The 114,018-nt window shown below is 72.2% G+C and carries 103 protein-coding genes and 4 riboswitches (2 of these 107 only partly in view); of the genes, 44 read left to right on the top strand and 59 right to left on the bottom strand.

Translation table 11 applies throughout. The features are described from left to right. The 10 genes from MUB56_RS16360 to MUB56_RS16315 form a co-directional block, all read left to right on the top strand. A protein-coding gene (locus MUB56_RS16360) for a hypothetical protein (RefSeq protein WP_244928076.1) crosses the window boundary here: on the top strand, nt 1–909 show its 3' portion. Its footprint begins 69 nt before the window's first position; the window shows 909 of its 978 coding nt (coding positions 70–978); its start codon lies beyond the left edge, outside the window; it ends in the stop codon at nt 907–909. Nucleotides 910–925: 16 nt separating this feature from the next. Then, on the top strand, nt 926–2,350 hold the full coding sequence (locus tag MUB56_RS16355) for a 4-hydroxyphenylacetate 3-hydroxylase N-terminal domain-containing protein (protein ID WP_244928075.1): 1,425 nt from the start codon (nt 926–928) through the stop codon (nt 2,348–2,350). Then, nucleotides 2,347–3,507: an amidase family protein gene (locus tag MUB56_RS16350; RefSeq protein ID WP_244928074.1), complete on the top strand. Its 1,161-nt coding sequence runs from the start codon at nt 2,347–2,349 to the stop codon at nt 3,505–3,507. The genes MUB56_RS16355 and MUB56_RS16350 overlap by 4 nt, the downstream gene beginning before the upstream one ends. Continuing rightward, on the top strand, nt 3,504–4,379 hold the full coding sequence (locus tag MUB56_RS16345; protein WP_244928073.1) for a hypothetical protein: 876 nt from the start codon (nt 3,504–3,506) through the stop codon (nt 4,377–4,379). The genes MUB56_RS16350 and MUB56_RS16345 overlap by 4 nt, the downstream gene beginning before the upstream one ends. Beyond that, nucleotides 4,376–5,602 (top strand): amidase, encoded by a 1,227-nt coding sequence (locus tag MUB56_RS16340; protein ID WP_244928072.1) that lies wholly within the window; start codon nt 4,376–4,378, stop codon nt 5,600–5,602. The genes MUB56_RS16345 and MUB56_RS16340 overlap by 4 nt, the downstream gene beginning before the upstream one ends. Continuing rightward, nucleotides 5,599–7,005 (top strand): NAD(P)/FAD-dependent oxidoreductase, encoded by a 1,407-nt coding sequence (locus MUB56_RS16335; RefSeq protein ID WP_244928071.1) that lies wholly within the window; start codon nt 5,599–5,601, stop codon nt 7,003–7,005. Before MUB56_RS16340 ends, MUB56_RS16335 begins: the two co-directional genes overlap by 4 nt. A 4-nt stretch (nt 7,006–7,009) precedes the next feature. Next, nucleotides 7,010–7,873 (top strand): hypothetical protein, encoded by an 864-nt coding sequence (locus MUB56_RS16330; protein ID WP_244928070.1) that lies wholly within the window; start codon nt 7,010–7,012, stop codon nt 7,871–7,873. Then, nucleotides 7,870–9,282: an amidohydrolase family protein gene (locus tag MUB56_RS16325; protein WP_244928069.1), complete on the top strand. Its 1,413-nt coding sequence runs from the start codon at nt 7,870–7,872 to the stop codon at nt 9,280–9,282. Before MUB56_RS16330 ends, MUB56_RS16325 begins: the two co-directional genes overlap by 4 nt. Nucleotides 9,283–9,676: 394 nt before the next feature. Next, nucleotides 9,677–10,567, top strand: coding sequence for a hypothetical protein (locus tag MUB56_RS16320; RefSeq protein WP_244928068.1), 891 nt, complete (start codon nt 9,677–9,679; stop codon nt 10,565–10,567). Nucleotides 10,568–10,826: 259 nt separating this feature from the next. Continuing rightward, nucleotides 10,827–12,560: a helicase gene (locus tag MUB56_RS16315; protein WP_244928067.1), complete on the top strand. Its 1,734-nt coding sequence runs from the start codon at nt 10,827–10,829 to the stop codon at nt 12,558–12,560. A 24-nt stretch (nt 12,561–12,584) separates the two neighbouring features. Here MUB56_RS16315 and MUB56_RS16310 read toward each other — a convergent pair whose 3' ends face one another. Next, nucleotides 12,585–13,964, bottom strand: a complete 1,380-nt coding sequence (locus MUB56_RS16310) for a hypothetical protein (protein ID WP_244928066.1) — start codon at nt 13,962–13,964, stop codon at nt 12,585–12,587. 137 nt (nt 13,965–14,101) lie between these two features. Further along, a complete protein-coding gene (locus MUB56_RS16305; RefSeq protein WP_244928065.1) occupies nt 14,102–15,595 on the bottom strand; it encodes a hypothetical protein in 1,494 nt (497 codons plus the stop codon). Nucleotides 15,596–15,768: 173 nt separating this feature from the next. Between MUB56_RS16305 and MUB56_RS16300 the strand changes: the two genes are divergently transcribed. Continuing rightward, on the top strand, nt 15,769–16,725 hold the full coding sequence (locus tag MUB56_RS16300) for an NAD(P)-dependent alcohol dehydrogenase (protein WP_244928064.1): 957 nt from the start codon (nt 15,769–15,771) through the stop codon (nt 16,723–16,725). On the opposite strand, the gene MUB56_RS16295 is transcribed toward MUB56_RS16300, so the two are convergent. From MUB56_RS16295 to MUB56_RS16240, 12 genes are all read right to left on the bottom strand, one after another. Beyond that, a complete protein-coding gene (locus MUB56_RS16295; protein ID WP_244928063.1) occupies nt 16,716–17,315 on the bottom strand; it encodes a dihydrofolate reductase family protein in 600 nt (199 codons plus the stop codon). The two genes, MUB56_RS16300 and MUB56_RS16295, sit on opposite strands and share 10 nt — an antisense overlap. 91 nt (nt 17,316–17,406) lie before the next feature. Beyond that, complete coding sequence (locus MUB56_RS16290; RefSeq protein WP_244928062.1) at nt 17,407–18,627, bottom strand: globin domain-containing protein; 1,221 nt, start codon at nt 18,625–18,627, stop codon at nt 17,407–17,409. Between the two features lie 43 nt (nt 18,628–18,670). Continuing rightward, nucleotides 18,671–19,117, bottom strand: a complete 447-nt coding sequence (locus MUB56_RS16285) for an Rrf2 family transcriptional regulator (protein ID WP_244928061.1) — start codon at nt 19,115–19,117, stop codon at nt 18,671–18,673. A 67-nt stretch (nt 19,118–19,184) separates the two neighbouring features. Beyond that, complete coding sequence (locus tag MUB56_RS16280) at nt 19,185–20,141, bottom strand: methyltransferase (protein WP_244928060.1); 957 nt, start codon at nt 20,139–20,141, stop codon at nt 19,185–19,187. Then, nucleotides 20,141–21,694, bottom strand: a complete 1,554-nt coding sequence (locus tag MUB56_RS16275) for an NAD(P)/FAD-dependent oxidoreductase (RefSeq protein WP_244928059.1) — start codon at nt 21,692–21,694, stop codon at nt 20,141–20,143. The genes MUB56_RS16280 and MUB56_RS16275 overlap by 1 nt, the downstream gene beginning before the upstream one ends. Beyond that, on the bottom strand, nt 21,691–23,103 hold the full coding sequence (locus MUB56_RS16270) for an amidohydrolase family protein (protein WP_244928058.1): 1,413 nt from the start codon (nt 23,101–23,103) through the stop codon (nt 21,691–21,693). The genes MUB56_RS16275 and MUB56_RS16270 overlap by 4 nt, the downstream gene beginning before the upstream one ends. Then, nucleotides 23,100–24,317, bottom strand: a complete 1,218-nt coding sequence (locus MUB56_RS16265; protein ID WP_244928057.1) for an aspartate aminotransferase family protein — start codon at nt 24,315–24,317, stop codon at nt 23,100–23,102. Before MUB56_RS16265 ends, MUB56_RS16270 begins: the two co-directional genes overlap by 4 nt. After that, complete coding sequence (locus MUB56_RS16260; RefSeq protein ID WP_244928056.1) at nt 24,314–25,732, bottom strand: aldehyde dehydrogenase family protein; 1,419 nt, start codon at nt 25,730–25,732, stop codon at nt 24,314–24,316. Before MUB56_RS16260 ends, MUB56_RS16265 begins: the two co-directional genes overlap by 4 nt. After that, nucleotides 25,729–26,799 (bottom strand): hypothetical protein, encoded by a 1,071-nt coding sequence (locus MUB56_RS16255; protein WP_244928055.1) that lies wholly within the window; start codon nt 26,797–26,799, stop codon nt 25,729–25,731. Before MUB56_RS16255 ends, MUB56_RS16260 begins: the two co-directional genes overlap by 4 nt. Further along, the gene (locus tag MUB56_RS16250; RefSeq protein ID WP_244928054.1) at nt 26,796–27,950 is read right to left on the bottom strand and encodes a hypothetical protein; all 1,155 of its coding nucleotides are present in this window, start codon (nt 27,948–27,950) and stop codon (nt 26,796–26,798) included. Before MUB56_RS16250 ends, MUB56_RS16255 begins: the two co-directional genes overlap by 4 nt. 64 nt (nt 27,951–28,014) lie before the next feature. After that, nucleotides 28,015–28,815, bottom strand: coding sequence for an ABC transporter permease (locus tag MUB56_RS16245; protein ID WP_244928053.1), 801 nt, complete (start codon nt 28,813–28,815; stop codon nt 28,015–28,017). Next, the gene (locus MUB56_RS16240; RefSeq protein ID WP_244928052.1) at nt 28,812–29,552 is read right to left on the bottom strand and encodes an ABC transporter ATP-binding protein; all 741 of its coding nucleotides are present in this window, start codon (nt 29,550–29,552) and stop codon (nt 28,812–28,814) included. The genes MUB56_RS16245 and MUB56_RS16240 overlap by 4 nt, the downstream gene beginning before the upstream one ends. 252 nt (nt 29,553–29,804) lie before the next feature. On the opposite strand from MUB56_RS16240, the gene MUB56_RS16235 reads away from it, so the two are divergent. Further along, nucleotides 29,805–30,593, top strand: coding sequence for a hypothetical protein (locus MUB56_RS16235; RefSeq protein WP_244928051.1), 789 nt, complete (start codon nt 29,805–29,807; stop codon nt 30,591–30,593). Nucleotides 30,594–30,680: 87 nt separating this feature from the next. Here the strand turns inward: MUB56_RS16235 and MUB56_RS16230 are convergent, their stop codons facing one another. Genes MUB56_RS16230 through MUB56_RS16220 form a run of 3 tightly spaced genes read right to left on the bottom strand, consistent with a single transcriptional unit; the run spans nt 30,681 to nt 32,531 of the window. Next, nucleotides 30,681–31,301, bottom strand: coding sequence for a DedA family protein (locus tag MUB56_RS16230; protein ID WP_244928050.1), 621 nt, complete (start codon nt 31,299–31,301; stop codon nt 30,681–30,683). Continuing rightward, nucleotides 31,298–32,356, bottom strand: coding sequence for a hypothetical protein (locus MUB56_RS16225; protein WP_244928049.1), 1,059 nt, complete (start codon nt 32,354–32,356; stop codon nt 31,298–31,300). Before MUB56_RS16225 ends, MUB56_RS16230 begins: the two co-directional genes overlap by 4 nt. A gap of 10 nt (nt 32,357–32,366) precedes the next feature. Next, nucleotides 32,367–32,531, bottom strand: a complete 165-nt coding sequence (locus MUB56_RS16220) for a hypothetical protein (protein ID WP_244928048.1) — start codon at nt 32,529–32,531, stop codon at nt 32,367–32,369. A gap of 119 nt (nt 32,532–32,650) precedes the next feature. Here MUB56_RS16220 and MUB56_RS16215 point away from each other — a divergent pair, with 119 nt between their 5' ends. Beyond that, on the top strand, nt 32,651–33,709 hold the full coding sequence (locus tag MUB56_RS16215; protein WP_244928047.1) for a hypothetical protein: 1,059 nt from the start codon (nt 32,651–32,653) through the stop codon (nt 33,707–33,709). Here MUB56_RS16215 and MUB56_RS16210 read toward each other — a convergent pair. Then, nucleotides 33,699–34,988: a PP2C family protein-serine/threonine phosphatase gene (locus MUB56_RS16210; protein ID WP_244928046.1), complete on the bottom strand. Its 1,290-nt coding sequence runs from the start codon at nt 34,986–34,988 to the stop codon at nt 33,699–33,701. The genes MUB56_RS16215 and MUB56_RS16210 overlap by 11 nt on opposite strands. A gap of 168 nt (nt 34,989–35,156) precedes the next feature. Here MUB56_RS16210 and MUB56_RS16205 point away from each other — a divergent pair, with 168 nt between their 5' ends. Both MUB56_RS16205 and MUB56_RS16200 read left to right on the top strand, forming a co-directional pair. Continuing rightward, nucleotides 35,157–35,432 carry a GlsB/YeaQ/YmgE family stress response membrane protein gene (locus MUB56_RS16205; protein ID WP_244928045.1) on the top strand — a complete coding sequence of 92 codons (276 nt, stop codon included), beginning with the start codon at nt 35,157–35,159 and terminating at the stop codon, nt 35,430–35,432. A 170-nt stretch (nt 35,433–35,602) separates the two neighbouring features. Further along, nucleotides 35,603–37,330, top strand: coding sequence for an ATP-binding protein (locus MUB56_RS16200; protein ID WP_244928044.1), 1,728 nt, complete (start codon nt 35,603–35,605; stop codon nt 37,328–37,330). Here MUB56_RS16200 and MUB56_RS16195 read toward each other — a convergent pair. Both MUB56_RS16195 and MUB56_RS16190 read right to left on the bottom strand, forming a co-directional pair. Then, nucleotides 37,313–38,089, bottom strand: coding sequence for a class I SAM-dependent methyltransferase (locus tag MUB56_RS16195; RefSeq protein WP_244928043.1), 777 nt, complete (start codon nt 38,087–38,089; stop codon nt 37,313–37,315). The two genes, MUB56_RS16200 and MUB56_RS16195, sit on opposite strands and share 18 nt — an antisense overlap. Beyond that, nucleotides 38,086–39,069 (bottom strand): methylenetetrahydrofolate reductase, encoded by a 984-nt coding sequence (locus MUB56_RS16190; RefSeq protein ID WP_244928042.1) that lies wholly within the window; start codon nt 39,067–39,069, stop codon nt 38,086–38,088. The genes MUB56_RS16195 and MUB56_RS16190 overlap by 4 nt, the downstream gene beginning before the upstream one ends. Nucleotides 39,070–39,270: 201 nt before the next feature. Between MUB56_RS16190 and MUB56_RS16185 the strand changes: the two genes are divergently transcribed. Continuing rightward, complete coding sequence (locus MUB56_RS16185; protein ID WP_244928041.1) at nt 39,271–40,194, top strand: acyl-ACP desaturase; 924 nt, start codon at nt 39,271–39,273, stop codon at nt 40,192–40,194. Here the strand turns inward: MUB56_RS16185 and MUB56_RS16180 are convergent. The 4 genes from MUB56_RS16180 to MUB56_RS16165 form a co-directional block, all read right to left on the bottom strand. After that, on the bottom strand, nt 40,191–41,810 hold the full coding sequence (locus tag MUB56_RS16180) for an MFS transporter (RefSeq protein ID WP_244928040.1): 1,620 nt from the start codon (nt 41,808–41,810) through the stop codon (nt 40,191–40,193). The two genes, MUB56_RS16185 and MUB56_RS16180, sit on opposite strands and share 4 nt — an antisense overlap. A gap of 15 nt (nt 41,811–41,825) precedes the next feature. After that, the gene (locus tag MUB56_RS16175) at nt 41,826–42,476 is read right to left on the bottom strand and encodes a hypothetical protein (RefSeq protein ID WP_244928039.1); all 651 of its coding nucleotides are present in this window, start codon (nt 42,474–42,476) and stop codon (nt 41,826–41,828) included. Next, a complete protein-coding gene (locus tag MUB56_RS16170; protein WP_244928038.1) occupies nt 42,460–43,281 on the bottom strand; it encodes a hypothetical protein in 822 nt (273 codons plus the stop codon). Before MUB56_RS16170 ends, MUB56_RS16175 begins: the two co-directional genes overlap by 17 nt. An 87-nt stretch (nt 43,282–43,368) precedes the next feature. Further along, nucleotides 43,369–49,095, bottom strand: a complete 5,727-nt coding sequence (locus tag MUB56_RS16165; protein ID WP_244928037.1) for a family 78 glycoside hydrolase catalytic domain — start codon at nt 49,093–49,095, stop codon at nt 43,369–43,371. Between the two features lie 38 nt (nt 49,096–49,133). Here MUB56_RS16165 and MUB56_RS16160 point away from each other — a divergent pair, with 38 nt between their 5' ends. Further along, a complete protein-coding gene (locus MUB56_RS16160; protein ID WP_244928036.1) occupies nt 49,134–50,834 on the top strand; it encodes a hypothetical protein in 1,701 nt (566 codons plus the stop codon). Here MUB56_RS16160 and MUB56_RS16155 read toward each other — a convergent pair. Together MUB56_RS16155 and MUB56_RS16150 are read right to left on the bottom strand one after the other, a co-directional pair. After that, nucleotides 50,812–51,444, bottom strand: a complete 633-nt coding sequence (locus MUB56_RS16155) for a hypothetical protein (protein ID WP_244928035.1) — start codon at nt 51,442–51,444, stop codon at nt 50,812–50,814. The genes MUB56_RS16160 and MUB56_RS16155 overlap by 23 nt on opposite strands. Nucleotides 51,445–51,449: 5 nt before the next feature. Next, on the bottom strand, nt 51,450–52,121 hold the full coding sequence (locus MUB56_RS16150) for a hypothetical protein (RefSeq protein ID WP_244928034.1): 672 nt from the start codon (nt 52,119–52,121) through the stop codon (nt 51,450–51,452). Nucleotides 52,122–52,210: 89 nt separating this feature from the next. Here MUB56_RS16150 and MUB56_RS16145 point away from each other — a divergent pair, with 89 nt between their 5' ends. Then, nucleotides 52,211–53,014, top strand: coding sequence for a sigma-70 family RNA polymerase sigma factor (locus MUB56_RS16145; protein WP_244928033.1), 804 nt, complete (start codon nt 52,211–52,213; stop codon nt 53,012–53,014). Between the two features lie 206 nt (nt 53,015–53,220). Here the strand turns inward: MUB56_RS16145 and MUB56_RS16140 are convergent, their stop codons facing one another. The 9 genes from MUB56_RS16140 to MUB56_RS16100 all read right to left on the bottom strand — a co-directional run bounded on the left by MUB56_RS16140 (nt 53,221) and on the right by MUB56_RS16100 (nt 62,373). Beyond that, complete coding sequence (locus MUB56_RS16140) at nt 53,221–54,402, bottom strand: lipid-transfer protein (protein WP_244928032.1); 1,182 nt, start codon at nt 54,400–54,402, stop codon at nt 53,221–53,223. After that, on the bottom strand, nt 54,399–56,021 hold the full coding sequence (locus tag MUB56_RS16135) for an acyl-CoA synthetase (RefSeq protein ID WP_244928031.1): 1,623 nt from the start codon (nt 56,019–56,021) through the stop codon (nt 54,399–54,401). The genes MUB56_RS16140 and MUB56_RS16135 overlap by 4 nt, the downstream gene beginning before the upstream one ends. 76 nt (nt 56,022–56,097) lie before the next feature. After that, nucleotides 56,098–56,889 (bottom strand): enoyl-CoA hydratase-related protein, encoded by a 792-nt coding sequence (locus tag MUB56_RS16130; RefSeq protein ID WP_244928030.1) that lies wholly within the window; start codon nt 56,887–56,889, stop codon nt 56,098–56,100. Next, nucleotides 56,882–58,063, bottom strand: a complete 1,182-nt coding sequence (locus MUB56_RS16125; RefSeq protein ID WP_244928029.1) for an acyl-CoA dehydrogenase family protein — start codon at nt 58,061–58,063, stop codon at nt 56,882–56,884. Before MUB56_RS16125 ends, MUB56_RS16130 begins: the two co-directional genes overlap by 8 nt. 1 nt (nt 58,064) lies before the next feature. Then, nucleotides 58,065–59,204 carry an acyl-CoA dehydrogenase family protein gene (locus MUB56_RS16120; RefSeq protein ID WP_244928028.1) on the bottom strand — a complete coding sequence of 380 codons (1,140 nt, stop codon included), beginning with the start codon at nt 59,202–59,204 and terminating at the stop codon, nt 58,065–58,067. Further along, complete coding sequence (locus MUB56_RS16115) at nt 59,204–60,367, bottom strand: thiolase domain-containing protein (protein WP_244928027.1); 1,164 nt, start codon at nt 60,365–60,367, stop codon at nt 59,204–59,206. Before MUB56_RS16115 ends, MUB56_RS16120 begins: the two co-directional genes overlap by 1 nt. After that, complete coding sequence (locus MUB56_RS16110; protein WP_244928026.1) at nt 60,364–61,443, bottom strand: lipid-transfer protein; 1,080 nt, start codon at nt 61,441–61,443, stop codon at nt 60,364–60,366. The genes MUB56_RS16115 and MUB56_RS16110 overlap by 4 nt, the downstream gene beginning before the upstream one ends. After that, nucleotides 61,436–61,915 (bottom strand): Zn-ribbon domain-containing OB-fold protein, encoded by a 480-nt coding sequence (locus MUB56_RS16105; RefSeq protein ID WP_244928025.1) that lies wholly within the window; start codon nt 61,913–61,915, stop codon nt 61,436–61,438. The genes MUB56_RS16110 and MUB56_RS16105 overlap by 8 nt, the downstream gene beginning before the upstream one ends. Beyond that, nucleotides 61,912–62,373: an OB-fold domain-containing protein gene (locus MUB56_RS16100; protein ID WP_244928024.1), complete on the bottom strand. Its 462-nt coding sequence runs from the start codon at nt 62,371–62,373 to the stop codon at nt 61,912–61,914. Before MUB56_RS16100 ends, MUB56_RS16105 begins: the two co-directional genes overlap by 4 nt. Before the next feature lie 177 nt (nt 62,374–62,550). Between MUB56_RS16100 and MUB56_RS16095 the strand changes: the two genes are divergently transcribed. From MUB56_RS16095 to MUB56_RS16080, 4 genes are all read left to right on the top strand, one after another. Then, a complete protein-coding gene (locus tag MUB56_RS16095) occupies nt 62,551–63,249 on the top strand; it encodes a helix-turn-helix domain-containing protein (RefSeq protein WP_244928023.1) in 699 nt (232 codons plus the stop codon). A gap of 293 nt (nt 63,250–63,542) precedes the next feature. Then, a complete protein-coding gene (locus tag MUB56_RS16090; protein ID WP_244928022.1) occupies nt 63,543–64,856 on the top strand; it encodes an HNH endonuclease signature motif containing protein in 1,314 nt (437 codons plus the stop codon). A gap of 15 nt (nt 64,857–64,871) precedes the next feature. Continuing rightward, nucleotides 64,872–65,159 carry a hypothetical protein gene (locus tag MUB56_RS16085; RefSeq protein WP_244928021.1) on the top strand — a complete coding sequence of 96 codons (288 nt, stop codon included), beginning with the start codon at nt 64,872–64,874 and terminating at the stop codon, nt 65,157–65,159. Between the two features lie 153 nt (nt 65,160–65,312). Further along, on the top strand, nt 65,313–66,362 hold the full coding sequence (locus tag MUB56_RS16080; protein WP_244927952.1) for an IS110 family transposase: 1,050 nt from the start codon (nt 65,313–65,315) through the stop codon (nt 66,360–66,362). Nucleotides 66,363–66,719: 357 nt separating this feature from the next. On the opposite strand, the gene MUB56_RS25925 is transcribed toward MUB56_RS16080, so the two are convergent. Together MUB56_RS25925 and MUB56_RS16075 are read right to left on the bottom strand one after the other, a co-directional pair. Next, nucleotides 66,720–66,851 carry a hypothetical protein gene (locus tag MUB56_RS25925; RefSeq protein ID WP_280637293.1) on the bottom strand — a complete coding sequence of 44 codons (132 nt, stop codon included), beginning with the start codon at nt 66,849–66,851 and terminating at the stop codon, nt 66,720–66,722. A gap of 132 nt (nt 66,852–66,983) precedes the next feature. Beyond that, nucleotides 66,984–67,952, bottom strand: coding sequence for an MsnO8 family LLM class oxidoreductase (locus MUB56_RS16075; RefSeq protein ID WP_244928020.1), 969 nt, complete (start codon nt 67,950–67,952; stop codon nt 66,984–66,986). A gap of 243 nt (nt 67,953–68,195) precedes the next feature. Here MUB56_RS16075 and MUB56_RS16070 point away from each other — a divergent pair, with 243 nt between their 5' ends. Beyond that, nucleotides 68,196–68,549 carry an STAS domain-containing protein gene (locus tag MUB56_RS16070; protein WP_244928019.1) on the top strand — a complete coding sequence of 118 codons (354 nt, stop codon included), beginning with the start codon at nt 68,196–68,198 and terminating at the stop codon, nt 68,547–68,549. A 3-nt stretch (nt 68,550–68,552) separates the two neighbouring features. On the opposite strand, the gene idi is transcribed toward MUB56_RS16070, so the two are convergent. Next, on the bottom strand, nt 68,553–69,113 hold the full coding sequence (gene idi, locus MUB56_RS16065; protein ID WP_244928018.1) for an isopentenyl-diphosphate Delta-isomerase: 561 nt from the start codon (nt 69,111–69,113) through the stop codon (nt 68,553–68,555). 130 nt (nt 69,114–69,243) lie between these two features. On the opposite strand from idi, the gene MUB56_RS16060 reads away from it, so the two are divergent. The 8 genes from MUB56_RS16060 to MUB56_RS16025 all read left to right on the top strand — a co-directional run bounded on the left by MUB56_RS16060 (nt 69,244) and on the right by MUB56_RS16025 (nt 75,331). Next, complete coding sequence (locus tag MUB56_RS16060) at nt 69,244–70,077, top strand: UbiA family prenyltransferase (protein WP_244928017.1); 834 nt, start codon at nt 69,244–69,246, stop codon at nt 70,075–70,077. Beyond that, nucleotides 70,074–71,246 (top strand): geranylgeranyl reductase family protein, encoded by a 1,173-nt coding sequence (locus MUB56_RS16055; protein WP_244928016.1) that lies wholly within the window; start codon nt 70,074–70,076, stop codon nt 71,244–71,246. The genes MUB56_RS16060 and MUB56_RS16055 overlap by 4 nt, the downstream gene beginning before the upstream one ends. 12 nt (nt 71,247–71,258) lie before the next feature. Continuing rightward, a complete protein-coding gene (locus MUB56_RS16050; RefSeq protein ID WP_244928015.1) occupies nt 71,259–72,335 on the top strand; it encodes a 3-oxoacyl-[acyl-carrier-protein] synthase III C-terminal domain-containing protein in 1,077 nt (358 codons plus the stop codon). Next, nucleotides 72,332–72,853 carry an isoprenylcysteine carboxyl methyltransferase family protein gene (locus tag MUB56_RS16045; protein ID WP_244928014.1) on the top strand — a complete coding sequence of 174 codons (522 nt, stop codon included), beginning with the start codon at nt 72,332–72,334 and terminating at the stop codon, nt 72,851–72,853. Before MUB56_RS16050 ends, MUB56_RS16045 begins: the two co-directional genes overlap by 4 nt. Then, the gene (locus MUB56_RS16040) at nt 72,850–73,893 is read left to right on the top strand and encodes an NAD(P)/FAD-dependent oxidoreductase (RefSeq protein ID WP_244928013.1); all 1,044 of its coding nucleotides are present in this window, start codon (nt 72,850–72,852) and stop codon (nt 73,891–73,893) included. The genes MUB56_RS16045 and MUB56_RS16040 overlap by 4 nt, the downstream gene beginning before the upstream one ends. After that, entirely contained in the window at nt 73,835–74,248 is a 414-nt protein-coding gene (locus tag MUB56_RS16035; RefSeq protein ID WP_280637292.1) for a zinc-binding dehydrogenase, read from the top strand. The genes MUB56_RS16040 and MUB56_RS16035 overlap by 59 nt, the downstream gene beginning before the upstream one ends. A 58-nt stretch (nt 74,249–74,306) precedes the next feature. Beyond that, nucleotides 74,307–74,642, top strand: coding sequence for a helix-turn-helix transcriptional regulator (locus MUB56_RS16030; protein WP_244928011.1), 336 nt, complete (start codon nt 74,307–74,309; stop codon nt 74,640–74,642). 161 nt (nt 74,643–74,803) lie between these two features. Then, a complete protein-coding gene (locus MUB56_RS16025) occupies nt 74,804–75,331 on the top strand; it encodes a hypothetical protein (RefSeq protein WP_244928010.1) in 528 nt (175 codons plus the stop codon). A gap of 155 nt (nt 75,332–75,486) precedes the next feature. On the opposite strand, the gene MUB56_RS16020 is transcribed toward MUB56_RS16025, so the two are convergent. The 3 genes from MUB56_RS16020 to MUB56_RS16010 all read right to left on the bottom strand — a co-directional run bounded on the left by MUB56_RS16020 (nt 75,487) and on the right by MUB56_RS16010 (nt 79,023). Further along, a complete protein-coding gene (locus MUB56_RS16020; RefSeq protein ID WP_244928009.1) occupies nt 75,487–75,942 on the bottom strand; it encodes a hypothetical protein in 456 nt (151 codons plus the stop codon). A gap of 96 nt (nt 75,943–76,038) precedes the next feature. Next, nucleotides 76,039–77,598 carry a GMC family oxidoreductase N-terminal domain-containing protein gene (locus MUB56_RS16015; RefSeq protein WP_244928008.1) on the bottom strand — a complete coding sequence of 520 codons (1,560 nt, stop codon included), beginning with the start codon at nt 77,596–77,598 and terminating at the stop codon, nt 76,039–76,041. 15 nt (nt 77,599–77,613) lie between these two features. Next, nucleotides 77,614–79,023, bottom strand: coding sequence for an aldehyde dehydrogenase family protein (locus MUB56_RS16010; protein WP_244928007.1), 1,410 nt, complete (start codon nt 79,021–79,023; stop codon nt 77,614–77,616). A gap of 253 nt (nt 79,024–79,276) precedes the next feature. On the opposite strand from MUB56_RS16010, the gene MUB56_RS16005 reads away from it, so the two are divergent. After that, on the top strand, nt 79,277–80,266 hold the full coding sequence (locus tag MUB56_RS16005) for an ABC transporter substrate-binding protein (RefSeq protein ID WP_244928006.1): 990 nt from the start codon (nt 79,277–79,279) through the stop codon (nt 80,264–80,266). Nucleotides 80,267–80,355: 89 nt separating this feature from the next. Beyond that, the gene (locus MUB56_RS16000; protein WP_244928005.1) at nt 80,356–81,255 is read left to right on the top strand and encodes a formylglycine-generating enzyme family protein; all 900 of its coding nucleotides are present in this window, start codon (nt 80,356–80,358) and stop codon (nt 81,253–81,255) included. Between the two features lie 37 nt (nt 81,256–81,292). Here the strand turns inward: MUB56_RS16000 and MUB56_RS15995 are convergent, their stop codons facing one another. After that, nucleotides 81,293–81,805: a DUF4188 domain-containing protein gene (locus MUB56_RS15995; RefSeq protein ID WP_244928004.1), complete on the bottom strand. Its 513-nt coding sequence runs from the start codon at nt 81,803–81,805 to the stop codon at nt 81,293–81,295. Between the two features lie 21 nt (nt 81,806–81,826). Next, entirely contained in the window at nt 81,827–83,260 is a 1,434-nt protein-coding gene (locus MUB56_RS15990) for an aminotransferase class V-fold PLP-dependent enzyme (protein ID WP_244928003.1), read from the bottom strand. Nucleotides 83,261–83,339: 79 nt separating this feature from the next. Between MUB56_RS15990 and MUB56_RS15985 the strand changes: the two genes are divergently transcribed. Next, nucleotides 83,340–83,921: a CGNR zinc finger domain-containing protein gene (locus tag MUB56_RS15985; protein WP_244928002.1), complete on the top strand. Its 582-nt coding sequence runs from the start codon at nt 83,340–83,342 to the stop codon at nt 83,919–83,921. Between the two features lie 380 nt (nt 83,922–84,301). On the opposite strand, the gene MUB56_RS15980 is transcribed toward MUB56_RS15985, so the two are convergent. Beyond that, entirely contained in the window at nt 84,302–84,733 is a 432-nt protein-coding gene (locus MUB56_RS15980; protein WP_244928001.1) for a hypothetical protein, read from the bottom strand. A 104-nt stretch (nt 84,734–84,837) separates the two neighbouring features. Next, complete coding sequence (locus MUB56_RS15975) at nt 84,838–85,416, bottom strand: GrpB family protein (protein WP_244928000.1); 579 nt, start codon at nt 85,414–85,416, stop codon at nt 84,838–84,840. A gap of 255 nt (nt 85,417–85,671) precedes the next feature. Here MUB56_RS15975 and MUB56_RS15970 point away from each other — a divergent pair, with 255 nt between their 5' ends. Next, nucleotides 85,672–86,283, top strand: a complete 612-nt coding sequence (locus MUB56_RS15970) for a hypothetical protein (RefSeq protein ID WP_244927999.1) — start codon at nt 85,672–85,674, stop codon at nt 86,281–86,283. Nucleotides 86,284–86,350: 67 nt separating this feature from the next. Here MUB56_RS15970 and MUB56_RS15965 read toward each other — a convergent pair whose 3' ends face one another. Both MUB56_RS15965 and MUB56_RS15960 read right to left on the bottom strand, forming a co-directional pair. Then, nucleotides 86,351–87,232, bottom strand: a complete 882-nt coding sequence (locus tag MUB56_RS15965) for an RNA polymerase sigma-70 factor (protein WP_244927998.1) — start codon at nt 87,230–87,232, stop codon at nt 86,351–86,353. 2 nt (nt 87,233–87,234) lie between these two features. Beyond that, complete coding sequence (locus MUB56_RS15960) at nt 87,235–87,819, bottom strand: carboxymuconolactone decarboxylase family protein (protein WP_244927997.1); 585 nt, start codon at nt 87,817–87,819, stop codon at nt 87,235–87,237. Nucleotides 87,820–88,189: 370 nt separating this feature from the next. Further along, nucleotides 88,190–88,322: riboswitch (cobalamin riboswitch) on the top strand. A 35-nt stretch (nt 88,323–88,357) separates the two neighbouring features. Here MUB56_RS15960 and cobN point away from each other — a divergent pair. From cobN to MUB56_RS15940, 4 genes are read left to right on the top strand one after another with little or no spacing between them, the layout of a single operon-like run. After that, nucleotides 88,358–91,987 (top strand): cobaltochelatase subunit CobN, encoded by a 3,630-nt coding sequence (gene cobN, locus MUB56_RS15955; RefSeq protein ID WP_244927996.1) that lies wholly within the window; start codon nt 88,358–88,360, stop codon nt 91,985–91,987. Next, entirely contained in the window at nt 91,984–92,739 is a 756-nt protein-coding gene (gene cobF / locus MUB56_RS15950) for a precorrin-6A synthase (deacetylating) (protein ID WP_244927995.1), read from the top strand. The genes cobN and cobF overlap by 4 nt, the downstream gene beginning before the upstream one ends. Continuing rightward, nucleotides 92,736–94,217: a cobyric acid synthase gene (locus MUB56_RS15945; RefSeq protein ID WP_244927994.1), complete on the top strand. Its 1,482-nt coding sequence runs from the start codon at nt 92,736–92,738 to the stop codon at nt 94,215–94,217. The genes cobF and MUB56_RS15945 overlap by 4 nt, the downstream gene beginning before the upstream one ends. Beyond that, nucleotides 94,214–94,948 carry a cobalt-precorrin-6A reductase gene (locus tag MUB56_RS15940; protein ID WP_244927993.1) on the top strand — a complete coding sequence of 245 codons (735 nt, stop codon included), beginning with the start codon at nt 94,214–94,216 and terminating at the stop codon, nt 94,946–94,948. Before MUB56_RS15945 ends, MUB56_RS15940 begins: the two co-directional genes overlap by 4 nt. On the opposite strand, the gene MUB56_RS15935 is transcribed toward MUB56_RS15940, so the two are convergent. After that, nucleotides 94,926–95,699 (bottom strand): CbtA family protein, encoded by a 774-nt coding sequence (locus MUB56_RS15935; protein WP_244927992.1) that lies wholly within the window; start codon nt 95,697–95,699, stop codon nt 94,926–94,928. The genes MUB56_RS15940 and MUB56_RS15935 overlap by 23 nt on opposite strands. A gap of 98 nt (nt 95,700–95,797) precedes the next feature. Then, nucleotides 95,798–96,016, bottom strand: coding sequence for a CbtB-domain containing protein (locus tag MUB56_RS15930; RefSeq protein ID WP_244927991.1), 219 nt, complete (start codon nt 96,014–96,016; stop codon nt 95,798–95,800). Between the two features lie 55 nt (nt 96,017–96,071). Beyond that, nucleotides 96,072–96,135, bottom strand: a riboswitch (cobalamin riboswitch). 939 nt (nt 96,136–97,074) lie between these two features. On the opposite strand from MUB56_RS15930, the gene MUB56_RS15925 reads away from it, so the two are divergent. The 3 genes from MUB56_RS15925 (at nt 97,075) to MUB56_RS15915 (ending at nt 100,782) form a co-directional block, all read left to right on the top strand. Beyond that, on the top strand, nt 97,075–98,298 hold the full coding sequence (locus MUB56_RS15925) for an IS110 family transposase (RefSeq protein WP_244927990.1): 1,224 nt from the start codon (nt 97,075–97,077) through the stop codon (nt 98,296–98,298). A gap of 93 nt (nt 98,299–98,391) precedes the next feature. After that, on the top strand, nt 98,392–98,853 hold the full coding sequence (locus tag MUB56_RS15920) for a DUF4383 domain-containing protein (protein ID WP_244927989.1): 462 nt from the start codon (nt 98,392–98,394) through the stop codon (nt 98,851–98,853). A gap of 879 nt (nt 98,854–99,732) precedes the next feature. After that, on the top strand, nt 99,733–100,782 hold the full coding sequence (locus MUB56_RS15915; RefSeq protein ID WP_244927988.1) for an NAD(P)H-binding protein: 1,050 nt from the start codon (nt 99,733–99,735) through the stop codon (nt 100,780–100,782). A 119-nt stretch (nt 100,783–100,901) separates the two neighbouring features. Here the strand turns inward: MUB56_RS15915 and MUB56_RS15910 are convergent, their stop codons facing one another. From MUB56_RS15910 to MUB56_RS15890, 5 genes are read right to left on the bottom strand one after another with little or no spacing between them, the layout of a single operon-like run. Next, on the bottom strand, nt 100,902–101,873 hold the full coding sequence (locus MUB56_RS15910) for a cobalamin biosynthesis protein (RefSeq protein ID WP_244927987.1): 972 nt from the start codon (nt 101,871–101,873) through the stop codon (nt 100,902–100,904). Beyond that, on the bottom strand, nt 101,870–104,284 hold the full coding sequence (locus MUB56_RS15905) for a cobyrinate a,c-diamide synthase (protein ID WP_244927986.1): 2,415 nt from the start codon (nt 104,282–104,284) through the stop codon (nt 101,870–101,872). Before MUB56_RS15905 ends, MUB56_RS15910 begins: the two co-directional genes overlap by 4 nt. Further along, complete coding sequence (cobO, locus tag MUB56_RS15900; protein WP_244927985.1) at nt 104,281–104,895, bottom strand: cob(I)yrinic acid a,c-diamide adenosyltransferase; 615 nt, start codon at nt 104,893–104,895, stop codon at nt 104,281–104,283. Before cobO ends, MUB56_RS15905 begins: the two co-directional genes overlap by 4 nt. Next, nucleotides 104,895–105,671, bottom strand: coding sequence for a uroporphyrinogen-III C-methyltransferase (gene cobA / locus MUB56_RS15895; RefSeq protein WP_244927984.1), 777 nt, complete (start codon nt 105,669–105,671; stop codon nt 104,895–104,897). Before cobA ends, cobO begins: the two co-directional genes overlap by 1 nt. Beyond that, nucleotides 105,671–107,710 carry a VWA domain-containing protein gene (locus MUB56_RS15890; RefSeq protein WP_244927983.1) on the bottom strand — a complete coding sequence of 680 codons (2,040 nt, stop codon included), beginning with the start codon at nt 107,708–107,710 and terminating at the stop codon, nt 105,671–105,673. Before MUB56_RS15890 ends, cobA begins: the two co-directional genes overlap by 1 nt. A 113-nt stretch (nt 107,711–107,823) precedes the next feature. Continuing rightward, nucleotides 107,824–107,972, bottom strand: a riboswitch (cobalamin riboswitch). Nucleotides 107,973–108,016: 44 nt separating this feature from the next. Here MUB56_RS15890 and cbiE point away from each other — a divergent pair. Beyond that, nucleotides 108,017–109,252: a precorrin-6y C5,15-methyltransferase (decarboxylating) subunit CbiE gene (cbiE, locus tag MUB56_RS15885; RefSeq protein ID WP_244927982.1), complete on the top strand. Its 1,236-nt coding sequence runs from the start codon at nt 108,017–108,019 to the stop codon at nt 109,250–109,252. Here cbiE and MUB56_RS15880 read toward each other — a convergent pair whose 3' ends face one another. The 5 genes from MUB56_RS15880 to MUB56_RS15860 all read right to left on the bottom strand — a co-directional run bounded on the left by MUB56_RS15880 (nt 109,253) and on the right by MUB56_RS15860 (nt 113,803). Then, nucleotides 109,253–110,011: an SAM-dependent methyltransferase gene (locus tag MUB56_RS15880; RefSeq protein ID WP_244927981.1), complete on the bottom strand. Its 759-nt coding sequence runs from the start codon at nt 110,009–110,011 to the stop codon at nt 109,253–109,255. Beyond that, nucleotides 110,008–111,549: a precorrin-2 C(20)-methyltransferase gene (locus MUB56_RS15875; protein WP_244927980.1), complete on the bottom strand. Its 1,542-nt coding sequence runs from the start codon at nt 111,547–111,549 to the stop codon at nt 110,008–110,010. The genes MUB56_RS15880 and MUB56_RS15875 overlap by 4 nt, the downstream gene beginning before the upstream one ends. Further along, the gene (locus MUB56_RS15870; RefSeq protein WP_244927979.1) at nt 111,546–112,211 is read right to left on the bottom strand and encodes a precorrin-8X methylmutase; all 666 of its coding nucleotides are present in this window, start codon (nt 112,209–112,211) and stop codon (nt 111,546–111,548) included. Before MUB56_RS15870 ends, MUB56_RS15875 begins: the two co-directional genes overlap by 4 nt. Next, nucleotides 112,208–113,053: a nitrite reductase gene (locus MUB56_RS15865; RefSeq protein ID WP_244927978.1), complete on the bottom strand. Its 846-nt coding sequence runs from the start codon at nt 113,051–113,053 to the stop codon at nt 112,208–112,210. Before MUB56_RS15865 ends, MUB56_RS15870 begins: the two co-directional genes overlap by 4 nt. 57 nt (nt 113,054–113,110) lie before the next feature. Then, nucleotides 113,111–113,303, bottom strand: a riboswitch (cobalamin riboswitch). A 134-nt stretch (nt 113,304–113,437) separates the two neighbouring features. Further along, nucleotides 113,438–113,803: a nuclear transport factor 2 family protein gene (locus MUB56_RS15860; RefSeq protein ID WP_244927977.1), complete on the bottom strand. Its 366-nt coding sequence runs from the start codon at nt 113,801–113,803 to the stop codon at nt 113,438–113,440. 143 nt (nt 113,804–113,946) lie between these two features. Between MUB56_RS15860 and MUB56_RS15855 the strand changes: the two genes are divergently transcribed. Then, nucleotides 113,947–114,018, top strand: partial view of a helix-turn-helix transcriptional regulator gene (locus MUB56_RS15855; RefSeq protein ID WP_244927976.1) — the start only. It continues 711 nt past the right edge of the window; only the first 72 of its 783 coding nucleotides appear in the window; its start codon is at nt 113,947–113,949; its stop codon lies off the right edge, out of view.

Below are 114,018 nucleotides of genomic sequence, written 5' to 3'. Positions count from 1 at the left end.
GAGGGGGTGAGCGCCGAGGTCGCCCTGAGCGGGGTGCAGGCGCTGTTCAACCAGCAGACCGTCGAGCACACCTACGACGTGTGCGAGTTCCCGGTGGCGACGTACCTGCGCAGCCTCGAGGACCCGGCTCGGCCGTACCTGGCGGTGCCGGTGTTCCCATCGCGCCACTTCCGGCTCTCGTGCGTCTTCGTCGGCGAGCACAGCGGGGCCAAGGTCCCGGCCGACCTGGCGGGCCGCCGGATCGGCATCCCGGTCTTCGACATGGCCGCCGCCGTCTGGCTGCGCGGGATGCTGCACGACCACTTCGGGCTCGACCGGTTCGCACCGACGTACGTCACCGGCGGGCTGGAGGAGGCCCGGGCCGGCGACGAGCACCCGCAGCACTACCCGCCGGGCTTCACCGTCGAGCGGCGTACCGACGCGAGCCTGGCCGAGCTGCTCGCGGCCGGCGAGATCGACGCGCTGATGACCGCCCGGGCGCCGTCGACCTGGCCCGGCGACGGCGTACGACGGCTCTTCGAGGACCCGCGCCCCGTCGAGGTGGAGTACTTCGAGCAGACCGGGATCTTTCCGGCCATGCACGTGCTGGCGATCAAGCGACCGCTCGCCGAGGCTCACCCCGAGCTGCCGATGGCGCTCTACCGGGCCTTCACCGAGTCCCAGCGGCTGGCTCGCGCCGACCTGTTCGACTCCACCGCGCTCGACACGGTGCTGCCCTGGCAGCTCGAGGAGCTCCTGGAGACCGAGCGCCGCCTCGGCCCCGACTTGTGGGCCTCGGGAGTCGCCGCCAACCGGCGGATGCTCGACCAGCTCGTCGCCTACTCGCTCGCCGACGGGCTGATCAGCACCCCGTTCACCGTCGAGGACCTGTTCGCCGGCCCCGGCGACGCCGCGATCCTCACCACCTGAGCAGCAGGAGAAGAACATGCGTACCGGATCCGACTACCGCACCTCTCTCGACGACGGCCGCGCGGTCCACGTCGACGGGGAGCTGGTCGCCAACGTCGCCGAGCACCCCGCGTTCGCCGGCGTCGTCGACACCATGGCCGGGGTGTACGACGCCGCCTGCGTGCCGGGCTCGCCGCTCGTCGACCCCGAGACCGGACGGCTCGCGATCTTCACCATGCCGCGCACCCGGGAGCAGCACGAGCGGCGCAAGGTCGCCCTCGACGAGTGGTCCCGGCTGACCCACGGCTTCATCGGACGCGGCCCCGACCACGTCTCCGGGCTGCTCGCCGGCTTCGCGTCGCGGCCCGAGCTCTTCGACACCGCGACCCACCGCCTCGGCAAGCACGTCGTCGGCTACCACGACTCCGCGGCCGCGGCGGGGCTGTGGATCACGAACTCGATCGTGCCGCCGCAGCAGAACCCGCACGACCCGACCAGCCGGGTCACCCCGGTGCGGCTGGTCGAGGAGACCGAGGAGGGCATCGTCGTCGACGGCGCCCAGATGCTCGGCACCGGCGCCGCCGTGGCCGACGCGATCTTCGTGACCAGCGTCCGACCGCTCGCCCCGCACGAGTCCGAGCGCGCGCTGTCGTTCGTCGTACCGATCGCGACGTCGGGCCTGCGGCTGCTGTGCCGCCGTCCCTACGCCACTGCCGGCTCGTCGTTCGACTACCCGCTCTCGGCGCGCTACGACGAGACCGACGCGATGGTCGTCTTCGACCGGGTGCTGGTGCCGTGGTCGAGCGTCTTCGCCGCCGGCGACGTCGGCGTGATCAACAGTCAGTTCTTCGGCACCGCCGCCCACCAGATCGGCAACCTGCAGTCGATCGTGCGACTCACCGCGAAGCTGCGCTTCGTCACCGGCGTCGCCAGCCTGGTCGTCAAGGCCAACGGCCGCGAATCCGACCTCGCCATCAAGGGCCAGCTCGCCGAGATCGCCACCATCCAGACCGTGTCCGAGGCGCTGACCGAGGCCGCGCACGCCCGCGCCGAGGTCGACGAGTACGGCCTGTGGCGCCCGGCCGGCAAGTACCTCTACGCCGCGCTCGGCATGCAGACCGAGGTCTACCCGCGCGCGGTCAGGCTGCTCGGCGAGCTCGCCGGCGGCGGGGTCATCCAGGTGCCGGCTTCGCTGGCCGATCTCGACGATCCGGTCCAGGCCGCGGCGATGGAGGTCGTGATGGGCTCCGACCTCCTTCCGGTGCGCGAGCGGGTCAAGCTGTTCAAGCTGGCCTGGGACGTCGTCGGCTCGGAGTTCGCCGGCCGGCACGTGCAGTACGAGCGCTTCTACTCCGGCTCCGCCGCGGTCGTGCGCGGGCAGGCCCACCGGTTCTACCCGTTCGACGAGGTCGAGGAGCTCGTCGGCGGCTTCCTGGCGTCGTACGACGGGGCCGGCGCGTGAGCACCGCCCTTGCCCCCGACGGCGCGCTGACCCTCGCGCCCACGGGCTCGGGTGCCCTGGACGGACTGCGGGTGGTCGTCAAGGACCTGTTCGACGTGGCCGACCGGGTGACCGCGGCCGGCAACCCGACGCTCGCGGCCGGGCCGCCGGCGGACGCCCACGCCGCGGCGGTGGCGACCGTGCTCGCCGCCGGGGCCAGCGTGGTCGGCAAGACCGCGACCGACGAGCTGGCGATGGGGATGTTCGGCGTCAACAGCCACTTCGGTACGCCGGCCAACCCGGCCGCCCCGGACCGGGTGCCCGGCGGGTCGTCGAGCGGCTCCGCGAGCGCGGTCGCCGCGGGCGAGGCCGACCTCGGGATCGGCACCGACACCGGCGGCTCGATCCGGGTGCCGGCGGCCTTCTGCGGGCTGGTCGGGCTGCGGCCGACGCACGGCCGGATCGACGTGGCCGGGATCCGGCCGATGGCGCCCGGCTTCGACACGGTCGGGCTGCTGGGACGCACGGTCGACCCGGTCGCGGCCGCGTTCGCCGTGCTGGCCGACGTACCCGCCTCCCTGCGCATGGTCGGGCACCTGGTGCTGCTCACCGACCTGCTCGAGCGCGCCGACCCCGGCGCGGCCGCCGCGACCCGCGCCGCCGCCGAGCGGTGGGCGGGCCTGCTCGGGCTCGAGCTGGTCGAGGCGCCACTCGTGACCGACCCGCTCCCCACCGAGCTGACCAGCGTCTTCTGGCCGCTGATGAGCCGCCAGCTGTGGGAGAGCAACGGCGCCTGGGTGACCGGTGCGCGCCCGGTGCTCGGCGAGGGGATCGAGGACCGGATCCGCGCCGCCGCCGACATCACCGACGAGCAGGTCGCCGCCGCCGAGACGCTGCGCGCCGACCTGCGGGCCCGGCTCGGCGTACTCCTGCACGACGCGGTGGCGGTGCTGCCCACCGCGATCGCCCCTGCCCCGCGCCGCGACCTCCCGCACGCCGAGCTGTTGGCCTACCGCGATCGCAACCTGGCCTTCGTCGTCCCGGCCTCGCTGACCGGGTCGCCCCAGCTCAGCCTGCCGACCGGCACCGTCGACGGCGCCCCCGTCGGCACCTCGCTGCTCGGCCTGCCCGACGACGACGAGCTGCTGCTCTCCCTGGCCGCGGAGGTGGCGCCGTGAGCGAGCGCACCGCCCCCGCCCGGTTCGCGCTGTCCGCCGACGGCCCCCGGCTGGCCCCGCTCGACGGCGCGTCGGTGCTGGTCAACGTGGTGGTCAACCTCGAGCACTGGACCCTCGACCGGCCGATGCCCCGGGCCGCGCTGCCCGCGCCGGGCGGGCTGAGCGTGGTGCCCGACGTCGCCAACCACTCCTGGGTGCTCTACGGCCTGCGCGCCGGGCTGCCGCGGCTCGCCGACGCGCTCGCGCCGCTGGCCGACGCGGTGACGGTCGCCCTCAACGCCGACGTGATCGACCGCTACCCGCAGGTGGTCGACCTCGTCGACCGCTGCGGCTGGGAGGTGGTCGCCCACGGGGTGCGCCAGCAGTCGATCCAGTCGTACGACGACGAGGAGCTGGTCGTCGCCGCGGCGCTGGAGCGGATCGCCGACCGGTTCGGACCGGCCCGCGGCTGGCTCTCCCCCGGCATGAACCAGACCGACCACTCCCTCGGCGTCATGCGGCGGGCCGGGCTGGAGTTCAACCACGACTGGATGATCGACGACCGGCCGGTGTGGCTCTCCACGGAGGCGGGTCCGATCCTGGGGCTGCCGTACACGCTCACGCTGAACGACGTCACGACCTACCAGGTCGGCCTCCAGGCCGACGGCGCGCTGGCCGACCGCACGCTGCGGACCCTGGATCGGCACGTCGTCGAGGCGACGCGGAACCCGGTCGTGATGCCGATCGGGCTGCACCCGCACATCATGGGCGTCGCCCACCGGGTCGGCGAGATCGAGCGGATCGTCGAGGCGATCACGACCACCCGCGGCGTCCGCGCGGTGACCTCGTCGGCCATCCACGACTGGTACGTCGAGCAGGTGCCGGCGCCGTGAGCCTGCGCCCCTGGACCGCCGCCGAGCCGGCCGGCTACCTCGCCGAGACCGAGCGGCTGCTCGCGACCGTCGAGCCGCGGCTGCGCGCCTTCACGCACGTCACCGCCGACCGAAGCCACGGTGGCGGGCCGCTCGCCGGCATGCCGGTCGCGGTCAAGGAGATCATCGACGTCGCCGGGATGCCCGTCACCTGCGGCTCGACGACCCTGGCCGGCCGGGTGCCGTCCACCGATGCCACCGCGGTCGCCCGGCTAAGCGCGGCCGGGGCGGTGGTCGTCGGCATCACCACCAGCACGCCGTTCGCCTGCGGGACCACGACGGTGACCGACCACCCGACCCGGCCCGGCCACACCCCCGGCGGCAGCTCGGCCGGCTCCGCCGCCGCGGTCGGGGCGGGGATCGTCCCGGTGGCGCTGGCCAGCCAGTCGCAGGCCTCGACGATCCGGCCGGCGTCGTACTGCGGCGCCTGGGGCTTCAAGCCCAGCCACGGTGCCCTCCCCCGCGACGGCATGCACCTGCTCTCCGAGACCCTCGACGACCTCGGGGTCGTCGCTGCCTCCCTCGACGACCTCGAGGCGGTGTTCACCACCCTGATCGAGCCGGTCGGCCCGCAGCACGTCCCCCCCACTTCGCTGCGGGTCGGCCGGCTCCTCCTCGACGACGGCGGACTGCCGCGTCCGGAGACCAGAGCCGCGCTGGACGCGCTCGTCGCGCTGGTCGCGCCTCTGGCGGGCGTCGAGGTCGTCGACGGCACCCCCGACCTGCGGTCGGTCGACGCGGCGCTGCAGGGCTCGGGCCAGAGCTGCTTCGACATCTTCGCCGGCGAGAGCGCACCCACCCTGGCCGGGCACGTCGCCGCCGGCGAGCGCGACCCGCGGCTGCGCGAGCTGGTCGAGCACGCCGAGACGATCGGGCCCGAGGGCCTGGCCCGCGCGCTCGCGCACCGCGCCGAGCTGCGGACGGCCTGGGCCACGCTCGCGTCGTCGTACGACGTGCTGCTGACGCTGGCCACCACCAACCCGGCCCCCGAGGGCCACGCCTCGACCGGCTGCAGGCGTCTGCCGGCGACCGCCTCGCTGCTCGGCGTACCCGCCCTGACCGCGCCCTGGCTGGAGGTCGACGGCCTCCCCCAGGGGGTGCAGCTGATCGGTTTCGAGGGCCGCGACGACGCACTGCTGGCCGCCGCCCGGCGGCTGGACGACCTTCTGGAGGAAGCCCGATGACCCCGCTGGAGACGCTCGAGGAGCAGGTGCGCCGCGACCTGGAGCTGACCGCCTACCCACGCCCGGCCTGGGTGCCGCCGCGCACCCGCGGCGGCGAGCCGGTGCTCGACGTGCTGGTCGTCGGGGCCGGCCAGGGCGGGCTGACCCTCGCCTTCGCGCTGCGGCGCCGGGCGATCACCAACGTGCTGCTGCTCGACGAGTCCGAGCCCGGCCGCGAGGGCCCGTGGACGACGTACGCCGCCATGCACACGCTGCGCACCCCCAAGACGCTGACCGGCCCCGACCAGGGGCTGCCGTCGCTGACCCCGGAGACGTGGTACCGCGCCGCCCACGGCGACGCGGCCTGGGAGGAGCTGACCTTCCTGCCCAAGGAGCACTGGCAGGACTACCTCGCGTGGTTCCGCCGGGTCACGGAGGCGCGGGTGCGCAACGGGGTGCGCGTGGGGTCGATCCGCGACGCCGGCGACGGCGTGCTGGAGGTCGGCACCAGCGAGGGCACCCGGCTCGCGCGCCGGGTCGTGCTGGCCACCGGCCTGGCCGGCAACGGCGCCTGGTCGGCACCGGCGATCGTCCGCGATGCGCTGCCCGAGTCGCGCTACGTCACCACCGGCGCCCCCGTCGACTTCAGTCGGTACGCCGGCCAGCGGGTCGGCGTGCTCGGTGGCGGCGCCTCGGCCTTCGACTACGCCGCGACCGCGCTGGAGCACGGGGCGGCGAGCGTCGACCTGTTCTACCGGCGGCCCGAGGTGCCGCGGGTCAACCTGTTCCGCTGGATGGAGTTCTACGCGTTCGGCGCGCACTTCCCCGACCTGCCCGACGAGGACAAGTGGCGCTACAGCGTGCACTTCGGCCGGGTGAACCAGCCGCCGCCGCAGCAGAGCTGGTATCGCTGCAGCGGCTGGGAGAACTTCGCCCACCACACGGCCGCGGACTGGAAGTCGGTCGCTCTCGTCGGTGACGACGTCGTGGTCGCGTCCGGCGCCGGGGAGTTCCGCTTCGACCAGGTCGTGTGCGCGACCGGGCCGACCATCGACCTCGCCGCGCGGCCCGAGCTGCGCGACCTGGCCCCGCACGTCGCGACCTGGGGCGACCGGTTCGTCCCACCCGCCGGCTGGGAGGACGCGGGCACGGCGTCGTACCCCTATCTGGCGGGCGACTTCGCGTTCACCGAGAAGACTCCGGACACGGCCCCGTGGGTCGGCCGGGTGCACGACTTCACCTACGGCGCGCGGGTGTCGATGGGCCTGAACGGCAACATGAACTCCGGCCTCGGCGCGGGCGGGCACCGGCTCGCGGACGCGCTGTCGCGCTCGCTGTTCCTGGAGGACCGCGAGCACTTCCTGGCCTCCTACCAGGAGTACGACGTCCCGGAGCTGACCGACCTGGGCCGGCCTCGTGAATGACGCCGTGTCTGCTCGGGACCTGGTGGGTTACGGCCGCTCGCGGCCGGATCCGCAGTGGCCCGGCGGCGCCCGGACCGCGGTCTCGATCGTGGTCAACCTGGAGGAGGGCGCCGAGCAGGGCGAGTGGCCGCTGACCGACGCGGGGGCGGCGGGCGCCGACGTACCCGGGCACGACCTCGGGGCGGAGTCGATGATGGCCTACGGCAGCCGGGTGGGCTTCTGGCGCGTGCTCCGGCTGCTCTCGGAGCGCGGGCTGCCGGCGACGGCGTCGGCCTGTGCGCTGGCGCTGGCGGCCAACCCGCTGCTGGCCCCCGCGGCTCGCGAGGCCGGCTGGGACCTGATGGGCCACGGGCTGGGCTTCGACAAGCACTACCTGATGACCGAGGACGAGGAGCGGGCGTCGATCGCCGCTGCGGTGTCGTCGTTGACGGCATCGTGGGGCGCGCCGCCCTCGGGGTGGTACTGCCGCTACGCGCCGTCGGCCAACACGCGCCGGCTGCTGGTCGAGCACGGCGGGTTCGGCTACGACTCCGACGCCTACGACGACGAGCTGCCGTACTGGACCCGCGTCGGCGAACGGCCGCACCTGGTCGTACCGCACACGTTCAGCAACAACGACAACAAGTACGCCAAGGGCTGGTGGTCGACCTCGGAGGACGCCTTCACCTACCTGCGCGACGCCTTCGACGTGCTGCACGCCGAGGGCGGCGCGATGCTGGCCGTCTCGGTGCACCCGCGGCTGAGCGGCCATCCGGCCCGGGCGGCCGGGCTGGCCCGGTTCCTCGACCACCTGCTCGCGGCGCCCGACGTGTGGGTGACCACCCGGTCGGCGATCGCCCGGCACTGGGCGGAGGTGAACCCGGCGTGATCCTGTCGGGAGGTGTGGTGCTGACCGGACCCGGGTGGGTGCCGCGCCTGCTCGACGTCCGGGTGGTCGACGGGGTGATCGCCGAGGTCGGTCCGGCGCTGGTCGGCTCCGAGGTCGTCGACGTCTCGGGTCGGCTCGTCGTACCGGGCCTGGTGAACGCGCACACCCACTCCCACACGCTGCCCGCGCGCGGGCTCGCGCGGTCGTGGACGCTGGAGGACTCGCTGCTCAACGGCGCCTGGATGAGCGCGGCGCGGAGCGAGGAGCTGGCCGAGCTGTGCGCGCTGCTCGCGGCGACCGAGATGATCGCCTCCGGCGCGACCGGTGCCTTCGATCTGGTCGCGCAGGCCGGTGGCCCGGACCCGGCCGGGCTGGCCGCGGTGGTGCGGGGATATTCGCGTGCCGGTCTGCGGGCCGTCGTCGCGCCGATGGTGGCCGACCGGACGGTGCACTCCGCCGTCCCGGCGATCGGCGCGTGCTGCGGAGTGCCCGATGTCGGCCTGCCCGCCTCGTCGATCGTGGCGCGCTGCGCGGACTTCGTGTCGGCGCCGTACGACGGGCTCGTGACGCCGGCCGTCGCACCGACGATCCTGGCCCACTGCAGTCCGCCGCTCGTGGCCGGACTGCTCGATCTCGCGTCGTCGTACGGGCTGCGGGTGCACACGCACCTGGCCGAGTCGCGGCCGCAGGCACTCGCGGGCGCCGAGCGCTTCGGGCGCTCGATCACCTCGGAGCTCGCGGCCGTCGGGGCGCTCTCCCCCGCTCTGACCGCGGCTCACGCCATCTGGCTCTCATCGTCGGACCGCGCACTCCTGGGGACCGCCGGTTCGGTGGTCGTGACCGTGCCCGGCAGCAACCTGCGCCTCGGGTCGGGCACCGCCGACACCCGCGCCCTTCTCGACGCCGGGGTCACCCTGGCCATCGGCACCGACGGCGCGAACTCCGCCGACGCCCTCGACGTCCTCGACGCCGCCCGGCTCACCGCCCTGGTCGGCCGCTCCGGCACCTCGCCCTCCTCGTCCTGGCTGACCGTCGAGGAGGTCCTGGACGCCGCCACCGTCGGCGGGGCCACCGCCTGCGGGTGGTCGTCGGTCGGGCGGATCGCGCCGGGGTACGCCGCCGACCTGGCCCTGCTCGACCTGGACTCACGCGCCTTCCTGCCCGCCAACGACCTGGCCAACCAGCTGCTCACCGCCGCCCGCGCCGCCGACGTCACGGACGTCCTGGTCGCTGGCCGCTGGGTCTACCGCGACCGGAGCTTCCCCGGGTTCTCGCTGGCGCCTCTCTACGCGCGTTTCCGGGAGCTGTGCGCTGAACTGCATGCCGCGACGGCCGACGCGCGCGCTGCCGCCGCGCGGGAGTCGGCGCTCGCCGCCCCCGCGATCGCGGAGCTCCGGGCGCGCGCGTGAGCGCACTCCGGTCGCTGGGTGGGAGACGTCCGGCATCGACGCACTCTCCGGTTGAGGTCGGGCGTCGTAGTAGCACAGGCATCCCGCCCAGAAGGCAGCGGCTGGTCGTCGTACTCGGACCTACATATGTCGCCTTCGCGGCACCGTGCTGAGCGCGAGGGCCCGGTTTCCGACGGCACTTATGTACGTCCGAGTACGGACCGTCCGGAGGTGTGGGACGAGCCCATTCCCCCGCGAGTCGGCGCAGCTGGAAGGGCGCTCACATGACGATGAGCGGACGCGATCCTGACAGAGTGAATTGACTTCGTGGACGGGCCCATGCGCGCGCACGGCCCAGGCGCGGGATACAGGGAAGTCGCACGGCCGGCCGGGATCGTCGCTAGGGTTCGCGGCCATGAGCCTCCGCCCCGTCGTCGCTGCGACCACGTTCGCACTGATCCTGTCCGCTCTGGTCCCCACGGCGGCGGCCACCGCCGTCGATAACGCGACATCGGTGACGGCGGGCACGTCAGCCAAGCCCAAGGCCCCCAAGGTCACCATCAAGAACCTGGCGTCGTCGTCCGAGGTGGGACGCAAGGTCAAGGTCACCGGCACCGCGAAGCCCGGTCGGTCCGGCAAGGTCAAGGTCAAGGTCCAGCGGCGCTACGGCGCCGGCGCCTGGTCGACGGTCGCCACGAAGACCACGAACAAGAAGGGCCGGTACGCCGTCCGGGTCCCGCTGGCCCAGGGCGGCCCGACCTCGTTCCGAGTCAAGCGCGCGGGCGGCGGCAAGAGCAAGATCGAGACCCTCGCGGTCTACGAGTGGCTCTACCTGGCCGACCAGCCGTTCCTCCTGGGACTGGGAGGCGGGTCGACCAGGATCACCTCGGTGATGGGCGGCCGGTCGTTCCCCGAGAGCATCGAGCTCTGGACGAACAACCTCGTAGGACTGTGGTCGGTGGCCGGCTGCACCACCGTCGACTTCTGGGCCGGCTTCACCGACCGGGGGCGGGATCAGCTCGACCCGGCCGACCACGTGGAGCTGCGCTTCGGACCCCTCACCGCGACAGGCGGCGAGGGCACGATCACCGAGGAGAACATCCCGATCGGCCCGGGCGTGCATCACACCGTCCCCGTCACCTCCGAGACGAGGTACTTCGGCTTCGCCCTCTCCGCCGACACCGAAACCTCCGAGCCCTCCGCCGACGCAGTGATCGGCACGCCCCGCGCACGCTGCAACGCCTCCGCTCTCCCGTCCGTCCGCTTCGAGGAAACGCCACTCTTCGGCGCGCGGGCTGTCCGCTGAAGCCGGACGAAGCCACAACTCGTGCCGGTGGATGACTCCCAGACACGTCCCCCATCGACGACACCTTGTGGTGCACCGCCATCCTGAAGCGTCCGGCTCTGCCGCCGAGCGTTGCGCTTCGCAGGTGCGTCTTCAGCCCCGACTGTGGGCCAGTGGATGCCGCGCAACCCGGCGCCTTCACGGTGCGGCGCGTCTGACCGTGCGGCGGACGCGGGCGAGCCTGCTCTGGGTGAGGCGGAGGCCCCGGTAACGTCCGGGGGTGGCCAGTCCTCGCCGATCCGGTGCTCGTCGGCGCACCGCGTCACCGCGCCGTGGCGGGACGCGACAGCCGCAGCGGCCGTTGCCGGCCGCCGGGCCGGGCGAGCGGCTGTGGGTGCTCGACGTCCCGTACGGGACCCAGGTCGACGGCGCCACCTGGCACCCGGCGATCAAGGCCCATCTGTACGTCGGGCGCGCTGTGCCCGCGCACCTCGCGCCCTACGCACCAGGGCCGTACACGCTCGGTCGGTTCATCGAGAACACGATCAACCCCGGCGATCCGACACCCGGTCCCGAGCCGACCGACGCGCTCGAGCCCCGGAGGATCCAGTTCGAAGCGGCCGATGCGATCGCGGCGCGCGCCGCGGCGGGCGGACGGCAGTTCCTGCTGGCCGACGAGCCTGGCGTGGGCAAGACGATCGCCGCGGTCCTCGGCGCGACGGCGGTGGGAGACCTCCGCGGCGCACGGCGGGTGCTCGTGGTGGCCGACCGGCCCGCCGCGATCACCATCGGTCACTGGTGCCGCACGATCACGGCGCTGGGCGACGGGGATCTGGAATGGGTCGTGATCACGTGGGACCGGCTGGAGAAGGTCACGGACCACGAGTGGGACGTGATCATCGCCGACGAGGCCCACGCGCTGCGACGTACGACGACGAAGCGGTGGAAGCTCTGGGCGAGGATCTCAGGGCACGGGCGGCCGCACGACAAGGCGCCGTTCGTCATCGCGACCACCGCGACGCCCGGACACACGCCACTGGAGCTGCCGTACCTCGCTCCCGCCTATGCGCAGGTGCTCGGCGAGCCGATGCGGGAGTGGACCTCGGCGACGCAGCCCGGGGCCGCTTTCGCCGCCGCGCTCGAGCGCCACGGTGTCGGGGTGGAGCAGGGCCGCTACGGCGCGACCTGGACCGCCGATCCGGCACGACGCGCCGCGGACCTCAAGCTGGTGCGCGGCTGGCTCGCCGACGAGCGGCCCCCGGCGATGCTGCACCGCGCCGCACCGTGGGGGCCGGTGCCGATCTCCGGCATGCCGGTGGCGCTCACGCCGGCGGAGCGGACCGCGTACGAGGCCGAGTGGGGAGAGTTCTGTCGTGAGATGGACATCGCGCGACACGGCCGCAATGTCGCGAAGGGGCGGGCCGCGCTGCTGCGCTTCCGGCAGAAGGCCGGGCTGATCCGCGTCGACTCGACGGTCGCCTGGATCGCCCAGCAGGTCGAGTCCGAGCGACAGGTGGCGTGTTCGGTCGAGTTCGTCACGACTGCCGCCGACCCCATCGCCGACCGGCTGCGTGACTGCGGCATCGACGTGGCCACGATCTACGGCCGCGACCGGTTCGACCCCGAGGCCGAGCGGCTCCGGTTCCAGACCGGACAGGCGAAGGTCTGCGTCTTCACCACGGTCGCCTCGATCAGCCTGCACGCCGGCGAGACCCTCGCCGACGGCCGCCAGGCGAGCACCGAGCCGCGAGTCGGCGTCTTCCACCAGGCCCGCTTCTCGGGCATCGCCGCCCGGCAGGTGACCGGTCGCACCCACCGCGATCACCAGGTCTCGCCGTGGCACATCGCGTACGCCGAGGGCACGGTCGAGGAGCAGGTCGGCAAGGTGATGGTGGAGCGGATCGCCGCAGCCTCCGACACGGTGGGAAGCGACACCACCGGCCTCGCCGACCTCGCGCAGCTCCTCGGGGCCGACTGGCTGCCGCCCACGACCCTGACCGAGCACGGCACCTGACCGAGGCTGGGCACAGGCAGACGGTCAGGCGTCGATGCCAGCCAGGGCGCGGTCGAGCCAGTCGGGGCGCGTGAGCTGGTGGGCTTCGGTCTCGTCGATGCGGTGGGTGCCGGTGTGGTCGACGCGGCGCAGCAGTCCGTGTGGGGTGCGCCAGACGAAGGCGGTGCGGCTGACCTGGGTGACCTGGTAGCCGAGATGGGTCTTGGCGCGGTGATGTCGCCGGGTCAGGGGTGCGCAGTTGAGGTCGCCGGTCTGGCCGGGTGGACCGTCGGCGTCGTACGGCGCGGGGTGGTCGTGGTCGCGGGTCCGGCTCAGGGTGGTGGCGTGCGGGAACGCATCGGCCGGGATGAGGAGCTGGGTGCGGTCGCGGACGGCGGTGGGGTGCTCGTAGCGGTCGACCGCGACGGTGGCGGCGAGGTCGAGGACCGGTCGCAGGGTGATGTGCGCGTGGCCGAGAAGCCCGCGGACCTCGTCGAGGACCATCGGCCCGAGCTCTTCGACCCGGGCGACGCCGACGCCGCTGGCCAAGGCCACCCTCGACAGGTGCACGTGCACGACCGCGGACGGACGCCTTGGCACGTCCGCATCGCACGGTTGGTCGAGGACGCCGAGCAGGGCGGCGAGGTCATGGGGCCGGGCCAGCCAGCCGAGCGCGACCGCCCGGAGCTCGTCCTTCGACACCTCGTCGGGCAGGTCCGGGTGGTGGGCCCTGCGGAGGTCGGCGTCGGTGGCGAGGAGGTCGGCGACCCGGTCGACGGTCGCATCGATCCAGACCGCGTCGCCGGCCGCGAGGCGGGCGACGAGGATCCGCATCCCGGCGTCGTCGGAGGGGGTGAGCATGACTCCGCGGCGTCGGCGGGCCGCCTCGAGCCGCTCGGCGTGGGCGGCCTGGTCGGCCTCGACAGTCTTAGCCTCGGCGATCCGCAGCACCCGGCCCGGGGCGCAGCCGACCGCGTCGGTGACGGCCTGGTCGACCAGGGCGATCCGGTCCCGGCTGAGTCCGCGGGACATGGAGGCGACCCGGCAGGCCAGCCAGGGCTCGCAGGCCAGCTCCTGGACCGCGAGCCACAGCCGGGGCAGCCGGTGGCGCAGGTCGAGGGCGTCGGCCATGGTCGAGCGGGTCGCCAGGACGTGGGCCTGGCGCGCGGTGGCGAGCTCGGCGAGGCACAGGTCCTGGACTCGAGGGGTGCCGTCGCCGCCGAGGTCGATCAGCTGGTCGCCGCCGTACCGGGCCGGGACGGCTCCCGATCGGGCCTGGGGGTCGTCGCCGTGCAGGTCGGCCCAGCGCAGCACCAGCTGCAGGTCCTCGACCTGGGCCAGTCGCCGCGCCTCGAGGGTGGCCTCCGCACGCGCCAGCACCGCGACGGCGTCGAGCTCGTCGACAGTCGGGGCGAGCGCGGTCATGGCCTGATTCTACTCGAACGGGTGTTCGAGTTTGGCGCCCCTTCGACTTCTGTGGAGGAACCGCGTCGCGCGCACGGCAGGCACCTAGGGCTGACCCAGCAGCGCTCGGAGCCGAGCATCCACGTCGTCGAGGGACGTCACTTGGCGTTCGCCTCCGATTGCGGCTTGACCGGAACCGCGCGGACCCAGGTCCGGAAGAACGACCGCTTGCCGCCGACGCCACCCAGGACCGACTTGCCGAGCAGATCCGGCGAGCTGGCCCGCCGGCTCAGGGTCAGGTTCTGCTCGGCCTCGGGGCGCCGGAGCGGATAGCGCCCCGTGGGCTTCTTCTCGGCGCCCTGGGGAACGGTCCGGGCCTGGTGCGGGATGTTCACCGAGTTCAGACCCTCGGGCCCGTACCGCGACATCAGCTCGTCGATCTGCCCGGACTCCAGGCAGTCCTTCAGCACCGGGCGCGAGACCTCCTCGGTGGGTCGCGAGCACAGGTCCATCAGGGTCTCCCAGCGAGCCTTCCGGTCGGGCTCCCAGCTGCTGGGGAGCTGGTCCCGGAAGGACTTGGGCGACGTGAACCAGCTGAGGAACCCGTCGGTCGGGCGCGAGTTCCCCCAGACGTCCTCGGCGAGTCTGCAGTCGCCCCCCAGGGTCGGATCGCCGCGCAGGTAGGTCTGCAGCTTGGCGGCGGTCGTCGTCCGGTGACCGGTCAGGGGCGTGGCGTGATGGACCGCCTCGTCGACGAAGGAGACCACGCCGTTGACCGGCACCTCGGTCGTCCCGATCGTCGTGGGGTCACCCAGCTCGCGGACGCCACCGAGATCGGACAGAAACGGCTTCGGAAGGCTGTTGCCGATGTGCTCCTCGTGCTCGGCCACGGTCGGCGGATTGACGACGTACTCGGGCCCCATGATCGGCTCCGAGTTGATGTAGTTCAGGTTCACGAACAGCGTCTGGCCCTCGGTGTCCTTGTGCAGGCTGCCGGCGGTGCTGATGGTGCCTCGATCGCTGTAGTAGTGAACCTCGACCACGAGCTTCCAGGCCGGACCGACGATCCCGCTCTCTCGCAGGTACTCCAACTGCCCGGCGGCCTCCATCGTCCGCAGGGTGTTGTCGATGATGTCGCGCTCGGTCCCGGACGCCCGCGGCAGGTCGGGCGCCTGGGCCCTGGACCCCTGCGAGTTGTCGGTAGCCTCCATCGTCGCCGTGGAGATCAGCCGAACGAGGTCCTCCTCGGTCGCGGGCACCTCGGTGAGCACGATGGACCCGAGGTACAACAGCCCACGCAGATAGTCGGGGGGCCGAGCCGCCTCGAGCTCCGCCAGCTCGGGTGCCTTCTCCTGGGCCGACCGGCCCGGAGCCAGCCTGAGCTCCCGGATCTTGCCGTCGATCTCGTCCCGCCGCGGCTTGGCCTCGCTGTCGAGGAGCGGCAACGTCGTCTCCAACGCCTCGACGATCCGCTCCTGCACGGGCACCCGGGGACCCTCGAAGGCCTTCGGCTGGGCGAGGGCCTGCAGGAGCGTTCGTGAGCTCGGCCCCGAGCCACGCACCCCCAGCGGTACCGGAGTCTGAGGGACCCCCTCGGTCGAGGACGGGTCGTGAGCCGCCTTCCGCTCCTGGTCGGGCGACTCGAGATGCATCGATTCCATGCTCATGGGGGTCCTCCGGCGAACATCGCTCGTTGCGCGCGCCCATCGGCTCCCCCTGGAAGCGGCACCGACCACAACTATCACGTTCAACCGAGCCACGCCGCACGACTCGGTGCAGACTCACCGTGACGGTGCGAGACCGACGAGTGGTGAGGGTGGCGCAGGTGAAGGCAGTCGTCTACGACCGGTACGGCGGCCCGGAGGCGTTGCGACTCGAGGAGCTGCCGACCCCGAAGCCCGCGGCCGGCCAAGTCCTGGTCCGGGTCGCGGCCACCTCGGTGAACCTCAGCGACTGGGAGTGCCTGGTCGGGTCGCCGGCGTACGCCCGGATCGGCGGCCTGCGCACCCCGGCGCGTCGGACACTGGGGTCGGACATCGCCGGAGTGGTCGACACCGTCGGGTCCTGCGTGACCCGGTTCCGGGTCGGCGACGAGGTGTACGGCGACAATCTCGCCCTCAAGGGCGGCTTCGCGGAGTACGCCGTCGCTCCGGAGTCCGCGCTGGCCCTCAAGCCGGCCGGTCTGTCGTACGCGCAGGCCTCGACCATCCCGCAGACGGGCGCGATCGCGATGCAGGGCACGCGGTGGGCCACGGCCGGCGACCGCGTGCTGATCAACGGCGCCGGCGGTGGCACGGGGGCATTCGCCATCCAGCTCGCGAAGCACGCCGGCGCCCGGGTCACCGGGGTCGACAACGCCGGGAAGCTGGACTTCATGCGGTCGCTGGGAGCCGACGAGGTGCTCGACTACGCCAGGGACGACTTCACCCGGACCGCCTCCCCCTACGACCTGATCCTGGATCTGGTCGCCCATCGGTCGGCCTTCGCCTACCGGCGCGCACTCGCCCGCCACGGCCGCTATCGCTGCGTGGGTGGCTCGGTCGCCACGATGCTGCGGGTGCTCACCGCCGGGTCGCTGCTCGGACTGCTGAGCGGCCGCTCCATCGGGGTGCTCGCGGTGCGGGAGGGACCCGGCCACTTCGAGCCGCTGGGCGACCGGTGCGCCGGCGGCCAGGTGGCGATCCACGTGGATCGCACCTATGCGCTCGACCAGGTGCCGGCGGCGCTCGCGCACGTCGGCGAGGGACGCGCACTGGGCAAGGTCGTGGTCTCTCAGTCCTGAGAGTCGGTCACAGGCGGACCCTCGAGGCGCCGGTAGCGCAGCAGCATCGCGCCCTTCGGGTACGACGTCGGCGGCGCGGCCAGCTGGTACCTCGAGGCGACCGTGCCGTCGGGGAAGAGCCGCTTGCCCTGGCCGATCACCACCGGGCACATCCACAGGTTCAGCTGGTCGACCAGCTCCTCGCGGAACAGGGCCTGCAGCAGGTCCGCGCTGCCCCAGGTGTGGATCAGCTCGTGTCGCTCACGTAGGTCACGCACCTCGGTGGCCGCGTCGGCGAGCTGGGTGCTGGTGTCCCAGGTCAGCTCGGGCGTGCCGCGCGACGCGACGTACTTGGGGACCCGGTCGAAAGCGCGCCCGATCTCGTCGGTCTTGCCGGGCCAGTAGCGGCGGAAGATGTCGTACGTCGTACGACCCAGCAGCAGCGCGTCGGACGCCTGCACGTCCGCGACGATCTGGGCGCCGGACTCCGCATCGCCGTAGGGACGCTCCCAGCCGGCGTACTCGAAGTCGCCGTCCTCCTCGGTGGGGCCGCCGTTGGCCTGGATCACGCCGTCGAGCGTGATGTTCATGTTGACGTGCAGCTCACCCATCGCTCCGTCTCCTCGCCGTCCGCCCCCGTGGACCTGACGGGAGTGCGGACCCGCGGAGTCCCCGGAACTCATCGGCGCGGGTCGCTGTCGATCAGGCGGAGGCGAGCCACTTGTCGGGGCCGAAGACCTCGTAGCGGATGTTCGTCTCCGCCACGCCGCGGGCCACCAGCGCATCGCGCACCGACTCCATGAACGGGATCGGGCCGCACAGGTAGACCTGGGCATCGGTCGGAACCTCGACCGCGTCGAGGTCGACCAGGCCCGCAGCCAGGTCCTCACGGGGCGCCCGGGTGCCGAGGTCCTCGTACCAGCGGTGCAGCGTCGCGGTGGGCAGGGCGCCGACCAGCGACTTCAGCTGCGACCGCAGCGGGTGGTGCCACGGGGATCGGTCGGCGTGCAGCACCGTGACCTCGCGACCGGTGGAGGTGTGGCTGAGGTGGTGCAGCATCCCGATGATCGGCGTGGTGCCGATCCCGGCCGAGATCAGCAGGAGCGGGGCGTCGGAGTCGTCCAGCACCAGGTCGCCGAACGGGGGCGAGACACTCAGCACGTCGCCCTCGAAGACACTGCGGTGCAGGAAGTTCGAGACCTCGCCCTCGGGGATCTCGGCGCCGTCCTCGGCGATCCGCGCGGGCGCCGCCTTGACGCTGATCGCCCACTCCCCGGCACTGTGGCTCCCGGTGAGGCTGTACTGGCGGATCTGTCGAGCACCGTCGGGCAGCGTGACGGCGACCGAGACGTACTGGCCCGGCCGGCCGGCCGGAAGCGGGGTGCCGTCCGCTGCGCCGAACACGAACGAGACCGTGTCCGGGGAGTCCTGGCGGCGGGTCTTGAGCACCACCGACTGCCACACGTGCTCCGGCGTGATGCCGGCGGCGGCGTACAGCCCCCTCTCGATGGCAATCAGGTCGCGGGCCATCAGCCAGTAGACCTCGTCCCACGCCGACGCGACCTCCGGGGTGACCGCGTCGCCGAGCACCTGGACGATGGCCTCGAAGAGGTACTGGTGGACGATCTCGTACTGCGCCTCGGTGATGCCCAGCGAGGCGTGCTTGTGGGCGATCCGGGACAGCAGCTCCACGGGCGCCGGGGCGTTCTCGTCGACCAGCAGCGTCGCGTAGGTGGCGACGGCCCCGGCCAGCGCTCGCGGCTGGTCGCCGACGGCCTGGTTGCCTCGGTTGAACAGGTCGCGTTCGAGCTCGGGGTGCGCGTCGAACATGCGGCGGTAGAAGATCGGGGTGATGTCACCGATCGCGGCGCCGATCACGGGCAGAGTGGCCTTGACGACCTCGGTCGACGGGGCAGACAGCATGTGGTTCCTCCTGGGGTCGGGATGGATGGCTCGGACGGCGGGGTCAGTCGGGCGGGCGTGCCGACAGGGTCAGCAGCACGCCGGCGGTGGGCGCCTGGGTGAGGTCGTCGACCGTGAAGGGGTCGAGGACCTCGAAGAACGCCTCCTGGGCGTCTCGGAGTACGGCGCGCAGTCGGCAGGCGTTGCGCAGCGGACAGGGGTTGGCCCCGTCGCACTCGATGACCTCGTCGTGGCCCTCGAGCTGGCGGGCCAGCCAGCCGATGGACGCTGCACGACCCCGTTCGGTGAGGGCGAGGCCGCCGTGCCGGCCGCGGCGGGTCTCCACCACGCCCAGCTCCTGCAGCCGGGCGACGACCTTGGTGGCGTGGTGGTAGTTCACCGCGACCTGGTCGGCGACCGCGCGCGTGGTGAGCGTCTGGGCGTCCGAGGCGGGCACGGCCAGCCGCATCAGGATGCGGAGGCCGAGATCGGTGAACCGGGTCAGCTGCACGACCCGAACCTATTAATTGGTATTCGAGATACCTAATTGGCGTCGATACGGGTACGGCGGCCTCGGCTCAGGCCTTGCCTGTCAGGACGCCGTGCGGCCGCGGATGGCTCGGCGACACCTCGACCCCGCTGAGTCCGGCGAGCCGCATCAGGTCGACCAGCTCGTCCGTCCGCCGGGCCCGCCCCGCGGTCTCGACCCGCATCATCAGGTCGAACAGCGGGCCGAACGAGCCGGGCGGGTCCCCGGGGAGCTCGAAGACGACGACCCGGCCACCGGGACGCAGCACGGAGCGCGCGAGGGAGAGCACCGTCAGGCAGTCCTCGTCGGTGAGGTCGTGCAGGAGGTGCGAGAGCAGGGCGACGTCGTAGCCGTCGCCGATGGACGACGGGGCGGACGGTGCGAGCAGGTCGACGGGCAGGACCGACACCGAGGACGGCAGCACCTCGCGCGCCCACTCGGCGACGGGCGGCAGGTCGACCAGCGTCACCGACCGACCCGCAGTCGACAAAGGCGCGGCGTACGCGCCCAGTCCCCCGCCGAGGTCGACGACCGAGGCGCCCTCCGGAATCACCGAGGTCAGGTCCGGACCCGTCGTGTCGGCGAGGACGACCAGGGCCTCCAGGAAGGAGCGCGCCTGGGCCGGGTTCGAGGCGAGCCGGGAGGTCCAGGGGTCCAGGCGGGGCTCACCGGTGCGGACCGACTCCTCCAGCTCCAGCCAGACCCGGGCGAGGAACGCCTCCTTCTCCGCGACCAGCCGCAGGTCGCCGGCGACGCAGAGGCGGGCGGAGTCCTCGGTGCCGGCGTACAGCTCCCCGTCGCGGGCGAGCAGGCCGAGGCCGACCAGGCTGTCCAGCAGCGCGCGCGTCGCCAGCGGCTCCGTCCGGCAGAGGGCGGCGACGTCGGCGTCCGACAGCGACGAGGTCTCGAGCGCGTCGAAGACCCCCAGCCGCGCGGCGGCGGTGAGGGTGGCCGCCGGCTGGTAGCCGGTCATCAGGTCCAGGACGCCGTACGTGCCGAGGCCCATCAGTGGCCCCCCTTCTTGATCGCTCGATAGGCGCGGAAGCCGCGGACCAGACCGCGGGCCTCGTCGCGCACGCGGTCCCGCAGCCGCGGCGGCCCGGCCGACGGGGCGAGTACGGCGGCGGCCGCCGCCGAGCCGGAGGCGCCGGAGAGCCCGCCGCCCGGGTGCTGTCCGGCGCCCGCGAGGAACAGCCAGGGCAGCTCGGTGCGCAGGTCGGCATGGCCCGGGGTGCGCCAGCCGAGAAGCTGGTCGAGGGTGTTGTCGAGGTGGTTCGGGCTGCCGTCGCCGCCGATCCGGTCCGCCCAGGTCGCGGGCCCGGAGACGATCGTGTCGACCAGCCCGGCGCGCAGGTCCACCCCGAGCACCTTCGAGACGTGGTCGACCAGCCGCTTGGCGGCGGCCCGCTCGCGCGCCGGTGTCCAGGGACCGTCCGCCCGCTGAAGAGGTACGACGGAGCTCAGCCACACCGCTCCGCCGGTCACCCCCACCGGCTGGCGCACCCGGCCCACCATCGACCAGGGCGCGCTCGGCAGCGAGCCGGCGACCAGCTCGCCGAAGCCGCGACGCACGTCGGCCGGGTCGGCGATGGCGTACCAGACCGCGTCGCTGTCCTCCCACGGCAGCGCCACCGGCGCGGAGTGCACCAGGGTCACGGTCATCTCGGAGACGTTGAACTGGCCGCTGTGCAGGTCGGCCGCGGTCGAGCGCAGCCGCGGCGCCGGGTCGGTGAGCAGCTCGGCGGTGCGCGGCAGGCCGACGGTCGAGATCACCACGTCGGCGCTCAGCACCGTGCCGTCCTCGAGCGCGACCTCGCCGCCGACTGCGACGCTCGACATCCGGGTCACCCGGGCGTTGCAGCGGACCTCACCGCCCGCCGCCTCGAGAGCGGCGACGAGCGCGTCGACCAGCGCCCGCGAGCCGCCGACCGGCCGCACCGACGGGCCGCCGTGCGCGAGCGGCAGCAGGAACGCGAACAGCCCGGTGCCCGGCGCCCACGCCGGGACCTGCGCGTGCGAGGCCTGCAGGGCCAGCGTCGCCCGGGTCAGCGGGTCGTCCAGCGCCGCGTCGATGACCGTCTCGGCCGACTGGACGATGGTCCGGAACAGCTTGTCGCCGCCCGGGACCGCCGCCAGCGAGGCGGCGACCTGAGCCGGCGTCGGTGGCACCGCGAAGGTGTCCAGGACGCCGAAGAGGGTGTCGGCCAGCTCGACCAGCCGCCGGTACGACGACGCATCGCCGCCCAGTCCCGCGACGGTCCGCTCCAGGTCGCTGTGGAAGATCCGCTGGCTGCCGTCCCCGAAGTGGAAGCCGGAGGCGACCGGGTGCTCGACGTACTCGACGTCGAGGCCCAGCTCCTGCGCGACGGCCAGCACGCCGCCGTGCTCCCAGGCGCCCCGCTCGACCACGACCCCCGAGGAGTGGGTCTCGGTCCAGATGCAGCCGCCCGGCTCCGAGCCCTGCTCCAGCACGGTCACCCGGCAGCCCGCGCGGGCCAGTCGCACTGCGGCGACCAGGCCGTTGTGCCCGCCGCCCACGACCATCACGGAGCGACTCACGCGTGCACCGAGTGCCCGGCCGCGGCCAGGCCCGAGGCCCGGCCCAGCTCCTCGACCAGCGGCCGGCAGCGCAGGATCTGCGCGGTCTCGTCGATGGTGACGCAGCGGTGGTCGGTGACCACCGCCACCCCGTCGACCCACACGTCGCGCACCGAGCGGGGCGAGGCGCCGTACACGACCTGCGAGACCGGGTCGTGCAGCACGGCGATGTCCACGGTGTCCTGCAGCAGCACCAGGTCGGCGCGCTTGCCGGGCTCCAGCGAGCCGACCAGGTGGTCGAGCCCGAGCGCCCGGGCGCCCTCGATGGTGGCCATGGTCAGCACGTCGAGTGCGTCGATGACCAGGGCGTCGAGGTGGTGCACCTTCTGCAGCAACGCGGCCGCCTTCACTGCCTGGAGCATGTCCTGGCTGTCGTTGGAGGCCGCGCCGTCGGTGCCGATGCCGACCGGTACGCCGGCCGCGCGCAGCCGCGGCACCGGGCAGACGCCGGAGGCCAGGATCATGTTCGCGACCGGGCTGTGCGCGATCGCGACGCCGTGCCGGGCCAGCACCGCGACGTCGGCCTCGGTCAGCCAGACCCCGTGCCCGGCGATCAGCGGCCGCTCGAAGAGGCCGATCCGGCGGGCGTGCTCGACGGTGCGGCGGCCCCACCGGTGCCGGCTGGTGGTGAGCTCCTCGCGCACCTCCGCGAGGTGGGTGTGCACGGCCCAGCCGCGCTCGCGGCACAGCTCCACGCCGGCGCTCAGCAGCTCGTCGGACTGGCCGAGCAGGGTGCCGACGCCGTACCGGAAGTCGAGCAGCGACGCCGTGTCGACGTGGGCGGCCAGCGCGACCTGCTCGGCGAGCACGTCGTCGACGATGTCGGCACGCGGGCGGTCCTCGAGGAAGGCGTCCTCGGCGCCGAACGACACCACGCCGCGCAGCCCCGCCCGGTCCAGGCCGTCGACGACGCCGAGGCTGGCCTGCGAGCCGAGGTTGGCGTGGCAGAACATGTCGTTGACCGTGGTGATGCCCGACAGCAGCATCTCGACGGCCCGCAGCGCGGTGCCCTCGGCGGCGTGCTCGCGGGTCAGCACCATCCCGAGCGGGCCGACGATCTCCTCGCCCCACTCGAACAGCGACAGCTCCGAGCCCATCCCCGTGGCCAGCGCCTCGGACAGGTGGGTGTGCGTGGAGACCAGCCCCGGCATCACCACGCCCGTACCGTCGCCGTGCACGGGCAGGTCGGGGTGCGCCACGCGCAGGACGTCGTACGACGCCACCTCGACGACCGCCCCGTCGCGCACGTGGACGGCGCCGTCGCCCAGCACGCCCTCGAGCTGCGCACCGGGAGTGCGGTCGCGCTCGCTCGGCGGGGTCAGCCCCGCCATCGTGAGCACGAACCGGCCCCGGACCAGGAACTCGCTCATGCGGCTTCGGCCATGGCGGTGCGCAGTGCCGTGAGGAAGGTGTCGATCTGGGCCGTGGTGATGACCAGCGGCGGCATGATCCGGATCGTGCCGGACTGGTTCAGCACCGACCCGACGAGGACCCCGAGCTCCTGCATGCGGTTGACCAGCGGGTTCGCGTCGACCGTCACCTCCAGGGCGCACCACAGCCCCCGGCCGCGCACGTCCGCGACCATGCCGGGGAAGTTCGGTCCGAGCGCGGACAGGCCCGCACGCAGGTACTCCCCCATCGCGGTCGCGTGCTCGAGCAGCTCGTCCTCGACGATGACGTCGTACGCCGCGATGCCCGCCGCGCAGGCGACGGGGTTGCCGCCCATCGTGGTCAGGTGCGACAGCGGCGGGTCGGAGAAGGTCGCGAACCGCTCGGCCTGCGAGAGCACCGCCGCCAGCGGCAGCCCGCCGCCGGTGGCCTTGGCGGTGGTGATGATGTCGGGTACGACGTCCCAGTGCTGGTGGGAGAACCACGTGCCGGAGCGGCCCATGCCGCCCTGCACCTCGTCGGCGATCAGCAGCGCGCCGGCGGCGTCGCACAGCGCGCGCAGCCCGGGCAGGAAGTCGTCGGACGGCACCCGGATGCCGCCCTCGCCCTGAATCGGCTCGACGATCACCGCGGCGGTGCGGTCGTCGATCGCGGCCGCGGCGGCCGCGAGGTCGTCGTACGGCACGAACTCGACCTCGGGCAGCAGCGGCCCGAACGGCGTGCGCCACTCCTCGCGCCAGGACACGGACAGGGCGCCGAAGCTGCGCCCGTGGTAGGCCCGCTCGAAGGCGACGAACTTCGGCCGGCCGGTGACCTTGCGGGCCAGCTTCAGCGCGCACTCGTTGGCCTCGGCGCCGGTCGAGAGCAGGTACGCCATGTCGAAGCCCGGGCCCGCGGCGGCGACCAGCCGATCGACCATCTCGACCTGCTCGGGGACCACGAAGCGGCCGTAGACGTTGACGTGCGCGTAGCGCGTCATCTGCCGCTGCACCGCCTCGACGACCCGCGGGTGGGAGTGGCCGACGTTGGCGACCCCGATGCCGGAGGTCATGTCGAGGTACGTGCGGCCCTCCGCGTCGGTGAGCGTGCACCCCTCCGCGTGCTCGATGACGAACTCCTTGCGGCCCGGCATGTTCTGCGAGAGCCGCTGGACGAAGCGGTCGCGGTAGTCCTCGGCCGTTGCGGTGCTGGTCACTGCTCCCCCTTCGGGATCGGTACGACGCCCGCGGGCCGCAGCCCGCGCAGCGCGATGAAGCGAGTCCGGGTCAGCTCGCCGAGCGTCCACCCGAGGCCCTCCCGGCCGGCCCCGGCGAGGTCGACGCCGCCGAACGGGACGACCGGTGGGCGGTAGTTGTTGGTGCCGTTGACGACGGCGCCGCCGAAGTCCAGCTGCTGCGCCAGCTCCAGCGCGCGCGGCCAGTCGGCGGAGAAGACCGCGGCGGTCAGCCGCAGGCTGGTGTCGTTGGCCAGGGCCACCGCCTCCTCGTCGGAGTCGACGGTGGTGACCGGCACGACCGGCCCGAAGATCTCGTCCTCGTGCAGCACGGCGGCCGCCGCGGGCACGTCGGCCAGCACGGTCGGGGCGAACCAGGCACCGTCCGGTGCCTCCCCGAGCGCGCGATTCGCGCCCTCCCCGATCGCCCGCTGCACCTGCTCCTCGACCCGGGCCGCGGCCCGGGCGTCGATGAGCGGGCCGAGCCGGGCGCCGTCGGCGAGCGGATCCGTCGGTGTGACCTCGGCCAGGGCCGCGACCAGCCGCTCGGTCAGCTCCCCCGCTATCTCACGGTGCGCGATCACCCGCTTGGTCGCGGCGCAGGCCTGGCCGTTCATCAGCAGCCGGCCGCGCAGGGTCTCGCTGACCACCAGGTCCAGGTCGGCGTCCGGGCGCACGATGGCGGCGCCGTTCCCGCCCAGCTCCAGGTGCAGGGGGCGCAGCTGGTGGGCGGTCGCCCGGGCCACCGCCACGCCGGCCCCGACCGAGCCGGTCAGCGAGACCGCCCCGATCCCGGGGGCCGCGCAGAGTGCCTGAGAGGTCGCGGGGTCGGCGTACACCTGGGTCAGGACACCGGCGGGCAGGTGCCGTTCGAGGACGTCGAGGACCGCGCCGGTGGTGAGGGGGTTCTGCGGCGGCAGCTTGACGACGACCGCGTTACCGGCGGCGAGCGCGGCGGCGGCCTTCTCCATGGTCAGCTCGACCGGGAAGTTGAACGGGATCACCGCGACCACCACGCCGAGCGGCACCCGCTCGACCAGGGTCAGGTCGCGCTCGCCGCCGGGCAGCCCGCCGGTCGGGGCCAGCTCGCCGGCCATCAGCCGGCCGAGCTCGGCGTTGCGGCGCAGCAGCGCGATCGCGCCCAGCACCTCGTGGTGGGCCTGCGGCAGGATCTTGCCGGACTCGCGGGCGTGCCGCTCGGCGAGCTCCGCGACCCGCCCGGAGAGCTCGTCGGCGGCGGCGACCAGCGGCGCGGCGCGCTGGTACGGCGCGGCGGCCGCCCAGCCGCGCGCCGCCTCCCGGGCGGCCGCGACGATGCCGGGCACCTCCTCGGCGCTCGTTGCGGCGACCTCGCCCAGCCGCGCCCCCGAGCCGGGCGCGTGGATGGCGATGCTCACCGGGCGACCTCGTCCAGCCGCGCGACCAGCGCGGCGGTCAGCTCGGGCAGGCCGAGCGGCGTGTCGTGCCCGTCGCCCCGCGCGAAGACCGCCCGCACCGAGCCCGGCCCCGCAGGCCGACCCTCCGCAGCCAGCCGGACGGCCAGCTGCTCGCGCGCCGCGGCGCTCTGCTCGGGAGTGGGGAGCACCTCGACCGCGCCCGGGAGCGTGTCGAGCACGCCCCGCAGCGGCACCGGGCCGGACGCGCCGAGCCGGAAGGTGGGGATCCCCTCGGCCGCCCGCAGGCCGGCACCGGCCAGGAAGCTCCGGTGGGTCAGGCCCGGCGAGACCCAGCCCAGGATCGCGTCGTACGACGGCGCGAGCCGTTCGAGCGCCCGGGTGAGCGTGTCGGCCATCGCGTTGTGCATGGTGGCGAAGGCCTCCCGCTCAGCCGGCCCCCAGGCCCAGCTGCCGTCGGCGCGCTGGGTGGCGGTGCAGTCGTCCCGCTCCGGGGAGACCGAGGTGCCGCGCGACTCGAAGAGCCCCGGGTCGTCGTACGCACTGGCCGAGGCCGGGCCGCCGCCGAGTGCCGCAGGCAGGAAGAGCGTGTGCTCGTAGGGCACCAGCCCCATCGGCTCGGAGACCACGAACCGGTCCAGCACGACCCCGTCGCGCTCCAGCGGCGCCGTCGCGAGCAGCTCGTCGGGCTCGCCGTCGTCCAGGGTCGCGCGGAGCTCGGGCGGGCCGTCGTACCCCTCGACCGGGCGCCAGCCCGCACCGAGGAGCGCGGTGTTGATCGCGCGGTGCTCGCGACTGGTGAGGTACGGCTTGTACTTGGTGCAGGGCAGCAGCAGCGCCAGCCGGGTCCTGGAGCCGGGCACCTCGGTCGGCCACCACTCCTCCCGGACATAGCCCAGCCACTCCGCGACCCGCGGGTGTTCGAGCGCCTCGACGTTCTCCTGCGGGGAGTACAGGCACAGGGTCGGGTCGAGGACGAAGGGCTTGCGGATCTTGCGCGCGGACTCGGTGACCCGGGCGTCCCGCGCGGCCGAGGCCGCGCGGGACGCCTTGTCGGTGGAGGTGCTCACCCGACGCTGATCGTGTCGTCGATGAACTCGTCGGTGACCAGGTCCTCGGGGGTGAGGTCGCTGACCGCGTCGCCGTCCGGGCCGTACTCGCCGACGATGTCGATGATGGTCTGCACCCGGTCGAGGTCGAAGCTGCCCATCACGCCGTCGGCGCCGTCCCCCAGGATGCCCAGCTCGACGCCGGTGTCGTGGGCGAACTCCGCACCCTCGGGGGTGTAGACCCAGCCGGTGTCGTACTCCTCGACGATCTCGACGATGAGCTCGTTGGTCGCGGTGGCGTCGTTCACGTAGTCGACCTGCGCCTGCTGCATGACCGGCACGAGCTGCTCGAGGCAGTCGGCCTCCTTCTCGACGTCCTCGGTGCGCACGGTCAGCGCCTGGAAGTACTCCGGGAAGCCGGTGTCGTGGATCAGCTGGCCGATGACCGGCTTCTGCCACTCCGGGATCTCGTGCTCGTACATGAACGGCTCGGCGGTGATGAAGCCCGCCTCGGCGAGCTCGCCCTTGGCGGCGACGAAGTTGGCCGGCTTGTTCTGCTCGCTGCGGTCGACCTGGTCCTCGTCGATGACGCCGGTGCCGACCAGGTAGTCGACCCACACGTCCTCGTTCGAGCCGACCGAGATGGTCGCACCCGCGTCCTTGAGGTCCGCGATCGTCTTCGCGTCGGGGTACGTCTCGGGGTCCCAGTACACGGCGTACGGGCTGGTCGCCATGGACGCGAGGACGCCGACCACGGGGGTGTCGGCCTGGGTGATCATGTACTCGCCGACCCGGCCGTAGCCGAACATGATGTCGCGGTCCTGGTAGAGCAGCGACTGGGCGGACTGGTAGCCGACCGAGGTGCCGCCGATGCGGATCTCGATGTTCACACCGCTGTCCTCGCCGTCGACGACCAGCGGGCCGGTGACCGACTTGGCGTCGGCGTCGATGGTGTACTCCTCGCCGATCAGGCTGTAGATGCCGCCGTGCTCGGCCTCGGGCTCCCAGTCGGCCTGGATGACGACGGTCTCGGGGCAGACGTCGGCGAGGACGCCCTCGCCCGTCGTGGTGGCGGTGGCCTCCTCGTCGTCGCCGCAGGCGGTGAGGGCGGCGGCGCTGACGAGCAGCGCCGACCCGACGGCGAGGGAGCGGCGCAGGCGGACGGTTCTCATGGTGTTCCCTTCGAAGGGGGCGGTGGGTCGGTGCATGGGCGGGGTTGGAGCGGGACGGGGGTCGTCATCGGGCCCCCCAGGCGGGGGACCACTTCCCGACGACGCGGCGCCCGAGCGCCCCGAAGAACCAGAAGGCGGCGATGCCGAGCAGGCAGGCCACCAGCACGGTCGCGAGCATCTCGGCCGACTGCAGGCGCGAGCTGTAGCGCTGGAGCAGCAGGCCGAGACCGGTCTCGCCGCGACCGAAGAAGAAGTCACCGACGGTGGCGCCGACGACCGCGAGCCCGGCGGCCGTCTGCAGCCCGACGAACACGTCGGGCAGTGCCGAGGGCAGCTGCAGCCTCAGCAGCCGGGTGAAGGAGCTGGAGCCGGAGAGGGTGAACAGGTCGTGCAGCCCGCGGTCGGCGCCCAGCAGGCCCTGCAGCGGGTTGATGATCAGCGGGAAGAGGCTGATGATCACGCAGACCACGACCCGGGCGAACATCTCGAAGCCGAACCAGAAGCCGATCACGGGCACGATCGCCAGGATCGGCACGGTCTGCAGCAGGATCGCCCAGGGGTAGAGCGAGCGCTCGACCCACTTGGCCTGGGCCATCGCCAGCGCGAGCACGCTGCCGATCGCCGTGGCGATGCCGAGCCCGATCAGCGCGGCCTGGGCGGTCACCCACAGGGCGGAGAGCTGGTCGGCGCGCACCTCGCTGTCGAGGAAGCCGTCGACGAGCACCTCGTGCGGCGGCGGCAGCAGGAACTTCTCGGTCTCGTCCAGCACCTGGTAGCTGACGAGGTACCAGATGCCGAGGACGACGAGGAGTACGGCGAGCGGCGGGAGCACGGTGATGGCCGCCCGCTTGAGCCACCCGGTCACGAGACGGCCTCCAGGGTCTTGGCGACCCGCCCGGCGAGCTCGGCGAACTCGGGGGTGTAGCGCAGGTCGAGACTGCGCGGATAGTCGAACGGCACCTCGAACTCCTCCACGATCCGGCCCGGCCGGGCCGACATCACCACCACGCGGGTGGACAGGAAGACCGCCTCCTCCACGGAGTGGGTCACGAACAGTCCGGCGAAGCTGCGGGCCCGGAAGAGCTCCAGGAGCACCAGGTTGAGCCGGCCCCGCGTGATCTCGTCGAGCGCGCCGAACGGCTCGTCGAAGAGGAAGACCTCCGGGTCGAGGACCAGCGAGCGGGCCAGGCTCGTCCGCATCCGCATGCCGCCGGAGAGCTGGTGCGGCAGGTGGTCGGCGAAGTCGGTCAGCCCCACGGTCTCCAGCGCGGCGTCGACCGCCTCGCGAACGCCGGACCGGCTCGTCCCCTGCAGCTCGGCCAGCAGCCCGACGTTGCGGCGTACCGTCCGCCAGGGCATCAGGGTCGCGTCCTGGAAGACGTACCCGACGCTGTCGGTGGCGAACTCGACGCTGCCCGACGAGGGCCGGTCGAGCTTCGAGGCGAGGCGCAACAGGGTGGACTTGCCGCAGCCCGACGGACCGATGATCGAGACGAACTCACCCCGGGACAGGGCGAGGTCGCAGGGCGCGAGCGCCTCGACCGAATCGAAGCGGCGTCCCACCTGGCGGAACTCGACGAGGGGTCGAGGGGGCGTCGTCATGGCGGTGAATCTAGGGGCGGAAATCGGCCCAACTGCCCCCGGTAACGGCCTGTTTACTGCTCGCCCGCGATCTTCTCCACCCTGTTACATGCCCGGGGACAGGGGGACAGCAGACGTAAAGAAGCACCCCCGCGCGGGCGTAACCCGGAGCACCGGAACGGAGTTGAACCACCAACGCTGAGCTGTTCGCCGTCTTCGAAACCACGGACCGACGGGGCAGCTCTCTGTGAACCTCGTAAGGAGAGACCTGACATGCCCCACGTCTCGAAGCGGGTGCTGACGCTCCTCACCAGCCTCCTGCTCACCGTCGGCGTCGCCGCCGCCGTTCCCTCCACCCCCGCCAGCGCAGCGGCGCCGAGCTGCGCGAAGCAGGACCAGCAGTACGGCAAGACCCAGGTGCGGACCGCCCAGTCGGCCACCGCCAAGAAGAAGGCCGCGAAGAAGGTCAAGAAGGCCAAGCGGACCTACGCCAAGAAGCACACGGTCACCAACAAGAAGAAGCTGAAGAAGGCGCGCGTGGCGCACCGCAAGGCCACCAAGAAGCTCCGCAGCTGGCGGGCTCGCAACGCCGGCGCCCAGCAGGCCGCGTCCCGTTGCCACGCGACGAACGACACCCCGTCGCCGCAGCCGCAGCCCCAGCCGCAGCAGGTCCAGCAGCTGTTCGACGCGCTCGCCGGCGCGGGCCTGGACCCGACCCAGCTCGAGGCGGTCAGCGAGCAGATCACCGGCGCTCTCACCAGCGGCGACGTGTCGCCCGAGACCCTGATCGCCGTCCTGCAGCCGGTCGTCCAGGCGCTGACCACGAACGAGCTGCTGCCGGAGCAGATCGCCTCCGCCCTGCAGGAGCTGCTCGGCACCCTGTCCGGTGGCGACCTGCCCTCGGACCCGGCCGGCCTGGTCAACCTCGTGGTTGACAGCCTCCAGACCGGTCTCGCGAGCACCCCGCTCAACCAGCTCAACTCGATCCTCGAGGAGGTCCAGACCGGGCTGAACACCATCCTCGGCACGCTGCTGGGCGGCCTGCCGCTCCCGATCCCGTGACGGGCTGAGCCGGCACAGCAACATCGCACCAAACCCCGACGGCCCCGCACCCACCGGTGCGGGGCCGTCGCTGTGTTCGGGGCGTACTCAGGAGTCGTCGCTCGTGGCGGTTCTCCGCCGGTTCCGGCGGACGGTGAAGAAGATCACCGCCACGGCCACGGTCGTCACCAGTCCCGAGATCAGGAACGACGCCAGCGGGAGGTCCCCCAGGGCCTGGCCGATCTCGTAGGCCAGCACGCAGGTGTAGGTGCTCCAGAGGATCCCGCTGAGCACCGACCACGGCAGGTAGCGCCGATAGGAGATGTTCGAGAGCCCCATGGTCGCGTTGACCACGAAGCGCATGCCGGGCAGGTAGCGCCCGCCGATGATGAGCACGCCGGCGCTGGAGTCCAGCAGCTCGAAGGCGCTCCGTACCCGCTCGTTGGCCCGGGCCCGGGCCACCTGGCCCTCGATCCGGTGCCGATAGGTGCGCGCCAACCAGAACAGGCAGGAGTCTCCGACGATGGCGCCCAGCGCACCCATGACGATGACGGGAGCCAGTTCGAGCTTGCCCTGGGCGGCGACCGTCGAGGCGGCGTTCAACGTCGTCTCGCCGGGGAAGATCGGCATCACCCCGTCCAGGGCGATCAGGATGAACACCCACAGGTACGCCGCGGCGGGGTTGTCCGGGTCGACTTCCGAGAGGGCGCCCACCCACGTCGCCGTCATCGGGCGGCCGTCTCCGCCGCGCGACACGCGTGGACCGGGTACCACCGGCCGTGCAGCGTCGTCACCAGGCTGATCAGGGTCAGGAAGAAGAGGGTGGAAGCCACGTTGATCCCGCCGTCGCCGCGCGGAAGCAGCCACTCCGCGACCGCCACCAGCGCCACGTTGGCCACGGTGCGGGCGAGGAAGGCCAGGGCGGTCGACTCCAGGCTCCGCGACCGCCGCACCACGATGACGGCGAACACCGCGTTGACCAGGACCACCACCGCGACGCCGATGAAGACCTGGACGTTCGACGCCTCCACGCCCGGCAGGGTCTGGGCGAAGACGACCGAGAGCAGGCCCAGGAGCACCATCTGCTCGACGGTCGCGGCCATCTGGACGGCCTTGCGCTCGGCGTACCCACGCACCGCGGGCAGCGGGTCGGCCGAGAACCGCCACGGATGGTCGGCCGGCAGCAACCGGGGTCGGCCCCAGATCCAGAACGCCCCGGCCGCGACCAGTACGACGGCCACGACCAACGGACCGGCCCAGGCGTTCTCCTCGAGGAACTCGGTGACGTCGAGCTGCGCGACATGGATCCACCACTCCTGCGGGAGCTTGATGAACACCCAGATGAAGGCGGCGACGCCGATCCACCAACGCAGCGCCCATCGGACGGGCGACCAGCGCGACCGGATGGCCTCGTAGGCCATGAAGAAGTACTCGAAGGTGTTCGGGAAGACCAGGAGCAGCGCGCGCACCTGGGTCAGCTCGAAGGCGACCACGCCGACCAGGCGGTAGAAGTACAGGAACCGGCCGACCTGGTACGCCGCCACACTCGACCAGTTGCGCAGCGTCGAGAGGTAGGCGAGGGCCAGGTAGTAGACGTCCATCGCCTTGTCGTAGCCCTGGTACCCCGGCGGGTCGTAGCCGAAGGCCTGGAAGATCGACTGGTCGGCGGCGTCCAGCACGAGGCAGCTGAGGATCGCCGGCAGCGGGAACCGCGGGATCAGCAGCGGGACCAGGAACCGAGCGCCGATCACGGCGAGGAAAACGAAGGTCTCCCCCGTGCTCATCGGGTCCTGCCTAGGCGTCGGCCAGGAAGTCGATGAGGCGCACGACTCCGTAGCCGATCGCCAACACCCCCGCCACGACCAGCGACGCCGCGGTCCAGGCCACGAGCAGCCGGGCCTCCGCCGGCGACCGTCCCGTCCCGTCGGCGATCAGGCGCATCACCTGTGCGTTCCTCACCCGCACAGCATTCTCCGCGCCGTCGGCTCCCGGCATCACCCGGCGTGGGTGAGGATCCCGAGCGGAGATGGGTCGTCTGGACTAGTGCGGAGCTGACCGCGACGCCTTAACGTCGAGAGGTGGAGCCCTCACCGGGGGAGATTCGACGACGGGCACCGTCGGCCTCCCGTCGGCGCCACCAGCACGCGGCGGACGGACGATGGAACCGACTGGTCGGTCTGGCTCAGATCCCGTACAAGACCCTGCTCGGGGTCGGGGCGGCTGCCGTGGCGATCGCCGCCGTACGAGCGCTGATCCCTCAGGACGAGCCGGAGCGGGTGACCCTGGGCGAGCCGGTCGTCAGCACGACCTTGATCCGGATGTCGGAGTTCGCGCCGACGGCCTCCCCCGGCTTCAACGAGGTCTCGACCTCCGGGGCAGCCGAAACGCCTGGCCCGGCCTTCCGGTTGGCCGCGGCGGGTCCCACGTCGGTTCCTACCGGCAGCGAGGCGCCGCCACCTGCCACGGATCCCGACCCTGGAAGCACCAACCCCTCCACCGACCCACCCGGCACGATCTCGCCTCCATCCGGGCCGACAACGCCTCCCGACGTCCCGGTTCCGGACGACCCGGGGGACGTACCGGAACCCGGGATCGAGCCTGTTGATCCTGCCCTGCCCGCGCCCTACGTGGCCGATGTCCTCGAACTGGTGGAGCTGTCCGGGTTCACGCTGGAGGACCCGCCCCAGGACGATGACGGAACCGGCCTGACCCAGCTGATGGCGACGGCGTCGAGTGTGGACGAGAACGGAGACCGGGTCCCGCCGGAGGTAGCGGCGCGGCGCATCGTCGCGGTGCTCGCCCGGGTCCGCACCGAGGACGTCGACGGGTTGAAGGAGCCCCTCGGCGTCATCGTCCGCGTGCGGGTGCGGATCGAGCACGCGGAGGGCGTCCCGGTCCAGATCTCCTGGGAGATGGACGGGGTCGGCGACCAGGGCCAGCGCCTGACGCACCGGTGGCTTCGCGGCCAGCCCGCCTACGAGGTCGAGGCAGCCAACGGCGACGACCGCGGCGTGGTGCGGCTCTGGGTCCCGCTGCCGCCGGCGCGGGGACGCTACTCGCTGACGCTGTCGGCCGGCGTGGAGGGCGACCAGCTCGCCCAGGACTCCCAGACGATCCGGGAGCTGCCTAGGCGTTGACCGGAGTGACCTGCAACGGGCTGGCCCGCGTCTGCTCGGCTCCGTGGACGCTGTCGCGGTCTCGTCCGTGTCCGCCGTGCCAGTCCAGGCAGAGCACGGTTGCGTCGTCGTCCAGTGCCTTGCCACTCGCCTCGATGACGCGATCGGCCAGGGCGCGGACCGCCTCCCGCGGGTGCAGGGACCTGGTCTCGGCGATCGCCCCCGGGAGGTCGGCCTTGACGGCCGTGCGCTCGAGCATGCCGTCGGTGAGGAACACGACCCGGTCACCGGGCTGCAGGGCGAGCTGGTTGACCTGATAGCTCGAGTCGTCGAACAGGCCGAGGGGAAGGCCCACCGCAATGTCGACGGCACTCACGTGCGAACCCCGGGCCAGGTACGGCGCGACGTGGCCGGCGTTGACCAGGTCCATCGTGCCCGTGTGCAGGTCCACGCGGCCGATCAGGCCCGTGACGAAGTCCTCCAGCCCGGACTCGGCCGCATGCTCGAACAGCGACTCGTTCGTCGAGGTGACCTGCTCCAGCAGGGACCGACCCTCGTTGCGGGCGTTGCGCAGCCCCGCCACGCACAAGGTCGCAGCAAGGGCGGCAGCCACGCCGTGGCCCATCGCGTCGGTCACGGAGAGGTGCAGCAGATCGCGAGCCAGGCTGAAGTCGAAGGTGTCTCCAGCGATGTCCGCCGCGGGTTCCAGCCAGCCAGCGAGGGTGAACGATCCCGCCTCACAGGTCTGGGGCCCCGGGAGCAGCCGGTGCTGCACCTCCGCCGACAGGCTCAGGGGCCGACTGCGCTGTCCCCACTCGAACAGATCCGTGTGCCGCCGGTTCGCGATCACCACGAACGCCAACAGGTGCGCCAGCTGACCGATCTCACCGCGTACCGCGGCGTCCGGCCGGTGGGGAAGGGTCAGCTCCAGGACTCCGATGACCTCCCCGCGCTCGGCCACCGGCGCCAGCACCAGCCAGGAGCCGCCGCCGGACCCCGAACCGTCCGATGCGGGCGCGACGACCTGGACCTCCTGGGAGCGCACCGCGCGCTCCGCCGGACCGCCGTCGAACGCCACCACCGTGGCGGACTCCTCACCGGCACGCCGCTCGCCGCGCGCGACCGGACTCTTCACATCACCCCCGCTGGGGCGGAGCTGGACGTGCGCGAGACGGACCAGGGCCCGCCCCGACATGTCGGCGATGAGGAAGGAGACCCTGCTCGCGCCCAGTGCGACCCCCAGCTCGCGGGTCACGGCCTCGACGGCATCGACCGGCGACACCGCCTCGGCAGCAGCCAACACACTGCCCCACCCATGTACACCCGCATCCGACTTCACCAGCGGAGCATAAGGGCGTACCGCTCGCCTCGGATCAGGAGGTTCACCCCTTCGAGTACGACCTGCCGCTCTCATCTGGGTACCGGTCCGGAGGCGCCACCGCGCCCTCGAAGAGAAGGAGACATCGCTATGGAGATCGTGGGCATTCTCGTGGCCGGCCTCATCATCGGCCTGCTCGGCAAGCTCGTCGCCCCCGGCGACAAGGACAACATCCCGCTGTGGCTGACGCTGCTGTGCGGGATCGGAGGAGTCCTGATCGGGCTCGGGGTCTACCAGGCCTTCGGCGGCGACGGCTCGGCGGGAATCGACTGGACCCGTTGGATCGTCTCCATCGCGATCGCTGCGGTGCTGGTCGTCGTCGCGTCGACCGTCACGGGCCGCAGCCGTACCAAGGCTCACCACTGAGGTCTCGTAGTTCGCACTTCTTCGGAAGCGCCGCGGCCCCACATGGGGTCGCGGCGCTGCTGCTTCACCGGACGAGGGCTCGCCTGCTCCTGATGGCCGACACCCGACCCGCATTCCGGTGAGGGAGAGGAGCAGGCTCGCCGGGTCTCGACCTCGTGGATAGTCGGACCGTGATCTGCGAGCGCGGGACGACCAGCGGTGGTATCGCGATCGTCGTCGTGGCGACGGTGGTGCTCCACACCGTCACGGACAACCCGGTCCTCGAGACCGGCTGCTACCTCGGCATGTTGGTCGGCGCGGCCCTCGGCGCGTGGATCGGGGCCGAGCGCGCACCCCCCGGACGGCGGCTGGTGCCGCGCCTCATCGCGGCCGGGCTCTCCCTGAATGCGCTGGGCGACGTGCTGTGGTCCGTCCTCGACCTCGCGGGCGCCGGGACCGAGATATCGGTCGCGGACCCAGCGTGGTTCGCCAGCTACACGGTCCTCTGCGGCGCGCTGTGGGTGATCCTGCGCCGGAGCCGGAGCGAGGGTCACGTCGACGTGGACTTCGCCATCGACGCGGTGACGATCGTCGTGGTCAGCCTGCTGATCTTCTGGAACCTCTCGATCGACACGATCGTCGCCGACGACAGCGCGTCGGCGTTCGCGCGGACCGTGTGGGCGGCGTACCCCGTCGCGGACGCGGTGCTGCTCGCCCTCGTGGTGCGCATCCTGATGAGCCCCGGCGCGCGTACGGCGATCGGACCCTCGTTCGCCCTGGGGATCTGCCTGTGGCTGGCGGCCGACATCGCCTATCTGCACGCGCCCGAGGGCGCCGCGAAGCTGACGGACGCCGCCTGGATGGTGGCCCCAGTCCTGTTGGCCCGCGCCGCCTGGCTAGTCCCCCACCAGCGGAGCGACGTGCCAGGTGCCCCGGTTCCTCAGGGCTGGACCGGGCAGATGATCGTCGCGGTCGGCCCCCTGATGGTGCCGCCCGCGCTGGAGCTCGTCTCCGACCTGCGCGGAAAGCCCGACCAGCCACTCCAGCTGTTCACCGGCACCGCGGTCCTGATCGCGCTCGCCTTCATGCGCACCGCCCGGTTGATCCGCTCCGAGGCGGACGCCCGCCGCGAGCTCGAGGGGGCGCGCGACGCGGCGCTGGCCGCCTCCCGCGCCAAGTCGATGTTCCTGGCCAACATCAGTCACGAGGTCCGCACCCCGCTGACCACCGTCCTCGCCACCGCGGAGATCCTCGAGGACACGCCTCTCGACGACGCCCAGCTCAAGCTGGTGGCCAGGCTGCACCGCTCGGGGCGTCTGCTGAAGAGGCTGGTCGAGGACATCCTCGACTTCTCCCGGATCGAAGCCGGACAGCTCCAGCTGGCCTCGACGGCCTTCGACCTCCACGCCATGGTGGCCGACGCTGCCGACGCCTACGAACCGCAGGCGAACCAGGCAGGCATCCGGTTCGACTCTCACCTCGAACCCGGGGTTCCTCGGACCGTCGTCGGCGACCCCGGCCGACTCTTCCAGGTCCTGACCAACCTCCTGGACAACGCCGTGAAGTTCACCCACCGGGGACACATCACCCTCACCGCGCGTCCCGCACCTGCCGGCCACGAGTGCAGGGAGGTGCACGGGGTGGAGTTGATCGTGGCCGATACCGGCATCGGGATCCGTGAAGAGGACCACCAGTCGGTCTTCGAGTCCTTCAGCCAGGTCGACGGGTCGGCGACCCGGAGCTACGGCGGCAGCGGCCTCGGGCTGGCGATCTGCCGGGAGCTCGCGCAGCTGATGGGTGGGTCGATCACCCTGCACAGCGAGTACGGCGTCGGCACCACGGTCGTCGTCCGCCTACCGGTGGCACAGATCGACCGAGAACGCACCGCGACCGGCCCCGGGTCATCTCGGCCGGGGTGAGCCCGCCCGACAGGCCATCAGGACCCCGACGACGAGACCATCGCCGATCAGGGCGGTGATGGTGTCCTGCTGCGCCTGGGCGCGCTTCCACCGCTCGTCGTGCCCGTGCTGCTGCTCGATGACCTCCTCGACCCGTGCGGCGGCGTCCTGCCAGTCGTCGGGGGTGCCGGCGACGTCGGTCAGCCGGGTCTCGTCCAGCACCGTGAGCCCGCAGGCCCCGAGGTCCGCGTCGAGCTCCGCGCGGCTCGGGAAGTGGTTCCCCTCCGGCTGGTCGGGGAGGACATCGACCGCTCGCGTGTAGACGAGCATCCCGACCGGACCCCCGGGACGAACCACCCGGATCAGCTCGCGGAGGTAGGAGCGCTTGTCCTCCAGCGTGCACAGCACGCCGAGGGACCACGCGCAGTCGAAGGTCGCGTCGGGGAACGGGAGGGCGGCCCCGTCGGCCACCACGACCGGCTTGCCGAACAGGGTCCGAGCGGCACGACAGGCCCCCTCCATGGGCTCGGCCAGCACGGGCGCGGCATCGAGCCCACGCGCGACGTACTCGGCCGGTCCTCCGACGCCGGCCCCGGAGTCCAGCAGCCGAGTCCCGGCGCGCACGCCCATCGCTCCGGCCAGCCAGTCGAGTGCGGCCGGGCTGCCACTGCCCCGGCAGGCCGCGGGAAGCGCGTACTCCGCACCGAGCTCGGCCACCGCCGTCGCCGTCCACCACGCGACCGTGTCGAACTCGTCGGCCATGGGATCCGTCTCCGTCATCGACCCTCCCTGATCCGTGCGCCGATCTCGGCCTTCACCCGTGCCCCGGCCAGCTCGCCCTCGCCCGAGGCGAGCCCGGAGAGATTCACCCCGGCGACGCCCGCCACCGCCAGCAGCGACCGGGCCTCCTGCAGCGCGGCCTCGATCCCGGCGGCGCGGACGTCCGTCGACGCGAGTACGGCGGCCACCTGCTCGGTATCCACGTGCAGGCCCGGGAAGTTCTGCAGCACCTTCGCCGACCTCTCGTCGGTGTAGACGGCGACCGCCGCGATCACCGGGATGCTCAGTCCGAGGCTCCGGGCCGCGGACACGAACGACGCCACCTCGGCTGCGGTCGCCACGTGGTTGAGGACGGCCAGCCGTGCCCCGGCCCGCTCCTTCTCCACGAGCCGTGCCGGGCGCAGGTCGCGCGGTACGGCGGCCGGCGCCTCCGGGACGGCGACCGCATGGCCCTGGCTGCTCGCGAGGGCGGCGAGCTGGGTGCCGTCGAGGTCGAAGACCTGGGTCACCCCCGGTCGCACCCCCTGCGCCCGCCCGTCGCCCGTCACGCACAGGACCCCGTCGACGCCGGCCACCGCGAGCCCCGCCAACTCCTGCTCGAGCACCAGGCGGTTGCGGTCGCGGCAGGCCAGCGTCACCCAGGGCACCCCGCCCGCCTGCGCGACGAGCGTGGCCATCAGGGTCGGCGGGAAGTCCGGGCGGTTCTGGTGCTCCCCGACCAGCACCGCGTCGCACGAGTCGCCCAGGGTCCGGACGACCGTGGTGAGCCCGGCGACGTCGTACGCCGGGATCGTCAGGTCGGTCAGCACGACCGGTCCACGGTCCACGGCGTCCAGCAGCCGGCTGGCCGGGCGCGGCGAGCCGGACCCCGCCTCCGGCCAACGCACGATCTGCGCCCGCTCCCGGGCGAAGGGGCAGGGACGTGCGTCGAGCTCGCACGACGCATCGTCGCGCACCCCGCCGCAGGGCCCGAAGGTCATCCGCTTGGGGCACCCGCCGGAGTCCGGGGTCAGTGCGGGGTCGGACGACAGGGCGCTGCTCCTCCCCCTGGGCGGCCCGCGCGGAGCGCGCGGCCGGACCGACGGACATCGACCAGCCCTCAGTCTCCCGATCGGCGCGATCTCATGCCCGCGATGGCTGTCAAGGCTTCCCCCGGCGCCCGGCACGTGGTAGGCCGAGACATGGACACCGCGACGCTCCTGAAGGAGCTCGAACCGACTGTCGAGGCCAACCTCAACCGGCACCTGGAGACGGCCCAGGACTGGATGCCCCACGAGTACGTCCCGTGGAGCGAGGGCCGCAACTTCGCGCTGCTCGACGGCGAGCCGTGGACGGTGGAGCAGTCGACGCTCTCACCGATCGCCCGGACCGCACTCGAGGTCAACCTCCTCACCGAGGACAACCTGCCGAGCTACCACCGCGAGGTCGAGCGGGCGTTCGGCCGGGAGAGTGCGTGGGGCGAGTGGGTGAACCGGTGGACGGCCGAGGAGGGCCGTCATGCCTTCTGCATCCGCGACTACCTGCTGGTCACCCGCGGCGTGGACCCCGACGAGCTCGAGCAGGCGCGGATGCAGACCATGGAGGCCGGCTTCGACTCGGGCGAGAAGGCGCTCCTGAACGTCTGCGCCTACGTCTCGTTCCAGGAGCTCGCGACCCGGGTCTCGCACCGCAACACCGGCCGGATCACGGAGGACCCGGTTGCGGAGCGGTTGCTCACCCGCGTGGCGAAGGACGAGAACCTGCACATGATCTTCTACCGCAACATCGTCGATGCCGCGCTGCAGCTCGCCCCCGGGCCCACGATGCGCGCGATCACCGACGAGGTCCTCGACTTCCAGATGCCGGGAGCCGTGATCCCGGGCTTCGCCCGGAAGGCGGTCCAGATGGCCCGGGCCGGCATCTACGACCTGCGCATCCACCACGACGACATCGTCATGCCGCTGGTGCGGCAGTGGCGACTCTTCGAGCTCGAAGGCCTGGACGAGGAGGGCGAGCAAGCCCGCGACGAGCTCGCGGCGGCGATCAAGGTGCTCGACGAACAGGCCACGCGGTTCGTCGAGCAACGCGAGGCGGCCGCGGCGAAGCGGGCGGCACGCAGGGGCTAGGCGGACGACGGATCGACCGCTCGTCCCACCGGCTCCCTCGGCACGAATCGGGTCAGGAAGAGGGCCACCACGGCGAGGAGCGCGAGGATGGCCAGGCTGAGTCGGAGTCCGGCGATGCGCGCAGTCTCGTTCGCGTCCAGGACCGCCTGGGTGGTCGCCTCCGCCACGCCCGCGTCGGTCAAGGCAGACTCCAGATCGGCGTTCGAGACGAACGGGACTCCGCCGGACAGCTCGGCCTCCGCAGAGGCGACCACCTCGTCCGGCACGTCAGGGCTCTCCTGGACGCCTTGGACGAAGCTCGCGGTCAGGGCGGCGATCAGCACCGACCCGGCCAGGGCGGTCCCGAGTGACGCGCCGAGATTGGTCGCGGTGTTCTGCAGCCCGCCCACCTCGCCGGTCTGCTCGTCCGGCACCGCTGACACGGTCACGGCGCCCAGCTGGGAGGCGAGGGCGCCGACGCCGAGGCCGGCCAGCAGGAGCGGCACGGTCACGATCTCTGCTCCGACGCCGACCTCGAGTGCACCCATCAAGGAGATGACACCCGCGCACAACAGGGCCAGACCGATGGTGACGACCCGTCGAGGTGACGCCTCGGGCCAGACCTTCGGCACTCCCGCGGCGGCCAGCAACAGGGTCACCGAGAGAGGGAGGAGCCGTACCCCGGTCTCGACGGCACTCAGGCCCAGGGCGACGGATAGGAAGAGCGGCACGATGAAGAAGAGTCCCGCCTGGATCAGGTACTGGAAGAAGAACATCACCAGGCCTCCGTTGAGGCGCGAGTTGCGCAGCATCCGAAGCTCCACAAGCGGCTCCCTGCCGGATGCGGCGACTCGGTGCTCCCACCAGAAGAACACCCTGACGATGAGCAGGCCGCCGAGGATCAGCCACAGCGTCAGGGAGAGCCCGAGCGGGTCGGGTGCGCCCGGCTTGGCCTGCACCCAGCCCCATTCGCCGGACCGCAGTACGCCGTACACCGCGGCCCCGAGGCCGGTCGCGGAGAGCACGACGCCGACGTAGTCGAGGCTGAAGGTGTTCGTGGACTCGACGTCGTGCACCCTTCTGGCCAGGAACAGGATCACCACCACGACGATGACCTCACCGAGGAACACCAGTCGCCAGGACAGGTAGGTCGTGAAGGCGCCGCCGATCAACGGCCCAGCGGCGACCGCGATGGCCCCGGCCGCCGCGATCAGCCCGTAGGCGCGGGGCCGCTGGTCGGCGGCGAAGTTCGAGGCGACCAGCGCCACGATGGCGGGCATGATCAGGGCGGCGCCCATCCCCTCCAGGAACGACCAGCCGACGATCAGGACGGGGAGGCTCGGCGCGAGGGCCGTCGTCAGCGAGCCGGCCGCGTAGACGACGCACCCGATCGAGAACGCCCGGCGGTGCCCGATCATGGTGCCGACCTTGCCGCCGGTGATCATCAGCGTCGCCATGACCAGGGTGTAGAGCGTGATCGCCGTCTGGACGCCGGTCACGGTCGTGTCGACGTCCTTGGCGACCTGGGCGATGGACACGTTCATCACGGAGCTGTCCAGGGTCATCAGGAACTGTCCGGAGCCCAGAGTCAGCAGCACGAGAGCGCCGGTCGCGGCGACCGAGGTCTCTTTCGACATCGACGCCTCCACGAGTCAGACCGCGACGCTCACCGGGAACGTCGCCAGCCAGGCCAGGGCACCGAGCAGTACGACGGTGCCGGCGATCGTCGTCACCCAGCGCAGTCGAGGGTTGCTGAGCCGGGTGCTCATCCCGGCGAAGAACAGCACGATGGCGTACAGCACCACGGTCAGGACGTAGTTGCTCGAGCGCTGGATGTCGGTCCGCACCTCCGCGGCCGACTCCTCGGCGGAGGCGTCGAGCCTGGCCGCCTCGTTCTTGGCCGCGACCTGGTACTCCGCCATGGCGAACGGGGTGGACGGAGCGTCGGGGTTGGTCAACGGCCGCTGGGCGATCCAGGCCTGGTACGCCGGGCGGAACTCCTCGCGGAAGCGGTCGCCGTAGAAGTCGGCGACCTTCGTCTCGCCCCGGAGGTCCGCATCGGCCCACGCGATGAAGGTGGCCACGTCGACCTGGGTCTGCGTCCTCGCCAGACCGTCGGCCCGCGCCGCGTCGATCCGGATCGCGTTCGTCCGGCCGGCGGCAGCCGCCTGCTCCCCGTTCCACCGGGTGGCCTGATAGCTGCTCCACGACGTGGCCAGCGCCGCGACGACCAGGAGCACCGTGGCGAGCAGCTCCTGCCGGTTGCGCCCGCGCTCCGGCGGCGGGTCAGCGGGCGTTGCCATGGTCGTCGCAGGGAGGGGTGACGTCGAGGCCGACGGCCTCGGCCTGCAGGTCGACCAGGCGCAGGGTCCGTTCCATCGCACTCGGTTGCAGGCGGCCCACGCCGTCACCGTGCGGGTGGTCGAAGAACATCAGCAGCAACAGCAGGAGCGAGATCACGACGGTCACGCTGCCCATGAGCATGCCCTGGGTCACCGGCCCCTCGGCCGGGTCCGCGAAGAACAGCAGGTAGGCGAAGAGGACCGCCGCGATGACGAAGAGCGCCAGCCACAGCGGGACGGGGATGATGCCCTCCGCGCCGTGGATCCGGGCGATCCGGGCCTGCTCCCGGTCGGAGGTCTGGGCCATCCAGCGGTCGTAGGCGGACTGCTCGACGGCCGAGGTCGGGTCGAGGGTCGAGACCGTCAGGTACATGGCCGCACCCCAGGGGTTGATCCGGTCCCCGAGCGTCTCGGCCGCGAGCGCGTCCCACTCCGGGCCGGCCACGTAGCGCGCGTAGCAGACCAGCTCTCCGGTGAGGTCCGCGTCGGCGTCGGGGAGGAACTGGGCCGTCTGGACCTGTTGCGCCACGACCGTGGCCTCGGTCTCGGCGCCGGAGCGCGACTCGTCGTACGACGTGAACCCCAGGAAGATGATGAAGCCGAGCAGGATGGAGAAGCCGGTGGCCAGCACCCCGAAGACCCCCGAGGCCCGGTCACCGTCGGTGAAGTAGCTGCCCTCCGGGGCCCGTCGACGCACGAGCAGCATCGCCGCCACCGTGATCGTCGTGGCGACGACGGTGACGACGAGCCCCAGGAGGATGTTCACGCAGCGGCGTCTTCCTGCACGCTCGGACCGTAGGCAGCGGGGACCGCGGGCCGCATCACCCGCCGCGGATGAGAGCCCGTCCCCGGGTCACCTGCGCGTGATGGTGACCGTGCGGGCCGTCGAGGTGGACGCGGAGGTGGTGGCCGAGCCGCTGTAGGCGGCCACGACCCGGTGCCTGCCGGGCTTGGCGATCCGGATCCTGACCACGGCTCGGCCGTTCCTCAGCACGACCCGCTTGACGACCCTGCCGTCGACGCGGATCGCGACCTTCCCGGTCGCCCTCGGGTTCGCAGTGACCACGGCTCGGACCGTGACCGGCCTGCCCTTCCTGACCTTCGCCTTCTTCACCGAGACCGTGGTCCGTGAGGCGGACTTCACCACCGGTGCCGTGGCGGTCGAGGTGGCCGTGCCGGGCACCTTGTCGGCCTTGGTCGCGGTGACCCGAACCGAGAGCCGCTGGCCCACGTCGGCCGCCGACACCCGGTACGACGCACCCCGGGCGCCCGCGACCTCAGTCCCGTTGCGCAGCCACTGGTAGGCGTAGGTCAGGCCCTTGGTGTTCCACGACCCGCTCGTCGCCGTCAGCGTCGAGCCGAGTCGCGGCGTACCGGTGACCTGAGGCGGGACGAGCGCCGAGACGACGTCCACGTCGGCCAGGCTGACCGTCTCGACCCGCACCGGCTCGGGGTTGCCCGCCACGTCGGTGGAGGCGAACTCCACCGCGTGGTCGCCGAACCCGGTCACGATGACCGGCTCCGAGCCCGACACCGTCGCCCAGTCACCACCGTCGAGGCGGTAGACCGTGTGGGCGACGCCGCTGGTCGCGTCCGTCGCGGTGAAGGCCAGGGTCGCGGAGTCCACACCCTCGACCCCGGCGCCCCGAGTCGCCCTCAGCGTCGTCTGCGGCGCCGTGACGTCGATCCGGACCGTGGCCGCTCCGACGGTCGAGGTGTGGCCCGCCGCGTCGCGTGCCCGATAGCGGACCTCGTGCTCGCCGTCCCCGGCGACCCCGACCGGACCGGCGTACGGCGCCCAGCCGGACCCCTCGTCGACCTCCACGACCGGGGTGTCGCGATTGTCCACCGCCTGCACGCCGAGCGTGACGTCCGAGCGGTACCAGCCGTCGTCGCCGACAGTGCCGCTCACGACCGTCGCCGCAACGTCGGGCGCCTGGTCGTCATCCGGCACCGCCAGCACCCACGTATCCGCCAGCGACGGGTCACCGGGCGAGTTCTGGGGGAACTCGAACCTGATCCGGACGCTGCCGTCGTTGGCCGCGACAACCGCCGAGGCATCGACCAGCAGGTCGTAGACCCTGGTCCCGGCTCCCGTTTCCGTGCGAGTGATCCTCTGGTCCGCGACCAGCACGTCGTCGACGTACACGTTGTACCTCTTCGCGCCCGGGCCTCCGAAGGTGTCGATGTTGCGCAGGATGAACGACTCCCCCGCCGGGGCCTTGAGCTCCGCCGAGAACCACGAGCCCGGGAACCCACCGTGCGCGTACCGGCGCGTCAGGCCGGCCTCGACGCTCGTCCCGCTCTGGGGGGCGGCCTGCAGCGCGTGGGCCGACTCCGAGTCGGTGGTTCCCCAATCCAGGTGGTCCACCGCCGCGGCCGCCGGTGGGGTCACGATGCCGAACGACACCGCCCCCTGCGCCGAGGCCAACGTGGCCGCACCCCGCTCGAGCGTGACCCCGACCTCGACCGGACCGCCGACTCGATCCAGCGGAAGCACCACCGGCACCTCGAGGTCGACCGACTCGCCGGCAGGGATCCGGAGATCGCGCGAGGGCACGGTCTTCCACCCGGGTGGCAGTGTCAGTGCCGCGTGGGCACGGACGTCGGCGGAACCCGTGTTGGTGACCGGCACCGTCACGGTGCCGTGCTCGCTCGGGTCGGCGCCGTCGACGGTCGCGGTGAGCGTGCCGATCTCCAACCCGGACGTGACGCTCGCCCAGTCCTCGGTCCGGTCGGTGACCGTGTACGACGTCCCGCCCACGACCATCCTCAACGACAGCTCGGCGTCGTAGCCGCCCGCGTCGGCGTGCCGCGACCCGGTGATCGTGAACGGCAGCTGGGCCGTCGCACCGTCCGCGACCGATCCGGCCGAGACGGTGGCCTCGCCGAGGCCGGCCGCCACGACGGTGCCCTCGACGCCCGTGACGACGGCCCCGCTGTGGTTCACGACCTCGACCGTCCCGGTCACCGTGCCACCCGGGAGGACGGCGCCGACGACCGGCGGCAGGGCCACGGTGACCCCCCGCGCCTCGGTCGACGCCGTGACCAGCTTGGCCTCGACACCGGCCAGCCGGCGGTCCAGGTCGGCACGGACCACCCCGTCGACGCCCGAGCCCGCGAGCCGGCTGCGTGCACCGCGGATCCCGGTGAGGGCCGAGTCGAGGGCCTCGGTGAGGGCCTCCTGGTCCTCGGCGGTCGCCGCGAGCAGCGCCGTGGAGACGTCCGCGCCGACCGCGTCAGCCGCGGTCACGAGCCGGTCGCGGTCGGCCGGGGCGAGCTGCTCGGTGTCGACCAGGTCGGCCAGGTGCGCGGTGAGGGCGTCCAGGTCCTCCAGGACCGAGCCGAGCAGCGCGTTGTCCGCCGTGACGACGAAGTCGTAGCTGCCCGAGCCGACGGTGACGGTGACCGTGTCGCCGTCGTCCCTGACCTCCAGGACACCGTCCCCGTCGTCGACCAGGGCCCCGCCCTCGGTGATCGAGAAGACGTTCTCGGCGGGCAGCACGACCTCGGCCGTGGCCCCGACGGGGACCTGGACAGCGTCGGTCAGGTCGGCGCCGTCCCGCTGCCAGTGCGACGAGACCGTCCCCAGCGGGGTCTCCTGCGTCGCGCCTGCATGCGGAATCCTCGTGAGGTCGGGCACGGCCAGCCGGATCCTGCGGAAGCCGGGCTCCAGCGGCGTGATGCCGGCCAGCCCGCGGTAGAACCACTCCTGCAGACCGCCCGCCAGGGCGGGGTGGCTCTTCGAGGAGGTCCCGTCCGGGGCGCTGGAGTTGACCCACTTCTCCCAGATGGTGCCGGGCCCGTTGGCGAGCATGTAGCCGATGCTCGGGTAGTCCTCCCGAAGGGCGGTGTCGAGGACGACGTCGTCGCGGCCGTACTCGTGCAGCGCCTGGATGATCAGCTGGGTGCCGACGAACCCCGCCGTGAGGTGGTCGTCGCGCCGCCGGATCCCGGACACCAGGTTCGCGAGCACTCGGTCCTCGAGCGCCGCGGGCACGATGCCCAGCAGCAGCGGGAACGCGTTGGCGAACTGGGAGCCGTTGGCATACGTCGCCGTGTCTCGGTCGAGGAACCTGCGGTTGAGGCCGTCCTCGATCTCCGAGGCGAGGGTGTCGAGCTCGACGGCATCGGTCTCGTGGCCGAGCACCCGCGCGATGCCGGCGATCAGCCGCGTGTCCTTCAGGTAGTAGGCGGTGTGGAACAACTGGGGTGTGGTGTTCTCGGTCGCCTGCCAGTCCTGGCCGTAGCTGACTTCCGGACTCACGATGACGTGGTCGCCGTCGGCGATGGTCGCCAGGTAGTCGAGCCAGCCGAGCATGTCCTCGTAGTGCTGGGCGAGCACGCGGTCGTCACCGACCTGGAGGTAGTGCTCCCAGGCGATGCCCGGGTACGCCGCACCCCACGCGGGGTCGACCTTGAACTCCCGGCCGAACTGCCGGCTGGGAGCAACCGATGCCACTCCCCCGTCGGAGAAGATGCTGGTCTGCAGGTCCCGCAGGTACTTGCGGTAGAGGTCGCCGGACTCGAACGCCGACAGGATCGAGCTGGCACCCGTCAGCGCGTCTCCGGCCCAGCCCTTCTTCTCCCGCGTCGGTGTGTCCTCGGGGATGCCGTGCATCGCGTTGAGCTGACCTTGGCGCACCGCCCTGTCGATGCCGGTCAACAGCGGGTTCCCGAGCTCGAGCGTGCCGTGCTGATCGAGGTCGGTGTACACGGGTCGGGCTTCGAGAGTCACCTCGGCCCCCGCGGGCAGACCCGACAGCTCGGCGTAGCGGAAACCCGAGTAGACGAACATCGGCTCCCAGATCTCGGCGCCTTGCCCGGAGAAGGTGTAGCGGTAGGTCTGGCGCTGCTCCTCGCCCGGGGCGAAGTTGATGTTGCTCGTGGTGACACGACCGTTGCCGTCGCGGATCTCACCGAGATACACGGTGGCGGTGGTCCCGGCCGGCGCGGAAGCGGTGATCCGCACCCAGCCCGCATAGTTCTGCCCGAAGTCGTACTGACGCACTCCGGGCGCCACCGTCGACGTGCTGACCGGGGCGATGGTGTCGACCGCGCGCATGTACGGCGTCGGATCCGCCTCGAGGGGGCTGACAGCGAAGGCGCGCTCGGACTCGTCACCCCGCACGACGAGCTCGGCGAGGCGGAAGCTGTAGTTGTCGGAGTTCTTGGCCAGTCTGGTGGCCGTGACCCGGACGTAGCGCCCCGTTGCCTCGGCCGGCACGACGACCGGCGCCATCCCCGGGTTGGGCTGGTCGGCACCGGTCCGGTCCACGACCACCGTTGCGGTGGCGAAGGTCGGGTCGTCACTGGTCTCGATGCGATAGCGAACGGGGAAGCCGGCCCCTGGGTTGCTGCCGGCCGGGTCGTTGGTCGGCGAGGCGCCATGCAGGCTGATCGAGCCGATCGAGCGGCTGCTGCCGAGGTCCAGCTGGACCCACTTCGTCTCGTCCGGGGTCGTGCTCGTGCTCGAGTGGTAGCCCTGAGAGGCGTCGGTGGAGACGAGGATCCCGTCGTTGACGGCGCCGGTCGACCAGCCGCAGCAGTCCACCGTGTCCTTCGCGGTCACGGTCGCACCGGCCGACAGCAGTGCAGAGCCGACGACCGGAGCCACCACCTCGACCGGGTCCCAGCCGCTGTCGTCGAACCCGGGCTCGTCCCACCCGGACGACTCCAGCCGGGCGTCGAACGACTCACCGCGATAGGTGTCGATCCTGGTCACCGGGCTGTCGGCCGTGCGCCAGTCGTTGTCGGTGCCGTGCACGACCCGACGCTCGCCGTCGGTCCCGACGATCTCCAGCTGCGCCATCACCTTGATCTCCGGGCTGGGCGCGCTGAGCGTGGCTCCGACCGTGAGTCCGAGGGCGTTGTCGCCGTCGACCAGCAGGTCGGTGACGTCGACGCCGCGGTAGAGAACCCGACGGTCCCAGTCGGTCCACGTCGTACCGAGCCGCTCATCCGAGACCGGCTGCCCGTTGAGCCGGACCTGGAGGTTCCCCCAGGCCGCGAAGTAGAGGTAGGCACGCTCGCCGCTGGAGGCGCCGGCCTCGAACTCCGTGCGCGCACGATCTCCGCTCGACACCGAGATCCAGTCGGACTCCCAGTCCTCCAGGTCCATCAGGCCGGTATGGATGGGCGCCGGCGCAGACCACGCCGAGTCCAGGTCGGCGGCGTCCCAGGTGCGAACACGCCAGGAGTAGTCGCGTCCCGACCCGAGGCCCGGGCCCTCGTAGGACCGCAGGGTCGTGTGCTCGTCCACGACCTTGCCGGAGTCCCAGACGGTCGTGCCGTCGGCCTCGTGGACCTGGAGCTGGTAGGCGGTCTGGCGTTCGTTCCGATCCGCATCCTCGACCACCCACGAGAAGCGTGGCTCCTTCTCTCCGACCAAGGCGTCGTCCCAGCCGGTCACGTCCAGCGAGCCGGCCCGGATCACGGGCTCGGCCCCCCCGTCGGACACGTCCGCTGCCGTCGCCGTCGCGCCCGGGGCGGGCACAGCGACAGCGAGACCAGCGGTCAACGCGAGCACCGCCAGCGCCGATGCCCCGAGCTTCACGCCGTCTGTCAGAACTCGTGGCATCGCTAGATTCCCCATCGTCTCGAACCAGGGACGGCCGCTTGACCGGCACGTCGGACGTGACACCCGTCACGATCGCGTTGAACCGTTTCATAGGCGCGCATCAGGCGCAAGGACCGTTCCATTTTGAAACGTTCGCCCCATCGTCCGGACGAGTCGCGGGGTACGACGGTCCGGATGGTCCCCAGGTGAAGTCGCGGGTGAAATCCACGGCAGGTGGCGCGGCGGCGGAGGTGGTTGGTCCGATCAGCGTCGATCGTGGGAGCTTCGGTCGAGCCCCCGCGGGCTCGACACCGTCACCGATCTTGGGGGATGACGATGACTCGGCGTCGAAACGCGGCACCGACGGTGCCCCTGCCCGCACCCGCGGTCAGGAATGTGCCAGCATGACCGGCGTGTCTGTGGTGACGGCGGTGCACCTGCTCGCCGCGGTCGTTGCCGCAGCCACCACCGTCGTCGTGCTGGTGTTGCCGGCTCGACTGCGGGTGCTCTTGCCGCACGTGGGCTGGGCTTCGGGCGGCACCGTGGTCTGGACGCTGTGCGTGACGTCGGTGAAGCACGAGGGGATTCATCCGTGGCACCAGATCCTGTGGTTCCCCGCGATCGCGTTCGTCACGGGCGCCCTCCTGCTCTGGGCCGGCTGGTTCGCTCGGCCCGGTTGGCGGCCCAGCCGGTCCCTCTGGGTCATGTGGTTCGCCGCACCGGCACTGCTGCTGATCGTCCGCCTCGTCGGCGGTCAGGACGTCCGTTCGGCGCTCTTCGTCGCGAACACGGTCTACTGCTTCGCACTGCTGCTGGCGATCGCCGTCCAGGTCGCGCGACGAGCCGGCGACCCGGAGCCTGGGCCCCGAGTACTGGCCCGCGTCGTCCTCGTCGCGGCGGTCGTCACCCTGATCGCGGAGGCCTTCCGTCTCAACATCACCGACGTGATCGTGACCGTGACTCTGGTCGTCGTCGTTGCCACCACGGTGCACGCGGGCGAGAACATCCGGCCCCGACGGGACGCAGGGTCCCTGATCGACGACCTCGGGGCGCTCGTCCTGGTGTTCGACGCTCAGCAGCGGCTGGTCGATCTCAATGCACCGACCCGGCTCTTCTACACGCTGCGAGGTGCCGCGCCTCCTGCACCGGGAACCGATGCGATCGTCCTGCTCGGCACCGACCTGGTCGACCTCGACACCCTCACCGTGACCTTGGACGTCGGGAGCGAGAAGCTCCGTCTCGGCGGCTACGTCCAGCGCCTGCCTTCGGACGGCACACCCCCAGGCGGCTGGGTGTGCCTGCTGCGTCGCTCGGTGCGGGTCGGATCGGACGAGCCCGCGCACTGGGCGCGCCGCACACTCATGGGCCGGGTCCCGGCCCACGATCCCGCTACCGGGCTGCTGTCGAGCCGCGCGTTCCAGCAGGCCCTGGGCGACGCGGCGCAAGACTCTGCTGCCGAGACCGAGAGTGCGGTCGCCGTGGTCATGCAGACGTCGGACCCCGCCCTGTTGGTCGACACCGCATCGGTCGTCGCGGCCTCGTGGGAGGGCCGACCCGAGGCGATCGCGGTCGGACGGTTGGGCCGGTCGACGATAGGTCTCGTCGTCCGCGACGTCGCGGAGCCCACCATCAAGGCCTGGTACGACGAGGTCGGGATCCTCGACGGTGTCCTCGTAGCCATGCGCGGCGGATCGGTCTCCGAGGCAGTGGCGCTGGTCGACGCAGCCGACTCCGAGGTCAGTCGCCGCTCGCGAGGGTAGACACCACCTCGCGGATCGCCGCCAGGCGCCCCTCGGGATGGTCGACCAGCCGATGAAGGGTCACCACGGGGCCGCTACGGCCGGGAGTGAGACCGGCGACCCACGACCGGGCCTGCTCGGCTCGACGCACATCGCCCTGCACTAGCGCGACCAGCCCACGTGATGCGTTCTCCCGGCCCTCGAGCAGCGCCACGTGCTCCGACGGACGGTCGAGCCGGGCCGCCAGCACTCCCGCCGCCACCCGGAGCACGTCGTCGGGCTGCAACAGCGTGGGCCCCCCGCCACTACTGCCCTCGCGCGGTCCCGTCTCGGCGAGGACCGCCCAGGAGGGCAGCTCGGTGTCGGGACCGGCGAGGGAGATCCACAACCGATCCTCGAGATCGTCCCAGGTGAGCACGCGGACGTCGTGCGCCCGGTCGAGGTCCTCATGGGTCCGTGACCATGCGACAGCACAGGCCCGCAGCACCCCGGCCGGCAGCTCGTCACCCGGCTCGAGGTCCAGGATCAAGCGCAGGTCGGTGAAGACCGACGCGAGCGTCAAGCCGTCGATCGCGGCCTGGCGGGTCATGGCCGTCACGTCCTCGAGGAATCCCTCAACCGGGTCCGTCACGTTGCTCACCCCGCCCTGCGGAACAAGCGTCGTGCCAGGTCCACGTCGACCGGACCCGGGACCACCTGCACGGTCGGGGTGGTCGAACCGACGAGCTCGGTGCAACGGGTCCGCAGCAGCGCGGTGCGCCGGTCGAGTTCGGCACCCCCGTCCACTGCGGCCACGACCCGACCCTCTGCCTGTCCCGCGACCGCGGCACCGGGGAACACCCTGCGGACCTCGCCCACGACCCTGGCGAGCGCGGAACGCTCCGGATCCGCGGATTCCCAGGAGATCACCAGCAGCTGAGCGCTCGGCACCAGCTGCCGCCACTCGTCGCTGACCGAGCGCATCACGCGCCGTTCGACCTCCTCCAGCGATTCCTGCGACTCCAGCCCGACGCCACCGACCGTGTCCAGGAACGCGTCGGCCCACGCGACCGAGGAATCCTCGATCATCCGACTCGGCGTACCCATCCCCAGGACCGCGCAGAGCTGGTCGAGATCGGCGAGCAGCACCTCGACGCCCCTCCCGGTGCGGGCGTACTCCCGCGACAGCGCCCGCAGAGCGGCAACGTCGAGCGGACGGTCCGGACCCTCGGGCCACAGGAGGGGAAGATGGATCCGCAGATCCGACGGAGCGGAGCTCGCTGAGCGCGCGGTGTCGCGACGAGCCGCCCAGCGCTTCCAGCCCGCCATCGCGTCCGCCCTCCGCCGACCTAGACCGCACCCGTTGACGAGGCGACCCACGCGCCGGCCCGAGCGTCAACGGGAGGTATCGTACTGCCGTGCTGTCGCTGCTTCGTCCGAATCAGCGACGTCAGGGACGGCAGGCCGGCACCACGCCGCCGGACCCGCTGCCCCGTTCCGTGGAGCGTGACCAGGTTCTCGTCGCAGCAGCCCGAGCCGGCGACGCGGAGGCGGTTGACGAGCTCTACCGTCTCCACCTCTCGGTCGCGCGGGGTGTCGCCCGAGGGCTGTGCCGGCCGGACGACCTCGACGACGTCGTGTCGGAGGCATTCGCACGAGTGCTGAAGCAGATCTCCCGAGGCGGCGGCCCGCAGGTCTCCTTCCGCGCCTATCTCATCACCGCGGTGCGCAGCGCCGCCGCCGATCTCCCCCGCAAGAACGCGCGCCTGGTCCTGACCGACGACGTCGACGAAGTCACAGCCGACACCCGCCTCCCGGACCGCGCCCGTCGCGACAGTGCCGTCAGGCAGGAGTCCCAGCTCCTCGCGGATGCCCTCGGCGACCTTCCGGCCCGCTGGCAGCTGGTCCTGTGGTGGACGACGGTCGAGCAGCGGCCGCTGTCGGAGGTGGGTCAGCGGCTGGGCATCAACCCCAACGCCGCCGCCGCGCTCGCCTTCCGCGCGCGCCAGGGCCTGCGCGACGCCTACGTCCGGCTCCACCTGCCAGCGGTCGCCGATCCCTCCTGCGCCGCCTGTCGCGCGGAGTACGTCGAAGCCCTCCTGGCCCGGTCGGACACCCCCCTTCCCGATGATGTCGTCGAGCACCTGCGCTTCTGCGATCCGTGTCGTGACGTCACCGACGACCTCCGCGACACTCGGGCCGGCCTCGCCTCCCCTGCCTAGTGCCGCGGAACTTCTGAGCGCCCTCTCGTAAGAGGCGGGCGGCACGTGCGTCTCTTACAACGCCTGGCTCCGCGCCCCCGTCGCGGAGAGCATGACCGCCAGAGTCAGACCTGGAGGTCGTGCCAGGCGTCGGGCAGGGAGCGGAGATCGACGCCGCCCCCTGCCCGACCTGGCAGCTGTTCCTGCTGAGCAGGACGACTCGTGCGTCAGGCCGAGTAGAGGGTCACCACGCAGGCGCCACCGATGCCGAGGTTGTGCTGCAGTCCGGTGCTCGCGCCGGGCACCTGCCGGCCGGCCGCCTCACCGCGCAGCTGCCAGGTGATCTCGGCGCACTGCGCCAGCCCGGTGGCCCCCAGTGGATGACCCTTGGAGATCAGCCCTCCGGACGGGTTCACCACCCACCGGCCACCGTGGGTGGTGGCACCGGACTCGACCAGCCGGCCGCCCTCCCCCTCGGCGCAGAGGCCGAGGGCCTCGGTGGTGATGATCTCGTTGACGGAGAAGCAGTCGTGCACCTCCAGGACATCGAGGTCCTCCACCCGGCGGCCGCTCTCGGCGAGCACCTGGGCCATCGCACTCCGGGTCAGCTGCGACCCGACGACGTCGATCATCGAGCCCGCCGAGAAGGTCGACGTCGCGTCGGTGGCCATCGCCTGGCCGACGATCTCCACGGCACGGTCGGCCAGCCCGTGCTCCCTCACGAAGCGCTCGCTCACGATCAGGGCCGCACCGGCACCGTCGGAGGTCGGGGAGCACTGCAGCCGGGTCAGCGGCGCCTGGACGGTGAGGTCACCCAGCACCTGCTCCAGCGTGTACGCCTCCTGGAACTGGGCGAGTGGGTTGTCGACCGAGTGCCGGTGGTTCTTCACCGCGACCGAGGCGATCTGCTCCTCGGTGGTCCCGAACCGCTCCATGTGCTCGCGGGCGGCAGCGGCGAAGAGCTGCACCGTGGTCGGCACCGGGCCGGGCTGGTGCAGCTCCGCCAGCACCGCCAGGTGCGGGTCCAGGGTCGAGACCACACGGTTCGGTGCGCCGGCCATCGCCTCCTTGGTCATCTGCTCGAACCCGACGGCCAGGGCGGCGTCGACCAGGCCGGATCCCACCCACTCCCGCGCGGTCATCAGCGCGGTGGAGCCGCTGGCGCAGTTGTTGTTGACGTTGAGGATCGGGATCCCGGTCATGCCGATGTCGTAGAGCGCCCGCTGGCCGGCCGCGGAGGGCTGGAAGACGTAGCCGACGGCGGCGCGCTGCACCACGTCGTACTCGACTCCGGCGTCGGCCAGGGCCTGGCCCACGGCCTGCCCGACCATCTCGGGATAGGTCCAGCCCCGGGAGCCGATCTTCACGAACGGGGTCACCCCGACCCCGACGACGTACGTCCTGTTCATCGCGCGACCGCCTCGGCCGCGACCGCCTCGGCCGCGATCCGGTTGGCCTCGGGGACGTTGACCTTGCCGGTCACGTGACGCGGAGTCCGCTCCACCGGCACCAGGCGGCGCGGGAGCTTGTAGCCCGACAGCTGGTCACGCAGGAAGTCCCGCAGCTCCTCCAGGGTCGGGGCCGCGCCGGGGCGGGCCTGGACCAGCGCGGTGACGGCCTGCCCGAAGCGGTCGTCCGGGCTCCCGACGACGACGGCGTCGAAGACCTGCGGGTGTGCCTTGAGTCCTCGCTCCACCTCCTCGGGGAAGACCTTCTCGCCGCCGGTGTTGATGCAGCTCGAGCCCCGTCCCAGCAGGGTCAGGGTGGTCGCGCTCTCGATCCGGGCGAAGTCACCGGGAACGGCGTAGCGGACGCCGTCGATCATCGTGAAGGTCTCGGCCGTCTTCACCGGGTCCTGGTAGTAACCCTGCGCGACGAACCCGCGCCGAGCGACCCGGCCGACGACACCGACGCTGGTCCCGGGGTCCAGGACGTTGCCCTCGTCGTCGAGCACGCACGTGCCCTCGCTGATCCGGACGGTCGCCCCGCCGGTGCGCGAGGTGGCGTCGTCGACCACGCCGAAGCCGGCCAGGCCCATCTCGGTGGCCCCGATGGAGTCGCTCAGCAGCACCGTGGGGAAGGCCCGACGGAACTCCTCCTTCAGCGCGGTGGAGAAGATCGCCGCGCTGGACGCCACGGCGATGAGGCTGCTGCCGTCGTAGCGACCGGTGCCGTACTCGTCGATCAGGGGCCGGGCCATGGCATCGCCGGTGAGGAACATGGTCTCCACGCCCTCGGCGTCGACCACCTGCCAGATCACGTCGGGATCGAAGCGCGGCACGAGGTGCACCTGGGCGCCCTCGAAGAAGCCCTTGAACATGCTCCAGGTGGCGGCGCCGTGCATCAGCGGACTGAGCGGGAAGCTGATCCGTCCCGGACCGCCGGCGGCGATCCGGGACTGGGAGTACTCGTCCAGCAGCTCGCCGGTCAGCACGTCGATGCCGCCGCCCAGGGTGCGCCACACGTCCTCATGCGCCCACATCACTCCCTTGGGATAGCCGGTGGTGCCACCGGTGTACAGGATGTAGAGATCCTCCCCCGACCGTGCCTCGAAGTCGCGGTCCGGCGAGCCGCTCGCCACCGCGTCGTCCCAGTGCACCGCGCCGTACGACGCGAACTCGTGCCCCGAGCCGTCCTCGATGACCACGACGTGCTGCAGCAGCGGATGCCGGTCGACGACGTTGGCGACCAGCGGTGCGTAGCTCCGGTCGTGGACCAGGGCGACCAGGTCGGCGTTGTCGAAGATGTGGCTCAGCTCCGCCTCGACGTAGCGGTAGTTGACGTTGATCGGGATCGCGCGGAGCTTCAGCGTGGACAGCATGGCGACCACGTGCTCGACGCCGTTGAGTCCGTAGATGCCCACGTGCGAGCCCCGGCCGACCCCGTGCCCGGCGAGATGGTGGGCGAACCGGTTGCTCAGCAGCTCGAGCTCCGCATAGGTCAGCCGGGTCTCACCGACCACCAGGGCGGTGCGGGCGGGTACGACGTCGACTGCGTGCTCGAAGAGATCTGCGATAGCGAGGGCCATGACAGCGACGATAGGAACCGTCGGTGCCGCCTCCCGGCGTACTTCCAGTGGATGAAAGCCGCACGGCGACCACGGGTCAGTGGCCGGTGAAGTCGGGAGTACGACGCTCGCCGAACGCCCGCAGCCCCTCCCGGGCATCGGAGCTGGACATCACCTCGCGGGTCAGCCGCCGCTCGATCGCCAGTGCGTCCTCCTCGGCCAGCCAGCCGCTCTCGATCACGGCGCGCTTGGCGTTGCGGACCGCCAGCGGGCCGTTGGCCGCGACCCGTTCAGCCAGGGCGATCGCCGTCGGCAGCGCCTCGCCACGGGGCACGACGCGTCCGACCAGGCCCACCTCGCGGGCCTCCGCGGCGGTGAGCGGGTCGCCGGTCAGGATCATCTCCATCGCCCGGGTGTAGGGGATCTGGCGCTTGAGCCGCACCATCGACCCGGCTCCGGGGACGAGGCCGCGCTGCACCTCGGGAAGCCCGAACCGCGCCTGCTCCTCGGCGACCCTGATGTCGGTCTGCTGGAGCATCTCGCAGCCGCCGCCCAGCGCGTCACCGTTCACCGCTGCGACCAGCGGCTTGACGAGCGGGGCGCTGAGCAGCAGGCCGCGGGTGATGGTCGCCGTACTGGGCCGCGGACGGTCCTCGCCGGAGCCCCCGGTCATCCAGCCCTCGCGCAGGTCTCCCCCGACGCAGTAGGCCTCGCCGGCGCCGGTCAGCACGGCGACCCGGATGGCGTCGTCGGCCTCGATCCGGTCCCAGGCCGCGGCGAGGGCCTCGATCATCGCGAGGTTCATCGCGTTGCGGCGCTCGGGCCGGTTCATGGTCAGGACGGCGATCGGGCCCCGGCGCTCGAAGAGCAGGACCTCTGCGTCAGCCACGTGGCATCCCCATTCCGTGGATCGCGATCAGGTCCCGCTGGACCTCGTTGGTCCCGCCGCCGAAGGTGAGGATCAGCGTGGCGCGCTGACCCCGCTCGAGGCGGCCGAGCAGTACGGCGCCAGGTGAGCCGGCGACGACCGAGGCGGACGACCCGACCACCTCCAGCAGCAGCCGGTAGGCCTCGGTGAAGAACTCGGTGCCGAAGACCTTGGTGGCGGAGGCGGTCTCGGGCGCGACGTCGTGCTCGATGCCCCAGGCGATCCGCCAGTTGATCAGCTTGAGGAACTCGACCTTGGCGTGCACCCGGGCCAGGTCGAGGCGCACCCACTCCTGGTCGATCACCCGAGAGCCGGTGGGCAGCCGGGTGCTGCGCGCCCAGGCCACGGTCTCCTCCAGGGCCCGCTCGATCTTGGAGGCCGGTGAGACCGCCACCCGTTCCCGGTTCAGCTGCTGGGTCATCAGCGCCCAGCCGCCGTTCTCGGGTCCGACCCGGTTGCTCGCCGGGATCCGCACGTCGTCGTAGAAGGTCGCTCCCGTGGTCTGGTCGCCGACGGTGTGGATCAGGTTGAAGCTGAAGCCGGGAGTGTCGGTGGGGACGATGAGGACCGAGAGGCCGCGGTGCCGGTGCGCCTCGGGGTCGGTGCGGGCAGCGAGCCAGACGTAGTCGACGTACTGGACCATGCTGGTCCACAGCTTCTGCCCGTTGATGACGTAGTCGTCGCCCTCGCGGCTGGCCCGGGTGGAAAGGTTGGCCAGGTCGGTGCCGGCCTCGGGCTCGGAGTAGCCGATGGCGAAGTCGACAGAGCCGTCCAGGATCCGCGGCAGGAACTCCGCCTTCTGCTCGTCGGTGCCGTGCCGCATGATCGCGGGACCGACGGTGCCGATGGTGAGCAGCGGGAGCGGCACCTCGGCGCGCGAGGCCTCGTCGATGAAGATCAGCTGGTCCATCAGCGGACGGCCCTGGCCGCCGTACTCCACGGGCCAGCCCAGGCCGAGCCAGCCGTCCTCGCCGAGCCGGCGGACCAGTCGTCGGTACGGACCCGACCTGGTGTGGTCCGGCTCGGTGCCGCCGTGCGGCAGGCGACGGCGGTCCTCGGGGGTGACGACCTGGTCGAAGTAGACGCGCAGCTCGCGGCGCAGGGCCTGCTGCTCAGGCGTGGGGGCGACGCGCATCTCAGGCCTCGATCCCGATCGGCGTCGACTCGTCGGCGAGCAGCGCACCGATGGCGCTGAGCTGCTGCGAGGCGTTGCCCAGGGTGAACTCGTTCTTCTTGGCCCCGATGAAGTACCGGTGGACCGGGTGCTCCACGTCCACGCCCACGCCGCCGTGCAGGTGCACCGCGGCGTGGCCGACCCGGTGCCCGGCCTCGGCGCACCAGAACTTGGCCACGGCCACCTGGGACTCGGCCGGCCCTCCCGACTCGAGTGCCCAGATCGCCTGCCAGAGCGTGAGGCGCACGGCCTCGACGTCGATGTAGCAGTCGGCCACCCGCTGCCGCACGGCCTGGTTGTGGGCCAGCGGCCGGCCGAACGCCTCGCGCTCGGAGGTGTACTCGGCCATCAGCTCGAGTGCGCGGTGGAGGACGCCGAGCTGGGTCGCGCAGAGTCCGACGACGACCCGGGCGCGGGCCCAGGCGACGACCTCGTCGCCGGCGCCGGGGTCTCCGAGGACCGCGTCGGCTGCCACCTCGACCCCGGTCAGGACGAGGTCGGCCTCGGGCTCGCGGTTGGTGGTCCGGACCGGCGCGAGGGCCAGCCCCTCGGCATCGGTGGGGACCAGGAAGACCGTGACCGCGCCGTCCTCGGCGCGCGCCGGCACCAGGAGTACGTCGGCGAACGTGCCGCCGGCGACGCGGGAGGCGTGACCATCGAGGCGCCACCCGGTCGCGGTCCGGGCCGTGCGTACGTCGTGCCCGGTGATCGAGGTGTCCGGGTCCTCCAGGGCCGAAGCCAGGATCGTCTCGCCCCGGGCCGCCGCCGGGAGGAGCTGCTCGCGCTGTGCGTCGGTGCCGAACCGGGCCACCGGCAGCGCCCCCGCGACGATCGAGGAGAGCATCGGCACATGGGCCAGGGTGCGGCCCACCTGCTCGAGGACCAGACACGTCTCGAGCAGGCCGAGCCCGCTGCCGCCCACCCCGTCGGGCAGCGAGACGTCGACCAGGTGGGACCGGGCCATGGCCGACCAGGTCGACCGGTCCAGCCACTCCGGTCCGGACTCCAGCTGCCGGAGCCGGTCCACGGTGACCAGGTCGCCGAGGATCCTGGCGGCGAGGTCGCGGACCGCGTCCTGGTCCTCGGTGAGGGCGAAGTCCATCAGTGCTCACCCGGCCGTTCGCTGCCGACGAGCCACATCGCATGGAACTGCGCCGCGCCGCCCATGGCGTGGCCGACCACCTTGCGGGCCCCGTCCACCTGATGGTCGCCGGCCAGGCCGCGCACCTGCAGTGCCGCCTCGGCGAACCGGATCAGGCCGGTGGCTCCGGTCGGGTTGCCGGAGAGCACCCCGCCGGAGGCGTTGATCGGCTGGCTGCCCTCGAAGGCGGTGGTGCCGTCGTCGACCCGTTTCCAGCCCTCGCCGATCGGGGCGAGGCCGAGGTTCTCCAGCCAGATCGGCTCGAACCAGCTGTAGGGGATGTAGAGCTCGGCCGCGTCGACCTCGGTGGCGGGATCGGTGATCCCGGCCTGCTGGTAGACGTCCATCGCGCACTCGGTGCCGGCCCTCGGGTTGACCTCGTCGCGGCCGGCGAAGTGACCGGTCTCGGTGCGCCAGGCCATGCCGTGGATCCACGCCGGCGGACGCGGCGTACTGCCGACCTCCTCCTCGGCCGCGAGCACGACGGCACACGACCCGTCGGAGGAGGGGCAGGACTCCAGGAACCGGATCGGGTCCCACAGCATCGGCGACTCGCGGACCTTCTCGATGGTGATGTCGGGACGCTGGATGTGGGCGTACGGGTTCCGGGTCGCGTTCAGCCGGTGGTTGACCGCGGTCTGCCAGCCGATGTGCTCGGGTGCGCCGGAGCGGCGGATGTACTCGCGGATCACCGGCGCGAAGTGACCGCCGGCGCCGGCGCCCAGGTTCGGGGTGAACGGCCGGGGACGCGACAGGGCCCAGGTGAAGTCGCCCTCCGACTCCTTGGAGTAGGCCACCACCAGCACCCGTCGGGCCAACCCGGCCTGGATGAGGTGCGCGCCGTAGATCGCGGCGTGGCCGCCGACGCTGCCGCCGGTGAAGACCCGGGTGACCGGCAGACCCACGGCTCCCATCGCGTCGGCGAGGTAGAGCTCGGGCATCATCACGCCGTCGAAGAGATCCGGGGTCTTGGAGAGGATCACGGCATCGATCTGGCTGGAGTCCACCTCGGCATCGGCCATCGCGGCGGCCACCGCCTCGTACACCATGGCCGCGATCGAGACCTCGCGGCGCTTGGCCTGCTTCCCCTGGCCGACCCCGACCACTGCGACTCGCTTGCTCACCGTTCCCCCTCCAGGAGACAGACCAGGTTCTGTTGCAGGACGGGGCCGTGGGTCGCGTGGGCCAGCACCTGGTCCGCGCCGCCGCGGTGGATCAGGGCCGCCGCCTCCCCCACCCGGGCCAGGCCCGTGGCGGTCACCGGCCGACCGGCGAGCGGTCCCCCGGACGGGTTGACGGCGACCGACTCGGAGAGTCCCAGCGCGTTGGCGAGGATCGCCTCCTGGTGGCTGTACTCGAGGTGCAGCTCGGCCGCATCCGGACGCAGCGTCGTACCCGCCTCCGCGGCCTGGCGGACCACCGTGGCCAGTGCCGTCTCGGTCGAGGGCGACCTGGTCAGGTCCCGTGCTCCCGGGTAGTGCGTCTCGATCCGGTGGTCCAGGCCCCGGATCCAGGCCGGACGGCCGCACAGCCTCCGGGCGACGTCCCCGGTGGCGAGTACGACGGCGGCGGCCGCGTCGACGACCGGAGCGACGTCGAAGGAGCGCAGCGGAGAGGCGACGTACGGCAGCTCCATCAGGTCGTCGCTGGGGTAGTCACCCGAGCGCCACGCCGTCCGGCTGTCGCTCGCAGCGGCCAGGGAGCGGGAGACCACCTCGGCCATCCGGCGCTCGTCGGTGATGCCGGCCTCCAGGCAGGCGCGAGCCTGGATCCCGGCCAGCGCGTCCTGGTGCGGGCGCAGCGGCGCCAGGTAGTAGGGGTCGAGCTGGGTGGGCATCACGTCGTCGAGGTCGTGCACCCTGGTCCCGCACCCGACGCCGTAGACCAGGGCGATGTCGCCCTCGCCCAGCTGCAGCCACGACCAGGCCTCGGCCAGGGCCCAGGCCGCGTCCATCTCCACGTGCGACTCCGAGATCGGCGGCCAGGCACCGACGGCGTCGAGCGAGTCGATGTAGGCGAAGGTGCGTCCCTCGAAGAAGTCGTGGCTCCCGGAGGCGAAGAAGTCCACCTGGTCCCGGGTGAGACCCACCGAGTCGAGGACCCCGGAGACCACGGGGAGCAGGATCTCGGCCATGTCCGATTCGCGGTTCGCGTGGTCCTGGACGGACTGGGCGAACGCGACGACGGCGACCTCACGCATGGTCGTCCTCCTTCCGCACCGGCCGGAAGTACCGGATGCTGTCGAGGGTGGCGGCCAGCTGATCGGGCTCCACCCACACCGGCTCCACCTCCAGGTCGATGGCGACCCGGTCCTGCTCGATGCCGGAGATCCGGTGCATCAGACGGGTGTCGACGCCGTCGAGCCGGATGTAGGCGACGACGTACGGCGGGGTCTCGGTCTGGCCGGGGAACGGGAAGTTCACGACGCAGTACGTCGCGATCCGGCCGCGCCCCGAGACCTCGAACGGCTCGTCGAGCCCGGTCAGGCAGCGTGAGCAGAAGCTCGGTGCGGGCAGGTAGACCTGGCCGCACGAGGGGCACCGGCGGGCCAGCAGCCGGCCCTCGGCCAGGCCGCCGAGGAAGCGGCTCCGTCCGGCTCCGGCGACGTAGGTGTAGTCCACCTTGTACTGCGATCCGAGCACGGTCACCGGCTCGGTGGTCGGTCCGCTCACTGCTCCTCCTCGACGGGTTCGAAGCAGGCGAGGTCCCGGATCGAGCCGACCCGCTCCTGGCTCCACCGGATCCGCACGCGCATCCCGGTGTGCATCCGGTCGGCGTCCCCGCCGGTGTCGACGGCGTGGAAGAGCGCCGTGTCGGCACCGTCGACGAGGACCAGCGCCCAGGCGAAGTCGTGGCCGACCGGGTCGCCCGGCCGCGCCGGGACCCAGGTCCAGGAGGTGACCGTGCCGGTCGGTTCGAGCGGCACCGAGCCGGTGGTCGGGATGCCGGTCCCGGGCTCGAACTCCAGGGCCGGGCATAGCACCCTGCCGGACGCCGTGGTGGCGCCCGTCAGGACTCCGTCCCGCAGTCCGGTCAGGAACTCCCCGATCACCGGACCGACCGTCCGGCTGAAGCCGAACTCGATCGTGTAGGGAGCCGTGAGCAGGTCAGATGGGACGGGTTGCTGCATGTCGGGAGTCTGGCAACCCCGGCCGTCAGCGAGATCGGCACTTTCAATGGCTGAAAGCGACGTGTGCGCTACGTTCGCGCGACCGGAACATCCGAGCGTTCGGGGCCGGGCAGGTGGAGGTAGGAGATGGCACGCAGCGGAGCGGTCCAGGAGCACAGACCGTCCATGGTCGAGCGGATGACCGACATCCTCGATGTCTTCATGAACGGCCCGACCGTGATGTCGCTGGAGGAGGTCGCGGCGGCCGCCGGACTCCCCCAGTCGACGGCGTTCCGGATCATGAGGCAGCTGACCGGCTTCCAGTGGCTCGAGCACGACGAGAGCGGCTACCGACTCGGCGTGCGCTCGATGGCGCTCTCGGCCCGCAGCCACAGCCACGCGATGCTCACCTCCGCGGCCCGGCCGGAGATGGAGCACCTCCAGGCACAGACCGGGGTGTGCGTGAACCTCGGCGTGCTCGAGGGCTCCAGCGTGCACTTCGTCGGGAAGGTCGGCGGCGCGATCGCGCACAAGATCCCGTCCTCGGTCGGCGCGCGCGTCGCGGTGCACCGGACGCTCGTGGGTCGGGCCCTGCTGGCCCCGCTGTCGCCCGAGCGGGTGGAGCAGGTGATGTCGCTGCGCGACCGGCGGCCGGACCCCTCCCTCGATCTCCCGGACTTCCACCGCAAGCTCGCGCACGTACGCCACCGCAACGGGCTAGCCGTCCTCACCTGCCGGGTGATGAACGGCCTGGCCGCGGGCATCGCCAGCCCCGACGGCCTGGTGGCCGGCATGTCGGTGGTCTCGCGGGAGAGGTTCGACCTGGACCGCACCGCGCCGCTGCTGATCGACGCCGTCCGGGCCGTCTCCCACCGCATGTTCGGTCCCGCTGCCTAGCGGTCGTCGTTGTTGATTCGTCGGGGGTCTGTCTGCCAGGCCGTTTGGGCGCCGACGTGGAGGGCTCGTGCGATGTCGAGCTCCGCTGCTTCCGCACGGCGGTGGGTGGAGGTCTCCTCTTGGCAGCAGGTTGGTTCGACGACCTTCTATGAAATAGGGGGCTCGTCGTCCGCTCGGGTCGACGTACCTGGTTGCGGCTGCTGGTCGGCTCACGGTCGCTTCGGGTCGACCGTTGGGGTCACCGCTGTGGAAGAACAACCCGGACTGTCGGTGGGCTTCACTACATTACTGGTATGGCCAACGGGGAGCTTCACGACTGCGACGACGCATCCGCGTTGCTCGCGTTCGTGCGTGCTCGCCGGACGGTCGCGGCCCGGGCGGAGGCTGATCTGTTGGCCTCGGCGGTGGCGTGGGCGGCTATGCACTCCACCGAGTCCCTCGACGAGGCCGCGAGCCTGGTCCCGGGCAGTCAGGAGCCGGTCGCGATCGCCGGCGAGGGTGCGCCGTTGGTGGCGGAGTTCAGTGTGTTCGAGTTCGCCGCCGCCCTCGGTCTGTCCACCGATGCCGGACGGATCTACCTCGGTGATGCGGTCGAGCTGGCGCACCGGCTGCCGAGGCTCTACGGCCGGGTCCAGGCGCTGGACCTGCCGGCGTGGAAGGCGCGGCGGATCGCCAAAGCCACCAACGACCTCCCCATGGAGGGGGCGGCCTACGTGGACGCCCATCTTGCGCCGGTGGCGCACAAGGTCTCGATCGCCCAGCTCGACCGAACCGTTGAAGAGGCCCGGGTGACGTACGACCCGGCCGAAGCCAAAGCCCGGTGGGAGGCGTCGTTCGAGAAGCGGCACTTCGACATCGACCGCCAACAGGTCTCCTTCGACGGCACCGTCGACGTCCACGGCACCCTCGACCTGGCCGACGCCCTCGACCTCGAAGACGCCGTCGCCCGCCGCGCCCGCGAACTCGGCCAGCTCGGCCTCGACGTACCGGTCGACATCCGCCGCTCGATCGCGGTCGGCGACCTGGCTCGGCGCCAGTTGTCGTTGGAGCTCAACGCTCAAGAGCCCGACGACCCTCAGCGGAAGCGGCCCCGCCAGGTGGTCCTGCACGTGCACCTCTCCGACGCCGCCCTCGGCGACACCACCGGGAGCGACGACCTGCACCTGGCCCGGGTCGAGGAGACCCGCTCCTTCGTCTCCGCCGACCAGGTCCGCAGCTGGTGCGCGAACCCCGACACCCAGGTCGTGATCAAGCCGGTCATCGACCTCGACGATCACGTCCACGTCGACGCCTACGAAACCCCCGACCGGCTCCGCGAACGCCAGGTCCTGCTCCAACACAGCTGCGTGTTCCCGTGGTGCCGCAAGCCGGCCCGTAGATGCGACTGCGACCACATCGACCCCGCCGCCCGCGGCGGACCCACCTGCGACTGCAACATCGCCCCGCTCTGCCGACGGCACCATCGCGCGAAGACCCACACCAGGTGGCGCTACGACAAGCTCGACGGCACCACCTTCGTGTGGCAAACCCCGAACGGTCTGGTCTTCAAACGCGACCACACCGGCACCACCGAGCTCACCCGACCGACCCCACCGCCTCAGCCCTGACGAGCGCCGTCGACGGTGACCTCCCAGCCTCAATGGCTCCTTGAGCCAGCCTGCTGTCGACAGGAGAACGCCACCGACCGCGCGCTCGGCGCCGCACCGCGGCCCACGTCGTACGCCCGGTGGGCCGCGGAGTCGCCCGACGACTCCGTCTTCGCGATCACGAGCAGGCGCTACGTCACCCACAGGTTGCGGCTGCCCGCCCCGTTCTTCGAGCTGCTCTCCCGCACGACCCAGGCGATCGCCGAGTTCGCCCGGCGGCACGACGACAAGCGGCTCCGGACAGTGCGCGGGGCCGGCTGCTAGACGGTATGACGTGACCCGGTCGCAGTGACGGGGTTGCGGGCCGGGGCCTCACTCACAAGATTCGTGGGTTACCGAGCAGGGGCCGCCTGCTCGGCCTATCCGACATTGTGGGAGGCCCCGGTGTTTACCGAGCGTACGAGCGTTGGGCTCGACGTGCACGCACGATCTGTCGCGGCAGCGGCGATCGATGGCGTCACGGGCGAGCTCGTCCAAGCGAAGCTGACCCCGTCTCATGACCACATCAGGTCCTGGGTCCAGGACCTTCCGGGGCCGGTCGCGGTGGCCTACGAGGCTGGCCCGACGGGATTCGGCCTGTCGCGGGCACTGGCCGCGGCCGGGATCCGGTGCGAGGTCGTCGCTCCGTCGAAACTGCAGCGACCTTCGGGCGATCGGGTCAAGACCGACGCCAAGGACGCGGTGCACCTGGCCCGATTGCTGCGACTCGACGAGTACGTCGCGGTGTCGGTGCCGAGCGTGGGACAGGAGAACGCCCGCGACCTGGTCCGCGCTCGGGAGGACGCTCGCGGTGACCTGATGCGGGCCCGGCACCGGTTGTCGAAACTTCTGCTGCGCCAAGGGATCGTCTACTCCGGCGGTCACGCCTGGACCACCACCCACGACGCCTGGCTACGCCGACAGCGCTTCGATGCGCCCGCGCTGCAGCTGACGTTCGAGTCCGACTACGACGCCGTGCTCGCCGTGAAAGCGCGCCGCGACCGGCTCGATGACGCGATCGCCGTGATGGCGGCGGACTCCGAGTTCACCCCGATCGTGCGCCGACTCGGCTGCCTGCGCGGGGTCAGCACCCTGACCGGGTTCGCGTTGGCCGTTGAGGTCGGTGACTGGCACCGGTTCACCGGCAACACCATCGGCTCGTTCGTCGGTCTGGTGCCGTCGGAGTACTCCTCCGGGGCGAGCCGGGTCCAGGGCTCGATCACCAAGACCGGCAACACCCACCTGCGTCGGCTGCTGGTCGAGGCCGCCTGGCACCACCGGGCCCACTATCGGCCGGGAAAGACCATGCGTGATCGCTGGGAGCTCGCATCACCAGCAGCCCGGGCCCGCGGTGACGCCGGCAACCGGCGGCTGAACGCCCGCTGGGACACCTTCCGGGCCCGTCGCAAGCGGCACGTGGTCGCCAACGTCGCGATCGCCCGCGAGCTGGCCGGCTGGTGCTGGTCCCTGGCCGTCCTCGAGGACTGACCCGAGCCCGGCCAACCCTGACTGCTTCATCGACCAACGTGGTGGAAGCAGCGCGTGGAGCGACCCGCGAAACAGCTATGAGCAGTCCGGACCAGCACAGCTGATCCGGACGACGCTCGGTCCTAGACAAGCGGTCCGCTCCTGCCGAACACCCCGTCCTGCGGTAACCAACCCGCGCATATCAGCCTGACCGCGCGTCGCCAATGACACGCTCACCACCGACGATATCGACGAAGCACGAGGCGCCCGCCCCGAACAACCGGGACGGGCGCCTCCCCCTGCCTCTTGACAGGAAGGCCCTACATATCAGCTGGGCCCGCTCTCTGCCGGCCCACCCGGGCGTCGTGCGGGAGCCCGCTAGCCGAGGCCGAGCAGCGCGGCCACGAAACCGACGGCCGGGATGAACCAGATGAAGGCGGTCGCGAAGAGGTCGGAGTCGACCGGGGCCTCGTCGGGGCGGGCGTGGTCTTCGAGCGTCGAGGTCGTCATGGTGCTTCCCGTTGCGGAGTCGTCCTTCGGACAGCTGATCGGGTATCCGGACACCGAGACCGCTACACGGAACGGCGACGAAACCGCCCGTTCGGGTGGGGTGGCATCCGGCGACAATCCACCCGCCACTGCTCAGGTGACGAGCTCCCGCAGCAATCTGTCGGAGACGAGCAGCGCGTCGCGGTCGTACGTCGAGGCGCTCGACATCACCTCGTCGGCGTACGTGCGCTCGACCAGTCGCTCGAGCCGCCGTCGTACCGTCGCCGGACTCCCGGCCACGGCCCGGTCCAGCGAGGCGTCGACCCGGCGCCGCACCTGCGCCGGCCACGAGGCGCCGCGAATGGCGGCCACCGGCTCGAGCGGTGGGAACTCGCCGGTCTGACGCGACAGCGCCATCGCCCAGGCCTCGGGCAGCGCGAGGTCGCGCGCGGCTGCGTCGTCGTCCGCGACGGTGATGTCCAGCGAGATCGTCACCCGCGGCGTGCTGCCGCGGTGCGGGCGGAACTCGCGGCGATAGCGACCCAGCACCTCGGGCAGCTCGTCGGAGTCGAGGACGGGGCCGCCGACCACGACCGGCAGCCCGAGACGTGCTGCCAGGTCGATGCCCCGACCGGTGGCCAGCAGGTGCATCGGCACCACGCGATCGGTCGCCGGCCGAGCGGTCACCTCCGCGGTGCCCTCCAGGTAGCCCCGCAGCTCGGCGAGGTCCCCCTCGAACGACTCGACGGCGTCCAGGTCGCGGCGCAGCACCCGTCGTACCGGCGCGGTGAAGCCGACCGAGCGGCCCAGCCCGAGATCCACCCGGCCGGGGTGCAGTGCGCCCAGGACGAGGAACTGCTCGGCGACGACCAGCGGTTGGTGCAGCGGCAGCATGACCCCGCCCGAGCCGATCCGGATCCTCGACGTCCGGGCACCGATCGCCGCCAGCAGCACCGCCGGTGTCCCCGACGCGATGCCCGGCACGGCGTGGTGCTCGGCCACCCAGAACCGCTCGTAGCCGACCTGCTCCGCGTGCACCGCCCGCGCCACCGTCGCCTCCAGCGCCTCGGCGTCGGGCACGCCCACGCGGGTCCGGGACCGGTCGAGCAAGGAAAGCTGCACGTCCGCCCCAACGCGTCGCGGAGCTCTCCCCTTCCCACGAGCCGGGGGGTGGTGGCCGACACCGCGCGGTTCGCCGGCCGCCGTGCTCGTGCCCACGTTGTCCGCGGCTCAGGGGCGACGTACCTTCGCGGGTACCGAGTCTTCTTCGCCTCCGCAGTCAGCGGCGGCATTCCCGGCGAAGCACGATGTGGGAGTCACGCGGAGCCACCGCGCAGCACTTCCGGGAAACCTACGGTGCCGACCATGTCGTCGAGCTCTCGACCTCATCCCGTGGCCGGGTCCGATGCGCTCCGGGTCGACGTGTCCGCCCCGGACGCCCACACCGTGGTCGTGACGCCGACGGGAGTGGCCGACCCCCTGACGGTGCCGATCCTGCGCCAGGCCCTCGCCCAGGCGACGGGGACGGGCCGGTCCCACGTCGTGGTCGATCTCGATCGGCTGAGCTTCCTCGACGCCAGCACGCTCGGTGCGCTGGTCGTGGCGCGGCGGCGGATCTCGGCGGCCGGAGGCCGGCTCCAGGTCAAGTGCCACAGCCGTCACGGCCGGCGGCTGCTGTTCGTCACCCGGCTGGACGACATGCTCGACGACCGCCCCTGAGGCCTACGACGGCCCCGTCCCGAACGGATCGGCTCCCGTGGGCGAGCCGGCGCGAAGGGCGTGGACCTGGTCGACGAACCACGGGCTGAGCGCCCAGGGCGCACTCTGCACCGCGCTCCAGATGTCCTTCGGTGTCGCCCAGGCGTGCTCGGCGACCTCGGTCGGGTTGGGGCTCGGGTCGCCGACCGCCGTGGCCGCGTACACCGGGCACAGCTCGTTCTCGACCACGCCGCCGGCATCGACCGCCCGGTAGCGGAAGTCGGGTAGCAGCGCCTGGAGCTCCTGCCCCTCCAGACCCAGCTCGTGCCGGGCGTACCGGCGTACGGCGTCCTCGAGGGGCTCGCCGGGACGAGGGTGCCCGCAGAACGAGTTCGTCCACACGCCGGGCCAGGTGCGCTTCGTGAGGGCGCGGCGGGTCATCAGCACCCGCCCGTCCGGCCCGAACAGGTGACAGGAGAACGCGAGGTGCAACGGGGTGTCGTGGGTGTGCACCTCGGCTCGCGCGGCGGTGCCGCACGGCGTCCCGTCCTCGTCCAGCAGGACGACCAGGTCCTCGGTCTCCATCGTCGTGGCCACCTCTCACCGACCCGCTGCGGACGGCGGGATGCCGACCAGGTACCCGAACGCGGCCGGGATGCGGTGCAAGCCGGGGTGAGGGGGCACTGGACGGGGAGCCGAGCATGGAGGGTGGACGGTGCACGAGCGAGAGAACCGGCCCACGCGGGCGACGGGCACGGCCCTCGCCCTGGTGCGGGCCGCGCACCCGGGGCCGGCACTGGCCGTCGCGGTCGTCGCCGGGCTGCTGGCCGTCGCCTCGGGCCAGCCGACCACCACCGTCGCGCTCGTGTTCCTAGCCGTCCTCGCGGGTCAGCTGACCGTGGGGTGGGGCAACGACCTCGTCGACCGCGAGCGCGACCGGGTCTCCGGACGCCTCGACAAGCCGCTGGCCACCGGTGAGCTGCGCGTCGACGTGACGTTGGCGGCGCTGCTCGCGGCGGCCGTCGCGTGCCTGGTCCTGACGGCGCTCCTGGGCTGGCGCGCGGCCATCGCCCACCTGGTGTGTCTCGCCTGGGCGCACGCCTACAACCTGGGCCTGAAGTCGACCGCCTGGTCCTGGGTGCCGTACGCCGCAGCCTTCGGCCTGCTGCCGGCCGTCGCCTCGCTCGCCGGGGGCGACCCGGAGCGGCCCGCGTGGTGGGCGGTCGCCGCCGGCGCGACCCTGGGCGTCGGCGCCCACCTGGTCAACGCCCTCCCGGACCTGACCGACGACGAGCGCACCGGGGTCCGCGGACTGCCGCACCGGATGGGGCCGCGGCGCTCACGCGTCGCGGCGGCGGCGCTGCTCGTCGCCGCGTCCGTCCTGGCCGCACTCGGACCCGACGGCGCCGTCGGGCCGGTGGCGTTCGGCCTACTGGGCGGGGTGCTCGTCCTGGCCGCCGTCTCGCTGCTCGGCGACGGTCGCTGGCCGTTCCGGGCCGCGATGGGCATCGCGCTGCTCGACGTCGTCCTCCTCGTGGCCGCGACATGAGTCCGTGGGACGTGGTCGTGGTGGGCGGTGGTCCCGCAGGGGCGACGGCCGCGCTGGCGGTGTGTCAGGCCGGTCCCGGCCTGACGGTCCTGCTCCTGGACCGGGCGGACTTCCCGCGGGACAAGGCCTGCGGCGACGGCGTCGCGCCGCAGGTCCTCGACGTGCTGTCCGAGCTCGGCGTGGTCGGTCTCCTCGACGACCGCGAGCCCGTCGACCGGCTGCGCATCAGCCGGGACGGGCACGGGGTCGAGCGCCGGATGGCGCGCGCGTCGTACGTCGTGCCGCGTCGCGTGCTCGACGCCCGCCTCGTCGACGCGGCGCGCGATGCCGGCGCCGTCGTACGACGGCACCGCGTCCGTGCCCTGCAGGCGGACGCGCGCGGCGAGGTGGTCATCGACGGCGAGCTCCGGGCCCGGGTCGTCATCGGGTGCGACGGCGCCCAGTCGGTCGTGCGCCGGGCGCTGGGTCGCTCCCACGACCGGTGGGCGCTGGCCATCCGGGGCTATGCGCCGGTCCGTCCCGAGTGGCGGGGCGCCCAGGTCATCGTGTTCGGCTCGGTGGCCCAGCCGTCGTACGCCTGGTCCTTCGACCTCGGCGACGGGCGGGCCAACGTCGGTTACGGCGAGGTCCTGACGCCCGGGCGCGCCGCGCCGACGCGTCGCGACCTCCTGGCCGGCCTGGAGCAGCACCTGCCGGGCGCGAGTGCGGGTGCCGCCGACTGGCGCGGGCACCGGCTGCCGTTGTCCGCGCCGCGCTGGCGATCCGCCGGCGGTCCGGTGCTGCTGGCCGGCGACGCCGCCGGCCTGGTCAATCCGCTCACCGGCGAGGGCATCTACTACGCCGTCGCCACGGGCGCGGCGGCCGGGCGGGCGGCCGCCCGCGCTCTCGCCGCCGGTGACCCGGCCTCGGCCGGGGCGTCGTACGCCGCCGCGGCGCGGGCCACGCTGATGCCGCACCTGCGGCACACGTCGGTCGCCGCGGCCCTGTGCTCGCGGTCCGCGGTCCTGGACGCGGGGCTGCGCGCCTCGGCCCGCGACCAGCGGGTCTTCGACGACCTGGTCGAGCTCGGCCTGGCCCGGGGCCGGATCACGCCCGCGATCGTGCGCGGCCTCGTCGGCGCGCTCGTGCCCCGTCTCCGTCCGCCACCCACTCCCCCGTCAGCCACATGAGATGAGTCGACCATGCGCATTCTGAGCGTCCGCGGCGCGCTGCCCGAGCACCGCCACTCGCAGGCGGAGATCACCGCGTCCTTCGTCGAGACGATGCTGCGCGGGCAGGTGAACGCCTCGGTCGTGGAACGGTTCCACCGCAACGCCTGCGTGGACACCCGGCACACCGTCCTGCCCCTGGAGGCCTACCAGCACCTCGACGGCTTCGGTCCGGCCAATGACGAGTTCATCGCCCACGGCGTCGAGCTCGGGGCCCGCGCGGTGCTCGACGCGCTCACGGCCGTCGACCTCGCCCCGACCGACGTCGACCTCATCGTCTCGGCCACCGTCACCGGGCTTGCGGTGCCGTCGCTGGACGCCCGGGTGGCCGCCCTGATCGGGATGCGCGAGGACGTCGTCCGGGTGCCGATCGTCGGACTCGGCTGCGTGGCCGGCGCGGCCGGGATCGCCCGGCTGCACGACTACCTGCTCGGGCACCCCGACGCCGTCGCCGTCCTGATGAGCGTGGAGCTGTGCTCGCTGACCCTGCAGCGCGACGACGCCTCCGTGCCGAACCTGGTCGCCAGCGGGCTCTTCGGGGACGGTGCCGCGGCCGTCGTCGCCGCCGGCCGGGACCGGGCCGCGGAGCTGGCCTCGACCACCCTCCCCCAGCCGGAGGTGCTGGCGAGCCGCAGCCGGCTCTACCCCGACTCGGAACGCACCATGGGGTGGGACGTCGGCTCCAGCGGCCTGAAGATCGTGCTCGACGGCGCGGTCCCCGACGTCGTACGCCGCTACGTCGGGCCGGACGTCGCCCGGTTCCTCGCCGACCACGGCCTGACCCGCGAGGACGTCGGGTGGTACGTCGCGCACCCGGGCGGACCCAAGGTGCTGGAGGCTCTGCAGGACTCGCTGGGCGTCGACCGGGCCGCCCTGGAGGTCACCTGGGAGTCGCTGCGGCGCATCGGCAACCTCTCCTCCGCCTCGGTCCTGCACGTGCTGGCCGACACCCTGCGCGACCGTCCCCCGCGGCCGGGGTCGTACGGCCTGATGCTCGCGATGGGTCCGGGCTTCTGCTCCGAGCTGCTCCTGCTGCGGATGCCCGGATGAGCAGCGAGGCCCTCTACACGCTGCTCGTCGTGGCGGTCGGCCTGGAGCGCGTCGCCGAGCTGGTGGTCTCCCAGCGCCACGCGGCGTGGGCGTTCGCGCACGGGGGCGTCGAGTCCGGACGCGGGCACTACCCGGTGATGGTGCTCGTGCACACCGGGCTGCTGGTCGGCTGCGTGGTGGAGGTGCAGGTGGCGGACCGCGCGTTCGTGCCGGTGCTGGGCTGGTCGATGCTGGCCCTGGTCGTCCTGGCCCAGGCGGTGCGCTGGTGGTGCATCGCGGTGCTCGGGCGGCAGTGGAACACCCGCGTCATCGTCGTACCGGGGATGGACCTGGTGCGCGCCGGGCCCTATCGGTTCCTGCCGCACCCGAACTACGTGGCGGTGGCCGTCGAGGGCGTCGCCCTCCCCCTGGTTCACGACGCCTGGGTCACCGCCGTGGTGTTCACCGTGGCCAACGCCGCCGTGCTCGCCACCCGGATCAGGGTGGAGAACAGGGCGCTGCAGGCGGCGGCGCCGTGAGCGGACGCTCGATCGACCTCCTCGTCGCCGGCGGCGGACCGGCGGGGCTCGTGACGGCGCTGCACGCCGCCCGTGCCGGCTGGGAGGTCGAGGTGTGGGACCCCCGGCCCGGGGCGATCGACAAGGCCTGCGGCGAGGGACTGATGCCGGGGGCGCTCGACGCCCTGCGCGCCCTGGGCGTCGACCCCGTCGGGCACCCCCTCCAGGGCATCCGGTACGTCGGCGGCACCCGCTCCGCGACCGCGGACTTCCGGTCCGGCACCGGCCGGGGGATCCGGCGGACCACGCTGCACGAGGCGCTCACCCGGGCCGCGCGCGACGCGGGCGTCCGCCTCGAGCAGCGCGCGCTGCGCGCGGCGCCGACCCAGGACCCGGACCGGGTGCGGGTCCAGGAGGTCGAGGCCCGCTTCCTGGTCGCCGCCGACGGCCTGCACTCCCCCACCCGCCGCCGACTCGGCCTGGACCGCCCGCACCCGCGTCACGTCCGGTTCGGGTTGCGTCGCCACTTCGCGGTGCCGCCGTGGTCGTCGTACGTCGAGGTGCACTGGGGCCCGGCCGCCGAGGCGTACGTGACGCCCGTCGGTCCCGGTCTGGTGGGCGTGGCCGTCCTGGCCTCGACGAAGGCCGACTACGAGTCGCGCTTCGCCGCACTCCCGGAGCTGCGTGGCCGACTGCTCGGGGCCGAGCCCGTCACCGAGGTCCGGGGCGCCGGGCCGCTGCGCCAGGGCGCCCGACGCCGGGTCGCGGGCCGGGTGCTCCTCGTCGGTGACGCCGCGGGCTACCTCGACGCGCTCACCGGTGAGGGCCTGGCGCTGGCCTTCGCCCAGGGCGAGGCGGCCGTGGCCGCCATCCGGGTCGGGAACCCTCAGCGCTACGAGCGCGAGTGGGTCCGCCTGACCCGGCGCTACCGCTGGCTGACCGGGGCGCTGGTGGCCGGCACCCGCTTCGGGCCGGCCCGCCGCGCCGTCGTCCCGGCCGCCCGTGCCCTGCCGATGGTCTTCGAGGGAGCCGTCAACGCCCTGGCCCGCCCGGTGGGGTGAGCGCGCGTCGGACCTGACCGACGGCCGCGGTGTGGACATAGTGCTCGACGTCGTCGGCGGCGAGGGCCTGCGTGACTCCATCCGCGCCACCCGGGGCAGCGGCACGGTCGCCGTCATCGGGTTCCTCGACGGCCAGAGCGCGAACCTGGACCTGATGGACGTGATCTGGCACCAGACACGTATCCAGGGCATCGCCGTGGGCCATCGCCGGTCCTTCCACGACCTGGTCGCCTTCCTCGACGAGCACCACATCGAGCCCGTCATCGACAGCGTGTACGCCTTCGACGACGCGCACGCCGCCTACGACCGGCTCGCCCGCGGCGCGTTCGGGAAGATCGTCGTCAAGGTCAGCTGAGTACGTCTCGAGGCCGCAATCCGACACGAGCCTGAGCGCAACGGAATGGGACATATCCATGGCACGTGAGGTCACCGACGAACCCGGCATCGACAGCTACGACTTCACCCGTGTTCTCGCTGCCGTCGCCGACCCCATCCGGCTCAGCATCGTCCGCCAGCTCGCGGAGGCCGACGGAGCCTTGACCTGCGGTGCGATCGAGCTGCCCATCAAGGCGTCGACCGCGACCCACCACTTCACCGCGTTGCGCCAGGCCGGTGTCCTGCACCAGTACTACGTCGGGACGTCGCGGATGAACCTGCTCCGCACCGACGACCTGGAACGGGTCTACCCGGGCTTCCTGCCGTCGGTGGTCGCTGGCGCGAGCAAGACGCAGACCAGGAGCCGGCCCTAGGGTCCTGCCCTGCGGTTCACTCGCTGACAGGTCGGCGACAGGCGCCCCTCCGACCCTGGATGACGAGAGACGCGACCTCTGGTGCTGGGCGGCACGACCGCCGCGTTCCTCGGCTCGGGAGGTCTGCTCCTGCTGGACACCGACAGCGCCTCTACGCCGCCGTGCTACTGCCGTGCCTCGTCGGTCTCGGCGCCGGAGTCGGCGTCACCTTCGTGGCCACGGCCGCCCTGTCGATGACCGAGGTCCCCGAGGCGGACACCGGGGTGGCGTCCGCGCTGCTCAGCACGTTCCAGGCGGTCGGGGGCACGATCGGTGTCGCCGTCGTGGCCTCACTCGCCGCGACCCGCACGGACGCCCGGCTGGCCGCGGCGGCCCCACCGCTGACTCCCGACGTGGTTCGGGAGGCGCTGCTGTCCGGCTCCTGGGTCGGCTTCGTGGTCACGACCTCGCTCGCCGGCGCTGCCGTCCTGGTCGCCCTCGCCACCGCCCCGCGGCGTACCGCCGGGGTCCCCGGGCGCCACTCGGATCAAGTCGACGAACCCCGCCGGCCTGCCTGCGAGCTCTTGACGCGCAGCCACTCCGCCCAGGTCAGCTTCTCGTCCAGACTGTCGGTCTCGCCTCCGGCGGAGAGCGCATCCAGAGACTCCATCGCCTCCTGGGTCGGCGCGCCGGCCATGATCTCCTCGTAGAGCATGAACTCACGTCTGGTGAAGCTGCGTTCCCGAGTCTCGTCCATGCGTTGCACGCTACAAGCGCAGCGGCGATGCCGACCGGCTGGTGACAGACCGCACCCCCTGCGCGGGTCGACCTGCGCAGGGGGTGCGGTGTGTTCAGTGCGTGGTGATCAGAACTTGTAGACGTAGATCGACTTGTCGGACATCGCGGGGGCGTAGCGCTTCCCGGCCGGCGCGTAGACGCGGTAGTAGACGCGCTTCGCGCGGCCCGTCGGTCCGGCGATCGACACGCGGAAGGTGCCCTTCCGCGTGGTCTTGAAGCCCTTCCACTTCGTGTACTTCTTCTTGCAGTCGGTGTTGCTGGTGCACACCTTCCGCTGGACCACGAGGCTGAACCTCTTGGCCGGCTTGATCCGGCCCACGAGGTAGAAGCGCTGGCCCTTCTGCTTTCCGTTGATCTTGATCTTGCGGGGCTGCTGCGCCCGCGCGGCCACGGCGGGCGTCGCGACGGCGGCCTGGACCGACTCGCCGGCACCGGTGCTGGCGACTGCGGAAGGCGCCGCGGTCAGGAGTCCGCCCGTCAACGCGGCGGCGGCGAGCAGGGTGGAGGCGTGCTTGAGGGTCATGGTTCTCCTGGCAGTTAGTGGATGCTCTTCCTGATCGTGCCCAGCACTCGCCCAGTTCACTCCCGGTCGATGCGGCGGGTGAGTGTGACTCACCCCTCAGCCGGCGTGGTCCTCGCGAATGAGGTCGCTGGCCCGCTCGGCCAGGGCGATCACCGCCAGGTGCAGGTTGGCGCTGACGACCTTGGGCATGATCGAGGCGTCGACGACCCGCAGCCCCTCGATGCCGAGGACCCGGCAGCGGGGGTCGACCACGGCGGCCGGGTCGTCGGCGGAACCCATCCGAGCGGTGGAGCAGGCGTGCACGACGTCGCGCACCTGCTGCTGGACCTCGACCGTGCCGCGCGGTGCGCGGGGCTCGCCGACAATCACGGTGCGGAACTCGGGGCGCGACATCAGGTCGAGGGCTCGTTCCACGCCCTCGACCATCCGCCTGAGGTCGGTCGGGTCGGCCAGCAGGTTGTGCTCGACCACCGGGTCGACCGCGGGGTCGGCCGACGGCAGCCGCAGCGATCCGCGGGTCCAGGACTCGTTGAGCTGGATGGCCAACCCGGCGTGGGAGTTGCCGAACCAGTAGTTGTGGTTCGTCCCGACGATCACCATGTCGTTCGGGCCGGTGCCGGGCAGCTCCGAGGAGTACCGCACGGTGACGTTGGTCGGCCGGAGCTCCGCGGGTACGTGCCGGTCCGGCTGGGGCACGAAGTTCACGAAGGTGATCGCGTGGTCCTGGAGTCCCTCGCCCACCGGCAGGTCGGCGACGGGGCCGACCCCGAGGCGGGAGAGCTCCGCCGCCGGCCCGACACCGCTGCGCAGCAGGATCGCCGGGGAGTGCACGGCGCCGGCGGCGAGCACCACCTCGCCGTCGACGGCCACGGTGTGCAGGGTCCCGTCCAGCAGGCGTACGCCGGTGACGCGGCCTCGGTCGAGGACCACCGAGACCACGTGGGACTCGCCCAGGATGGTCAGGTTCGCCCTTCCGCGGGCCGGGTCGAGGTAGCCGTGGTTGGTGGAGACCCTCAGCCCCTCGGCGCTGGTGTTGCTGGGGTAGCGCGAGATCCCGGTGCTGCCGGGCTCGTTGTAGTCGTCGTCCTCGCGGAATCCTGCGGCCGAGGCGGAGGCGTGCAGTGCACGATCGACGTCGCCCCAGCCCTCGACCGGCTCCCGGCTGATGTGGATCGGACCGGCGTCACCGTGGTGCTCGGTGTGGCCGTAGTCCAGGTCGGTCTCCATGCGGCGCAGCATCGGTGCGAAGTCGTCCCAGCCCCATCCGGTGGCGCCGTACTCCTTCGCCCAGGCGTCCAGGTCGGCGGCCTCGGGCCAGACGGCGACCATGCCGTTGACCGTCGAGCTGCCGCCGACGCCCTTCCCGCGGATGTAGGGCAACGGCTCCCGGTCGGGGCGGCGGCGGGCGGTGACCCCGGGCCAGTAGTACTCGGGGAGCCGCAGCCGGCCCGGGGTCAGGTCCAGGCCGGTCTCCAGCACCCGGCCGCGGAAGAACTCGGGGACCTCGGATCCGGGGTAGTTGCGGCCCGCCTCCAGCAGGAGCACCCGGCAGGCGGGGTCCTCGCTGAGTCGGTTGGCGAGCACTGAGCCCGCCGCGCCCGCGCCGACGACGATGAAGTCCCAGGACGAGTCGGTCTGGTCGGTGTTGCGGTCCATCTGGGGACTCCTTGCTCAGCTGCGGGGGATCTCGATGGTGCGGGTCTCGGTGTAGGCGAGCAGGCCGGTCAGTCCGCTCTCCCTCCCGATCCCGCTCTGACGCATCCCGCCGAACGGGATGTGCGGCTCGACGCCGGCATGTCGGTTGACCCAGACGGACCCGGCGACCAGCTGCTCGGCGACCTCGGCCCCGTGGACCGGATCCGAGGTCCACACCGAGGCACTGAGGCCGAACTCGGTGGAGTTGGCCCGCTCGACGGCCTCGGCGACGTCGTCGAACACCAGCACCGGGAGCGCGGGGCCGAACTGTTCCTCTGCGACGAGTCGAGCGGTGTCCTCCAGACCGGTGACCACGGTCGGTGGGTAGAAGTGGCCGGCCCGGTCGGCCGGCGCTCCCCCGGTGCGGATCTGCCCACCGCGCGCTCGTGCGTCCTCGACCAGCTCGGCGACGACCGCGAGCTGCTCCGCAGTGGTCAGGGGTCCGAAGGTGGCTCCGTCCTCGGTGGGCCCGCCCAGCCGGGCAGCCTCGGCTGCCTTCACGAGCTCGGCGACCACGGCGTCGTACACCTCGCGGGCGACGTAGAGCCGCTTGATCGCCTGGCACACCTGCCCGGAGTTCATGAAGGCCGAGCGGAAGAGCTGTGCGCCGACCACGCTCGGGTCCGCGTCGGCGAGCACGATGGCGGCGTCGTTGCCACCGAGCTCGAGCGTGAGCCGCTTCAACGAGGCGGCGGCGTTGACCATGATCGCGCGGCCGGTCCGGACACTGCCGGTGAACGCGACCATCCCGACCTGGGGGTGGCCGGTCATCGCCGGCCCCAGGTGGTCGCGGCCGGTGACCACGTTGAGGACTCCGGCGGGGACGATGTCGGCGACCAGCTCGGCCAGGCGCAGGGTGGCCAGGGGCGTGTGGGGACTGGGCTTGAGGACCAGGGTGTTGCCCGTGCGCAAGGCGGCCCCGGCCTTGTGCGCGGCCATGATGAGCGGCGCGTTCCAGGGCAGGATCGCGGCGACCACGCCGATCGGCCGATGCTCGAGGAGCACCGTCCGGGTGTCGTCGTCGACCAGCTGCTCGTGGGGCAGGTCGACGTCGGCCATCCAGCGCAGGTGCTCGGCGGCCTTGACCGCCTCCATCCGGCCGCCGAGCGCAGACTTGCCGGTCTCCGCGCAGACCAGCGCGCCCAGCTCCTCGGCGTGGGACTCGAGTACGTCGGCGACCCGGCGGAGCACGCTGCGGCGGGACGCGTGGTCGGCGGCCCACCCGGGCTGCGCCCGCGCGGCAGCGGCGACGGCGTGATCGAGAACGTCGATCCCCAGGTCGGGCACCTCGCCGATCACGAGACCGGTCGAGGGGTCCTCGACAGGAAGGCCCGTCCCGGGTGCGGCCGCCAAGAGCTCCCCCGCGACCAGTGCACGCATCTTCATCTCATTCCTCACGCTCATGGACGCTCCGGTGCCGGCCCGGATCCGAGCCCGAGGGCGTCCTCGTCCCGGCGACGCTAGCCACGGCGTGAGGTCCGCCACCTTCTTGCGATCGCCCAGCGGAATTCGCGGTGACCAACCCCGCTCGGCGCGATGACATGGGTCACACCACCCACGGCCGGCTGCTCAACCGCAGTCGTCGGCGCCGGGCGGTCCGCCCCGAGCTCGCTTCGAGCCCGGCCCACCAAGGAGACCCATGACCAACGATCACACGTTCGCGAAGGCTGTCGCTGCCGGGATCAGCACCATCGCCCTCGTCGCCCTGAGCGCCTGCGGCGGCTCGGACGGCGGCGACGGGGAATTCGACGGAACCGTCATGATCGGCACCTTCCCGAGCCTGAACTCGCTGTCGCTGTACACCGACGCCGCCAAGGAGGCGTTCGAGAAGGAGGGTCTCCAGGTCGAGTTCAAGACGGTCGCCACCCCCGCCGAGGCCGCTCCGCAGCTGATCGGCGGTCAGCTGCAGTTCTCGATCATGGACATGACCACCCCGATCACCGCTGCCTCCCAGGGCACGGACTTCGCGATGGTCGCTCCGTCGAACTACGGGACGCCTCTCTTCGACGATGGCTGGGGCACCGGCAACCTGTGGGTCGCACCTGGCTCCGACATCACCTCCGTCGAGGACATCCCGGGCCACAAGTTCGGCGTGCCCGCGATGAACAGCCAGATCTGGCTCGACATCCGCACAGCCGTGGACGAGGCCGGCGGCGACTCCTCCAAGATCGAGTGGATCGAGACCGGCGCCACCGGGATCACCAACCTCAAGTCCGGTCAGGTCGACGTCACCACCACCTCCGAGCCCTCCGGCACCGCGCTCGCCGGCGACAAGGAGGTCAAGCACCTCGCGGGGTTCGTGAGCGCCGGCGGCGACCTCGCCTTCGAGTTCGTCTCCACCCAGGACTTCGCCAACACCAACCCCGAGCTGGTCGAGAAGTTCGAGCGCGCCGTCCTCGCGGGGAACAAGGCGTTCAACGCCATGAGCACCGAGGAGAAGGCGGCGCTGGCGCAGACCATCCTCCCCGAGGCATCCCCGGAGCTGCTCCGCGCCGTCCGCTTCCCGACCTTCCTGGAGGAGGAGATCGGCGAGGACTCGGTGAAGGCCGCAATCGACCGGATGGAGAAGTACGGCCTCTTCGAGGACGCCGACGTACCCGCCCCCGAGGACCTGCTCCCGAAGGACTGATCTGCCAACGTCGACCTGGTGTGCGGCCTGCCCGCGCACCAGGTCGTGGAGGCGGTCGTTCTCGGTCTCGATCGGCCTAGGCTGCTGTCGTGGCCCAGACAGCACCCCAACTGCAGGTCCCCGGCGGCACGCTCCTGATGGGGAGCAACGACTTCTACCCCGAGGAGCAGCCCGTCCACGAGGTGGCCGTCGGCGATCTGCTGGTGGATCGTCACCAGGTCACGAACGCCGAGTTCCGGCGCTTCGTCAAGGAGACCGGGCACGTCACGGTCGCCGAGCGGCCACCCGAGGGCAGCGAGTTCGAGGGCGCCGACCCGGCCGACCTGGTGCCCGGTTCACTGGTCTTCACCCCCACCGCCGGACCGGTCCCCCTCGACGCCTGGCAGCGGTGGTGGCGCTGGCAGCCGGGCGCCCAGTGGCGCCGCCCCGAGGGTCCCGACTCGACCCTGCACGGGCGCGAACGGCACCCGGTGGTGCACGTGGGGTGGGAGGACGCCGCGGCGTACGCCGCCTGGGCGGGCAAGCGCCTTCCGACCGAGCCGGAGTGGGAGTGGGCGGCCCGCGGCGGGCTCGCCGGCGCAACCTATCCGTGGGGCGAGGAGTTCACGCCACGCGGGCGGGTGATGGCCAACACCTGGCACGGGCCGTTCCCCTGGCGCAACGACCTGCCGCACCGCAACGGGCTGACCGAGCCCGTCGAGTCGTTCCCGCCCAACGGCTACGGGCTCTTCGACGTCGCCGGCAACGTGTGGGAGTGGACCGCCAGCCCGTGGCGCACCTCGCATCAGCCCAGCGCGCCCGCCGCGGCCACCAGCTCGTGCTGCGCACCGAGCCGCGGTCAGGAGGAGTCGACCCGGATGACGATGAAGGGCGGGTCGCACCTGTGCGCCCCGTCGTACTGCCATCGCTACCGTCCCGCCGCCCGTCAGGGACAGCCGCTGCGCAGCACCACCGGCCATGTCGGCTTCCGGTGCGTCCGGGACGCCTGAGGCCCACCGTCAGCGCTTCGGATGGAGCTTTCGTCAGTCAGTACGCCGGGAGCGCCGGGTCGTCGGTGTCGGTGGCGCCGATCCGTGCAGCAGCCGAGTCGCGTCCCCGGCCGAGTGGCACCACGGTGCTGGCCGCGGCCAGCCCGTACGGCGGCATGTTGCCGTAGATGGCCTCGATGTTCGCGGTCCGGACGCGATAGGTCTCGTGCCAGATCCCGACGTCGCCGGAGGCTCCGACGCGCTTGTTGAACTGCCGCCAGGGCTCGAGGTGGGGGTCCGAGCGGTCCCGCGCGAAGCGGGCCAGGTCGTCGAAGGAGCGCCAGTACTGGACGACGATGGGCGACGGGAGGAAGGCCTGCTCATACCCGAGCAGGCCCTTGTCGGGGTGCTGGGCCAGGTAGCTCAGCATCTTCGGCATCGCGACGAAGACCGGCCACCAGAGGCGGACCTTCCAGGGCTTGTTGATCCGCATCCCGATGAGGAAGACGATCACCTCGTCCCCGAGTGAGCCGGCGTCCGCCGTGAAGCGGCCCTTCTTGACCTCTGCCATGACCTCATCCCTCCTAGGGCTCTAACCTCGCCGGACGATGGCCGCGAGTGCGTCCACGGCACGGTCGACGTCGTGGTTGTTGGTGTACGCAGCGAAGCTCAGGCGGCACGTGCCGACGTCGAGGCCGAGGTCGCGGTGGGCGAGGCTGGCGCAGTGGCAGCCGGCGCGGGCCTCGACCCCCTGCTCGTCGAGGGCCGCGGCCAGGTCGCGAGGGTCGGTTCCCCTGACGGTGAAGGCCAGCAACGGGGACCGGACCACGCCCGCCGGTGGGCCGTAGGTGTGCAGCCCCGGGATACCGCCTGTGCGGGCGAGCGCCCGGTCGGTGAGGCCGGCGACGTGGCTGTTGACCCGGTTCATGGCCGCCACCACGTCAGCGCGACAAAGTGGTGACCGGCTCTCGAACCGAGGCGGGTCTTCGGCGAGTGCCAGGTCGGCGAGGAGGCGTAGCGCCTGCGCGGACGCGATCACGCCCAGCACGTTCGGGGTGCCGGCGGCGAACTTCCACGGCAGCTCGCCGTACTCCACCCGGTCCGGTCCCACCTTCCCCTCGGCGACCATGTCGCCGCCGTACAGGAAGGGCAACGACCGTTCGAGCAACGGTCCGCGGGCGTAGAGGACGCCCACGCCGAAGGGCGCCAACATCTTGTGGAAGGAGAAGGCGAGGTAGTCGACGCCCAGCTCCTGTACGTCGATGAGCGTCGTCGGCGCCAGTTGAGCGGCGTCGACCAGCAGCAGCGAGCCACGCTCGCCCGTCGGTTGGAGGTAGCCACCGGCGTGGGCGATCGCCCGGATCCGGCCCAGCGGCGGTTTGCTGCCCAGGAAGTTGGAGGCGCCGCTCACGCACACGAGCTTCGTCCGGGAGTCGACCAGCCCGGCCAGGTGGTCCACGTCGAGCTGGCCGGTGTCGTGGTCGAAGCGGGCCACCCGGCACTCCACCGACCGGCCGAACCGCGGCAGCACCTCGCGGGCGAGGGCGTACCAGGGCACGAAGTTGGAGTTGTGCTCCACCAGCGTGGTGACCACGTTGTCGCCGTCGCGGAACTCCGTGAGCAGCGAGTACATCACGGCGTTGATCGCCTCGGTGGTGTTCCGATAGGTGGCGATCGTGCGTCGGCTCGGCGCGTTGATCCAGGTCGCGATCGTGTCGTAGGACTCCTCGAACCGCTCGGTCATGCGCTGCGACGCCGTGGACTGCCCACGGTGAACGCCTTCGTACCAGGGAGTAAGCCGTCGGTAGAGGTCGACCAGCTCCCGCGGGGTCTGCGTCGTGGCCGCATTGTTGGTGACGATCCGCCCGGTCGCCGGGAAGTCGAAGTGCGAGCGCATTGCCTCCACGTCGAGGCCTTCGATCGCCGGCACGGCCGCGGTGGCGTCCGGGCGGCGTTCGCGGCGCCGCTGCGGGAGTAGCCCGCCGCTGATCAGCCGCTCGCTCACGTATCCGTAGTGGTGGCCCATGCCAACCTCCTCGACACCGGTCAACAATCTACGCTGGTGTTCTGAGGGGTGCAACCAGCAATCCCCGTACACTGGTGTCGTGACGCACGAGCTGACACAGGCCGACGGCATCTCGCAGGACCGGATCCCCCTCACGGCCGCGCTGATTCGCGATTTCGTCAACACCCTCGACCATGAGCTCGGAACTGACGAGCTCGCCACCACCGCCGGCTTGACGAGCTTCCTGGTCGGCCACCAGCTGCTCACCGACGGCCCGGACGCCGACGAGGCCGAGCGCCAGGCGTCCGTGCGGCTGCGACAAGGCCTGCACGACGCACTCGGGCTCAACCACGCGGCCGAGCAGGCGCCGCTCGCGATGCTCGACGACGCGCTCGGCGCGCTCCGCATCCGCTTGCAGTGGGACGGTGGCGGAGTGGTCGCCACTCCGGCCGAGGACGGCGTCGCGGGCGCCCTGGCCCGGATCGGGTTGGCCGCCCACGAGGCACGCGCGGGCGGGCTCTGGTGGCGGCTCAAGATCTGCGCCTTCGACGAGTGCGAGTGGGCGTACTACGACCAGTCGAAGAACCGCTCCCGGCACTACTGCGAGTTCGGCTGCGGCAACAAGCTCAAGACGCGCGCCTACCGTGCGCGGCGTCGCGCCGACCAACGGACAACTCTCTGACCTGACCCGACCCGACCTGGGCGTGTCGCGGCACAGGGGCTGGCGCATACCAGTCTCGCAGCGATGACGTAGTGATAGCGCCGCCGAGCCGGACGCGCGGATGCCCGACTAGTCACGACGAGACGCGTCTGTGAATGGCCACCAAGTGGCCACCTCACGCCCACGTCGGCGGCCGCGCGCATCCGGATCTGGTCGCCCACTCCCCCATCAGTCCGCGCGGTGGCGGAATGACCTGACGATCACCCCAACCGACCGTATCTGCCGACGAACGGATGCGCTTTCCCAGCCGTTGGGCCGGTGCGTGAGGCGGTCCGCGCTCGGCGCGCAGACGCCTGGTCCGCTTCTGTGCTCCAGAACCACTGACGCCGCCGGACCAGTCTCTACGAGGTCGAGAGGAGAGGAGGTGGCGGGCAAGCGCTCACCTGAGCCCACTTCGAGTAGATGGCGTGTATGACGTCGAGGTAGAGCGAGATCAGGTTGCCGGAGCGGTCTGCCTCGTGAACCTCGGTGGCAGGCAGGTTCATGGATACACCGGTCTTAGTCTTCCGCAGCCGCCTGGCGTCGATTCCGGGCCTGATCAGGAGGACGAGGAACGGCGACGGCGGAATGAGGTGTTCGCGGACCCATGTGCGCCACTCCTCCCTCACCACCAGGACGTCCCAAGCGTCGTCGAACGCCTTCAAGTGGGCTGAGGTCAGAGCAGGATCCAGCCACGCCTTGCTGATCGAGGATCCCATCCGATACTGAAACCAGACCTGAGGCTCCACGGGACCGTCCGCATCTGGTGTCGGCTCGCGAGGTACGTCGGCCATTGCCGAAGCCTAGCCATCGGCTCGGCACGGAGCGGGCGTGCCGACGCGCACGGATCTGCCGCCGAGTCTCGCGGTGCTGCCGAGAGTCGGGCATGCCGCTCCGATCAGCTGGCGGTCCGAGAGGAACGTGCGCGTTCCTTGATCTCCTCGATAACGCTGGTCTTCGCCTCCGCGTAGGCGTTCATGTCTGACCACTCCCGCGTCATGAGGTCGCGTTTGGTGGCCTCGTAGAGGTGACGATCCTCCGGAACGGTACGAAGGTGGTCCCGCAGCAGCAGGTAGTCGTCGGCCGCCGGGTCGTCCGGTTCGAGGATGTGGATGTGCACGTCGCGCTGCTCGGTGCGCACCAGTCGATGGCCAGGCTCGCGAACGCGCAGGACGTACCCCGAGGCGAGCAAGGGATGGAGGTAGTCCTCCTCGGCGGTGATGTCAGGCACCGTCACCAGGACGTCGATGATTGGCTTGGCCGCAAGCCCGGGAACCGAGGTCGATCCGATGTGCTCGACCGCTTCGGCGATGTTGCCGATCGCGCTCCGCACGCGTGCCTCGTGCGTGGAGTACAAGTCCGCCCACACCGGGTCGTACTCGGCGAGGAAGAGTTCGCGCTTCTCCACGCCACCAACCAACAGGGCACCGGTCACATCAGCGCGTCGCCGGGTGTGGGTCACCGGTCGATCGTCCATTCGCCGAGGGTAGCCAAGCCGGCACCCAGTCAGTGAACGCCCCACTTCGCGGATCTTCATCCGACCATGCCGCGCCCTTCGCGGCTACGCTCGCCCGGATCTGCCGCCGATGGTGCGCGGTCTTGCCGATGACGGACGGCACTGCCTACACCTTCTCCGCCACGTTCCAGCGGCCGGATCTGGTGACCCTGGCGTCCGGACAGGTGCTCGTCTCCTACTCGGACGACCCTGACCACCCCTGAAGGAGACCGAGACGTGACACGAGGCCCGCGGCAGAGCCCCACCGACCCGACACACGAGGACAACTGGTCCGGCGGCTACTACGAGTTCTCGATCAAACTCGGCGCGGCCGACGACGCCCGGCTCGATGTGGCGTTGGCCGCGCTCTGGCATGCGGCTTCACTCCCGAAGCCTCTCCGGCGGCACCCCGACGAAGCGCCCGAAGTCTCGGCGCAAGCGTTGCTGGCCGGTCCTCTGAACGCTGTCGCGACCATCCCCGGACTGGGGTCATCACTCTGCGTAGTGATGGTGGGTCGAGCGGAGACGGATGACTCCGGTGTTGCCCTGGAGGACGCCGATTGGCTCGACCTGTGCCTACCCCTCGGCGCGCTCGCCAACCTTGACGAGCGCGTCGGTGGCTATCCGTTCGACGGGGACGGCGACACGAGAGGATGGCGCGAACCGATCGAACATTGGTTCGCGACCGTGGCATCCGCAGTGTTCGAGGCTGTCCCGTTCGTGCACGCCGTCACCGACGACGAGGTGTCGGGCTCCGAAGTGCCCGAAGTCCAGCAGGGACTGCAAGGAGTGTTCAGGCGCAGCCCCGAGGGCGGTCTGGAGGTCGAGCCAGTCCAGACCTGGTCCTGATAGACGAGCACCGAAACGCACTCGTCTGCCGCAAGTCGTGCACCCGACAAGGTGCGTACTTCGCCGCCTAACGGCTGAGCGTCGCCTCCACGTCGATCCCGGTGAGCTTCATGGGATTGCGGACGGCGTAGATCCGGGTGATCCGTCGGTCCTCGACGACGAACGTGATCGCCGTGTCGTGGCCGTCCTCCAGCCCGACGATCATGGCGCCGGGCGCTCCGTTGAGCAGGGTCGGCAGGACCGTCGCACCGGCTCCGAACTTCGGGAACGTGCGCAACAGGTTCGCCACCTTCTTCGCCCCCGTGACGGGTTGGGTGATCGCCTGGGCGACGCCTCCGCCGTCCGCCACGAGAACCACGTCCGGGGCGAGAGCATCCAGCAAGCCCTGCAGGTCACCGCCGGTCACCGCGGCGAGGAACCGCTCGACGACCTCCTGCTGCTCGTTGCGGCTCACCTCCCTCCGGGGGCGCCGGGCCGCGACGTGCTCGCGGGCCCGATGGGCGATCTGACGTACGGCGGCCGCGGACTTGTCGACCGCCTCCGCGATCTCGCCGTACGGCAGGTCGAACACCTCGCGCAGGACGAAGACGGCTCGCTCGGTCGGCGTCAGGGTCTCGAGGACCGTGAGCATCGCGAACGACACGCTCTCCGCCAGCTCGACGTCGTCTGCGACGTCCGGTGCCGTCAGCAGCGGTTCGGGCAGCCACTCGCCGACGTACTCCTCGCGCCGCCGGGCGTTCACCCGCAGCCGGTCCAGCGCCTTGCGGGTGACCATCCGGACCAGGAACGCACGCGGGTCGATGACCTCGGACCGGGCGGTCGAGCCGATGGCGTCCCAGCGGATCCAGGACTCCTGGACGACGTCCTCGGCGTCCACGGCCGAGCCGAGCATCTCGTAGGCGACGGTGAAGAGCAGCCCACGATGGGTGACGAACGGGTCCTGGGACACGCTCACGACCCTACGGCGGTGCGCGGGGCGAGCGGCTGGAGACCGCACGCCGCGGCGAAGCCGTCGGACTCGATGCCGAGCGCGACATTCGCGCGGGTCGTGAAGTTCGCGAACGCGATCACCGCGGTGAGCTCGACCACCGCGGAGTCGCCGAGCCGTGCGCGGAGCGAGGCGACGATCTCGTCGGTCACGGTCGGCTCCGTCTCCGTCATGGCATCGGCGTAGGCGAGCACCTCCCGCTCCAGCGACGTGAAGGCGTCGGAGTCACGCCAGCGAGGGATCTCCCGGGCCTTGGTCATGTCGAGGTTCTGGTTGTGGGCCTCGAAGTAGTTGAAGTCCAGGCACCAGGTGCAGCCGACCTTCGAGGCGACCGCCATGTGCGCGAACGACTTGAGCTGCTCGTCGCAGGCGTCCCACTTCTTGACCTTGCCCCCGACGGCGGCCAGGTCCATGAGCACCTTCTGGTTGTGCCAGTAGACGCCGATCGAGCTCGGCACCTGGCCCAGCGTCTTCCTGGCGAAGCGCTTGATCAGCGAGCCCTTGAAGCCGGTGATCTCGGCGGCGGGGATGCGGGTCGCTCCGGTCATGTCGTCCTCCTGTGGTGGTCGGTACGACATCAAGACGCCGGCGAGCGCCGATCTGTGACAACGGCGCGAGGCGCGCTCGCAGCGATCCGAGTCGTCGTCAGACTCGACGAGGCGGCAGAACGTCCGATGGTGAACGTAGGAACTCCCGTCCTCGGGAAACCACGACGTCTATCGCGGGACCGCCACGCCGACGCCCGCTACGCCCTCAGCTGCGAAGAGCCGCTCATGCGGTTTCAACGGCTGCGCCGGCCCGGTGCCCACGACGCTGGCCGAACCCAGAGGCCGGTTCGCGCTCGCGGGAGCTCGCGGTGCTCGACCGGCTGGAGCAGCTGAGCGATATCCGGTCGTGCTGCTCGCCGTCGCGAGCACAGGCATGGTCCTCCCGTAGGGTGCGGCACACGCCTTCGCCGCAGGAACCCGGTGCGATTCCGGGGCGGTTCCGCCACTGTGACCAGCCCGTGAGGGCTCGAGCCAGACACTGAGCCGAGGGTGATCCGACCGCTACACGGGGCGAGAACCCCGGAGGAGGAACCCGGCCATGGCCGCGTCCGTACGCATCTGCCTGCTCTCCACGTCCGATACCGACCTGCTCTCGGCTCGGGCCAGCGGCGCCGACTTCGCCCTGGCGAACCCGGCCCGCAGCACCGACGCCGAGCTGACCCGCTGCGTCGAGGGTGCCGACCTCGTCGTGATCCGGCTGCTCGGCTCGCCGCACGACCTGTGGCCGGGGATCGCCGAGGCGCGCGCCGCCGGCACCCCCGTCATCGTGCTGGGCGGAGAGCAGCAGCCCAGCGCGGAGCTGATGGAGCTGTCCAGCGTCCCGATCGGGATCGCCGCCGAGGGACACCGCTACCTGGCCGAGGGTGGCCCGGTGAACCTGGCCCAGCTGCACGCCTTCCTCTCCGACACCGTCCTGCTCAACGGCGAGGGCTTCGAGCCCCCCGCGGTGATCCCGACGTGGGGCTTCGCCGAACGCCGGGGCCCGGCGGATCCGAGCCGTCCGCGGATCGGCATCCTCTACTACCGGGCCCACCAGGCCAGCGGCAACACCGCCTTCGCGCACGGCCTGGCCGACGCGGTCGACGCCACCGGCGGGGCAGTCGGAGTCCCGATCTTCGCCGGCTCGCTGCGCAGCGCCCCCGACGACCTGTACGACGCCCTCGGCACCCTCGACGCCCTGGTCGTCACCGTGCTCGCCGCGGGCGGCAGCGTCCCCGCGTCGGTGAGCGCCGGCGGCGACGACGAGACCTGGGACGTCGAACGCATCGCCGCTCTCGACCTCCCGATCCTCCAGGGGCTGTGCCTGACCAGCAGCCGAGCGGAGTGGGAGGCCAACGACGACGGCGTCACCCCGCTGGACTCGGCCAACCAGATCGCGATCCCGGAGTTCGACGGCCGGATCATCACCGTCCCGTTCTCGTTCAAGGAGATCGACGCCGACGGCCTCCCCCGCTACGTCGCCGACCCCGAGCGCTGTCGCCGGGTCGCCACCCTCGCCGTCAACCACGCCCGGCTCCGGCACGTGCCCAACGGCGAGAAGAAGGTCGCGCTGGTGCTCTCGGCGTACCCGACCAAGCACGCGCGGATAGGCAACGCCGTCGGGCTGGACACCCCGGTGTCCACGATCCGGCTGCTGCGCCGGCTCCGCGACGCCGGCTACGACCTCGGCGCACCCGGCGCGGTGCCCGGGCTGGACCTGGACGACGACACCGAGGCCGGCGACGCGCTGATCCACGCGATGATCGCCGCGGGCGGGCAGGACGAGGAGTGGCTGACCTCCGACCAGCTCACCGACGCCCACGTCCGGATCAGCGCCGAGCAGTACGCCCGCTGGACCGCGGATCTGCCCGCCGGGTTGCGGGACGAGATGGTGCAGGCCTGGGGCGAGGCGCCCGGCTCGCTCTTCGTCAACGAGTACGGCGAGCTCGTGCTGGCCACCCTGGTGGCGGGCAACGTCGTGCTGCTGATCCAGCCGCCCCGTGGCTTCGGCGAGAACCCGGTCGCGATCTACCACGACCCCGACCTCGCCCCGTCCCACCACTACCTGGCCGCCTACCGGTGGCTGGAGGCTCCGGAGCCGGACGGCGGTTTCGGTGCCCACGCGGTCGTGCACCTCGGCAAGCACGGGTCGCTGGAGTGGCTGCCCGGCAAGAACGCCGCTCTGTCGGCGGCGTGCGGGACCGACGCGGTGCTCGGCAGCCTGCCGCTGTTCTACCCGTTCCTCGTCAACGACCCGGGCGAGGGAGCCCAGGCCAAGCGCCGTGCCCACGCCACCATCGTCGACCACCTGGTCCCGCCGATGGCCCGGGCCGAGTCGTACGGCGACATCGCCCGCCTGGAGCAGCTGCTCGACGAGTACGGCAACATCGCTGCGATGGACCCGGCGAAGCTGCCGGCGATCCGGGGCGAGATCTGGGCCCTGATGCGGGCCGCGGAGCTGCACCGCGACCTCGGTCTGGACGAGCGTCCGGAGGACGAAGACTTCGACGACTTCCTGCTGCACGTCGACGGGTGGCTGTGCGAGATCAAGGACGTGCAGATCCGCGACGGGCTGCACGTCCTCGGCCAGGCCCCGACCGGTGATGCGCTGGTCAACCTCGTGCTCGCGATCCTGCGCGCCTCCCAGGTCTGGGGCGGCGTCGGGCACGCCGTACCCGGGCTGCGCGCCGCCCTCGGGCTGAGTGACGGGGCGAGCACCGCCGAGGCCGACGCCTTCGAGGAGCAGGCCCGTGCCCTGGTCACCGCGCTGGCCGAGGCCAACTGGGACGCCGCCGTCGTCGACGGCCTGCACGCCGACCCGGCGGTGCGCCAGGCCCTGATCTTCGCCGCCACCGAGGTGGTCCCGCGGCTGGCCGCCACCACCGACGAGCTGGACACCCTGCTGCACGCGCTCGAGGGCGGGTACGTCGCTGCCGGGCCCTCCGGGTCTCCGCTGCGCGGCCTGGTCAACGTGCTGCCGACCGGTCGCAACTTCTACACCGTCGACCCGCGCGCGGTGCCGTCCCGGCTGGCCTGGCAGACCGGGCAGGCGATGGCGGAGTCGCTGGTCCAGCGCTACCTCGACGAGACCGGCGAGTACCCGACCTCGGTGGGTCTCTCGGTCTGGGGCACCTCGGCGATGCGCACCTCCGGCGACGACGTCGCCGAGGTGCTGGCCCTGCTGGGGGTGCGCCCGGAGTGGGACGAGATGTCGCGCCGGGTCAACACCCTCACCGTCATCGACCTGGCCGAGCTCGGCCGTCCCCGCATCGACGTCACGGTCCGGATCTCCGGGTTCTTCCGCGACGCGTTCCCGCACGTGGTGGCGATGCTCGACGACGCCGTCCAGCTGGTCGCCGGCCTCGACGAGGCCGACGAGTCGAACTACGTCCGCGCCCACGCCCGGGCCGACCTCGCCGAGCACGGCGATGCCCGCCGGGCCACCACCCGGATCTTCGGCTCCAAGCCGGGCTCCTACGGGGCCGGGATCCTGCAGGTGGTCGAGTCCGGCAGCTGGCGCGACGACAACGACCTCGCCGAGGTGTACACCGCCTGGGGCGGCTTCGCCTACGGCCGGGGTCTGGACGGCGCCCCGGCGGCCGACGACATGCGCACGGCGTACCGCCGGATCAAGGTCGCGGCGAAGAACGTCGACAGCACCGAGCACGACATCGCCGACTCCGACGACTACTTCCAGTACCACGGCGGGATGATCGCGACCGTCCGGGCGCTGACCGGCGCCGACCCGAAGGCGTACGTCGGGGACTCGACCTCGCCGTACGCCGTACGCACCCGGACCCTGCAGGAGGAGACCAACCGGGTGTTCCGCGCTCGGGTGGTCAACCCGCGCTGGATCGGCGCCATGCAGCGGCACGGCTACAAGGGCGCCTTCGAGCTGGCCGCGACGGTCGACTACCTCTTCGGCTTCGACGCCACGGCCGGTGTGGTGCACGACTGGATGTACGAGGCGCTGGCCAGCTCCTACGTGCTCGACGCGACCAACCAGGAGTTCCTGCGCAAGTCGAACCCGTGGGCGCTGCGTGGCATCGTGGAGCGGCTGCACGAGGCGGCCGAGCGGGGCCTGTGGGCCGAGCCCGACACCGAGACCCTCGCCTCGCTGCAGAAGGTCTACCTGGAGGTCGAGGGCGACCTGGAGGACGACGACCAGTGGACCCGAGGACAGCAGTGACCCACGTGCACGTGGTCGGCATCGGGATGGGTCCCCAGCACCTGACCCAGGAGGCGTCCGCGACCCTGCGGGCGGCCGACTACGCGCTCGCGGTCCGCAAGGGCGCGGACGACGACCTGCTCGAGGTGCGCCGGCTGATCTGTGCCGAGCACGGCCTGCCCCTGGTCGAGATCCCCGACCCGGAGCGGGACCGCGACGACCCGGCCGACTACCCGGGGGCGGTCGCCGCGTGGCACGCCGCCCGGGTCGAGGCGTACGCCGACGAGCTGACCGCGCGAGGCGGGTCCGCCGCCGTCCTGGTGTGGGGCGACCCGTCGCTCTACGACTCGACGCTGCGGATCCTGGACCGGCTCGGTGAGCGACCCGACCTGTCCGGGAGCCTGACCTGGGACGTGATCCCGGGCATCAGCGCCCCGCAGCTCCTGGCCGCCCGGCACCGGATCGTGCTGCACCGGGTCGGCCGGCCGGTGCACCTCACCACCGCCCGCCGGCTGCCGGAGGCGGTGGCGGCCGGTCAGCGCACCATCGTCGTCATGCTCGGCTCAGCTGCGAGCCTGGCGCAGCTCGACGAGCTGCCCGACTGGGAGATCTGGTGGGGCGCCAACCTCGGCGCGACCGGCGAGCAGCTGGTCGCCGGTCGGGTGGGCACGGTGCTCCCGGCCCTCCGTGCAGCCCGCGAGACCGCCCGCCGCCAGGCCGGGTGGGTGATGGACGCGTTCCTGCTCCAGGCGCCCGACGAGGTGCACCGGTGAGCGGGCTGCTCGTGGCCGGGACCACCTCGGACGCCGGCAAGTCGATCGTCACCACCGGACTCTGCCGCGCCTTCGCCCGCCGGGGAATCTCCGCGGCGCCGTACAAGGCGCAGAACATGTCGAACAACTCCATGGTCTGCATCGACCGGGACGGCAGCACCGCGGAGATCGGCCGCGCGCAGTGGGTGCAGGCCCGGGCCGCCCGGGTGGCGCCGGAGCCCGCGATGAACCCCGTCCTGCTCAAGCCGGGCTCGGATCGACGCAGCCACGTGGTGGTGATGGGCCGCCCGGCCGGCGAGGTGTCGGCGACCGACTTCGCAACGGGCCGCCGTCACCTCGCGCGCGCGGCCCACGCGGCGTACGACGACCTGGCCGGCCGCTTCGACGTGGTCGTGGCCGAGGGCGCCGGGAGCCCGGCCGAGATCAACCTGCGCACCAGCGACTACGTGAACATGGGCCTGGCCCGGCATGCCGGCCTGCCGGTCGTGGTGGTCGGCGACATCGACCGGGGCGGACTCTTCGCGGCCATGTTCGGCACCCTGGCGCTGCTGGAGCCCGCCGACCAGGCGCTGGTCGCGGGGTTCGTCGTCAACAAGTTCCGGGGCGACCTCGACCTGCTCCGACCCGGGCTGGCGCAGCTGACGGCACTGACCGGCCGCCCCGTGCACGGGGTGCTCCCCTGGCACCCGGATCTCTGGCTGGACTCCGAGGACGCCCTCGACCTCGACGGGCGGAGGGGCACCGACACCGCCCGGGTCCGGGTCGCGGTCATCCGGCTGCCTCGGATCAGCAACTTCACCGACGTCGACGCGCTGGGTCTGGAGCCCGCCCTCGACGTCGTCTTCGCCTCCGAGCCCCGCGACCTGGCCGACGCACACCTGGTGGTGCTGCCCGGCACCCGGGCCACGCTCGCCGACCTGGCCTGGCTGCGGGAGCGCGGACTGGACTCCGCCCTCCGCGCCCATGCGCGATCGGGGCGGCCGCTGCTCGGGATCTGCGGCGGCTTCCAGATGCTCGGCAGCACGGTGTCCGACCCGGACGGCGTCGAGGGCGACCCCGGCGCCTCGGCCGCGGGCCTGGACCTGCTGCCGGTCACCACCACCTTCACCGGCGACAAGGTGCTGCGCCTGCCGACGGGCGAGGCGCTCGGTGCGGCTGCGACCGGCTACGAGATCCACCACGGCCGGGTCGTCCGAGCCGACGGCGCCGAGGAGTTCCTCGGCGGTGCCCGCTCCGGCCGGGTCTTCGGCACCATGTGGCACGGCAGCCTCGAGGGCGACGACCTCCGAGCCGCGTTCCTGGCCGAGGTCGCCGGCATCGAACCCTCCGGGGTCAGCTTCCCGGCCGCACGTGAACGGCGCCTGGAGCTCCTCGCCGACCTGGTCGAGGAGCACCTCGACGTCGAGGCGCTGCTCGCGCTGGCCCGCGAGGGCGCTCCGCCCGACCTGCCGGTCCTGAACGTCGGCGGTGTCCGATGAGGGTGTTGCTGCTCGGTGGCACCGCCGAGGCGCGCGAGCTGGCACGGCTGCTGGTCGAGGCCGGCATCGACGTGACGTCCTCGCTCGCAGGGCGGGTGGCCCGGCCGCGGCTCCCGGTCGGACCGGTCCGGATCGGTGGCTTCGGCGGCGTGTCCGGTCTGCGCACGGCGCTGACGTCGTACGACGTGGTCGTCGACGCGACCCACCCCTTCGCCCGCGGGATGAGCGCGAACGCCGTCGAGGCGTGCGTCGCGGACTCGGTCCCGCTGCTCCGGCTGGAGCGACCCGGCTGGGAGCCGGACCCGGCCTGGCACCGCGTGGCGACCCACGCCGAGGCCGCGGTCCGCGCCGCCGAGCTCGGCGGTCGCCCGTTCCTGACCGTGGGTCGCCAGGAGCTGAGCCGGTTCGTGCCCGACCTCGGCGACCTCCCGGTGCTCGCTCGGGTGGTGGACGCCCCCGACCTGGACCTGCCGGCACCGTGGCGGCTGCTCACCAGCCGGGGGCCGTACACGCTGGACGGTGACCTCGCGGTGATGCGCGAGCACGGCACCGACGTGCTGGTGACCAAGGACTCCGGCGGGACCTACACCTGGCCGAAGCTGCAGGCCGCCGCGGTCCTCGGCGCCCCGGTGGTCGTTGTTTCCCGGCCCGAGCCGGACCCACGGGCGCTGGTGGTCAGCGCCGTGGGCCCGGCCCTCGACTGGGTGCTCAGGCGGTCGCGCGCTCGCTGAGCTCGAGTCGGCTCAGCAGCCACGTGAGCGCGACGCCGAGCGAGCCCCAGAGCGCGGCGAGGGTCAGCAGCGACGAGATCCGGAACTCCCAGAGCACGTCGGCCGGGAAGTCCCCGATCTCGTTGACCGTGGGCATCGCGACGGCCGCGACCACCATCACCATGACGTACGACGCGGCGGCGGCGACCACGGCGGCGTACCCGCCCAGTCGCGGCGCCAGCCGCCGGGCCAGGGCGACCACGGCGACCATCGCGACCACGGAGATCAGGGCGAAGGCGAAGTAGTAGCCGGTGCGCGAGCCGATGGTGTCACCGCTGCCCACCGCGGGCGGCGCGGCGGGGTACTTCAGGAACGGCAGCAGCGAGTAGGCGAGGAAGCCCAGCGCGGTGACCAGCGCGGTCGAGCCGACCAGCGAGAGCCGGCCGATCCGGCCGGCGACGGCGGCCGCGAGGAGGGACAGGATGCCGCCCAGGGCCACGCCGACGGCGACGGTCGCGGTGGCGAGGCCCCAGCTCTTCTGCGTGGTCCGGGAGATGCCGCCCTCCTCCTCGTCCCCGTGGGAGTGGGCGGCCTCGCCGTCGTCGTGGGGGTGGTCGTCCGCGGCGACCGGCTCGGCAGCCGCTGCCGACTCCTCCAGCCCGATGGCGGTGTCGATGGGCGGCTCGCCGACGGTGAAGGCGACGAGGAAGGCGAAGAGCCCGGCGATCAGGCCCGCGAGCAGGCCGCGGACCAGGAAGTTGCGTGCAGTCACGATGTGGATCCGGTTTCTGTGGTCGTCAAAGGAGCCGTGCGGTCGGCACGGCTGAGGATCGCCCGGTCAGGGGCGGGTGCGGGCTCGGAGCCCCTGGCTCAGTGGCAGGGGTAGCCCAGCAGGTGACGACCGTCGTGGACCCACTCGTGGATGGCGGTGCCGGCGGGGATCGAGACCGCGCCCTGGTCGGCGCTGACGAAGAAGATCACCAGCAGGCCGAGAAGGCCGACGAACAGCGCCCAGGGGGCGAGCTCGCGCAGGTCGACGGTGGGAAGTTCGGGGGCGCCGACAATCGGCGCCGCAGCAATCTGCGACATTTCTACTCCTCAGGGTGATGCGCCCTGGTTGGGTGGGATTCGGACGAGTGCCTGGGTCTGACTTCACCGCCGAGGCGGTGTCACAGCAGCGCGACTGTGCCGGATTCACACCGGCTTCCATGGCATTCGCTAGGCGGAGCCTACGCCCGGTCCGGCGGCCGCCGGGCAGGGGCTCGCCGGCTGGTACGTCGCGCCTCGAAGTGGTGCGTGCGAAGCCGGTGGCGCTCCGGCGCGCTCCTACGGCGACGGTCCTCCCGAGGTGGCCACCGCGCCGTCGTACCTCACCGACGCGACGGAGTGGCCGACCCTGATCGCTCTCGCCCGCCCGGTCACCCGCGGCGGCCCGGGTCTCACCGCACCGGCCTGGGAGCACGTACCCGCCCACCATCGCCCGGTGTCCGTCTGCCGCGGACCGCGTTGCACCGCAGCAGGGCCGAGGAGTCCTGGAAGGCCTGGTCCACGAGATGATGCGCTCCGGACTGGGCGACGACGTCCTCGTCACCCACACCGGCTGCCAGTTCCCCTGCAACCAGGCCCCCGTGGTCACCGTGCAGCCCCGACGACGTCTGGTACAGCGGGGTCTCCACCACCGCTGCCCCGGAGATCGTGGCCGGTCACCTACTCAGGGGCACCCCGGTCGAGAGGCTGCGATTCCACAGGCGCCTGCGACTGACGGTTCTGCGGCGCGGCATCTCCCCGCGTCGATCGCGGCGAATAGACGCACTCATGCGGCGGCAGATGCCATCGGGTCGGGTACGTGCGTGCGTCTGCGTCCCAGCGTTGCCCTGGGGTGCCTGGGAATCACGGGGCAGGTGTGGCAACTAATGGGACTGCATCACCGAGGGTTTCGGCCCACAGTGGTGTCTGAGTCCACCGGCGGGTGAGCACTCGCGGCTACAGGCCTTCGAGGTCCATCTCTAGATCGTGTCCCCGCCGGTGAACGAGGAGGCGTGATGGCTGCTGGGATGCCGTGGCCCCACCGCGGTGGTGAGCACTGAACCATTAGTTCGCTGCAAGCTTCCTCCAGACCGATCTGTTCACGGCGGAAGGAGAAGCTGGTGCTGTTCTTGGGCGACGACTGGGCCGAGGCTCATCACGACGTCGAACTGCAAGACGAGCACGGGCGCGTGCTCGCCCGACGAAGACTGCCCGAAGGAGTCGCCGGTCTGGCGCAACTACACGCCCTGATCAGCGATCATCTCGACGACCACGCCGAACCGGAGTCGGTCCTGGTCGGCATCGAGACCGACCGCGGCGGATGGGTCCAGGCACTGGTCGCAACCGGGTACGTCGTCTACGCGATGAACCCGTTGAAGGTGGCGCGCTATCGCGAGCGGCACACCACCTCCGGCGCCAAGAGCGATCCCGGCGACGCGCACGTTCTGGCCGAGATCGTCCGTGCCGACCGCAGCCACCATCGAGTGGTGACCGGCGACAGCGAGCTGGTCGAGGCTGTCAAGACACTGGCACGCACGCATCAGACGATGATCTGGACCCGGCAACGACAGACCAACCAGCTGCGATCGATGCTGCGCGAGTTCTACCCCGCCGCACTGGAGGCGTTCAGCACCGACCTGGCCGGACGTGACGCGCTGGCCGTGCTGGCCATCGCACCTACACCCGACACCGGCAGATCACTGACGCGGTCCAGGGTCATCAGCGTCATGCGGAAGACGGGCCGGCAACGCAACTTGCAGTCCCGCGCCGAGGAGATCCTGACCGCGCTTCAAACCGACCAGCTCGAGTTGCCCAGGCATTTGACCGAGGCCTACGGACTCAGCGTCCGATCAATGATCGCGGTCCTAAGCGGCGTGGTCGCCCAGGCTGCCGCCCTCGAAGCCGAGGTCAGCCGTTGTTTTGGCCAGCACCCGGACGCTGAGATCATCAGCAGCCAACCCGGACTCGGGGTGGTCCTCGGCGCCCGGGTGCTGGCCGAGTTCGGTGACGACAAGGACCGCTTCCTCGACGCCAAGGCCCGTCGCAACTACGCCGGCACCAGTCCCATCACCAAGACCTCGGGAACCCGACGAGTCGTCCTCGCCAGGTACGCGCGCAACAGGCGCCTCGCGGACGCCGTGCACCAACAAGCATTCGCCGCGCTCAACGCCTCACCCGGCGCCCGAGCGTTCTACGACCACCACCGCGCCCGCGGCGCCACCCATCACCAAGCACTCCGCACCCTGGCGAACCGACTCGTCGGGATCCTCGACGGATGCCTACGCCACCGCACCGCCTACGACGAATCCACCGCCTGGTCGCACCGCGCCAACCTCGCCGCTTGACGACTTAGGCACCTGGGATATCTAGGGAGCCCGATAACGGGTACCGATCTGCACACCATCCCGGTGCTTCCGGGACCTAGGAGAGGTTGTGCCATGGACGTCGATGCACGGGACACGAAGAAGTCTGGCCTGCAACGCGCTGCCGGCGCGGTAGGCGCTGTGTTCCTCTTGGTCGGGATCTTGGGCTTTATCCCCGGCATCACTACCGACTACTCCACGATGGAGTTCGCGGGCCATGAGTCAGACGCGAAACTGCTCGGCATCTTTGAAGTCTCCATCCTCCACAACATCGTCCACCTGCTCTTCGGTGTCGCTGGTCTTGCGATGGCCAGGACTTGGGACAGCGCACGCGCCTACTTGATCGGTGGCGGGGCCATCTACCTCGTCCTCTGGATCTACGGCCTGCTCATTGACCACGAGAGCGCGGCCAACTTCGTGCCACTCAACGACGCTGACAACTGGCTCCACCTCGTGCTTGGCCTCGGCATGATCGCGCTCGGAGTGCTCCTTGCGAAGCGGGACCGCGACAACCGTGGACACCACGACGGCCGCTGAGCACGACAGACTGTCTAAGGTGGAGAAGCCTTGTCAGCCGGGTCGAAGGACAGTGCCTCTGACCCGAGGTGCCTGACTAGTCATTCAGGGCCGGCGGGACTGCCGGGCGGTCGCGTAGGAGGGCTCTCTGAGCTGGCGGACCCAGTCGTAGGGCTCGAGGTCGGGCAGTACGTTTCTGACGGGGTCGAATGACACGGGCATGTCTGCATGTCGGACGGGTCCGTATGGAGCGACAGGTCGGCAAATGGATGCCACCCGCCTGAGCGGGTGGCCCAGGCCAGCTCGACCCTGCTCTCGCCTCGAAACACCGCGGAGAGAAGTACCGCTCCGACAGGTGTGCGATATGGCAGCAACGTGGTCATCGGTCTCCGGTACGGCGACCGGGCAGCGGTGAGCGTGAAGCGGGTGAGCCGTCCGAGCCCCGTCGAAGCGAACAACAAGTCACCGTGGCAGCCCCCTTCGGTCGGCACCGGATGGCAAGGCCATGGATGTCCGGGACGGGAGGCGGTAGTCCGATTGCTCGGGACTGCCGGACCAGCACGAGGTCCTCGCCTGCGTGGTCCAGCCAGGCTGCGCCGGTCAGACCCTGGGAACGGACCCGGTGCAGGGTGCCCTGAACGACAGAGCCCCGGGGGTGCAGTGGGCTTGGTAGCCGGCCGGGCGGCGATCCATCCGAGTTGCGGCGCCGAGCAGCTGACCACCGGTGTACGAGGCGGCGCGGGCCGCCGAATCGAGAGCGCTCACGTGCCATCGGTACCCGCTCACGGCTGGCTACACGCGACGAGACCCCCGCAACGCCACAATGATCGGCTCCGCTGCGCAAAGTCGGTCACTCAGCTCTCGGCACGCAGGACGTTCCCGTGACATTGTGCGGAGCAGATGAGGAAAGCTGAGGACGAGTTGAAGATCTTGGTCACGGGCGCGACCGGTTACGTCGGCGGGCGACTGGTGCCCTTGTTGCTCGAGCGCGGCCATGAGGTGCGCACCACCACGACCAACCCGGATCGCGAACAGCCGTGGTGGGGCGACCGGGTGGAGACCGTCGTCATGGACGCGCTCGACCCGGACCGGGTCACGGCCGCCTGCGAGGGCGTGAGCGCGGTCTACTACTTGATCCACGGGATGGGCGGCGACGACTTTGCCGAGACAGACCGCAAGGCAGCGACTAACTTCGCGGCGGGTGTACGTGCCCAGGCTGTCGACCGGATTGTGTATCTCTCCGGGCTTGTCCCCGACGTCGGTGAGTCCGAGCTCTCCGAGCACATCCGGTCTCGACGCGACGTCGAACAGATTCTCAGCGATGTGCCCGCGACCGTCGTCGTGCTGCGCGCTGCGGTACTCCTGGGCAGCGGGTCCACCTCCTTCGAGATCATCCGCCAGGTCAGCGAACGGATGCCCGTGCACACCGTGCCGTCGTGGATGGACTCCATGGTGCAGCCGATCGCCGTCGTCGACGTGCTCGAGGCGCTGGTCGGAGCGCTGGAGTACACCGGTCCCTCGCGCCATTTCGACGTGGGCGGACCCGACCAGGTGCGCTACAGCGCGCTACTCGAGGCCTACAGCTCACACGCCGGTCTCAAGCGACCGCAGGTCAATGTGCCGCTGCTGCCGACAGCCCTTGTCGGCGCCCTGGTAGGCAGCCTCACCGACGTACCTCGCTCAACGGTCGAGGCGCTGGTCGAGAGCCTCCATCACGACATGGTCGTCATCGACGGCGACTTCCAGACGATCCTGCTGCCACAGGGACACCGCCTCATGGGACTCGACGAAGCCTTCAGACGTGCGCTTGCCCCGCCAAGGACGGTGCCCGAGAACTCGGACCCGATGGGGCCACTGCCGCAGGACCCGGCCTGGGCCAGCGGCGGCGACGACCGGCCCGCACTGGCCAAAGTGGTCGACGCAGCCAAGGACATCTTGCCCAAACTGTGAGCCGCTCAGCCCCGAATTGCGCGGTCTCCAACCGATCGGAACAAACAGCCCGGCGTGGTCCACTTCGAGCTAGCCCATTCTGGGCGCAAAGCCGCACGCTGATCGAAGCGCTTGAGTGCCTACGAGCCCGAACGTCCCGACCGGTGGTGGAGACAAGGACCAGCGCTCCGGACGGACAGCGCCGCGAACGAGACTGCTCCGGCAGCCGCGATCCATCCGGTCCGGCGAGCGAGCACCGTGCTCCGGGGGACGTCACCAGGCCGGACCGGACGCCCCTCCCCCATGGTCGGCCGAAGCTCGACGCGGTCGCCGTACCGGTTCACTCCCCCGAGGGTGACGCCGAGCGCGCCGGCGAAGGCAGACTCGACGACGCCGGCGTTGGGGCTGGGGTGGGCTGCGGCGTCGCGCCGCCAGGCGAGCCAGGCGGTGCCCGCCCGGAGGGGCTCGGCGAGGAGGACGCAGAGGCCGGCGTACCGCGATCCCGGCAGGTTGAGGAGATCGTCGAGCCGGGCCGAGGCCCAGCCGAAGCGCTCGTAGCGGTCGTTGTGGTGGCCGACCATGGCGTCGAGGGTGTTCGCAGCGCGGTGCGCGAGCAGGCCGGGGAGCCCGGCGATGGCGCCCCAGACCAGCGGCGCCGTGACGGCGTCAGAGGTGTTCTCCGCGACGGACTCGACCACCGCGCGGGCGACCTCGTCCGCGGTCAGGTCCGAGGGGTCGCGGCCGACCAGGTAGGTCAGTCGGTGCCGGGCGGCGGGCAGGTCGTCGGTCGCGAGGAACGCGTGCACGGCGAGCGCCTCGCGCTCGAGGCTGCGCCCGCCGAGCACGGTCCAGGTGGCCAGCGCGGTGGCAGCGGCGTGGAGCAGCGGGTGGCGGCGGGAGAGGCGTTCGACGCCCAGGCCGAGCAGCGCGGACCCGCCGACGAACGTTGCACTGTGGAGCACCCCGCGGGCGCGGGAGTCGGCGTACCAACGTCGTTCCGCGCGGCCGGCCCAGGTGCCGAACACCGCCACCGGGTGACCCCGCCGCGGATCGCCCCAGAGCCGGTCGGCGCCGAAGCCGACGAGCAGGCCGACGGCTCTCGAACGACTCACGAGCCGACTCCCAGGGCGTCGAGGGCGGTGAGCAGCACCGCACAGGTCTCGGGCGGGCGGACCGCGATCCGGACCCACTCGCCAGCCAGGCCCGGGAAGGTGTCGGCCCGTCGTACGGCGATCCCCCGCTCCCGTAGCGCCTCGCGGGTCCCGAGACCGAGCCGGGCCAGGACGAACGACGACTCCGACCCGAGGACCTCGATGCCCCGCGCGGACAGGCCCTCGACCAAGGACTGGCGCCATCCGGTGATCCGGGCGGTACGGCGGGCCGCCTCCGCGACCGCCGCCGGGGTGGTGCAGGCGATCGCGGCGTGGATCGCGGGGGTGGACACGGACCACGGGATCTGGCGGGCCGCCAGCCCGGCGACGCTGCGCTCGTTGCCGAGCAGGTAACCGGCCCGGATGCCGGGGATGGACCAGTGCTTGGTGAGGCTGCGGATCACCAGCAGTCCCCGTCGGCGGTCGTGGGCCAGTGACTCCCGCTCCCCCGCCACGGTGTCCATGAATGCCTCGTCCACCACGACGACCCGCTTGGGACGGCGCAGCCGCAGGATGTCGGCCGCGGGGTGGAGCACACCGGTCGGGTTGGTCGGGTTCCCCAGCACCACCAGGTCGGCGTCGTCCGGCACCGCGTCGGGGTCCAGCCGGTAGCCGTCCTCGGCACGACACGGCACCACGCTCACCTGGTGCCCGGCGCGTTCGAGGGCGGCGTGCGGCTCGGTGAACTGGGGGTGCACGACCACCACGTGGTGCCACTGCTTCCACCGGGCGACGAGCTCGAACGCCTCGGCGGCCCCGGCGGTGACCAGCACCTCCTCGGGCCGGCGGCGGTGAAGCTGGGCGATCGCCGACCGCGCAGGCGCGGGGTCGGGGTAGGAGACCGAGTCGCGGATGCCGGCGGCCAGCGCCGACTCCAGCCACGCGGGCCGCGGCTCGGGGTGGACGTTGACGGCGAAGTCGAGCAGGCCGGGACCGACCTCCCGATCGCCGTGGTGGTGCAGCGGCTCGGTGGGGGTCGGGTCCGGGCGCGACTCCCCGACGGACGATGGCGCCGTCACCGCTGCGGTGGGGACCGGGTCGGCGGCGGCCGCCGCCTCGGCGAAGCGCTGGGCGAGCTGGGGGGCTCCCGCCCAGTGCAGGTGGAGGTACGACGCGTGCAGGGTCGGCGTCGCCACCCCGATCAGCTCCCCGTCGATGTCCCACGCCGGCGGGCAGCCCCGGGCCGGCCGGTTCAGAGTCGTGCGGTGGAACTCGTGCCCGTGGACCGTCTCCCCCGCGCGGGTGAGCAGGTTGTCGCCGGCCGCGCGGGCCACCGGGTAGCGCAGCGTCAGTCGCTCGGCCATCGCCGCGCTCGTGCCGACCACGCCCGCCATCGGGGTGTCGTCGAGCGCCTCGAGGAGATAGAGCAGCCCGGCGCACTCGGCCACGGTCGGCAGCCCGGCGCGTACGGCGTCGCGGACCTGGGCGAGCAGCGGGCCGTTGCCGGCCAGCTCCTGGACGTGCACCTCGGGGAAGCCGCCGCCGAGCAGGAGCGCCCGGGTGCCGGCGGGAAGGGCCGGGTCGAGCAACGGGTCGAAGCGCACGATGCGGCAGCCGGCGGCGACCAGCAGCTCCTCGGTCTCGGCATAGGCGAAGGTGAAGGCCCGCCCGGCGGCGACCGCGACCACCGGCGCCTCGCCGGCGACCCGTCGTACCTCTGCGGCCGGGTCCCAGGGCGCGACGTCGAGCTCGGGGGCGGCGCGGGCCACCGCCAGCAGCGCGTCGAGGTCGACGTGGCGGCCGATCTGCTCCCCGAGCCGGGCGACCAGGGCCGCGGCGCCGTCGCGTTCGGAGGCGGGGACGAGCCCGAGGTGGCGCGAGGGCGTGGTGAGCGAGGCGTCGCGAGGCACGACCCCGAAGACCGGGACGCGGAGCGAGCGGGTCACCTCGGCGACGTTGCGTGCCGAGCCGGCCCGGTTCAACACCACCCCGACGACCTCGATCGTCGGGTCGTACGACGCCATCCCCGCCACCACGGCACCGGCCGACCGCGACATCCGGGCGATGTCGACGACCAGCACGACCGGGGTGCGGGTGAGCCGGGCGACGTGGGCGGTGGAGGCGAAGCCGTCGGTGCCCAGCCGGCCGTCGTGCAGCCCCATCACCCCCTCGATGACGGCCACGTCCGCGTCCCGCGCCCCGTGCAGGAGCAGCGGGGCGACCCGCTCCTCCCCCACCAGGTGCGGGTCCAGGTTGCGCCCGGGCCGACCGGTGGCCAGGGCGTGGTAGCCGGGATCGATGTAGTCGGGTCCGACCTTGTGCCCGGAGACCACCAGGTCGCGGCCGCGCAGCGCCGCCATCAGTCCGGTGGCGACCGTCGTCTTGCCCTGCCCCGTCGCCGGGGCCGCGATCACCAGGCGGGGCAGGCTCACCACTCGATCCCCCGCTGCCCCTTCTGACCGGCGTCCATCGGGTGCTTGTGCTTGGTCATCTCGGTGACCAGGTCGGCGATCTCGAGGAGCTCGGGTGCGGCGCGGCGACCGGTGACGACGACGTGCTGGCGCCCGGGCCGGTCGCGCAGGGTCGTGACCACGTCGTCGAGGTCGACCCAGCCCCAGGCGATCGGATAGGTGAACTCGTCGAGCACGTAGAGCTGGTGGGTCTCCGCGGCCAGCCGGCGCTTGATCTCCTGCCACCCCCCGGCGGCGGCCCGGGCGTGGTCCTCGGCGTCGCCGTGCTTCTTGGTCCACGACCAGCCGGCGCCCATCTTGTGCCACTCGACCGGTCCGCCCTCGCCGGTCTGGGTGTGCAGCTCCCCGAGGCGCTCGAGCACGGTCTGCTCACCGATGCGCCACTTGGCGGACTTCACGAACTGGAAGACCCCGATGTTCCACCCCTGGTTCCAGCCGCGCAGTGCGAGGCCGAAGGCGGCGGTGGACTTCCCCTTGCCGTCGCCGGTGTGGACCATCAGCAGCGGCCGGTTGCGGCGCTGGCGGGTGCTGAGACCGTCGTCGGGCACGGTCAGCGGTTGTCCCTGAGGCATCAGCGGGTCTCCTCGACGAGTTCGGTGGCGGGGGTGGGGACGGCGAAGCGGGCGACGTCGCCGATCACCGTGACGGCGGGCGGGGCGAGGCCGGCGGCGACGTCGGCGATCCGGGCCAGGCACGCCGTCCGCACGACCTGGTCGGGGTGGCCACCGCGCGCGATCACCGCGGCGGGGGTCTCGGGCGAGAGACCGTGGGCGAGGAGCTCGGCCGCGATGCACGACAGGTTGGCGACGCCCATGAGCACCACCAGCGTGGTGCCGGTCGCAGCCAGGGCGGCGTAGTCGAGGGTGCAGGTGGGGTGCCCGGGCGGCACGTGGCCGGAGACCACGCTGAAGCCGTGCACGATGCCGCGGTGGGTGACCGGGATCCCGGCGAGGGCGGGTACGGCGACCGCGGAGCTGACCCCGGGCAGCACCCGGGTCGGCACGCCGGCCTCGGCGCAGGCGAGCACCTCCTCCATCCCGCGACCGAAGACGAAGCCGTCGCCGCCCTTGAGCCGGACCACCCGGCGCCCGGCGCGGGCGTGGGTCACCAGCAGCTCGTTGATCCGCTCCTGCGGGGTCGTGCGTCCGCGGGGCAGCTTCGCCACGTCGAGCACCTCGGCGTCGGGTCGGGCCCAGGCCAGGGCGCCCTGAGGGGCGAGGTGGTCGACGAGCAGGACGTCGGCCTGCTCCACGGCGGCGCGTCCGGCGACGGTCATCAGGCCCGGGTCCCCGGGTCCGCCGGCCACCAGGGTCACGGTTCCCGGGCGCAGCGGGGTCAGCGTGCCCATCAGGCGACGCGGCCGGTGACGACGTCGACCAGGCCGTCCGCGCTGACCTGCGCCATCGGCAGGTGCTCGGCGCGCAGGTGACCGGCGAGGGTACGGGCCAGCCCCAGCCGGAGCGGCCCCTGCTCGCAGTCGATGACCACGCTGGGCACGCCGAGGGTGGCGAGGTGGGCGGCGGCGAGCTGCGAGCGGACCACCGGGTCGGGTCCGGCGGTGGCCCGGCCGTCGGTGACGACCAGCAGCAGCGGTCGCACCCGCGCGTCACGGAGCCGTTCACGGCGCAGCACCCGTCCTGCTTCGAGGAGGCCCTCGGCGAGGGGGGTCCGGCCGCCCGACGGCAGGTCGTCGAGCAGGGCGGCGGCGACGTCGACGGAGCCGGTCGGCGGCAGCAGCAGGCTCGCGCCGGCCCCCCGGAAGCCGACCATGGCGACCTTGTCGCGGCGCCGATAGGCGTCGGTGAGCAGGGAGAGTACGGCGGTCTTGACCTGGACCATCCGGCGACGGGCCGCCATCGATCCGGAGGCGTCGACGCAGAACAGCAGCAGGTTGGCCTCCCGGCCCTCCCGGACGGCGGTGCGCAGGTCGGCCGGGGCGAGCCGGATCCGGCCGCCGTCGGCACCGCTCCCCTGGCGGGCCGAGCGCTCGGCCGCTGCCCGCAGGGTCTCCACCAGGTGCAGTGACCCGCGTGCGGTGCCGCTGCCGATCCGGCGCCCGCTGCTGCCCAGGGCCCGGCTGCGCCGCCCGGGGCTGCCCTGGCCGACGCCGTCGACGGTGAGCAGCCGCGGGCGGTACACCGTCTCCGCGCTGGCCGCCGTCGTTCGTCCGTCGCTGTCAGGTGCGGGCGGAGCCGACGGAGGGGTGCGCTCAGCATCCGCGGGGTCGGCCGGGTCGGCGTCGACATCGACGGGGGCGGCGTCGACGGAGGACTCCGCCGCTGCCTCGTCGGGCGCGGTCGCCGAAGGACCGGACTCGTCCGCGGACCCCGGCCCCTCGGAGGCCGCCGCGTCGTCGGAGTCGGAGTCGGAGTCGGAGTCCGGTGCGGGGTCGGAGTCCGGTGCGGGGTCGGGCGGATCCGGCAGCTCGTCGTCGCCCAGGACCCGGGCGAGCAGGTCCTCGTCGAGGCCCGGGGCGTCGAACGGGCTGCGCCGGCGCCGGTGCGGCAGGGCCAGCAGCGCGGCGGCACGGATGTCGGCCAGGGTGACCCGCTCGCGCCCGGCCCAGGCGGCGTGGGCGACCGCGGTACGGGCGGTGACGATGTCGGCGCGGAGGCCGTCGACCTCGAACGCGGCGCACACCTCCGCGACCTTCAGCAGCGCCGCGTCGGTGAGCTCGACGTGGTCGAGGCGGGCCCGGGCGCCGGCGATCCGGACCCGCAGCGACTCCTGCCGCTCGGCGAAGGTCGCGACGAAGGCGTCGGGATCCTGGTCGAAGGCCATCCGGCGGCGGACGACCTCCATCCGCAACGCGGGCTCCCGGGGAGCGGCGACCTCGACCGTGAGCCCGAACCGGTCGAGCAGCTGCGGGCGGAGCTCACCCTCCTCGGGGTTCATGGTGCCGATCAGCACGAACCGGGCACCGTGCTGCAGGGAGACCCCGTCCCGCTCGATGGAGACCGTGCCCGTGGCGGCGGCGTCGAGCAGCAGGTCGACCAGGTGGTCGTGGAGCAGGTTGACCTCGTCGACGTAGAGCACTCCGCGGTGGGCCCGGGCCAGCAGGCCGGGCTCGAACTCGACGGCACCGGAGGTCAGCGCCTTCTCCAGGTGCAGGGAGCCGAGCAGCCGGTCCTCCGTGGCGCCGACCGGCAGCTCGACGAGCCGGACCGGCCGGGCGACCCGGGTAGCTGCGGTGAAGGGTCCGTCCGGCGATAGGGCCGTGGACTCGGCCGGGTCGACCGAGTACCGGTCGCCGTCGTACACCTCGATCCACGGGAGTACGTCGGCCAGTCCGCGGACGGTGGTCGACTTCGCGGTGCCCTTGTCACCGCGGACGAGCACCCCGCCGATCTGCGGGCTGATCGCGGTCAGGACCAGCGCGAGGCCCATCGCGTCGAGGCCCGGAGAGTCGGTAGCCGGCTCGGTCGCGGGGTCGTGGGCGCAGCCGACGACGGCAGAAAATGGGTACTTCGTAGGCACGTGAGGCTCCCGCTCGCTTGGCCATGGAGGTGGCGACGCGAGGCCGGTCTTCGGACTTGCCGAATCACTCCTGGCGGAGTGCTCGGTTCACCGCAGCGGGCCTGTGCCGGACTCTCACCGGCTTCCCAGATTCTCCCCGTTGACCGTCCCCACCGCAGGGCGATGGTTGGGGCGCAGGGGCACCTCACGTGTTGCGAGGACGATAGCGTCCCGTCCGTGCCCGCCCCGCCAGACCCCCGCGACGCCTGCCGAATGACGGTGGTGGGCGTCGGTGCCGACGGCCGACTCGACGAGGCGGCCGCGGCCCTGGTCCGGGACGCCGAGGTGCTGCTCGGCGGGCGCCGGCACCTGGACGGCGTCCCTGTCGTGGCCGGCCAGGAGCGCGTGGCCTGGCCCTCGCCGCTGGCCGAAGGTCTGCCGGCCCTGCTGGAGCGGGTGGGTGGTCGACGGGTGGTGGCGCTGGCCTCCGGGGACCCGATGGTCTCCGGGATCGGCAGCACCATGGTCCGGCTCCTCGGCGCGTCGGCGGTGCGGGTGCTGCCCGCGGTGTCGTCGATCTCGCTGGCCCGGGCCCGGATGGGCTGGTCGGCCGAGGAGTCCGCCGCGGTCACGCTGGTCGGGCGCCACGAGGCCCGGCTGCTGCGTGAGCTGGCCCCGGGCCGCCGGCTGCTGCTGCTGACCTCCGGGCGCTCCTCCCCCGCGGCCGTCGCCGTACTCCTGGCCGAGGCCGGGTGCCCGGATGCCGTCGTCACCCTGCTCGGCGATCTCGGCACCGACCGGGAGGTCCGGGTGTCGCGGACCGCGACCGGGTGGCTGGACGTGGCCGACGAGGACGTGCCCGCCCTGCACGTGCTGGCCGTCGAGCTGCCCGCGGCGCTGGCGACCTGGCACTCGTCGTGGGTCGCGGGGTTGCCCGACGACGCCTTCGAGAACGACGGCCAGCTCACCAGGCGCGACCTGCGCTCCGCCGCGCTGGCCCGGCTCCGGCCCGCACCGGGCCAGCACCTGTGGGACGTGGGCGCCGGCGCGGGCTCGGTCGGCATCGAGTGGATGCGCGCGCACGCGACCTGCCGCAGCACCGCGGTCGAGGCCGACCCGGCCCGCGCCTCCCGGATCAGCAGGAACGCCGTGGGACTGGGCGTTCCCGACCTCACCGTCGTCACCGGCCGGGCGCCCGACGCGCTCCGCGGCCTCCCCGCCCCCGACGCCGTGTTCATCGGCGGCGGCGCGACCCGCCCCGGCGTCCTCGACGGCTGCCTCGCGGCCCTGCCGAGCGGTGGCCGGCTGGTGGTGCACGGGGTCACCCTGGAGACCGAGCACCTGCTCGCCGACGCCTACCGCCACCACGGCGGCGAGCTCACCCGGATCGCGGTGGAGACCGCCGCCCCGGTGGGCACCTTCACCGGCTGGACGCCGGCGCGCACCGTGACGCAGTGGAGCCTGACCCGCTGATCAGTCCCGCGGGCTGCGCCGCTCCCGGGCCGCGCTGTACAGGAACGACTCGCCGCCGTCGCCGTCCTCGGCCAGCGCCCGGCCGAGAAGGATGACGGCCGCCTGACGCAGCCCCGACCGCTCGACCAGGTCGGCGACGGTCCCGACCGTGCCACGCAGGACCAGCTCCTCGGGCTGGCTGGCCCGGTGCACGACGAGCACCGGACAGTCGGCGCCGAGCACCGGCTCCAGCTCGGCCATCAGGTCACGGGTCCGGGTGATCGCCAGGTGCAGCACCAGCGTGGCCCCGGTGGCGGCGAAGGCCAGCAGGTCCTCCCCCGCCCCCATCGGCGACGACCGGGCCCGGGTGCGGGTGAGCACGACCGACTGGGCGACGTGCGGCACGGTGAGCTCGCGACCCACCAGCGCCGCGGCGGCGGCGTACGCCGGGACCCCGGGGGTCACCTGCCAGCCGACGCCGGCGGCGTCGAGGCGCCGGGTCTGCTCGTGCAGGGCGGAGTAGAGCGACGGGTCGCCCGACGTCAGCCGGACCACCTGACGTCCGGCCCGTGCGCCGTCGACCAGGTGCCGGGTGATCGCGTCGAGGTCGAGGTCCTGGGTGTCCACCAGCTCGGTCTCCGCACCGCAGTGGGCCAGGATCTCGGGATCCAGATAGGTGCCCGGGTAGAGCACCAGGTCGGCGGCGGCCAGCAGCCGGGCGGCCCGCAGGGTGAGCAGGTCGGCGGCACCGGGACCGGCGCCGACGAAGGACACGCTCATCGCACGTACCTCGGCGTCCACACCCCGGCCGCGGAGCTCCGGGTCCCGGTGGCGCCGACGATCAGCAGGCACTTCATGTCGATCGTCGCGGGGTCGAGCTCGCCCAGGGTCGTGACGGTGAGCGACTCCTCCGCCCGGCCCACGTCGCGTCCGACGATCACCACGGTCGCGGCGTCGCGGTGCTCCAGCAGCACGGCGCGCGCGGTGGCGACCTGCTCGGTGCGGCTGCGGGAGGCGGGGTTGTAGATGGCCAGCACCAGGTCCGCCTCGGCGATCGCGCGCAGCCGCTTCTCGACCACTGCCCAGGGCTTGAGGCGGTCCGAGAGGCTGAGCACGGCGTAGTCGGCGCCGATCGGTGCACCGGCCCGAGCCGCGACGGCCTGGACCGCGCTGACGCCGGGCAGGACCCGGACCGGTACGTCGGCGTACGCCGGATCCTCGGCCGCCTCGAAGACCGCGGCCGCCATCCCGAAGATGCCGGCGTCGCCGCCGGAGACCACCGCGACCCGCTCACCGCGAAGCGCCAGGTCCAGGGCCAGCCGCGCCCGGTCCACCTCGACGGTGTTGCCGGAGGCGTGCCGGGTCAGGCCCGGGCGCTGCGGGACCCGGGAGACGTACGGCCCGTAGCCGACCACGTGGTCCACCTCGGACAGGGCCGCGTCGACCTCGGGGGTCAGCCAGCGATCGGGTCCCGGGCCGAGCCCGACCACCAGCAGCTCCGCCGCCCGGGTGGACTCCGGTGCGGCGGCGCACGCCGCTGCGTCGCCCTCGCGTTCGCGTTCGCGGTCGCGGGAACGGCGACCGTTGCGGCTGTCCCCGGTGACCACGACCAGGGAGAAGTACGGCACCTGCTCGGCGTCGACCTCGGCGACCGGTCGCCACTGCTGCTCGGGCATCGAGGCGCGCTCGACGTACAGGGCGTGGTCGAGCCGGCCCGCGGCGGCCAGCGCCCGTCGTACGGCGGGGAAGGTCCGCCCCAGCTTCATGATGATCGCGCCGTCGGTGTCTGCGAGCCGCCGCGCGAGCTCGGGCTCCGGGAGGGTGCCGGGCAGCACGGTGAGGACGTCGGTCTGGCGCACCAGCGGGCTCGCGACCGCGGCCGCGGCAGCCAGGAACGCGGGGACGCCCGGGACGATCTCGGTCTCGTAGCGCTCGGCGAGCCGGTCGTGCATGTACATGTAGGAGCCGTAGAAGAGCGGGTCGCCCTCGGCCAGCAGGACCACGTTCCGCCCTGCGTCGAGATGGGCGGCGAGTCGGTCTGCGGCCTCCTCGTAGAAGGCAGCCATCGCACCCGCGTACCCGCCGGGGTGGTCCGTGGCGCCGGTCGTGACGGGGTAGGTCAGCTGCTCCTCGAGCACGCCGTCCGGGATGAGCTCAGCGGCGATCCGGCGTGCGTTCGACTGCCGGCCCGCGGCCGCGTGGAACGCGACCACGTCGGCCTGCTGGATCAGCCGGGCGGCCTTCCGGGTGATCAGCTCCGGGTCGCCCGGGCCGACCCCGACACCGGCGAAGCGGCCGTGCGTGCCTCTCCTGGTCACTCCTCCTCCTGGGCCAGCGCGTTGAGCGCCGACGACGTCATCGCCGAGCCGCCCCGGCGACCGCGCACGGTCACGAAGGGGATGTCGATGCCGTGCACCGTGGCCAGGTCGACGAGGGCCTGCTTGGACTCCGCGGCGCCGATGAAACCCACCGGACAGCCGACGATGGCCGCCGGGCGGGGCGCGCCGTCGATGAGCATCTCCAACAGGTGGAACAGCGCGGTCGGGGCGTTGCCGATCGCGATCACGGCACCGGCGAGGCGCGGCTCCCACAGCGAGACCGCGGCGGCGGTGCGGGTGGTCCCCCAGGCAGCGGCCAGGCCGGGGACCTGCGGCTCGTTGAGCGTGCAGAGCACCTCGTTGTCGGCGGGCAGCCTGCCGCGGGTCACGCCCTTGACGACCATGGTGGCATCGCACAGGATCGGCGCCCCCGCTTCCAGCGCGGCCCGCGCCGTGGGGACGAGCCGGGGGTCGATGACGAGGTCCTCGGTCAGGTCGACCTGGCCGCTGCCGTGGATCATCCGGACCGCGACCTTCTCGGCGGTGGCGGGCACCCGGGACAGGTCGGCCTCCCGGCGGATGGTGGCGAAGGAGTCCAGGTAGATCGCCGGACCGCGGTCGACGTACGGGTAGTGCCGCTCGGGGCGGCGCGGCTCGGTCATCGGTTCTCCTCGGGAATCAGGACGCCACGCCAGGGCGTGACGACGAGCTCGGACGCGGTGGTGCAGAGCCGCTCGACGGCCCGGCGGTCGAACCCGGCCTCGGGCACGGACTCGTGGACGCCGCCCGGCACCGGCCCGTAGCCGAGCGGCGGTGCGGGGTGCGGCAGGTGCCGCTCGGGCGCGTGCGGGGCGAGCAGGGGTACGGCGAGCTCCGTGACGTGCCACGGCGCCCCGCCGCCGTCACCGCGCACCTCGAGGAAGCGGAGCGCGAGGTCGGCCAGGACCCGTGGCGCCTCGTGGAGGTCGACCACCGGCCCCCAACCGGCGCCCACCCGAAGCTGGGCACGAGCACCGTCCAGGGCGACCAGTCCCAGGTCGCAGGTCCGCGACAGCAGGTCCCCACGGCCGTCGTCGAGCACGAACAGGAACCGGCCGGGCAGACCGCCGAGCCGCGGGGCCCCGCAGAGCTCGGCGTCGAGCGCATCGACGATCGGGCGGACGTCGGTCCGGCCGCCGACCAGGCCGCTCTGCGGCGAGGCCATCACGTTGCGAGCCAGGTCGTGGGTCCGGCTCGGGAGCAGCCCGGTGGCCTCCAGGTCCTCCAGCACCACCTCGGGCAGGCGCTCGCTGCCGGCCGCGCGCGGCAGCGCCCGGATCTGGAGGTTGCTGCGTCCGGTCACGTGCACGCGACCGTCGCCGTACCTCTCCGCGACCGCGACGAGGGCCCGCAGCGAGTCGGCGCGCAGCCGCCCGCCCGGGAGCCTGAGCCGGACGAGGAGGCCGTCAGCGGCAGGCCAGGGTCGGAGCGCGCCAGGGCATCGGTCTGGTCGAAACCGGTTCACCGGGAGTCACCTTGTTCGGAGTCCGGGCCCGTACGCGGGACCCACCATGACCCGACGACGGGCGTCGTCAGGGCCAGCAGGTCTTCGGACTCGGATCATCCGGGCGAGGACGCCTTCCCAGGGCTGATGCCCCAGTGGCTGCCGTTGCCGGCGTGTCCTGCCCGTCCCCTCACCGCTGCGCGTCAGTCCCGGATTCGCACCGGGTTCCCTGACTCCCATGGGGAGTACGACTGGCTGCTCGGAGCGTACCCCGGCAGTTCGGCGGCCGACACGAAGGCCCGAACCCGACCTGAACGCGATGACTCACCCACGGGTTTCGGTGATGCCGCGGCGAGGTGCGTGACAGACCTGTCGGTCAAGCCATTCTCGGTACGACGGTGAGGTTCAGCTCGGAACCTTGTCGAGGAAGCCGTGCACTGAGTCGATGCGCCCGTCGGGATCGACGACGACGACGTCGAACCCGATGACCAGCGGCTCGGCCTGCGGATCCGCGTCGACGGGGCCGAGCCCCCAGCGGAAGCGGGCCTGGTCGTGGTGGGCGTCGACGTCACCGACGCGGCTGAACACGAAGCCGGGGAACTGCGTCTGGACGGCCTCGATCGTGGCCTCGAGCTGGTCTCGACCGCGGGCGACGACAAGTGGGTCGACGTAGAGCGGCTCGGCGCTCCAGTGCTCTTCGATCAGAGACCGGCGGGCCTCGGGGTCGGTCTCGTTCCAGGTGTTCAGGTAGTTCTCGATCAGGGCGGTCACGGTGTAGTCCTTCGCTCCAGTGGATGGGTGGTGGCAAGAGCGTGGCGGCCGAGAATCGGCTGGTCGATTCCCTCGCAGGTCATGAGGGCCCCATGACGTCTGGGGTAATCGCGCCGCCTCCGAGGGGTGACTACCTTGAGCGCGTGAGCATCACCGCTACGACCACCCGCCCGGTCGGACAGCTGATACGTGACTGGCGAGAGCGACGCCGGCTC

The organism is Nocardioides sp. W7 (genome assembly GCF_022919075.1).
Classification (GTDB): domain Bacteria; phylum Actinomycetota; class Actinomycetes; order Propionibacteriales; family Nocardioidaceae; genus Nocardioides.
Note: the sequence above shows the minus strand (reverse complement) of the source record. Positions and strands in the feature narration are given on the sequence as shown.

Bases quoted from the DNA above. Each gene is read 5' to 3' on its own strand.
- MUB56_RS16320 (WP_244928068.1), top strand. From the start codon at position 9,677: ATGAGCCTCCGCCCCGTCGTCGCTGCGACCACGTTCGCACTGATCCTG.
- idi (WP_244928018.1), bottom strand. From the start codon at position 69,113: ATGGAGACCGAGGACCTGGTCGTCCTGCTGGACGAGGACGGGACGCCG.
- MUB56_RS15960 (WP_244927997.1), bottom strand. From the start codon at position 87,819: ATGACCGGAGCGACCCGCATCCCCGCCGCCGAGATCACCGGCTTCAAG.
- cobO (WP_244927985.1), bottom strand. From the start codon at position 104,895: ATGCCTCAGGGACAACCGCTGACCGTGCCCGACGACGGTCTCAGCACC.
- MUB56_RS16070 (WP_244928019.1), top strand. From the start codon at position 68,196: ATGTCGTCGAGCTCTCGACCTCATCCCGTGGCCGGGTCCGATGCGCTC.
- MUB56_RS16165 (WP_244928037.1), bottom strand. From the start codon at position 49,095: ATGCCACGAGTTCTGACAGACGGCGTGAAGCTCGGGGCATCGGCGCTG.
- MUB56_RS25925 (WP_280637293.1), bottom strand. From the start codon at position 66,851: ATGACGACCTCGACGCTCGAAGACCACGCCCGCCCCGACGAGGCCCCG.
- MUB56_RS16100 (WP_244928024.1), bottom strand. From the start codon at position 62,373: ATGCAGCAACCCGTCCCATCTGACCTGCTCACGGCTCCCTACACGATC.
- cobA (WP_244927984.1), bottom strand. From the start codon at position 105,671: ATGGGCACGCTGACCCCGCTGCGCCCGGGAACCGTGACCCTGGTGGCC.
- MUB56_RS15975 (WP_244928000.1), bottom strand. From the start codon at position 85,416: ATGGACGATCGACCGGTGACCCACACCCGGCGACGCGCTGATGTGACC.
- MUB56_RS15915 (WP_244927988.1), top strand. From the start codon at position 99,733: ATGAGGAAAGCTGAGGACGAGTTGAAGATCTTGGTCACGGGCGCGACC.
- MUB56_RS15940 (WP_244927993.1), top strand. From the start codon at position 94,214: ATGAGGGTGTTGCTGCTCGGTGGCACCGCCGAGGCGCGCGAGCTGGCA.
- MUB56_RS16015 (WP_244928008.1), bottom strand. From the start codon at position 77,598: ATGGACCGCAACACCGACCAGACCGACTCGTCCTGGGACTTCATCGTC.
- MUB56_RS16290 (WP_244928062.1), bottom strand. From the start codon at position 18,627: ATGCTGTCTGCCCCGTCGACCGAGGTCGTCAAGGCCACTCTGCCCGTG.
- MUB56_RS16095 (WP_244928023.1), top strand. From the start codon at position 62,551: ATGACCGACATCCTCGATGTCTTCATGAACGGCCCGACCGTGATGTCG.
- MUB56_RS16310 (WP_244928066.1), bottom strand. From the start codon at position 13,964: ATGACCGCGCTCGCCCCGACTGTCGACGAGCTCGACGCCGTCGCGGTG.
- MUB56_RS16295 (WP_244928063.1), bottom strand. From the start codon at position 17,315: ATGGGTGAGCTGCACGTCAACATGAACATCACGCTCGACGGCGTGATC.
- MUB56_RS16030 (WP_244928011.1), top strand. From the start codon at position 74,307: ATGGCACGTGAGGTCACCGACGAACCCGGCATCGACAGCTACGACTTC.
- MUB56_RS16135 (WP_244928031.1), bottom strand. From the start codon at position 56,021: ATGGCCCTCGCTATCGCAGATCTCTTCGAGCACGCAGTCGACGTCGTA.
- MUB56_RS15995 (WP_244928004.1), bottom strand. From the start codon at position 81,805: ATGGCAGAGGTCAAGAAGGGCCGCTTCACGGCGGACGCCGGCTCACTC.
- MUB56_RS16005 (WP_244928006.1), top strand. From the start codon at position 79,277: ATGACCAACGATCACACGTTCGCGAAGGCTGTCGCTGCCGGGATCAGC.
- MUB56_RS16335 (WP_244928071.1), top strand. From the start codon at position 5,599: ATGACCCCGCTGGAGACGCTCGAGGAGCAGGTGCGCCGCGACCTGGAG.
- MUB56_RS16110 (WP_244928026.1), bottom strand. From the start codon at position 61,443: ATGCGTGAGGTCGCCGTCGTCGCGTTCGCCCAGTCCGTCCAGGACCAC.
- MUB56_RS16205 (WP_244928045.1), top strand. From the start codon at position 35,157: ATGGAGATCGTGGGCATTCTCGTGGCCGGCCTCATCATCGGCCTGCTC.
- MUB56_RS16010 (WP_244928007.1), bottom strand. From the start codon at position 79,023: ATGAAGATGCGTGCACTGGTCGCGGGGGAGCTCTTGGCGGCCGCACCC.
- MUB56_RS16225 (WP_244928049.1), bottom strand. From the start codon at position 32,356: ATGAGCACGGGGGAGACCTTCGTTTTCCTCGCCGTGATCGGCGCTCGG.
- MUB56_RS16250 (WP_244928054.1), bottom strand. From the start codon at position 27,950: ATGAGAACCGTCCGCCTGCGCCGCTCCCTCGCCGTCGGGTCGGCGCTG.
- MUB56_RS16195 (WP_244928043.1), bottom strand. From the start codon at position 38,089: ATGACGGAGACGGATCCCATGGCCGACGAGTTCGACACGGTCGCGTGG.
- MUB56_RS16150 (WP_244928034.1), bottom strand. From the start codon at position 52,121: ATGGCGGGCTGGAAGCGCTGGGCGGCTCGTCGCGACACCGCGCGCTCA.
- MUB56_RS15930 (WP_244927991.1), bottom strand. From the start codon at position 96,016: ATGTCGCAGATTGCTGCGGCGCCGATTGTCGGCGCCCCCGAACTTCCC.
- MUB56_RS16020 (WP_244928009.1), bottom strand. From the start codon at position 75,942: ATGACCCTCAAGCACGCCTCCACCCTGCTCGCCGCCGCCGCGTTGACG.
- MUB56_RS16190 (WP_244928042.1), bottom strand. From the start codon at position 39,069: ATGACCTTCGGGCCCTGCGGCGGGGTGCGCGACGATGCGTCGTGCGAG.
- MUB56_RS16230 (WP_244928050.1), bottom strand. From the start codon at position 31,301: ATGACGGCGACGTGGGTGGGCGCCCTCTCGGAAGTCGACCCGGACAAC.
- MUB56_RS16125 (WP_244928029.1), bottom strand. From the start codon at position 58,063: ATGCGCGTCGCCCCCACGCCTGAGCAGCAGGCCCTGCGCCGCGAGCTG.
- cobN (WP_244927996.1), top strand. From the start codon at position 88,358: ATGGCCGCGTCCGTACGCATCTGCCTGCTCTCCACGTCCGATACCGAC.
- MUB56_RS16140 (WP_244928032.1), bottom strand. From the start codon at position 54,402: ATGAACAGGACGTACGTCGTCGGGGTCGGGGTGACCCCGTTCGTGAAG.
- MUB56_RS15880 (WP_244927981.1), bottom strand. From the start codon at position 110,011: ATGAGCGTGTCCTTCGTCGGCGCCGGTCCCGGTGCCGCCGACCTGCTC.
- MUB56_RS16050 (WP_244928015.1), top strand. From the start codon at position 71,259: ATGCGCATTCTGAGCGTCCGCGGCGCGCTGCCCGAGCACCGCCACTCG.
- MUB56_RS16270 (WP_244928058.1), bottom strand. From the start codon at position 23,103: ATGAGCGAGTTCCTGGTCCGGGGCCGGTTCGTGCTCACGATGGCGGGG.
- MUB56_RS15890 (WP_244927983.1), bottom strand. From the start codon at position 107,710: ATGGGCCTCGCGCTGGTCCTGACCGCGATCAGCCCGCAGATCGGCGGG.
- MUB56_RS16185 (WP_244928041.1), top strand. From the start codon at position 39,271: ATGGACACCGCGACGCTCCTGAAGGAGCTCGAACCGACTGTCGAGGCC.
- MUB56_RS16045 (WP_244928014.1), top strand. From the start codon at position 72,332: ATGAGCAGCGAGGCCCTCTACACGCTGCTCGTCGTGGCGGTCGGCCTG.
- MUB56_RS15990 (WP_244928003.1), bottom strand. From the start codon at position 83,260: ATGGGCCACCACTACGGATACGTGAGCGAGCGGCTGATCAGCGGCGGG.
- MUB56_RS15980 (WP_244928001.1), bottom strand. From the start codon at position 84,733: ATGGCCGACGTACCTCGCGAGCCGACACCAGATGCGGACGGTCCCGTG.
- MUB56_RS16090 (WP_244928022.1), top strand. From the start codon at position 63,543: ATGGCCAACGGGGAGCTTCACGACTGCGACGACGCATCCGCGTTGCTC.
- MUB56_RS16240 (WP_244928052.1), bottom strand. From the start codon at position 29,552: ATGACGACGCCCCCTCGACCCCTCGTCGAGTTCCGCCAGGTGGGACGC.
- MUB56_RS16355 (WP_244928075.1), top strand. From the start codon at position 926: ATGCGTACCGGATCCGACTACCGCACCTCTCTCGACGACGGCCGCGCG.
- MUB56_RS16280 (WP_244928060.1), bottom strand. From the start codon at position 20,141: ATGGGCCTCGGCACGTACGGCGTCCTGGACCTGATGACCGGCTACCAG.
- MUB56_RS16180 (WP_244928040.1), bottom strand. From the start codon at position 41,810: ATGTCGAAAGAGACCTCGGTCGCCGCGACCGGCGCTCTCGTGCTGCTG.
- MUB56_RS16120 (WP_244928028.1), bottom strand. From the start codon at position 59,204: ATGGACTTCGCCCTCACCGAGGACCAGGACGCGGTCCGCGACCTCGCC.
- MUB56_RS16175 (WP_244928039.1), bottom strand. From the start codon at position 42,476: ATGGCAACGCCCGCTGACCCGCCGCCGGAGCGCGGGCGCAACCGGCAG.
- MUB56_RS15920 (WP_244927989.1), top strand. From the start codon at position 98,392: ATGGACGTCGATGCACGGGACACGAAGAAGTCTGGCCTGCAACGCGCT.
- MUB56_RS16055 (WP_244928016.1), top strand. From the start codon at position 70,074: ATGAGTCCGTGGGACGTGGTCGTGGTGGGCGGTGGTCCCGCAGGGGCG.
- MUB56_RS16235 (WP_244928051.1), top strand. From the start codon at position 29,805: ATGCCCCACGTCTCGAAGCGGGTGCTGACGCTCCTCACCAGCCTCCTG.
- MUB56_RS16305 (WP_244928065.1), bottom strand. From the start codon at position 15,595: ATGCATCTCGAGTCGCCCGACCAGGAGCGGAAGGCGGCTCACGACCCG.
- MUB56_RS15870 (WP_244927979.1), bottom strand. From the start codon at position 112,211: ATGACCGAGCCGCGCCGCCCCGAGCGGCACTACCCGTACGTCGACCGC.